We start from the raw sequence: 115,343 nt of genomic DNA on the forward strand, positions 1-115,343 counted from the left end.
GGTCAGGGTGCCTGTCTTGTCCATCACTATGCGGTTGGCCCGGGTCAGCACGTCCAGCACGTGGCCGCGGCGCAGCAGTATGCCGCTGCGGGTCAGGTGGGCGGTGGCCGAGGTGAGCGCCGTCGGGGTCGCCAGCGACAGGGCGCAGGGGCAGGTGGCCACCAGCACCGACAGGGTGACCCAGAAGGCCCGCTCCGGGTCATGGAAGTGCCAGAAGGTCCAGACCCCGGCGGCGATAAGCAGCAGCACCAGGATGAAATGGCGGGAGAGCACATCCGCCAGCTGGGCGATGGCGGGTTTGTCATCCAGCGCATGATCCTGCAGCCGCATGATCTGGGCGAGGCGCGACTCTTCGATGGGGTGGCTGACCCGGATCTCCAGCGGCGCATCCGTGTTGATGGTGCCGGCGAAGACGGGATCCCCCGCCAGCTTGAGAAGGGGCAGTTGCTCGCCGGTCAGCATGGCTTCGTTGAGGCTGGCCTGCCCTAAAGTGATGATGCCGTCTGCCGGCAGGGTGGCGCCGGCCAGCACCCGGACCCTGTCCCCCACCCGCAGCGTCTTGGCGGCCACCTCGTGCTCGCCATCTGCATCGATGCGGGTGGCCATGATGGGCACCAGGCGCGCCAGGTTGGAGCTTGACTCGGATGCCTTTCGCCTCGCCCTCAGCTCGAGCAGGCGCCCCAGCAGCAGGAAGAAGACGAACATGGTGATGGAGTCGTAATAGACCTCACCCGTGTTGAAGACGGTGGCCCAGATGGAGGCGACGAAGGCGCCGATGAGGGCCAGCGACACAGAGACATCCATGGAGAGGTGACCCTGTCTCAGGCTGCGCCAGGCGCCTGCGTAAAACGGCTGGGCCGAGTAGATCATGATGGGGGTGGAGAGCAGCAGGCTTATCCACTTGAAGTAGATCATGAACTCCTCTTCCACGCTGATGAAGAGATCCATGTAGAGCGCCACGGCGCACATCATCACCTGCATGGAGCCGAGGCCGGCCAGCGCCATGCGGAACATGTAGCTGCGCACCTCGCGGGCGTAGAGGGCTTCCTGGCTGTGGGTCTGGAAGGGGTAGGCGCGGTAGCCTATCTTGGCGAACCCCTTGAGGATGTCGCTTAACGAGAGCCTGTCCGGATCCCACTTGATGCGGGCGCGGTGGGTGGTGGTGTTGACGTTGACATAGTGCAGGCCCGGCAACCCCATCAGGTGGCGTTCGATAAGCCAGGCGCAGGCGGCGCAGGTCAACCCCTCCACACTGAGCTGGATCTCTCGCAGGGTGCCCGTCTCGGTGACGAACTCCTGCTGCACCTCGGCCAGATCGTAGTGAGTGAGGGCGGCCAGCTCGCTGGGTACCAGCTCCCCCTTGATGCCGGGGGCGGTGCGGTGCTCGTAGTAACTAGCAAGGCCGCATTCGAGAATGGTCTGTGCCACGGCCTGGCAACCAGGGCAGCACATGGGTTGCACTATACCCTTGATCTCCAGGGTAAAGTCACTGCCAGTGGAAACCGGTTCACCACAGTGAAAACAGCCGGTCATGGTCATTATCCCTCTTGGAAGCTGCCCGTGTGGGCGAGATAAGGGAGGACGCCGTCATGTCTGGATGAACGCAGCCGCTCATCCAGAGCTCAGCGTCCCTTGGGATCGAGTTCCACCGGGGCCTTGGTCGGCAACTGCGCCGTCTCTTGCAGGCGCCACTCGTGGTTGAAGGCATCGACCCGGATGTGCCACTTGCCGGTGAGGGGCTTGTCCAGCATCAGGCGATAGACCCCCTTGCCATCGGCAGTGAGCAGATGATCGCTGTCCAGGCCCGCCAGGGTCGGGTGGAACAGGGAGAGGTGCAGCGCCTGACCGGCGGGGATCTCCCCCGACAGGGGCTTCAGGGTCAGCTCCTTGTCGCTGACCGAGAGCTCGACGCGGATGCCGAGGGCCTCGGCGCGATCGAACTTGCTGAGATCCTGATTAATCTCCTTGCCTTGCTTGTAATAGTCTTCCGCCACCAGGTTGACCCCATCCTGGCTGGCGATGATGGCGGTGGCGATGCTGCCTATCACGGCGGCGCAGGGGAGGGCGATGATGAACCAGGGCCAGAATTGGCGATACCAGGGTTGAGTCATGGTGCTACCGAAACATATGGTTAACGAAATGGAGGGATTTTAGCCAACACAAGATAACAAAAAGCCTCGAAGAGTCGAGGCTTTTTGCTGCGTAATCACGTGCTTATCACATGTTACTGCTTATTTTACTGTGCCTGGTGGGACAAACTATAGACATAGGACGCCAGCAGGTGGACCTTGTCTTCTCCCAGGATATCCTTCCAGGCCGGCATCACGCCGTGACGACCGTGGGTGATGGTCTGCTCGACCACCTGACGGGAGCCACCATACAACCAGGTGTTGTTGGTGAGATCCGGCGCGCCGAAGGCGATGCCGCCCTTGGCATCCGGGCCGTGACAGGCGGCGCACATGGCGAAACGGGCTTCCCCCTTCTTGGCCTCAACCAAGTCGACCTTGCGGCCGGACAGGCTCAGCACATAGGAGGCCACTTCCTTGACTCCGTCCTGACCCAGGATCTCGCCCCAGGCGGCCATGATACCCTGGCGACCGCCCATGATGGTGGTCTTGATCTGGGAAGGCTCTCCGCCCCATTGCCACTCGCTGTCGGTCAGGTTCGGGAAGCCGCGACCACCGCGGGCATCGGAGCCGTGGCACTGGGAGCAGTTCTGCAGGAACAGACGCTGACCCACTTTCAGGGCTTCCGGGTCCTTGGCGATCTCGGTGATCTCCTTGTAGCTCTTGCCGTCGGCCTGGTAGGTCAGCTCGCGGAACTTGGCGCCATAGACCTCGTCGGCCTTGGCCAGTTCCCTATCGTATTCCACCGCGCGCCCTTCATCCTTGGCGGAGGCTGCCGCCGCCTTGGATTCTGCCAGGGAGCGAACGTCCTGGTTGGAGCTCTGCCAGCCCAGCAGACCCTTCCAGTTGCCCAGACCCGGGAAGGCGAGCAGGTAGATGAGACCGGTGACGATGAAGAAGAGGAACATATAGGACCACCACTTCGGCAGCGGGTTGTTGATCTCCTCTATGCCGTCGAAGGTGTGCCCCATGGGCTTGCCCTCTTCGGTCCCCATCTTGTCTTTCATGCACCACATCAGCAGCAGGAAGCAGCCGAGTATGGTGCCCAGACTTATGACGGTCACAAAAATGCTAAACAAAGTGCTCATTATTGCTTCGCTCCTGCGTTCTTGTTATCAGCACTGGGTTGCTCGTCATCGGCAAAAACCAGGTTGGCAGCCTCATCGAAGGAGGCCTTGCGGCGCTTGCTGTATGCCCAGACGATGATGCCGATCATGATGATCATCAGCAGCAGGGTGTACAGGCCGCGAAATGTGCCGTAATCCATATCCCGACTCCTTATTTCAGGGCATGACCCAGTGATTGCAGATAGGCCACCAGGGCATCCAGCTCGGTCTTGCCCTTGACTGCCTCGGCCGCACCTTCGATGTCGGCATCGGTATAGGGCACCCCGAAGTGATCCCGGAACAGCGCCAGTTTCTTGCCGGTCAGCTCACCGGTCAGGACATTGGTCTCGAGCCAGGGGAAGGCGGGCATGTTGGACTCGGGCACCACGTCGCGCGGATTGATGAGGTGGGCGCGATGCCAATCATCGGAGTAGCGGCCGCCGACCCGGGCCAGATCCGGACCCGTACGCTTGGAGCCCCACAGGAAGGGGTGCTCCCACACGCTCTCGCCGGCGACCGAGTAGTGACCGTAACGCTCGGTCTCGGCGCGGAACGGACGGATCATCTGGCTGTGACAGACGGTGCAGCCCTCGCGGATGTAGATGTCGCGTCCTTCCATCTGCAGGGCTGTGTAGGCCTTGAGGCCCTCCACCGGCTCGTTGGTCTGCTTCTGGAAGAACAGCGGCGTGATCTCGACCAGGCCCCCCAGGCTGATGGCAAAGATGATGCCTATCACCAGCATGGGGACGCTCTTTTCAAAAATTTCGTGACGGTTGTTGTTGCTCATGCTTTAAACCCCTTCAGATCAGGCTGGCTGTGCGACGGGTTCCAGGGAACCCTTGGGCGCAGTGACGGTGCGATAGGCGTTGTAGGCCATCAGCAACATGCCGGTGACGAAGAAGCAGCCACCCAGGAAGCGCACGAAATAGAAGGGATAGGAAGCTTGCAGCGCCTCCACGAAGCTGTAGGTCAGGGTGCCGTCATCGTTGACCGCACGCCACATCAGACCCTGCATCACCCCGGAAATCCACATGGAGACGATGTAGAGCACAGTGCCCACGGTCGCCAGCCAGAAGTGAACGTTGATCAGGCGGATGCTGTACATGCGGCCCTGATCGAACAGGTTCGGGATCAGGTGATACACGGCGCCGATAGAGACCATAGCAACCCAGCCCAGGGCACCGGAGTGAACGTGACCTATGGTCCAGTCGGTGTAGTGGGAGAGGGCGTTGACCGTCTTGATCGCCATCATGGGGCCTTCGAAAGTGGACATGCCGTAGAACGACAGGGACACGATCAGGAAGCGCAGTATGGGGTCATAGCGCAGCTTGTGCCAGGCACCGGACAGGGTCATGATGCCGTTGATCATGCCGCCCCAGGAGGGGACGAACAGGATGAGGGACATCACCATGCCAAGGGACTGGGCCCAGTCGGGCAGGGCGGTGTAGTGCAGATGGTGCGGACCGGCCCAGATATAGAGGGAGATCAGCGCCCAGAAGTGCACTATGGAGAGGCGGTAGGAGTAGACCGGGCGACCCGCCTGCTTGGGCACGAAGTAGTACATCATCCCCAGGAAGCCGGCGGTGAGCAGGAAGCCGACCGCGTTGTGGCCATACCACCACTGCACCATGGCATCCATGGCGCCTGAGTACATGGAGTAGGACTTCATGCCGGAGAGCGGCACTTCCATGTTGTTGACGATGTGCAGCACGGCCACAGTGATGATGAAGGCACCGAAGAACCAGTTCGCCACATAGATGTGGGAGGTGGTGCGCTTGACCAGGGTGCCGAAGAAGACGATGGCATAGCTCACCCAGACCACGGCGATGGCGATGTCAATGGGCCACTCCAGCTCGGCATACTCCTTGGAAGTGGTGTATCCCAGCGGCAGTGTGATGGCGGCGGCGAGTATGATCGCCTGCCAGCCCCAGAACACGAAGGAGGCGAGCGGGCCGCCAAACAGCCTGACCTGGCAGGTACGTTGTACCACGTAGAAGGAGGTGGCCATCAGCGCACTGCAGCCAAATGCAAAGATGACCGCATTGGTGTGCAGGGGACGCAGGCGGCTGTAGGTCAGCCAGGGGGTATCAAAGTTGAGGGCAGGCCAGATTAACTGGGCTGCGATCAGTACACCAACCGACATACCGACAATTCCCCAGACAATCGTCATGACGGTGAACTGGCGCACAACGGTGTAGTTGTACTCAGGGTGGTTTGTTGTATGGCTCATCGTTGTATTCCGCTTCCGATGCTGTTGTTTGTTTTTCGCCCGGTAATCGGGGCCATTTTCACCCCTGATTTGCAAAATCCTCTCGTTAACATCTGTTAATAAAAGGAAAAGCAAAAGGTGGTTAAATGAAAATTCATTGAGAATGATACTGAACTGACCGGTAAAATAACAGTACAAACAGTGATATATTTGGCTCCAGCGGGTCTCGTGCCCGCCAGTTTTTACCTTGCGCAAGATCACGAAAATCGCATTTTTAAAGTACCTTACAGGGCTGTTTTTTCATGAAAGAGAGACTCACTTCACGCAAAATCGTGCACTTGACCATAGTGCTGGCTATTTTGCTCTCCCTGATGGCCTATCGGACCTGGTTTTCGGGCCCGCCGAGGGGGGAGGCGACAGGAACAAATGATCAGATTTGTGATCTGTCCCACAGCAGTTGCTCCCTTCTGGTCGGTGACATGCCCCTGACGGCCAGCATAGAGGGCTTGCCGATCCGCCCTGAACATGACTTTGTGTTGCGCCTTCAGGGGGGATCCCCCGCCATCACCCCCACCAAGGCCTGGCTGGAGGGCAAGACCATGTTCATGGGGGTCATCCCGGTGCAACTCGAGGCGAAGGACGGGGGCTGGCAGGGGGCCGCTCAGGTAGGAAGTTGCACCACTGAGGCCATGGAGTGGCTGCTCAATATCGAGTGGAGCAATGGCCAGCGCCAGCAACTGGCGCTGGGGGTTTCCCCCTGACAGGGGGCCGTTGTTTATGGCCCAGGAGGGGGGAGAAGTGAAATTTGATTTGAATTTTTCAGGCAGGTCGGTACCTTGCATTCATTATCAAGGAGTGAAGTTCATTTAATCATGATTGAAAAACAAGCATTTTATCGCACCCTCAACCAACAGGCCCAGGCTCTGCTGGAGGGTGAACCCGACCTGATTGCCAACCTGGCGAACCTGTCTGCCCTGCTCAATCAGGAGCTGGCCGACATCAACTGGGTCGGTTTTTATCTGTTGCAAGGGGAGACCCTGGTGCTCGGCCCCTTCCAGGGCAAGCCGGCCTGCGTGCGCATTCCGGTGGGCCGCGGCGTCTGCGGCACTGCGGTGGCCGAGGGCAAGACCCAGCTGGTGGACGACGTACATCAGTTCACGGGTCACATCGCCTGCGACGGCGCCAGCAATTCTGAAATCGTGATTCCGCTGCGTCGCGGTGGTGAGATCATCGGGGTGCTGGACGTGGATAGTCCGATTTTTAACCGTTTCGACCAGGAGGACCGAATTGGCCTCGAAGAAACGGTGCAAATTTTGGAAAGCATGCTCTAAGTCATTGCTAGATGGTTCGCAAAAGGTCCCAAGCTCTCTATAATAGGGCCTTTGTTGTGTTCGGGCATGCCCGTGCGTCTATATGAAAGCCAAGGTTATACATGGAAAACACTGAAAAGCTGAAGAACAGTAAAGAGATCGTTGCCTACCTGGTCGAGAAATTCCCGGCCTGCTTCATCGCTGAAGGAGAGGCCAAGCCACTCAAGATTGGCATCTTCCAGGATCTGGCCGCGCGTCTTGCTGATGACGAGAGAGTCTCCAAGACCATGCTGCGCTCTGCTCTGCGTCAATACACCTCCAGCTGGCGTTACCTGCATGGCCTCAAGGCTGGCCAGGCCCGTGTCGATCTGGATGGCAACCCCGGTGAGCTGCTGACCGAAGAGCACATCGAACATGCCAAACAGGCCCTCAAGGAGAGCAAAGAGCGTGTCTTTGCCAGCCGCCGCACCAACACCAAGGAGAAGGAAGACAAGCCCAAGCAGCCGCGCCGCAACGCGCCGCGCAAGGCCGATGCTCCCCGCTCCGACAAGCCCAAGTCTGCCCCCAAGGCCGCGCCTGTAGCCGATGCTCCCCTGGTCAAGGTGGATGCCGCCTCCCTGAAAGTGGATCAAGGCGTGCGCGTCATGCTGGGCAAGTCTCCCCTGCCTGCGACCATCAAGGAAGTGACCAAGGATGACGTACAGGTTCAATTGCAGACCGGCATGATGTTGCGGGTCAAGTTCGAGCATCTGGTTCTCTAAGGAGACGAATGTTGAAGCATGGCGTGATTCGTTTTTCCCTCGTTGCCTGTAGCCTGGCGCTTGCCGGGCTCGCGCAGGCCATCGAGCCGGTGCTCAAGGAAAGTGATTTGCCTGTGTTGGCTCAGGAGAGCCAACATGCTACGGCCAGCAAGCGAATTGCCAATCTGTTTACCCGCTCTCACTACAAACAGTTCAAGTTGGACGATGCCTTTTCCTCCGTGATATTTGACAAGTATCTGGAGAATCTGGACTACAGCCGCAACCTGTTTCTGGCCTCTGACATCAGCCGTTTTGAAAAGTACCGTACCGGTTTTGACACCGACCTCGAGAGAGGGCGTCTGGCTCCGGCCTACGAGATGTTCAACCTGAGTCAGCAGCGGCGTTACGAGCGGTTCGAATACGCCCTCAAACTGCTCGACACTCCCCTGGATTTCACCCAGCCTGACAATTACATCTTCGATCGGGAAGGGGCTCCCTGGCCCAAAGACGAGGCCGAGCTCAACGAGCTGTGGCGTCAACGGGTCAAGTTCGATGCCCTGAGCCTCAAGCTCAGCGGCAAGGAGTGGCCCGAGATCAAGGAGCTGCTTGGCAAGCGTTACAACAACGCCATCAAGCGGATGTCCCAGAACGAGAGCGAGGATGTGTTCCAGCTCTTCATGAACTCCTTCGCCCGTGCCATCGAGCCCCACACCAGCTACCTCTCGCCGCGCAGCGCCGATCGCTTCAACACCGAGATGAACCTCTCGCTGGAGGGTATAGGTGCCGTGCTGCAGGCGGAAGATGACTTCACCGTCATCCGCTCCCTGGTGCCCGGCGGCCCGGCGGCCAAGTCCAACCACCTCAAACCCGATGACAAGATCACCGGGGTGGGGCAGGACGACGGCAAGATTGTCGATGTGATCGGCTGGCGTCTCGACGACGTGGTCGAACTCATCAAGGGGCCCAAGGGCAGCAAGGTGAAGCTGGAGATCCAGCGCGGCAAGGGCGCCACCGCCAAGACCGAGCTGGTGGAGCTGACCCGCGACAAGGTGCGCCTGGAAGACAGGGCCGCCAAGTCCAAGGTGATCAACGCCGAAGGCAAGAAGATAGGGGTACTCGAGATCCCGAGCTTCTACGTCAATCTCCATGACGACGTCATCAAGGAGCTCTCCAGCCTCAACAAGCAGAAGATAGATGGTCTCATCGTCGACCTGCGCGGCAACGGCGGCGGCGCCCTGACGGAAGCCTCGGCCCTGAGCGGTCTCTTCTTCGCCAGCGGTCCCGTGGTGCAGATCCGGGATCATATGGGTCGTATCACCGTCAATGGCGACGATGATGGCAACGTCTACTACGGCGGCCCCATGTCGGTGATGATCGACCGCTACAGCGCCTCGGCCTCCGAGATCTTCGCTGCCGCCATGCAGGATTACGGCCGCGCCCTGATCCTCGGTGAAAACTCGTTCGGCAAGGGCACTGTGCAGCAGCATCGCAGCCTGGCCAAGGTCTACGACTTCTACGAGCAGCCGCTGGGTCACGTGCAGTACACCATCGCCAAGTTCTACCGGATCGATGGCGGCAGCACCCAGAACAAGGGGGTGGCGCCGGACATCAACTTCCCGACCGCCGTCTCGCCGGACGAGACCGGGGAGAGCCGGGAGTTCAACGCTCTGCCCTGGGACAAGATAGCCTCGGCCAGTTACGACAAGCTGGGGGACTTCTCCGGTCTGCTGTCCAAGTTGAAGTCGGCTCACGAGGCGCGGATCGCCAAGGATCCTGAATTTGCCTACGTGATGCAGGACATCAAGGAGTATCAGGCGGACAAGGACAAGAAGTCGGTCTCCCTGAACGAAGCCGAGCGACTGGCGGATCAGGCCAAGCAGGACGAGAAGGCGCTGGCGCGAGCCAACGAGCGACTGACCCGCCTTGGCAAGCCGACGGTGAAGAGCCTGGATGAACTGCCTGCCGATTTCGAGGCCCCTGACGAGTATCAGATCGAAGCCGCGAACATCACGGCGGATCTGGCGAAGCTCAGCAAGGGCTGAGTGTCCTGGGTGACATCCGCATGAATACAAGGGCGACTCAGGTCGCCCTCTCTTTTGGCTGAATGCAAACTATTTGACCCTGCGGGACCGTTGTGACAGCCTCTGACACGTTGATAACAACGCGTGGAAGCACACAATAATGACCGATCACTCCCAGGCCATGACGGCCAAGTATCGCCAGGATTACCAGGCGCCCCTCTACTGGATCGACAGCATCGATCTCGATTTTCAGCTGCAGGAGCCCCTGACCCGGGTGACCGCCATCTCCCGGCTGCGCCGCAGCGGCGAGCACAACGAGCCCCTGGTGCTGGATGGGGAAGGATTGGTCTTGCACAGCGTCAGCGTGGACGGTGTCCCCTACACCCGGTTCGAGCAGGGGGAGAGCAGCCTGACACTGTTCAACCTGCCCGCCGAGTGCGTGCTGACCATAGTCACGGATCTGGATCCCGCCGCCAACACGGCGCTGGAGGGGCTATACAAGTCCGGCGATGCCTACTGCACCCAGTGTGAAGCTGAAGGGTTCCGCCGCATCACCTATTACCTGGACAGGCCCGACATCCTGGCCCGTTACAGTACCCGGATCACCGCCGACAAGGCCAAATACCCTTATCTGCTCTCCAACGGCAACAAGGTCGACAGCGGCGAGCTGGACGGCGGTCGCCACTTCGTGCAGTGGCAGGATCCCTTCCCCAAGCCGAGCTACCTGTTTGCCCTGGTGGCCGGTGACTTCGATGTGGAGCGCAGCCACTACGACACCAAAAGCGGCCGCAAGGTGGCCCTCGAGATCTTTGTCGACAAGGGCAACCTGGACCGCGCCGGTTTCGCCATGGAGAGCCTCATCAACGCCATGCGCTGGGACGAGCAGCGCTTCGGTCTCGAGTACGACCTCGACATCTACATGATCGTCGCGGTGGACTTCTTCAACATGGGCGCCATGGAGAACAAGGGGCTCAACATCTTCAACTCCAAGTTCGTGCTGGCCAACCCGGCCACCGCCACCGACGGCGACTACCACGGCATAGAGCGGGTCATCGCCCACGAATACTTCCACAACTGGACCGGCAACCGGGTCACCTGCCGCGACTGGTTCCAGCTCAGCCTCAAAGAGGGGCTGACGGTGTTCCGGGATCAGGAGTTCTCCTCGGATCTGGGCTCGCGCGGGGTCAACCGCATCAACAACGTGCGCACAGTGCGGGGTCCACAGTTTGCCGAAGACGCCGGCCCCATGGCCCACCCCATCCGCCCGGATGTGGTGATCGAGATGAACAACTTCTACACCCTGACCGTCTACGAGAAGGGGTCGGAAGTGATCCGCATGCTGCACACCCTGCTGGGTGAGGATAAGTTCCAGGCCGGCATGCGCCTCTACTTCGAGCGTCACGACGGCTCGGCCGCCACCTGCGATGACTTCGTGCAGGCGATGGAAGATGCTTCCGGGGTGGATCTCGGCCGTTTCCGTCGCTGGTACAGCCAGTCCGGCACCCCCGAGCTGACCGTGACCGACGACTACGATGCCGCCAGCGGCGTCTATCGCCTCCACGTGCGCCAGCACACCCCGCCGACCCAGGATCAGCCGCAAAAACTGCCGCTGCATATCCCCCTCGACATCGAACTCTATGACGAGCAGGGTGCTGCCATTGCGCTGCAATACCAGGGCAAGGCCATCGGCAACGTGCTCGACGTGCTGGAAGCGGAGCAGACCTTCGTCTTCGATCGGGTGCCGGTCAAGCCGGTTCCCTCCCTGCTGCGGGACTTCTCCGCCCCGGTCAAGCTGCACTATGACTACAGCGACGAGGCGCTGGCCTTCCTGATGCGCTTTGCCCGCAACGAGTTTGCCCGCTGGGATGCGGCCCAGATGCTGATCAACAAGGCGGTCATCGATGGGGTGGCACGGGTGCAGCAAGGGCAGGGGGTTGAGCTCTCCCCAACCTTGCTGGCCGCCTTCGTCGCCATTCTGGACGAAGCCGAGCTGGACTCGGCCCTCAAGGCGGAGATCCTGGCACTGCCCGGTGAGGCGACCCTGGCCGAGCTGTTCGAGGTGGCCGATATCGATGCCATCCATCGGGTGCGCAACGAGATCCACACCTCGCTGGCCCACGCCTTTGGTGCCCGGCTGGCCAGCACCTATGAGGGTCTGCGCCTGACGGGCTATAGGGTTATCCATGCTGACACCGCCAAGCGCGCCCTCAAGGCCGTGGTGCTCGGTTATCTGGCGGCCCAGGATGCGGAGCAGGCCGATGTGCTGGTGCGAGAGCAATACGCGGCGGCCGACAACATGACCGACACCCTGGCGGCGCTGCAGGTGGCAAACGGCTATCTGCTGCCATGTCGCGCCGCACTGCTGGCCGATTTTGAGGGCAAGTGGGCCCATGACGGCCTGGTGCTGGACAACTGGCTGCGCCTGGTGGGCTGCAAGCCTGCCGCCGATGTGCTGGATGAGGTGAAGCAGGCGATGGCCCATCCTACCTTCAGCATCCGCAACCCGAACCGGCTGCGGGCCCTGATCGGCAGCTTTGCCATGAACAACCAGGTGCAGTTCCACGCGGTGGATGGCAGCGGCTATCGCTTCCTGACCGATCTCTTGATCGCGCTCAACGAGGTCAATCCCCAGGTGGCGTCCCGCCTCATTACGCCCCTCATCCAGTTCAAGCGACTGGATGAGGGGCGCAAGACGCTGATCCGGGCCGAGCTGACCCGTCTGGCCAACCTCGAGGGGCTGGCACGGGATCTGTTCGAGAAGGTAAGCAAGGCACTGGCGCAGTAAGCGTGCTGGTCACGGGCAGGGGAGCCAGGCTCTCCTGCCCGTTTTTTATCAAGAGGAGGGGGAATGAGGCAGTACACCTTTCGGCTGGCCCTTGGCCGCGACGAGATCATGCTGATGTACCAGGGCCAGGCCAGACGCCTGGTGGTGCGCACCGAACAGGGGTTGACCATAGAGCTGGGCCTGGAAAAGATCCGCTCCTTTGTCAGCGTCAACGGGGTGCACGGCCACTTTCGGCTGGTGACCCAGGAGGATCACCGCTTTGTTCGCCTGGAGAGGATCTCCTGAGGGTTGCTCACCATCCAAGAGCGCGCCGTTCATCCCGGTGGCCTTTGCCTCGAAAGGGTAACTTGCCGTAGTCGAACCGCTCGTGTGAGCGTCCTACTAGAGGGGAATACGCCTGCTTGCGGTGTCAAATGCAGGACGATGAGCGCCCCGATAGCCCAAAACGCATAAATTAACAAAACATGAACATTATTCCGGGTAAATATCTGCTTTAAGTCACTATCTATCCGGTAAATCGACTGACAACCAGTGCGATTTTCTAAATTTTAGCGACTTGGCAAAATTTATCACAACCCAAGCCGTGATCTGCCCCTTGTTTTTAACATCCCGTTATCACCTTTGCTCGCCTTCCTCGATCCAAGTCATTACACTTCGCAGCAACTCTGTACCGGCGCGCATCCTGGGTGGATGTCGCCGTGTCTGTGATGTCGTCCGATAAGGAAACTAGCAATGGCATTGAAAGACGCCCCTACCTCAGTTCTGCTCGAAAACGTTCTCAGCCTGATCCATCAGAAATTGCCCAAGAACAGCGCCTCCCTGGTCGAATGCTTCGTCGCCAAGTTCTACGGCAACATGGCGAGCACCGACCTGCACGATCGCAATGACAGCGATCTCTACGGGGCGGCGCTCAGCCTGTGGAATGCGCTCAACCAGCGTACCAGCACAGAGCCCTATATCCGGGTCTACAACCCCGAGCTGACCCGCCATGGATGGCAGTCTCCCCATACCATCGTCGAGATCATCCTGCAGGACTCTCCCTTCCTGGTGGACTCCATCCGCATGGCCCTCAAGCGCCGGGGTATCACGGCCCACATGATGCTGCACCAGCCGCTGCACCTGATTCGCGGCAGCGAGGGCAAGATAGGCGCCATTCTGGATCTGGACAACACGGCCTCCCAGACCTCGGTCGAGACCGCTTTCCTCATCGAGATCGATCATCTTACGGATGAGGAACAGATGGATGCCCTGACCGCCGAGCTCAACTCGGTGGCAAGGGAAGTGGCCCTGGCGGTGGGGGACTGGCAGCCCATGCTGGGTCGCCTCAACGAGATCATCGAGGAGCTGCCCAAGCGCAAGAACCCGGTCAGCCAGGCAGAGGTCGACTCCTGCGTCGCCTTCTTGAAATGGGTCGCCGCCCACAACTTCACCCTGATGGGTTATCGCCGTTATGACGTGAAAGCGGTGGAGGGGGATCACGAGATCCTGCCGCTGCCGGAGTCCAGCCTCGGCCTGATGAAGAACTCCATCAAGGACGAGGGGCAGCGTCTTGGCAACATGCCTGCCAGCGCCCGTCACGCGGCCCTGAGCTCTGATTTGCTGATCCTCACCAAGTCCAACTCCAAGTCCCGGGTACACCGCCCGGCCTATGTGGACTACATCGGCATCAAGCGCTTCGACGAACACGGCAAGGTGGTGGGGGAAGATCGCTTCATCGGTCTCTACGCTTCCTCCATCTACAACACCAGCGCCACCCAGATCCCCCTCATCAGCCATCGCCTCGAGCGCATCATGGCCGCCTCCGGCCACGAGAAGGGTTCCCACGCCTACAAGGCGCTGCTGAACGTGCTGGAAACCTATCCCCGCGACGAGCTGATCCAGGCCCGGGAAGAGGAGCTGCTGGCCACAGGTCTTGGCGTGCTGGAGATGCAGGAGCGCGACATGCTGCGCCTGTTCGTGCGCCGGGATGTCTACGGCCGCTTCTTCTCCTGCATGGTCTATGTCACCAAGGAGCGCTACAACACGGCGCTGCGAGTCAAGACCCAACAGATTTTGCAGAAGTATTTTGGCAGCAGCGAGGAGGTGGAGTTCAACGTCTACTTCACCGAGGGCGTGCTGGCACGGACCCACTACATAGTGCGGGTCAACAACAACAACGTGGATGTGGATGTGAACGAAGTACAGAACAACCTGATTGAAGCGGCCCGCAGCTGGGACGACCGCCTGGATTCCGTGCTGCTCTCCCATTACGGGGAGGCCCGTGGCAACGAGCTGCGCCGCCGTTTCAGCACCGCCTTCCCCCGCGCCTATAAAGAGGACGTGCTGCCGGGCTCTGCGGTCGCCGACATCATGGCCCTCGATGGCCTGAGTGAAGCCGAGCCGCTGGGCATGCTGTTCTACCGCGCCCAGGAAGAAGAGAACGATCGCCGGGTGCGCCTCAAGCTGTTCCACCGCACCGAGCCCATCCATCTCTCCGACGTGCTGCCCATGCTGGAAAACATGGGGCTGCGCGTCATCGGCGAGACCCCGTACCAGGTACGCACTCCGAGCGGCGAGATCTTCTGGATCCTCGACTTCTCCATGCTGCTGCGCGGCACCCAGCCCTTCGATCTGGCCCAGAGCCAGCAGCGCTTCCAGCAGGCCTTCGCCGCCATCTGGAACAAGACCCTGGAAGATGACGGCTTCAACCGTCTGGTGCTGGGGGCCGGCCTCACCGGTCGTCAGGTCTCTGTGCTGCGCGCCTATGCGAAATACATGCGCCAGACCGGCGTCTCCTTCAGCCAGTCCTATATCGAGGAGACCCTGACCCGTTACCCCGACATCGCAGAGCTGCTGTTCACCCTGTTCGAACAGCGCCTCAATCCCGCCATCAAGCAGGATGCCAAGGTGCAGGTCAAGCTGCACGAGCAGCTCGCCGCCAAGCTGGATCAGGTGGCGAACCTGGACGACGATCGCATCATCCGCCGCTACATGGAGATGATCGACGCCACCCTGCGCACCAACTACTATCAGCCGGATCAGGAGGGTCAAGCCAAGCCCTACATCTCCTTCAAGCTGGCCCCGGCCAGCATCACCGACATGCCGCTGCCGCTGCCGAAATTCGAGATCTTCGTCTACTCGCCGCGGGTGGAAGGGGTGCATCTGCGCTGGGGCAAGGTGGCCCGTGGCGGCCTGCGCTGGTCCGATCGCAAGGAGGACTTCCGTACCGAGGTGCTGGGTCTGGTCAAGGCGCAGCAGGTGAAGAACACCGTCATAGTGCCGGTCGGCGCCAAGGGTGGCTTCTATTGCAAGCAGATGCCGGTGGGGGCGCCCCGCACCGTCATCCAGGAAGAGGGCAAGGCCTGCTATCGCCTCTTCATTCGCGGCCTGCTCGATGTCACCGACAACATCATCAAGGGGGAGGTGATCCCGCCGAAATCCGTGGTACGCCACGACGAGGATGACTACTACCTGGTCGTGGCCGCCGACAAGGGCACCGCCACCTTCTCCGACATCGCCAACGAGATAAGCCAGGAGTATGGCCACTGGCTCGGCGATGCCTTCGCCTCCGGCGGCTCGGTCGGTTATGACCACAAGAAGATGGGCATCACGGCGCGCGGCGCCTGGGAGTCGGTCAAGCGTCACTTCCGCGAGATCGGCGTCAACTGCCAGACCACCGACTTCACCTGCGTGGGAATAGGTGACATGGCCGGCGACGTGTTCGGCAACGGCATGCTGCTCTCCGAGCACACCCAGCTGGTGGGCGCCTTCAACCACATGCACATCTTCATCGACCCGGCTCCCGATGCGGCCAAGAGCTTCGTCGAGCGGCAGCGGCTGTTCGAGCTGCCGGGCTCGAGCTGGGATGACTACAACCGGGAGCTCATCTCCGTAGGGGGCGGCATCTTCCTGCGCTCCGCCAAGTCCATCAAGTTGAGCCCGCAAATTCAGACCCTGCTTGGCACCGACAAGGCCAGCATGGCCCCGAACGAGCTGATCAAGGCGCTGCTCTGCCTCAACGTGGATCTGCTCTGGAACGGCGGCATAGGCACCTACGTGAAGAGCGCCCGCGAGAGCGACGCCGACGTGGGGGATCGCAGCAACGACGTGCTGCGGGTCAATGGCCGTGATCTGCGTGCCCGCATCGTGGGCGAGGGTGGCAACCTTGGCTTCACCCAGCTTGGCCGGGTGGAGTACGCCAGCCAGGGCGGTCATATCAACACCGACTTTACCGACAACGTGGGCGGGGTGGATTGCTCCGACAACGAGGTCAACATCAAGATACTGCTGAACCAGCTGGTGGCCGCAGGTGACATGACTCTCAAGCAGCGCAACCAGATGCTGTACGAGATGACCGATGATGTGGCGCAGATCGTCATCACCAACGCCTATCGCCAGTCCCAGTCCATCTCGGTCACCGCCTTCCGCGGCGCCGAACAGCTGAAAGAGCAGCAGCGTTTCATCCAGGGGTTGGAGCGTGAAGGCAAGCTGGACCGTGCGCTGGAGTTCCTGCCCTCCGACGAGGAGCTCTCCGAGCGGATGGCGGCAGGGCAGGGGCTGACCCGTCCCGAGCTCGCCGTGCTAGTGGCCTACGGCAAGATGGTACTGAAAGAGCAGCTCAACTGCCCGGAAGTGACCGAGGAGCCCTTCCTCGCCAACATGCTGGTCACCAGCTTCCCGGCCCAGTTGCAGCAGCAGTTCGGTGCCGAGCTGGCCCAGCACCCGCTGCGCGGCGAAATCATCGCGACCCGGGTGGCCAACATGCTGGTCAACGACATGGGGCTCAACTTCGCCAGCCGGATGAAGGACGAAACCGGTGCCTCTGTGGCCGAAGTGGCTTGCTGCTTCGCCATGGCCCGTGAGGTGTTCGGTCTGGGGACCCTGTGGCGCGACATCGAGGGTTGTGACAACCTGGTGGATGCCAACACCCAGCTCGAGCTGATGTTCTACAGCCGCCGCATAGTGCGTCGTGCCACCCGCTGGTTCCTGCGTGCCCGCAACCGCAGCTGGAGCATAGGGGAGAACATCGCCTTCTTCCGTCCGGCCTTCGAGACCCTGGGGGAGCACCTTTACGAGGTGATGGACGAGAGCGAAGTGGCTGAGCATCAGCAGAAGGTCGCGGAGCTGGTGGCCAAACAGGTGCCGGAAGCCATCGCCCGTCAGGTCGCCCACATGAGCAGCCTGTTCTCCAGCCTGGATCTGGCGCAGATTGCCGCGGAGCACAAGACCGACATAGTGCGCGCCGCCAACGTCTACTACCGCCTCGGCGCCAAGCTGGATCTGCACTGGTTCCTCGAGCAGATCAACCATCAGCCAGTGGGCAACCATTGGCAGGCGATGGCCAGGGCCTCCTTCCGCGAGGATCTGGACTGGCAGCAACGCAGCCTCACCTCAGTGGTACTGGAAGGGTGCAAAGAGCAGGGGGAATGCGCTACCATACTGGCCGACTGGATTTCGGAGCATGAGCAACTCTTGTCCCGTTGGACCCATATGTTGGCCGACTTCAAGACCACGAGTACTCACGAGTTCGCCAAGTTCTCGGTGGCCTTGCGAGAGTTGAACCTGCTCCAGTTGAATTGCCGAACCTCGGCATAACCCCAAAAGCCCCGGCCAGTTGCCGGGGCTTTTTTAAGGAGCAAACATGCTGTACCCCCTCGCCAGGCATTTTCTGTTCAAACTCAATCCGGAACAGGCACACGATCTCTCCATCAAGTATTTGCCCCGCCTTCTCGGTACACCGCTCGATTGTTTCTTCCGTCATTTACTCCCCCAACGCCCCGTCACTGTCATGGGGCTTAATTTTGCCAATCCGGTGGGACTGGCTGCCGGCCTCGATAAAGACGGGGAGTGTATCGACGCATTTGGTGCCATGGGGTTCGGTTTTATTGAAGTAGGCACTGTGACCCCCAAGCCCCAGAGCGGTAATGACAAGCCGCGGTTGTTCCGGGTAATTCCGGCGGAAGGGATCATCAACCGGATGGGTTTCAACAACAAGGGTGTCGATCATCTGGTGGCCAAGGTGAAAGAGGCCAAATATCAGGGAGTGATCGGCATCAATATCGGCAAGAACAAGGACACTCCCATAGAGCAGGGCAAGGACGATTATCTGATCTGCATGGACAAGGTTTATGATCATGCCGGTTATATCGCCGTCAATATCTCCTCTCCCAACACCCCGGGGTTGCGTTCGCTGCAATATGGCGAGGCGCTCGATGAGTTGCTGGCTGCCCTCAAGGTTCGGCAGCAGGAGCTGGCCTTGCAATATAAGAAGTACGTCCCCCTTGCCGTTAAAATTGCCCCCGACCTCAGCCTGGATGAAATTAATCAGGTTGCCGCCTCCTTGATCAAAAACGGGATCGATGGCGTCATCGCCACCAATACCACCCTGGAGCGTGACATGATTTATGACATGCCCCATGCCGGTGAAGCCGGTGGTCTCAGCGGCCGTCCGCTCCAGCATAAGAGCACAGAGGTGATCCGCCAGCTGGCCAAGGCCCTCAATGGGGCCCTGCCTATCATTGGGGTGGGCGGTATTGACAGCGCCATGGCTGCCCGGGAGAAATTGGCGGCGGGTGCCAGTCTGGTCCAGATTTACAGTGGCTTTATTTATAAGGGCCCGAGTCTGGTCAAAGAGATAGTTACCCATATTTAAAAGATAACCGCTTGCCCTTATTTAAAGTTGCTCAAATTCTCGACATGGAATAAAGTCGAGGGACGGCTTAAGTAAGGGCAACTCCATGTGTATCCAACCCAATGACAATTGGCAGTGGCATTATGATGCTCAGGATGATCGTCTGATGCTGGATTTATCCGATCGCATGATATTCGCCACCGAATATAAGGGACGACAACTCGTCCCCAGCTCCTTCACGACCCAGCCCTTTTGTGTCGACGATGCCGCCCTCTATTATCAGTTGATGGACAAGGCCGCCGAACTCGATTGGAGTGTTCCCCATCAGGTTCAGCTGGTACTCAATGCCATCGCCGTCAGCCGCTTTTATAAACCCCTGATGCCACAAAGCTGGTTCTTTCATGAACAGCAGACTCATTGCTCGCCGGAAATGGGCTCCCTGGTGTCGATGCAGACATCCCATGGCAGGGGAGAGTTCATGGTCATCGAGGCCGGGGAACAGGCGAGCGTCTGCCTGAACCTGACCGAGGAATTGGTGCTGACCGCCAGCAAGATCCTGCCAAGGTTCGCGGTGATCAAGGTGATGAATAACCGGATGCAGACCAGGACCCGTGCCCAGGCACAATATCGACAGGTCAGCTGATGCTGCCTCTGCACGTTATTTTTGATTGATATTCATACGCCCTCGGAATAACCGACGTCGGTTATTTATCGCTCGTTTCTCCCATGCCATTGCGGCACCTTTCTTGAGTCAATTCGTCGCCGTTCGGCGCACGCCCTTCTGCACTGGATATTGAGTTGCCTCATCGAGCCCGCGCCCTCTGTGCCGGTGACAAGAGCAAAAAATGGTAGCCATTGCGTCGGCCAGCCCCTTTATATTCGCGCGAACCCCAAGGTTCGGATGCCGAGTGCGGGCCGATAAGGTATAATGCGGCACTATTTTTATGGCATCCCCGTGAGCGTGATGAAAGAATTTTTTGCAACCTGCCCCAAGGGGCTGGAAAACCTGCTGGCCGTCGAGCTGACCACCCTGGGCGCGGAGCAGGTCCGTGAGACCGTGGCCGGCGTCCACTTCAAAGGCGAACTGGCCATCGGCTACAAGGCCTGCCTGTGGAGCCGTTTTGCCTCCCGCATCGTGCTGGTGCTCTCCGAATTCCAGATGAACGACGATCTGGATCTCTATCTCGGTGCCCACACCATTCCCTGGGAAGAGCATTTCCCCGGTACCGCCACCATAGCCGTGGACTTCACCGGTACCAACCCGGCCATTCGCAACACCCAGTACGGCGCGCTGAAGATCAAGGATGCCATAGTTGACCGCTTCACCAAGCGCGGCCATGTGCGCCCGGACGTCGACAAGAAGTCGCCGGACATTCGCATCATGGCGCACCTGGGCAAGGGCAAGGCCAACATCACCCTGGACCTGTCCGGCCCGGCGCTGCATCAGCGCTTCTACCGTCAGGGCACAGGCGAGGCGCCCCTTAAAGAGAACCTGGCCTGCGCCATGATTGCGCGCAGCGGCTGGGCCGGCGAGCCCATGATGGACCCCATGTGCGGCTCAGGTACCTTGCTGATTGAAGCGGCCTTCATCGCCGCCGACATGGCGCCGGCCCTGCGCCGGGAGCGCTTCGGTTTCGATCGCTGGCTGCAACACGATGGCGATCTGTGGCAGAGCCTGATGATGGAAGCCCAGGTACGCGCCAAGCGTGGCATGCAGCGCTGCGAAGTGAAGCTGTATGGCTGCGATGCCGACCCTCGTGTGCTGATGAAGGCACGCGACAATGCCAAGGCGGCCGGCGTGGCCCACCTCATCACCTTCAAGCAGGCCGACGTGACCGCGCTTGAGAACCCGTTGCCGATGCCGGCTGTGGAAGGGGAGGCCCGCGAGATCGGCATGCTGATCTCCAACCCGCCCTATGGCGAGCGTCTGGGGGAGTTCCCGGCCCTGCTGGAAGTGCACCAGGCCCTGGGCGATGCCCTGCGCCGCAGCTTCCAGGGCTGGAAGGTCACTATTCTGTCTGCCTCGCCTGAGCTGCTGAGCTGCCTGCGCCTGCGGGCCGACAAGCAATATCGCCTGTTCAACGGGGCGCTGGAGTGTCAGCTGCGCAACTACCAGATTGCGCTCGACTCCGTGGCCTCCCAGAAAGAGGTGGCCCAAGACTTCGCGAACCGTCTGCGCAAGAATCTGAAGACCCTCGAGAAGTGGGCCAGCAAGGAGGGGATCGACTGCTATCGCCTCTATGACGCCGACTTGCCGGAATACAACGCCGCCATCGACCGCTATCGGGATTACCTGGTGGTGCAGGAGTACGCCGCGCCCAAGGACATTCCCGCCCAGAAGACCCGTCAGCGTCTGCTCGACATGGTGCAGGCCGCCATCAAGGTGACCGGCATGGACGGCGAGAAGGTGATCCTGAAGGTGCGCGAGCGTCAGGAAGGCAAGCAGCAGTACCAGAAGCTCTCCGAAGAGCAGCACCGGATGGAGGTGCAGGAGTACGGCGCCCGTCTGTGGGTCAACCTCTACGACTACCTGGATACCGGCCTCTTCCTCGACCATCGTCAGACCCGTCGCATGCTGGGTCAGATGGCCAAGGGCAAGCGCTTCCTGAACCTGTTCGCCTACACCGGCAGTGCCACCGTGCACGCGGGCCTTGGCGGGGCGAGCGAAACCACGACTGTGGATATGTCCCACACCTACCTCAACTGGGCGCAGGACAACATGCGGCTCAACTCGCTGGTGGGCCGTCAGCACAAGTTCGTCCAGGCCGATTGCCTGAAGTGGCTCTCCGAGGCCGAAGATCAGTACGATCTCATCTTCATCGATCCGCCCACCTTCTCCAACTCCAAGCGGATGGACGAGAGCTTCGACGTGCAGCGGGATCACCTGCTGCTGATGCAGCACCTCAAACGCCTGCTGGCGGCGGACGGCACCCTGGTGTTCTCCAACAACAAGCGCCACTTCAAGATGGATCTGGCCGGTCTCGAGGCCGCTGGCCTCAAGGCCCAGAACATCACCGGCAAGACCCGGCCCAAGGATTTTGAGCGCAACCAGCATATCCACAACTGCTGGATCATCACCCACGCCGAGACGCAGGCCTGATGCTGACCCTGTTTCACACCGACGGCTGCCACCTGTGCGAACAGGCCTGGGCGCTGGTGGAGGAGGCTGGCCTTGCCGCCAGTACTCGCCAGTGTGACATCATGGAGGACGAGCAGTGGCTTGCGGCCTACCGGGTGCGTATCCCTGTGCTGCGGGATGACGCCGGCCGCGAACTGGGCTGGCCCTTCACCCTGGCACAGCTCAAGGGCTGGCTTGCCCGTCAGGGGTGAGGCTGATTTGACGATGAAACGGGGGCAGAGTCTGCCGCCCGTTTTTTCATAAGTAACAAGGAACAAACATGGCACTTTTGACATTGCACGGCGCTTGTCTGTCGTTCAGTGATTTCCCGCTGCTCGACAATGCCGAGCTGACCATAGAGCGCGGCGAGCGCCTCTGTCTGGTGGGGCGCAACGGGGCGGGCAAGTCCACCCTGATGAAGGTCATCGCCGGTGAGCTCTCCCTGGATGACGGCCGTCTGGTGTTGCAGCAGGACTTGAAGGTGACCCGTCTCGAGCAAGATCCTCCCGCCTCGAGCGAGCTGACCGTGTTCGACTATGCCGCCGAAGGGCTGGCCGGAGTGGGGGAGCTGCTCAAGCAGTATCACCACATCTCCCTGGAGCTGGGCCACGATCCTTCCGACGCCAACATCCGCAAGATGAGCGAGTTGCAGGAGCAGCTCGATTATCAGAACGGCTGGCAGCTCGAGACTCGCATCAGCCAGGTGCTGACCCTGCTGGGGCTGGATCCCGACGTGACCCTCGACAGTTTGTCCGGTGGCTGGCTGCGCAAGGTGGCCCTGGCCCGTGCGCTCGCCTGTGACCCGGATCTGCTGCTGCTGGACGAGCCGACCAACCACCTGGACATAGACGCCATCAACTGGCTGGAAGAGTTCCTCAAGGATTTTCGCGGCGCCATCGTCTTCATCTCCCACGATCGGGAGTTCATTCACAAGCTGGCGACCCGGATCATCGATCTCGATCGGGGCGCCATCACCTCCTGGCCCGGCAATTACGATCAGTACCTGCAAGGGAAGGAGGAGTGGCTGCGGGTCGAGGAGCTGAAAAACGCCGAGTTCGACCGCAAGCTGGCCCAGGAAGAGGTGTGGGTACGTCAGGGCATCAAGGCCCGCCGTACCCGCAACGAAGGCCGGGTGCGCGCCCTCGAGGCGATGCGCATGGAGCGCAGCCAGCGCCGTGAGCTGCAGGGCAAGGCCAAGCTGCAGATGGACGACGTCAACCGCTCCGGCAAGCTGGTGTTCGAGACCGAAGGGCTCGGCCTGGACTTTGGCGATCGTACCCTGTTCCAGGGGCTGGATCTGCAGGTGCTGCGGGGCGACAAGATTGCCCTGGTCGGCCCCAACGGCTGCGGCAAATCGACTCTCATCAAGCTCTTGCTGGGCCAGCTCGAGCCGAGCCGCGGGCTGGTCAAGGGCGGCACCAACCTGGAAGTGGCCTATTTCGATCAGTACCGCGAACAGCTCGATCCCGAGCAGACTGTGGTGGACAACGTGGGGGAGGGCAAGCAGGAAGTGATGGTGCGCGGCCGCTCCCGCCATATCCTCGGCTACCTGCAGGACTTCCTGTTTGAACCCAAACGGGCGCGGACCCCGGTCAAGGCCTTGTCAGGGGGCGAGAAAAACCGTCTACTGTTGGCCAAGCTGTTCCTCAAACCCAGTAACTTGTTGATTTTGGATGAACCAACCAACGACCTGGATGTCGAAACGCTGGAACTTTTGGAAGAGCTGCTGACCGATTATCCCGGCACCCTGCTGCTGGTCAGCCACGATCGTCGCTTCATCGACAATACGGTGACCGGCTGCTGGCTGTTTGAAGGGGATGGGCGGATCAGCGATTATGTGGGCGGTTATGCCGACATGATGGCCACCCGGGCCCAGCAGAGTCAGCAACAGGCGATCAAGGCGGCCGCGGCCAAGGTGGCAGAGCCTGTCGCGTTGGCGGCTGAGCCAGCGAAAAAAACACGCAAACTCTCTTACAAGTTGCAACTGGAGCTGGATAATCTGCCAGCCCGGCTGGAGCAGCTGGAAACGGAACTCGATGCCCTGCAGGCGGAGATCAACCATCCCGGCTTCTTCTCCCTGCCGGCGGAGCAGACCCAGTCCAAACTGGATGCATTGCATGCGGCAGAGGCCGCATTGGAACACGCCTTCTCCCGTTGGGAGGAGTTGGAAGCGTTGAAACATCAAGACTAAGGAAGTAGATGAAAAAGCAATTATCCATGCTGGCCATCCTGGTCGGCGCCAGCCTCAACGCGCAGGCGGCACAAAGCTCCTTCTTCACCATTGTCGATGACGAAGTCAAAGGATATGCCAGCGGGATCAGTACCGATGGCAGCGGACTCATCGGGATCAATACCAAGAACAACATGGCCGAGTACTTCTCGACCGTGCGTTCTGCCGACTTCCAGGTCGATCGTTTCCGCTTCGAGCAGGGTTGCTTCCTTTCAAGCTCCGTCTGTGACTCCTTCTGGGACGAGAATCCGGGCTTTGCCTACCAGTGGCGCCGCGATTTCCTCGATGGTGTCGATCAGCGCAGCGGCATCGGCTATGTTGCCACCACTCAGACCGATGGCCTGGTAACGGCCCTGGGGGATGCCCCGACCGATCGCGCGGGTTACAAGATGGACGGCAAGCTGCGCACCGCCTTTGCCATCGTCAATGACGGCAACCCGGTCGAGCTGAAAGATGCCGCCGGCACCCACAGCCTGAGCGTCCCGACCAGCATCAAGAAGCTGGACAACGGTCAGTACCTGGTGACAGGGACAGCCGCCAGTGGCAAGTACCGCCACAATGTGGGTGGTGACTTCTATAACTGGTGTTTCGCCGGCAATGACGATGAATATGGTGACTTCCGTTACTGCCCCGGGGTCGATACCCAGGCCAGCTTCTGGCTGCTCGATAGCTCGGGCGGTTTCAACAAGCTGATACAGGCCAGCGACTATGGTCGTCAGCGCGACGAAGTGCTGCAGACCGCGTCTGCATTTGGTGCGGCGACATTCAACGGCACCCTGTACGGCGTGGGCTACAGCTCCACCGGTGAGGTAGGGTCGGGGGATCTCGACGGCCGCAACCTGGCCAGCTACTGGACCCTGGATCTCGATGCCGCCACAGTGGGGGCCACCAAGATCATCCCGCTGCCCGATGGTGAGCCGGGCAAGGATGACAGCGTGCTGCAAAATAGCTGGGCTGTGTCTGTCAACGAGAATGGCTATGTGATTGGTAACCAGCGTTACAGCATCAACAAGGGTCAGAACCGACCGACCGAGATGTTCCTGTTCAATCTGAACAATCCGAGCTCTGCGGCCAGCATCCCCCTGCAGGACAAGCCGCTCTCTGGCTCCGGCTCCGAGGGCGCGGCCATCAACGATCACAACATGGTGGTTGGCTGGCGTGACTCCCGTCATCAGACCCAGCCTGTGGCCAACGGCACCAACCGCATGCAGGAAGCCTTCCTGCTCAATGCGGCGTCCCCGAGCAACAACTGGTACCTGAACGACCTGATCTGTGGTCTGGATGATGCCGGTGCCAAGCAGTGTGCCCAGAATGGCAAGTATTACCACATCGCCTACGCCAGCGGCATCAGCAGTGATGGCACCATAGCCGCCACCGCTTATCGCTACAATAGCGAGAGCGATCTGAACCTGCGCACCAACGCGACCGTGGTCGCCGTCAAGCTGACACCGGCCGTGGCGGACTATCAGGGCAACAAGCCCGCTGAATATGTGGTGAGCAATGCCCCGGTCAACAACCAGACCGGTCAGGATGGTGAAGATGGTGGTGGTGGCAGCCTGTTCTGGTTGACTCTGCTGGCCTTGCCCTTCGCCTGGCTGCGCCGTTACCAGCGATAAAAAATGTGTCATCAAAAATTAATGCAGTTCAGTATCTTGTGTCACAACGTCTGAATAGCATGGAATTTTTTGTTTGACCCTGCTTCCCCCCTGGGGTAAAGATGAAAGCGACCCGGTGAAAACTTGGTCGCTTTTTTGTTCCACGAAGAGGGTCGTAGATGATGAAGAGACAGAAACGGGACCGTCTGGAAAGAGCACGCGCTCGTGGTTATCAGGCTGGCGTAGTCGGCAAACAGAAAGAAGCGTGTCCGTACCAATGCCTGGATGCCAGAGGGCACTGGCTTGGTGGTTGGCGCGACGCCATGGAGGGGCGAGGCTCAGGCCTCTTCATGAAGTAACCGAGACTTCATCACTCATTGCAAAAAGGAAAGGGGCCATGGCGGCCCCTTTACGTTGTCACTCTCTGACCGGGTCAGAGCAGATCAGAATGCGGTGGTGTCTTTGAACAGGCCCACTTTCAGGTCGGTCGCGCTGTAGATGGGACGACCATCCACCTCGACCACGCCGTCGGCAATGCCCATCACCAGCTTGCGGTTGATGACGCGCTTGAAGGTGATCTTGTAGGTCACTTTCTTGGCGGTCGGCAGGATCTGGCCGGTGAATTTCACCTCGCCCACGCCCAGAGCGCGTCCCTTGCCCGGACCGCCTTTCCAGCCCAGGAAGAAACCGACCAGCTGCCACATGGCATCCAGACCCAGACAGCCCGGCATGACGGGATCGCCAGGGAAATGGCAGTCGAAGAACCAGAGATCCGGAGTGATATCGAGTTCGGCCAGGATTTCGCCTTTGCCGTGTTCGCCACCGTTGTCAGTGATCTTGACGATGCGATCCATCATCAGCATGTTGGGGGCGGGCAGTTGGCTGTTACCCTCACCAAATAATTCGCCACGGCTGCAGGCAAGCAGCTCTTCGCGGGTAAACGACTCTTTACCTTGTTCACACAGGGAGAGGTGGGTATTAGTGGTGTCGTTATCTAGGGTCACGCTGTTTATCCTTCATATGGGTCAAAGCCGGGCCAATTTAGCTTACAGTTGTTCGCTAAACAACTCCGATCACTTTATTTAGAGGCCGAATAGACGGCCCAGGAGGTTGCGCAGCACGCCACTCTTGGGGGCCGTGCCATTGAGTTCATCCAGTCTGTCCTGGATCCGGCCAAACAGGGTGTCCGGCATGTCAGGCTCGCCGGCCACACAGCCGGTCAGCAATTCGATGGCCTCTTCCACGTGATCCACCGGGTGGATATGGAACTGGCCCGCTTCGACGGCGGCAATCACCTCATCGGAGAGGTTGAGCTGCTGGGCGTTGGTACCGGGCAAAATGATGCCTTGCTTGCCGGTGATGCCATGGATCTTGCACACCCGGAAGAAGCCTTCGATCTTCTCGTTCACGCCACCCACAGCCTGCACGTTGCCGAACTGATCGACCGCACCGGTCACCGCGAAGCGCTGGGAGATGGGTTGGCGGGCGAGGGCAGAGAGCAGGGCGCACAGACCGGTCAGGGAGGCGCTGTCGCCGTCAATCTCGTGATAGGACTGCTCGAACACCAGGTTTGCCGAGAGCGGCGAGGGGTTCTCGGCGCCGAACTTGTTGGAGAGATAGCCGTGGATGATCATCATCGCCTTGGCATGAATGTGGCCGGCGAGCTCTGCCTTGCGCTCGATATCGGCCACGTCGCCATCCCCCAGATGCACTGTGGCGGTCAATCGCACCGGTTCACCAAAGTCATAAGGATGACCGGCCACCTGAATGACGGAGAGGCCGTTGATCTGACCGACCTCTTCACCGTCGGTCTGTAGCAGGATCTGGCCATCGATGACCCCCTGATCGGATTGCTCCACCAGGTAGTTGAGGCGGTAATCCTGCTCCTCCAGGGCGAGCAGTATGTGCTCGTCGGTCACCTTCTCGGCCTCCAGCTCGCGGGCCAGGCTGTCGGCCATGCGCATGATGGCGCTGAGTTGCACCTCCGAGAGGGAGAGCCATTCCTGATGGTCACAGAGACGACTGGCATGGCGACACAGGGCGAGGAGGGCACCCGGAGTGAAGTCCAGCAGGTTCCAGCGCAGCCGCAGCCAGGCCAGGTATTGCAAGAACTCGGGTAAGTCCTCTTCGATGTTCACCTCGGACACCAGATCGGCGCGCAGGAAGATGCGCTCGGACATGTCTCTGTCCAGCATCTGGAACTCGGCCACTTCCAGCCGGTCGCCCACCAGGATCAGTTTGAACCGGATAGGCGTGGCCTCGGGGGTGAAGAAGGGGGTCAGGGTCTTGCCTTCCTGATAGGCATTCCAGTCCAGCTCGCCTTTTTGCATGGCGTTCTTGAGCTTGAACCAGAGATGGGGCTGATCGAGCAGCTCGTCGAGCTGCAGGATGAGATAGCCGCCGTTGGCTTCCCGCAGCAGGCCCGGCTCCAGCAGATGCTGGTTGGCATAGACCGAGCCTTGTTCCGTCTGGTAGTTGATGGAGCCAAACAGGGTGTCCCAGTTCAGGTCCCGACCATAGATGATGGGGGCTTGCTGCTCTTCGTGATGGATCAGCAGGTTGATGAGCACCGGGTGCTGGAATTCGAGCCCCTGAGCCACGTGCGCCGCCAGATCGGAGAGAAAGTCCACGATCTTGGGGTCATTTTCCTGCTTGCGGATGATCCGGGTGACCAGGCGCTCGGCATCCAGGTGATGGCTCATCAGCTTGAGCAGCTCGCCAACCATCTCGCAGAATTCGAACCCGGTACCGGGTTGCAGGCGCAGCCAGATAGGCTTGAACGGGTTGTTGAGGTTTTCGGTGTAACAGAGATCGAAAAGGTCGCCATCCTTGCCATTGGAAGAGGCGATCAAGGTCTGGCAGACACTCTCATAATCCGCACCCGGGAAGCCGTTGAGCAGCATGACCGGGCAGTCACCATCAAAACTGGCCAGTCGCTTGATGCCAGAAATGGCTCTGGGTTGCAGGGCGGCAAAAGGGATGGGTTCGAGCTCGCTGAGCGTGGGGAACTGCTCAATCGTGAAAGCGGGTTTTAATTGTTCTGATGTTAATTCAGCCACTTAAGACATCCGGTCGGGGATAGGATCAATTGTTTCCATTATACACAGTTCAATTGGCGGTAACAGGAAACAAGCACACATCATTTAACATAATATACATTATGCGCGGTTATATATGAAGGCGACTGGCGGGCATATTTTCCCGCCATATAACGTTTGGCATATACGCTGGGTAGCACTTTGCGCAGTCTGCGTACAGGCACTCATTCATGCAGGCGATCCAGCGGCTTATGGTTGGCACTCTCGTGGCGTTCGCTGTTGCCGGTGTGCAGGTATTTGGAGGTGGTGTCTATGCTGTCGTGTCCCGCGTCTGCCTGTACGTGTGACAGTGGCCGGCCATGCAGGTTGATGTCGTGGGTGATGCCGGTATGGCGGATGGAGTGCGGCGTCAGGGTACGCATCTCGGCGGCATCCTGGGCAAAGCCATCTTGCTCGGCCAGGCTGGCCGCTTGCTCGAAGACCGCCATCACCAGATCCCGCAGTTGGCGGATGCCGAGATTGGCATTGAGCTCGCCTTGCTCCCGGCCATGGGCCGCCGCCCTGTGGCGCACGAAGAGCGGCGTCTGTTCGCCCGGGGCTGGCAGCGGCGAGAGCCCAAGAAAGGTACGATAACGTGCCAAGGCATCCAGCAGCGCCTGGGAGACGGCCACGGTACGGCGTTTGCCGCCCTTGCTGCGTGGAATGTCATAGCCCCAGACCCCAGTCTTGCTGTCGCGGCGAAACTGGCTCATGACGGGGCTGAAGCCCGGTCTGGCCGCCACCTCGGAGATACGCAGATAACAGGCGTACATGAGGCAGATGAGAAAACGGCTGCGCTCATGCTGGGCCGGGCATTCGGTTGCCAGCCGCTCGGCAGCCTGCATCACATAGGACCATTGCAATTCGGTAAAGGACTGGGCCTCTTCACCGACATCCTGGCTGTCTGGCCGTTTCACCCGTTGCAGCAGGAGTGCCGGATTGCGGTCCATGTACTCCTCCTGGATCAGGAACTGGAAGAAGGCCGACAGTATGGCGAGCTTGGTCTTCATCGCCTGCTCGCTCAGACGGTATGGCAGCTCGCGGCCCAGTTCCCGCTTGCCGAGAAACGGTCGCCACAAGGGGTTGGGCAACCGCTCTCCCCACTCCTTGTCGAGCACGAACTGGGCCACGTTTCGGTATGCGATAAGCCCTTGTGGCGGAGCCTGGCAGTAGTCGAGGTAGCGCATCATGATGCGCCTGGTGAGATCCTTGGGGCTGATGGCCACCTCGCAGAAACACCAATGCAGGAAGGTGGTCAGCTCGCTGCGGTAGGTCTTGTAGTTGTTCTCGCTGTGGCGTTGCTCCAGCAGCCAGTCGACGGCCAGCTCATAGACGAGGCCGGCATCGGGTACATTGCCCAGGCTGAGAGTGGCCAGATACTGGTTGACCTGGGGATTGCCCGCCTCCAGATGGAGCAGATTATCGAACAACGGCATGGCGGGTGGCAGTGACGGATGAGTCATGATGGTGCTTGTGAGTCTTGTTGAGTGAAGCTGGCTCGGCGCCGCGCAATCCTGATGCCGATAAATGGGGTTATCGGCATCAGGGGATGCCAGATGGCCCGGGGATGAGTCGTCAAGGCTTCCCTGGCGGACCGCGGACACTATGGTATATGGTGTTTATTCAATGACTATGCAGTCTTGTTGGAAATTTCTCGGGGTAAATAGCGACAAAAATGACTGAAAATGGACTCTTATTGAATATTGTGGGGCGGAAGCCAGGGTTGGACGCCCTGCCCCGCCCTTATTCTGTCAGGCCACGCTCTTGAGGGATTTTCCCTTGGGCTTCTCGGTATCCACCTTCTCTTCCTTGGGGCTGATCCCCTGCCCCTTGCCACCGCGCAGCACGTTTTGCAGCAGATCCCGCTGCTCGGCCAGGTAAAAGGCGAGGCTCTCCTGCTGCTCGGGTGCCAGCTGAACCGGTGCCCCGGCCAGCAGCGTCATCAGTTCATCGGCGGTATCCAGCAGCTTGTCATAGGCATCCGCCTCTTTCTTGCTGGTAAAGGTCATCTTCTCCACTCCCCCACGCACGACAACATACTTGATCTCAACGGCCATAGTGGCGTCCTCCTTATGATAGTGACTGCAAGTATATGTATGAATATACAGTGTTGCAAATAACACTCGGGATCCGCCACCGCGCCCATCACTGCATCATCTCCCCCTGGTCCGGCAACCGTGTTCAGTGTTTCTCTCTATGGCCCAGCGGGTTGCCCGGCCAGGCTATCTTTTCTTGGTCAGAGGTTTCGCTCCGGCAAGACAGCGAGGGCGTTTTAGGGTAAATTTTATCAATTCCTTCAACAGGTTGAATCGTATGTCGGATCCCCACTCCGTGATCGTCTGCCCGGCGTGTGACTTGCTGATCGAACGCAAGCTGCTGCCCCTGCGTCGTCACGCCCATTGTCCGCGCTGTCACCAGCATCTCTATGGGCGCTATGCTTTTCGTCCTTCCCAGCTGATGGCCCTCACCATCACCGGCTTCCTGCTGCTCCCTTCCGCCTTCTTCGAACCCCTGCTCTACCTGCGCCTGGCCGGGGTCAACTCCGATGCCAACCTGCTCAAAGGCATCCTGATGCTGTTTGAGGAGGGGGAACTCTGGGTGGCGAGCCTGGTGCTCTGGTGCGCCGTGCTGGCGCCGGCGGGGTTGCTGCTCGGCATCTTTGCGCTTGCCTCCGGCCTTGCCAAGCGCTGGCACATGCTGGCCCCGACGCTCAAGGCCGTGGAGGTGTTCCGGCACTGGGCCATGCTGGAGGTCTACATCGTCAGCCTGATGGTCGCCCTGTTCAAGCTCATCGACATCGCCGACGTGCGTCTGGGGGGCGGTCTGCTTAGCCTGGGGATATTGATGCTGCTCAACATGACGCTGCTCATTCTCTTCGACCCCGCCCCCTACTGGGAGCGGATACCGCTGCACAACGCCTCGCAGGAGCCGGATCATGATACCGACCAGCGCCCGTGAACTCGGGCTCTGCCGCTGCCACACCTGCGGCCTGCTGGTGCGCTACCAAAGTGCCATGAGCTGCCCTCGCTGCCACAGCCCCCTGCAGATGCGGATACCCCGTTCGCTCGCCTGGTCATGGGGCCTGCTGGCGCTCGCCACCTTCATGCTGCTGCCCGCCAATCTGCTGCCCATCACCCACTTCTACAACAAGGGATTACTGCAGTCCGATACCATTTTCAGCGGTATCATGGCGCTCTATCGCAGCAAGATGTCGGGCATCGCCACCATAGTGCTGACCGCGAGCATCATAGTCCCCATCGGCAAGATACTGGGGCTGGGCTGGATCTGCTGGCAGTTGCAGCGCAGCAAGCCGGTGCGGCGCAAGCGTCAGCTCATCATGTATCGCATCATCGATTTCATCGGTCGCTGGTCCATGCTGGACCTGTTCGTGATCTCGCTGATGGTGGCCCTGGTGGATCGCGGTGTCTTGCTCAACGTGCGGGCCGGGCCAGGGGCAACCGCCTTCGCCGGCGTGGTGATCCTCACCATGATGTCGGCCCGGATGCTCGACACCCGTCTGCTGTGGGACAAGGCGGCCCGTTAATGCATTTTTTCTGTATCGGATGTGCTGTGCATCACAGCCAATTTAAGGAGTCGCTATGATCGGGGCTGAACCCGTCATTGAGAAACATCGCTGGTTATCCCCAGTCTGGTTGTTGCCCTTCATCGCCCTCTTGCTGGCGGGTGGTTTCATCTACCAGCAGTGGACGAGCAGCGGTCAACTCATTCGCATCAACTTTGCCCAGGGCAACGGCATCTTGCCGGGCAAGACCCAACTGCGTTATCAGGGGGTGGCCATAGGGGTGGTCCAGGATCTGGAGCTGGCACAGGACGGTCGCAAGATAGCCGTGCTCGCCAAGGTCGACAGCCGCGCCCGCCCGCTCATTCGCAAGGGCTCAGACTTCTGGCTGGTGAGCCCCAAGGCCTCCCTCACCGAGATCTCGGGTCTAGATACCCTGGTCTCCGGCAACTACATCAATCTGCAACCCGGTCGGGACAACAACCCACTGGAGGACGAGTTCGATGCCCTGGACGGTCCTCCCCCCGGCTACCAGGCCCAGGGGCGCACCCTGCACCTGACCGCCGACTCTCTGGGGTCGGTCGGCATAGGTGCCAGGATCTACTTCCGCGGGCTCGAGGTCGGCAGCGTCATCAATACCCGCCTGGGAGAGGATAACCAGAATGTGATCCTGGATCTGGTGATAGAGCCGCGCTTCGAGCACCTGGTCAAGGTGGATACCCGCTTCTGGAATATCAGCGGCATCAAGGGCTCCTTCAGCCTGGCCGGTGTCAGCGTGGAGGCTGGCAGCCTCACCTCAATATTGAGCGGCGGCATAGCGTTCGACTCCCCCAAGGAGTCGCCCGTCGCGCAGAAGGGGCTCAATTTCACCCTCTATAAAGGGCTGGCCGAGGCGGCCCGGGGCGAGCGCATCAGCATCCAGGCGGGAGATCTGCCAGTCAAGGAAGGCATGCCCATCCTCTATGAAGGGATAGAGATTGGCAGGATAGACCCCATTCGCCTGACCGAGCAAGGCCGGGTCGTCACGGCGCTGATCAACCCCGAGCAGGCATTTCGAATGACCGGCAAGAGTCGTCTGGTCTGGGAGACTGTCTCCCTCTCCCCCACCGGGGTCAAGCACGCGGATCGCCTGCTGGCCGGACCGGCCATTCGTCTCGACTATGTGGCAGGTGAAAAGGTCAGCACCATGGCGCTGGCGAGCCAGGAGCAGCGCGATGGCATCAAGCTGACCCTGCAGGCGGACGATCTGGCCGGCTTGAACGAGGGCGCCCCGCTCTGGTTCAAGGGGTTGCAGATAGGCCAGCTGGGGGCGCTGACCCTGGATGGCAGCGGCAATGCCAGCGTCAGTCTGGTGGTGAACGAGGGTTATCAGCACCTGCTGAAGCGGGCCCGTTTCTATCGCGCCTCCCCCTTGCAGGTGCAGGCCGATCTGAGCGGCCTCAAGGTGGAGACCAGCCCGGCGAGTGCCTGGCTGGCAGGTGGGGTCAAGCTGGTCCAGGCCACCGGGGGGGAGCGTATCGACCGCCTCTACCCCAGCCAGGAGCTGGCCCTGCTCGGCAGCCGTGATGCAAGACCCGAGCACTGGACACTGCGCGCCGAGCAAGCGGATGGGATAGGCGTAGGCTCCCCCGTCCTCTATCTGGGGCTGGAAGCGGGCAAGGTCAAGGCGTTGAAAGCCGAGGAGCGCGGGGTGGCCATCACCCTGGAGATAGACGCCGTCTACGCCCCCCTGCTCAAGCAGCAGCCCCAGTTCTGGAAGAAGGCGGCCATCGACGGCAAGATCCGGCTCGACGGGGTGCAGGTCAAGATGGGCAACCTCGCCACCCTGCTTCGCGGCGCCATCGAATTTGACCGGCTCGGCACCGGCCGCAGCAGTCATCAGCTGTTTGACAGCAAGGAGCAGGCCAGCACCCAGGTGCGCACCCTGACCCTGACCGCCGACAGCAACCCCGGGCTCGGGGTGGGCAGCCCCATCCGTTATCGCGGGGTGGACATCGGCAAGGTGGAGCAGATTGAACTGGATCCCACCCTGGGTCAGGTGAGCTTCAGGGCCGAGCTGGATGGGCAGTACGCCGCCCGTTTCCTGCAGAGCGGAGCGCGCTACACCCTGGTGCAGGCCAAGCTCGGGCTGGGGGGCGTCTCCCACCTCGACACCCTGATCAAGGGCGCCTTCGTGGAGGCAAGCCCGGGCCAGGGCGCGGGCAAGGAGCGCTTCCCCCTGAGCCAGAGCACCCCCATCGGATTGGCCCTGACCCTCAAGAGCCCCTCCGTCAGCGGCATCAGCGTCGGCAGCCCCCTGCTGTTTCGCAAGATGGTGGTGGGTAGCGTCAGCGGGGTGGCGCTGGCCCGGGATGGCAGCGAGGTGCTGATCGAGGTGAACGTCGCTCAGGAATACGCCCACCTGGTGCGCGCCAACAGCCGCTTCTGGAACGTGTCCGGGGTCAAGGCCGACATCGGCCTGACCGGCGGCACCATAGAGGTGGAAACCGTGCAGAGTCTGCTGACCGGCGGCATCGCCTTCAACACCCCGGATCGGGAGATGGGGCCGACCGTCAAGGCCGGCCACCACTACCCGCTCTATGGCAAGGCGGAGAAGGAGTGGCTGGAGTGGAGCCCCCGCATCCAGCCCTGATGTTCCCCTGACCCTTTGACCCAAGCCCGGCCCAGCGCCGGGCTTGTTCGTTTTGCCCATCGCCCATTCAGAATATTCCGACCCCTGTGGTACTATGTCGCCCCTCTTTTGGGTCAGCGAGACGGCACTGTGCACGACAATACCTACCTTCCCGAACACTTCCTGCGTCATATCGCGGACATGATGCCGGCCCATCTCTCCATGGATGCGTTCGTGGCGAGCTGTCGGCGGCCGCTGCGGCGCAGCATCCGGGTCAACACCCTCAAGATCTCTGTGCCCGACTTCGTGACACGCATGGCGCCACTGGGCTGGCAGCTGGATCCCGTGCCCTGGTGCGAGACCGGCTTCTGGCTGACCCGTGCCGACGAGAGCGTGCCCCTTGGCAACAGCGCCGAGCACTTGTGCGGCCTCTTCTACATCCAGGAAGCGAGCTCCATGCTGCCGGTGACGGCGCTCTTTGCCAGCGAGCGGATAAAGCACGATGGCATGCTGCTGGATGCGGCGGCGGCGCCCGGCTCAAAGACCACCCAGGTAGCGGCCCTGATGGACAACCAGGGCATGCTGGTCGCCAATGAGTTTTCCAGCAGCCGGCTCAAGGTGCTGAGCGCCAATATCCAGCGCTGTGGCGTGACCAATGTGGGCATGACCCATTTCGATGCCAAGGTATTTGGCCAGTGGTTGCCGGAAACCTTCGATGCCATCCTGCTCGATGCCCCCTGCTCGGGGGAAGGCACAGTACGCAAGGATGAAGATGCCCTGCGCAACTGGAGTCTCGAGAGCATCGAGGAGATTGCCGCTGTGCAACAAGGCCTGCTGGAGAGTGCCTTCCACGCCCTCAAACCCGGCGGCGTGCTGGTCTACTCCACCTGCACCCTGAGCCTGCAGGAGAACCAGACGGTCTGTCAGTCCCTGCGAGACAAGTTCGGCGACGCCCTGAGTGTCGACTCCCTGGCCGACCTCTTCCCCGGTGCCGAGCAGGCCTGTACCCCAGAGGGTTACCTGCATGTCTGGCCCCAGATCTTCGACAGCGAGGGCTTCTTCGTCGCCAGGATCAGCAAGCATCACTCAGTACCGAACACCATGTTCAAGCCGGGCAAGCTCGGCAAATTCCCCTTCTCCCCGCTGCCGGCGAAAGAAGCCGAGCCCATGTTGCACGAGATTGAGGCGAGCTTCGGGATAGTTCCGCGCGGCCAGCTGTGTGGCCGTAATGACGAGATCTGGCTCTTCCCTCACGCCTTTGAGCAGGTGCAGGGCAAGCTGCGCTTCGATCGCATCGGCATCAAGCTGGCGGAAACCTTCAAGAAGGGTTATCGCCTCACCCATGAATGGGCGCTGGCTTACGGAAGTCTGGCCACCCGGGGATGTGTCGAGCTGGATGCCGCCAACGGGCGTGAATTCATGATGGGACGGGATGTCTGGCCCGAGCTGGCTCCGGGAACGGGGGAAGTGATCGTCCGCTATCAGGGACATCCGCTTGGAATGGGGAAATGGGTGGGGAGTCGCATCAAGAATGCCCTGCCCCGTGAGCTGGTGCGGGACAACAACTTGTTCAATGAGTGAGATGTCGGCGGCCATTTCAAGGACTGACACCTGTTCGAGTCTGGAAAACCCACACTCTGGTTGAACTTTTAGTCACTTCTTGAAATGCCTCGCGCCTTGTCTAAGCTTAAGGCAATCCGCATATCAATTAGCGCACGGCTCTGCAAGGAGCCAATTCCCCTATGCCAGGTACAAGGAATTCGTACCTGGCTTTTTTTATGTCCCCTCGCCGGCTATTCGCCGATCTCTACGAGCGCTTTCTCCGGGTGCCCCTGGGGTACCAGCTCGTGCTGATAGAGCAAGTCGATCGCCTGCTCGATGAGGGAGGCCTGGTTGTCTTCCAGATGCTGACCGAGCTCCTGCAACCGCTCGGCGTGGCGATTGCTGATCCAGCATTGCAGCCTGCTGTGGGTTTCCTGCTTGCGTTTCACGTGTTGGCGTTGCCGCTCGGCATTGTCTTGCACCACATTCATCTTCATTTCCTGGCTCATACGACCTTGCTAACTAAGAGAGTGGAACTTGTTATCTCTCACCCTCTGCTAGACCAGGGGCGCCGGAATGACACTCCCCTGTAGGGGTGAGAGCCGCCGTCTGTGCCAGGCTCTTTTCCCTTCATGGTACTGACGCTTCACCGGCACTGCTTCGGAGGGCGATAAATATATCATCAAATCAATCAGATGGTATTTAACATAAAAAACAACGTGGCGCGGTTATCTTACAGCAAGCCTGCGAGGGCATGATCGGAGAACTTGTGCGCATCGTCGAAATACTCCTGCAGGGTACGCATGTCCTTGTGCCGTGTCACCTCGATGATCTTGTTCATGGGCTTGCCTGCGGTCACCGCCGAGGTGATGAAGCCTCGGCGCAGACTGTGGCCACTGACATAGAGATCGTCGATGACCTGGCCGGTTCGCCGCTTGATCATCAGGTTGATGCCTTGGGGCCCGAGTGGCTCAGCGGTGAGCTGCCCCCAGCGGGTCATGCGGCGAAACAGCGGTCCCTGGCTTATGCGGCTTGCATTCAACCAGCGGCTGAGGGCGGTTACCGGGCAATACTGCTTGCCGGGAATGAGTGCTATCTCGGTTTCATGGAGCTGATGTTTGCTCGGCTTGAGCCGAAGCCTTATCCCCTGCCCCACGAAGTCGAGATCGCCCACCTCGATGCGAGCCGCCTCCGAACGGCGCAGGGCGCCGCTGAACATCAAGAGCAGCAAGGTGTGATCCCGCAGCCCCGCCAGGGTGGAGGTGTCTATCTCGTCGAGCACCCGGGTCAGGGGTTGCAGGGTCAGGGCTCCCGTCTTGCGTTTGCGATTATCACCGAGGCGCACTATGCCCCGCATCATCTCCTTTATTTCCGCATGCTCGGTCGGCATGGGATGAATCCCCTTCTGCTTGAAGGCATAGCGGATACCGGCGAGCCGCCTCACCAGGGTAGCCGGTTTTCGTGGCTCCCCGTTACGCAGCTCCCCCTTCCCCTCCTCTTTATCCAGCCATACCCAGTCCGCCAATATGCCGTCGGCCTGATCCGCCAGAAAGTTCATGATGTCGTGATGGCTAGTCTGCAGCGGATCCAGCCCATGCAACTGGCACCAGAATACGAAGATACGGGTATCGGCCTGATAGGCATTGAGGGTGGAATCCGCTTTCGCGCTGCGCAGGAAATGCCGCGCCCGATTATTGAGCGCAGGATCGAATACAGTCTGCAATGACTGATGAGCGGGTGGTGAAATGGTTGGATAGGCCACGTAAGTCTATGATTCTATATGAAGTTTAGCAGGATCTTACAGGATCTTTCAGATCCATCAAGTATCGATAATGAATATTATCGATACTTATAGGGTATTGATTTAATACCTCCAGCCTCCCGGGATAGTGAGTCGGAACACTCAATATCCGTAACCTGCGTTTTCCAGAAGATGAGTCCGAACCTGATATTTCGGTGAGAGATAACGATGTAGGTAATTTATATTGGCGTGGGTAATCAGGTTTATTATTTTAAATAAAGAGCCCCGTCTGGTGGGGCTCTTTATGGTTATTTCTTCGCCAACTTGAATAGCTCAAAGAAATTGTGGCTGGTGGCCTCTGCCAATTCGGCCAAGGGTATCTGCCGCAGATCCGCAATAAATTGCGCGACGTCTCGCACGAAGGCGGGTTCGTTCTCCCTCCCCCGGTGAGGAACAGGGGCAAGATAAGGGGAGTCCGTTTCGATCAGCAATCGCTCCAGTGGCAATGCCTTGACCACAGCCTGCAGGGCCGAGGCATTCTTGAAGGTGGCTATCCCCGAGATGGAGATATAAAACCCCATCTCCATGGCGGCCTGAGCCATCTCGAGAGACTCGGTGAAACAGTGCAGCACGCCCCCCACCTGATCGGCCCCCTCTTCACGCATGATCTGCAAGGTGTCTTGCTGGGCATCCCGGGTGTGAATGATCAGGGGCTTGTTCAGGGCCCGGGCCACCCGGATGTGTTCCCGGAAGGAGGCTTGCTGTACCTCCTTGTTTTCCGGCGAATAGAAGTAGTCGAGCCCGGTTTCGCCTATGGCCACCACTCTTTCATCCGCCGCCTGGGTCAGCAGCAAGGGGGCGTCCACACCGGGATCCTGATTGAGGGGATGAACGCCACAGGAGGCAAACACCTGGGGATAAGGGGCGATCGCCGCCAGCATGGTCGGGAACTGTGCCTGGGTCACGCTGACGCAGAGAAAATATCCCACATCCAGTTTCGCGGCCTTGGCCAGGACATCGGCCATGTCGGTCTGCTTGCTGCCATAGCTTAGACGGTCGAGATGGCAATGGGAATCAACGAGTAACATAGACGACCTTGTAACTTGTCATAACCAGCGATTGAGCCAGTTCATCAGATGGATGGTGGGATTGGAAAGTTGACCCGGCTGGCAGGCGGCCTTGAGCGTCACCAGCTGCTGCTCTGCCTCCAGCAATCTTTCGCTGGAGTGGCGCTCGGCCAGTTGTTCGCTGAGGGCAGCCAAGTCCGGCATCGCCAGCTGGTGATGGCCACAGCCCGCCTGGGTCTTGAGGGCATCGCACAGAAAGAGTTGCAACCAGTGCAACCTGATCTGACTCTCCTCCGCCAGCTGGGAACAGACACTCGCCGCCCGGGTCGGCGTCTGCGACAGGGAGACGAAACTCTCGAGCAGCATGCGTCTGGCCCCATCCTGCTGCTCTTCGATGTAACTGAGCACCCGAAGCGGCGCCCCCTGACAGATCCGTACCTGGGCCTGAGTTGCCTGATGACCCTGTTCACTCAGCCAGCGCAGTGTCTCCCCCTCTGTCGGCAGCTGACAGACATGCTTGTGACAACGGCTGAGGATGGTGGGCAGCAGGCGGGAAACCCTGGAGGCGATCAGCAGCAGCAGACTGTCGCCGGCCGGCTCTTCCAGGGTTTTCAGCAGGGCATTGGCGGCGGACTCCGTCATCCGCTCGGCGTCCGGAATGATCACCACCTTGCCGCGCCCCAGCTGGGAGGTGCTCTGCAGGCGGCCGCAGATCTCTCGGATGACCTCGACCCCTATGCTCTTGCTGTCGGCACCTATGGTGCCGAGATCCGGGTGATGACCCTTGTCCAGCAGCTGACAGGCGTGGCAGTGACCGCAGGGTTCACCGCATTCCGGTTGCTGGCAGAGGTGCAGGCGCGCCAATCGTTCTGCCAGCTGCTCCTTGCCAAGGCCGGGATCCCCGAGCAGCAGCCAGGCATGACCCAGGCGACCGGCCTGGGCGGTCTGGCTTAGGGCCTGCCAATCCGGGATCAGCCAGGGATACATAGGCGCTCGTTCGACAGGTAATGGTCCAGTGCAGCTTCGATGGCGGCCTTGACCCTATCCGGCGTCTGGCTCGCATCGATCACCAGTATGCTGTCATCCTTGGCCGCGAGTTCCAGGTAGCGGGCGCGGGTGCGCTCGAAGAAGCTGAGCTGTTCCAGCTCGATGCGATCCAGCTCGCCGCGATGGCGGGCCCGCTGCAGACCGAGGGCGGGATCGATATCGAGGTAGAGGGTCAGATCCGGCTTGAAGTCGCCGAGCACCGCCTGCTTGATGGCGCCGATGAGCTGGGCATCGATGCCACGACCGCCCCCCTGATAGGCCTGGGAGGAGAGATCATGGCGATCTCCGACCACCCAGATGCCCTCGGCCAGTGCCGGCTTGATCCGGGTTTCCACGAGTTGCACCCGGGAGGCATACATCAGCAGCAACTCGGCTTCGATGGTGAGGCGCTCGTCGTGCACCTCCTTGACGATGGCGCGCATCCGCTCCGCCAGGGGGGTGCCGCCCGGCTCACGGGTACACTCAATCCTGTCGATGCCATGGGCATGCAGATAGTCGGTCACATAGCGCACCGCGGAGCTCTTCCCTGCCCCTTCCAGTCCTTCAATCACGATAAATTTAGACATTAGGGTTTCTTCAATATGAATTCGCGAACCGCTCTATTGTGTTCATCGAGGGTCCTGGAGAAATAGTGGGCCCCGCCCCCCTTGGCGACGAAATAGAGATAGTCGGTCGACTTGGGGTTGAGCGCCGCCTCGATGGAGGCCTTGCCCGGCATGGCGATGGGGGTGGGCGGCAAACCATCGATCACATAGGTGTTGTAGGGATTCACATCGGTGAGATCGCTGCGGCGAATGTTGCCATCGTACCTGTCCTTCACCCCGTAGATGACGGTGGGATCTGTCTGCAGCTTCATGCCAAGGCGTAGCCGATTGACGAACACGGAGGCGATCTGCGCCCGTTCGTCCGGCTGGCCCGTCTCTTTCTCGATGATAGAGGCCATGATGAGCGCCTCATAAGGCGTCTTGTAGGGCAGATTGGCCTGCCGCTTCTCCCAGCGCTCCTGCAGGAAGGCCTTCATGTCCTGATAGGCGCGGCGCAGAATGGAGATGTCGCTGGCATGGGTGGTGTAGGCGTAGGTTTCCGGCAGGAACCAACCTTCCAGCTTGCCGTTGTCGATGCCAAGCTCCTGCGCCAACTCAGTCTCGCTCTGCTCCACGGTCAGCCGCTCAAGGTAAGGGGCGCTCGAGAGCTGCTTCAACCAGTCCTCGAAACGGGAACCCTCGACAAAGGTAAGGCTGAAGTGAAACTCCTTGCCGGAGGCAAACAGGGAGAGGGTCTCCTTGAGCGGGGCCCCTTCCTTGATCTCATAGGTACCCGACTTGATGGCAACCAGTTCGGGGTGGCCACGCAGCCAGAGGCGCACCGCCCAGGGGCTGGTTTCCCCCTCCCCCAGTTCGGCAATCAGGCGCGCCGCATGGGCGCCTTTTTCGACGGTAAAGAGGCGCGTCGGCCCCTTGTTGGTGAGCGTCTCCACCTGCTGCCATTTGTAATACACATAACCCCCGGCGACGGCAACGGTCAGGGCTGCCCCCGCGAGCAGGGTGTAGAGCCGATTAAACTTCAATGACCAAACGCTCCTGTAAACGGCGGATCAATACCGGGCTGGGATAATGCACATCCCCAATGCTGGTGACCGGCACTATGCCCATCAGGGTATTGGTCAACCAGACTTCTTCGGCCTGCCACAGTGACTCCAGCGGAGCCTCCACGACACGCAGTTCAATGCCCATCTGTTTAAGCATCATGATCACCCGCTTGCGCATGATCCCATCTATCCCTGCGCGGGAGAGATCCGGTGTGAACACCGTCTTGCCACGACGCCAAAACAGATTCGCGCTGACTCCTTCTACCAGAAATCCACGGCTGTTCAATACTATACCTTCGACTCCGCCCCGCGCGGCAAGTTCGCTTTTGAGCAGAACTTGTTCCAGACGACCCAGGGTCTTGAGCCCTGCCAGCATGGGAGCATCGCCGAGCTGCTGCTGGCAGACCAAGGCGGCGATGCCGTTTTGCTGCCAGCCAAGGTAGTGGGCCGGGTATGGTGCCAGGGAGACGATGCGGGTGGGAGTATTGCATCCCGCGCCATCATAGCCATGTCCCCCACTGCCACGGGTCAGCACTATCTTGGCGACAGCCTGCGTCTGCCCTGCTGCCAATTGCGCCACCTCGGCGGCCAGGCTATCCCAGGGAAATTCCGCAAATCCGAGTCTGGCGCAGGCATGTTGCAACCTGGCCAGGTGCGCCGGCCACCAGATCACCTGCCCCTGCTTCACCAGCATGGTGGTGAAATGGCCGTCCCCGTATGCCAGCCCTCTATCCCTGGCGGACACTGCTTCTGTCGGTATTCCATTAATCAGCAAGGGAATCCCTCCGATAAAAAAGGCCCGATACGGTCGTATCGGGCCTTATCATTTCGCCCAAAGCGAATTATACGCGTTTGAAGATCAGGGAGCCATTGGTGCCGCCGAAACCAAACGAATTGGAGAGGGCATATTCAAACTGGCCGGGTTTGGCCACATGAGGCACCAGATCCAGATCGCACTCCTCATCCGGGTTGTCCAGGTTGATGGTGGGCGGTGCCACCTGATCGCGCAGGGCCAACACAGTGATGATCGCCTCGATGGCCCCCGCCGCACCCAGCAGGTGACCGGTCATGGACTTGGTGGAGCTGATCATCAGGGCGCTGGCATGTTCGCCAAACACCTCTTTCATGCCACGCAGTTCGGCCACATCACCCAGCGGGGTGGAGGTGCCGTGGGCATTGATGTAACCGATCGCCTGCGGCGCTATGCCGGCATCCTTGATGGCATTCTTCATGGCGCGAGCGCCACCGTTGCCATCAGAGGGAGGCGCCGTCATGTGGTAGGCGTCGCCGCTCATGCCAAAGCCAACCAGCTCGGCATAGATCTTGGCGCCACGGGCCTTGGCGTGTTCGTACTCTTCCAGCACCAGTACCCCGGCGCCATCACCCAGCACGAAACCGTCGCGATCCTTGTCCCAGGGACGGCTCGCCTTCTGCGGTTCGTCGTTGCGGGTAGAGAGCGCCTTGGCCGCCGCAAAACCACCCATACCCATGGGGGTGGAGGCTTTCTCGGTGCCGCCGGCGACCATCACATCCGCATCACCGTAGGCGATCATCCGGCCAGCCATGCCGATGGCGTGGGTGCCCGTGGTGCAGGCCGTGGTCACGGCGATGTTCGGGCCTTGCAGCCCCTTCATGATAGAGAGATGACCGGACACCATATTGATGATGGTGGACGGCACGAAGAAGGGGCTCAGCTTGCGCGGGCCGCCGTTGATCAGGCTGCTGTGGTTCTGCTCGATGAGACCCAGACCGCCGATGCCGGAACCGATGGCCACGCCGACCCGCTCCGCATTCTCTTCGTTGATGACGAGGCCGGAATCATCCAGTGCCTGCACCCCCGCCGCCACGCCGTACTGGATGAAAAGATCCATCTTGCGGGCTTCTTTGCGGTTGATGCCGTATTGTTCTGGATCGAACTCTTTGACCAGGCCTGCGAAACGGGTCGCAAACTCGCTGGCATCAAAGTGATCGATGAGAGAAATGCCGCTCTGCCCGTTGAGCAGGGCTTGCCAGCTGGATTCGGCAGTGTTGCCCACAGGGGAAAGCATCCCCAGGCCGGTTACCACGACTCTGCGTTTTGACACTGAGCTAGTCTCCGAGAGGTATTTTGAAAGGGAGTAAACATAAAAGAAGCGGCCCTTGGGCCGCTTCTTTCAGAACAGGAACTTATTCCTGATTAGCGGTGATGTAGTCGATAGCCGCTTGAACAGTGGTGATCTTCTCGGCTTCTTCATCAGGAATTTCGGTATCGAATTCTTCTTCCAGCGCCATTACCAGTTCAACGGTATCCAAAGAGTCAGCGCCCAGGTCGTCGACGAAGGAGGCAGCGTTCTTGACGTCTTCCTCTTTAACACCCAGTTGTTCGATGATGATTTTCTTTACGCGTTCTTCGATGTTGCTCATGACCTGAATTTTCCTTTAAAAATACGCTATTGCGTCTGGTTGGGGTAGTGTATTCAATTGACGTGAGTTTGCAAGTGACTTGCCGCTGGTCAAACCACGAAATTCGCCAAACTTCGGCGTACTATCGCAAATTTGAACAGATCTCACGACAAATTGATTACACCATGTACATCCCGCCATTAACATGCAGGGTTTCGCCGGTGATATAGGCAGCGTCGTCAGACGCCAAGAATACCACAGCGGCAGCAATTTCTTTCGGATCACCCAAACGGGCGGCAGGCACCTGATTCATGATGCCGGCACGCTGTTCTTCATTGAGCGCCTTGGTCATGTCGGTTTCGATGAAACCGGGGGCCACCGCATTCACCGTGATGCCACGGGAAGCCACTTCACGGGCCAATGACTTGGTAAAGCCCACCAGACCCGCCTTGGCGGCGGCATAGTTGACCTGACCGGCATTGCCCATGGTGCCGACCACGGAACCTATGCTGATGATGCGACCATGGCGCTTCTTCATCATGGCACGCAACACCGGCTTGCTCAGACGGTACAGGGAGGTGAGATTGGTGTCGATGATCTCGTTCCACTCGTCATCCTTCATCCGCATCAACAGGTTATCGCGGGTGATACCGGCGTTGTTGATCAGGATGTCGATGTCGCCAAAGCGTTCCTTGATGGCGGCAAAGACGGTTTCGATGGATTCCTGGCTGGTCACGTTCAGTGCCATGCCGCAGCCCTGCTCGCCCAGATAGGCGCTGATGGCCTCGGCACCGCTCTCGCTGGTCGCGGTTCCCACCACTTTCGCGCCACGGGCCGCAAAAGTTTCGGCAATCGCACGGCCTATGCCACGGCTGGCGCCGGTGACGAGCACAACTTTATCGGTAAAACTCATGACTTGCTCCTGTTTATTTGACTTGGGCCAGCGCCTGCTCGAAAGAGGCGGCATCGTTGGCGTGAATGCCTTCCACGCGCGGGTCGATGCGCTTGGCCAGCCCGGTCAACACCTTGCCCGGTCCCATCTCGATCTCGAGGGTGACGCCGTCGTTTGCCATCCGCTCTACCGTCTCGGTCCAACGGACCGGGCTGAACAGCTGGCGCACCAGGGCTTGCTTGATGGCGGCCGGATCCTGTTCACAGGACACGTCGACATTATTGATGACTGCGATGGTTGGAACCTTGATCTCGATCCCATCCAGCGCGGCGGCCAGCTTTTCGGCGGAGGGTTTCATCAGGGCGCAGTGGGACGGCACTGAGACCGGCAGCGGCAGTGCACGCTTGGCGCCGGACTCTTTCATCAGCACGTTGGCGCGCTCGACCGCTTCCTTGTGACCGGCGATGACCACCTGGCCCGGGGAGTTGAAGTTGACCGGAGAGACCACCTGGCCTTGCGCCGCTTTCTCGCAGTTGGCGGCGATGGAGTCGTTGTCCAGACCGATGATGGCGGCCATGGCACCTGTGCCTTCCGGCACGGCTTCCTGCATGGCCAGACCACGCAGTTCAACCAGCTTGACCGCATCGGCAAACGCCAGGGCGCCGCTGCATACCAGGGCGGAATACTCGCCCAGGCTGTGACCGGCCATGACGGCGGGGGTTGCCCCGCCCTGCTGTTGCCACAGGCGCCACAGGGCAACAGATGCGGTCAGCAGTGCCGGCTGGGTGCGCCAGGTCTTGTTCAGATCCTCGGCGGGACCGTTCAGCACCAGGGCACAGAGGTCATAACCCAGCACCTGGCTCGCCTCGGCGAAGGTCTCTTTAATCACGGCGTGTTGCTCGGCGAGTTCCGCCAGCATGCCGACGCTCTGGGAGCCTTGTCCCGGGAAGGCAATGGCAAATCGGGTCATCATTGATTCCTTTAAGGTAAGACGAAATCGGTAAGCGGGCGCCCGAGACTCGCGGCGCCGCTTGGTATCAGAGGCGAACCAGCGCCGAGCCCCAGGCAAAACCGCCGCCAAAGGCTTCCAGCAATACTAGCTGGCCCGGTTTGATACGGCCGTCACGTACCCCTTCATCGAAGGCGATGGGCACGGAGGCGGCGGAGGTGTTGCCGTGACGATCCAGGGTCAGGATCACCTTGTCGAGCCCCATGCCAAGTTTCTTGGCGGTGGCGTTGATGATACGGAAGTTGGCTTGATGCGGGACCAGCCAGTCCAGCTCGCTCGGATCTATGTTGGCGGCAGCCAGGGTCTCGGTCACTATCTCGCTCAGGCGCGTCACCGCAACCTTGAAGACATCGTTGCCCTTCATATACATGTAGGCTTCGAGCTCGGCACCCGGCATGCCACGACGAGGCTGCGGCAACTTGAGCAGTTCGCCATAACGGCCGTCGGCATGGAGGTGGGTGGAGAGGATACCCGGCGTCTCGCTTGCTCCGATCACCACGGCACCGGCCCCATCCCCGAACAGTATGATGGTGCCCCTGTCTTCCGGATCACACATGCGGGAGAGCACGTCGGCACCGACTACCAGGACATGGCGAGCGGCGCCGGACTTGACGAACTGATCGGCAATTGAGAGCGCATAGGTGAAACCGGCGCAGGCAGCCGCCACGTCAAAGGCCGGGATCCCCGGTACCTCGAGCAGCCCCTGCAGTTCGCAGGCAGCGGCAGGGAAGGCGTTCTCGGCGCTGGTGGTCGCCAGCACTATCATGTCCAGATCGGCAGCGGTCAGGCCCGCGGCATCCAGCGCCCGCAAGGCCGCCTGATGAGACAGGGTCGCGACGCTCTCGTCGCTCCCGGCAATGCGGCGTTCACGGATCCCGGTACGTTCCACGATCCACTCGTCACTGGTTTCAACCATCTGCTCAAGATCGGCGTTGGTACGAACCGAACTCGGCAGATAACTGCCAGTACCCAGAATTTTGCTATGCATAGAGTTTTATAAATCCCTGTCGGAAAAGACAGATTCAAGGCGATCTGCAATTTGCAATGGAAGTTGGTGTTTGGCTTCTTGTGCGGCCAGCAGAATCGCATGACACAGAGCGCGGCGCTCGGCCCGCCCATGGCTTTTTACCACAATGCCGCGCAATCCTAACAGACTCGCGCCATTATACTGGTCGGGGTTCAAGTAAGAAAAACGCCGTTTGAACATAAATCCGGCGAGTCGACCAAGAAAACTGCGTTTTTTGCGAGGATATCCGGCCAGTTCGGCCATCATCCGCACCACGCCCTCGGCGGTCTTGAGCGCCACATTGCCGACGAAACCGTCACAGACGATGACGTCGCTGTCACCGCTGAAGATCCTGTCCCCCTCGATGAAACCGACAAAATTGAGCGCGGCGCACTGGCGCAACAACTCGGCGCTGTGGCGTACCAGGTCGTTGCCCTTGATCTCCTCCTCCCCCACGTTGAGCAGCGCCACCCGGGGGGACGCTATCCCCTCGACCTGCTCGGCCACCACTGAGCCCATCACCGCAAATTGCAGCAAGGTGTCCGCATCGCAGCTCACGTTCGCCCCCAGATCCAGCATCACGGTACGCTTGCCGCTCAGTGTCGGCAGCGCCTTGATGAGGGCGGGTCTGTCGACCCCCGGCAGGGATTTGAGCACGCATTTGGCCATGGCCATCAGGGCACCGGTATTGCCGGCACTGACGCAGGCATCGGCCTCACCGGCTTTCACCAGATTGAGCACAACCCGCATGGAGGAATCTTTCAGGGTACGCAGCGCCACGATCGGCTTTTCGCCCATGCCCACGACCTGGGATGCATGTACGAGACGAACGCGGGGATGAGTCAGCAAGCCATGTTGCTGCAACAGAGGGGCGATCAGGTGTTGGTCACCGACCAGAACAAGATTTAGTTGAGGCAGAAGAGACAGTGCCTGCACGGCGGCAGGCACTGTTTCAGAGGGGCCAAAATCTCCCCCCATTATGTCTAGCGCGACAGTTTGCGTAGACAAAGGCAATCCTTAAGCGATTACCTTTTTACCGCGGTAGAAACCATCGGCAGTCACGTGGTGACGACGATGAATTTCGCCACTGGTCTGATCAACAGTCAGGGCTGCAGTGGTCAGCGCATCGTGGGAACGACGCATGCCACGCTTGGCGCGGGTTTTACGGTTCTGTTGTACGGCCATGGTAGGCTAACTCCTAAAATTCACTTACGTTTGAGCTCTTCAAGAACTGCAAAGGGATTCGGCCGCTCATCAGCAGGCTCGATGTCACCCCAAGTCATTTCCATGTTTCCTCTGGGGCAGACATCCATGGGATGCATGGCCACCTGAGGCAACGAGAGGATGAGTTCATCCTCCAGGATTTGATGAAGATCTATCTCGCCGTTTTCGTCCAACTCAATGGGCTCATAAGCTTCCGGCAGCTCTTCCTCGTTTGTTCTCTCGAACAGCGGAGTGTAAATAAAACTAGCTTCACAAAGGTGCTCGAAAGCCTCTCCACAACGCTGGCAAACCAGGTCAACCTTGGCATGGGCAGTGCCTTTCATAACGGTCAACTTCTGGACATCTTTGCCAAACTGCAGAGTGACGTCCACATCACTTCGCAAGCCTTCGGTTGATGCTTCCAGTCTGGGCATCTGCGACTTTTCCACTATCCCGACATAATCGAGTAGCTTCAAGGCATTACGGACTGGATCAACCTTAACGGGCAACTTCACCTTTTGCATAGGGCGCGAATATTATAGGTCCAACAAGGGATAGTCAAAGGAAAAAGTCCTTACCGCCGATGATTTTACCTGCACAAGCCCCTGCATGCAGTAACTTGTGTTCATCGGTGGCCGATTATGCCATAAACCGCGGGATCCCGCACAGGATCCTGTGCGGACATCCCCCTTGGCCAGGATCTCGGGGTCAGTGAGCCCTTTATGCCGTTGCACGCCCCTTCCCCATCAAGCGTCCCGCTCACCAGGCACCCGGCTTGGCTGTCCGTTCCCGAGAGCCACCATTATCGGATTCAGGGCGCGGCAGGACAGCCCCCACCACCGAGCAACAGCTGTCGAGGCGCGGCTCCGGGTTGGGCCTCCATCAGCCGGCGTATGGCCTGAAAGCTGCCCAGCGCCGCCTTGATGGTCATCGGATTGACCAGCCAGCCCGGCAAATGGCTGCCCGGGTTGGTATAGCTTTCGAGCCTGATCAGGGTGCTGCCATCGGGTTGTGGCAACGCCTCCCAGCGACCGGCACTCTCCCGGATCCGGTACAGACCCGGGCGGGGTGCCAGGGCGTCCGGCTCGGCCCATACCTCCAGCACCAGCGCGCAGTCGGCCCGCCTGATCAGATGCGAACGTGTGATGAGCTCCCTGTCCTGCACCGGCCAAGGGGACGCCAATCGGGTGTAAACCAGATCGTCATCCGGGCCGGATTTTGCCAGCAGCCGCACCTCGTGACTGGATGGCAACCACTCCCGATGGCGCGCCGTGTCTCGCAGCACGGTAAGCAACGCCATGGGATCCGCCTTGACCCGCATCTCCAGGCGCAAGGCCAGGAAGGGGGATGGTGGGCGTGCCTGGGTCCAGAGCTGCACGCCACCCTCCCCCTTCTCTGGCTGCCACTCCTGCCCCCAGCTCGAAAGGGAGAGCAGCATCAGGACCAGCACTCCGTATCTTGTCATGTCGCACTCCTGCCTCATCACGCGGTATCTATCGCCGTCCTCGGGCCGCCAGCCTGCATGTTGCTGTAAACCAAAGCCGGCGTGCTGGTGTTCAGGTAGTTTGCGTGGGCCTTCTGCCACAGTTAGAATCAACCAATTGATTTATAAATGGATATCATCAACATATGCACACGCCCCTGATCCTCGCCTCCACTTCCCGTTATCGCAAGGCGCTGCTGGAAAAACTCGGCCTGCCGTTCCAATGTGCCTCTCCCGAGGTTGATGAAGCCCCGCTGTCCGGGGAGTCGGCCGAGGCACTGGTCAGCCGCCTGGCCCATGCCAAGGCGAGCGCCATCGCCCGCCAACATGATCAGGGGTTGATCATAGGCTCGGATCAGGTGTGTGTCTGTGACGGCCGCATCCTCGGCAAGCCGGGCACTGTGGATAACGCGGTGGCGCAGCTGATGATGGCCCAGGGCAAGAGCGTCACCTTTTATACCGGTCTGTGCGTACTCAATGCCGCAAACGGCCGGGCCGAGCAGCTCGTGGAGCCCTTCACCGTGCATTTTCGCTCCCTGGATGAGGCAGCCCTGCGCCGTTATGTGACGGCTGAACTGCCCCTCGATTGCGCTGGCAGCTTCAAATGTGAGGGCATGGGGATCATGTTGTTCAAGGGGCTGGAAGGGCGGGATCCCAACGCCCTGATCGGCCTGCCCCTCATCGGCCTGATCGAGCTGCTGGCGCACCACGGCCTCAATCTGCCTTGAGCCTGAACAGGAAACAGAGACAACAATGGGAGCCTTGGCTCCCATTGTTGTCTTGGTGTTCATCAACTCAGGCGACGATCCGCCCCACCGAATCCATCAGGGTACAGTCCCAATCGAAAATGGCGAGTCGGATGCGCTGCATCAGCGTGCCAGCTTGTTCAGGAAGGCATCGAGCTCGGGGGCGAGCGGCGCTTCCACCTGCATCTCGCGATCATCCGCCGGATGGGTGAAGCTCAGCTTCCAGGCGTGCAAGAAGAGGCGCTTGAGCCCCAGGGTCCGCATCTTCTCATCAAAGGCCGCCTCACCGTATTTGTCATCACAGGCGATGGGGTGACCGGCGTGCTGGGTATGAACCCGGATCTGGTGGGTGCGACCTGTGATCGGGCTGCACTCTACCAGGGTGGCTTCGGCAAATTGACGGGCAATCCGGAAACGGGTCTCGGAAGGCTTGCCATCACTGCTGACCCGCACCACACGCTCGCCGGATTGCAGATCGTTCTTGCGCAGCGGCGCATTGACCACCTTGACGTGGGACTGCCACTGACCGCGCACCAACGCCAGGTATTGCTTGCGCATTGTCTTGACCCGCAGCTGCTCGTGCAGGCTGCGCAGGGCACTGCGCTTCTTGGCGACCAGCAGCACGCCGGAAGTGTCGCGGTCGAGTCGGTGCACCAGCTCCAGGAAACGGGCTTCCGGGCGCAGGGCGCGCAGCCCCTCGATGACGCCAAAGCTCAAGCCGCTGCCGCCGTGCACCGCCATGCCGGACGGCTTGTTCAGCACTATCATGGCCTCGTCTTCAAACAGGATCTGGCTCTCCAGACGCTGGATGCTGCCGAGGTTGGCAGAGGGCAATTCGTTCTTCTCGGCCACGCGTACGGGGGGCACCCGCACCTCGTCGCCTGCGCAGAGTTTGTATTCCGGTTTGATGCGTTTCTTGTTGACGCGCACCTCTCCTTTGCGAAGGATGCGATAGATCAGGCTCTTGGGGACGCCCTTTAACTGAGTCTTGAGAAAATTGTCGATGCGCTGCCCTTCATGCTCAGCTTCGATGGTGAGCAGCTGCACTTGTTGATGTATCTGTGTCATGGCGCGGATTTTAACACCGCCGGCAGCCCTTGGCTGCATGCTTTGTTAAAAAATGGCGTCTTGCTATAAAAGTGGTTTAAATGGGATAATAAACAAGGTTTTGTCATTGTGTTCAAGCCTTGTACTAAGTGGCCAAAAAGTATGCCACCCAATCCCGAAACACCGTGTATACAAGAACATGACGGTTCCCGGGTGCGAGGTACAACGCATGGAGAACGCAAACAGAACCGATTTAATTGTCTCCACACCGGTATCCTTAATTCATGCCTTCTCGAGAAGGCTGAACCAGAGTGCCCTTAGTTTGCGCCTCATGCATGTCCCAACCGGGAGGTTGCCCAAGCATGCTGAAGACCCGAGGCCGGCACCGGCAGGATCCTGTGGAGGAATCAAAATGACAAAATAATGAGAACTCAATGAAAAGAATGCTAATCAACGCGACTCAGGAAGAGGAGTTGCGCGTAGCGCTGGTTGACGGACAACAGCTCTACGATTTGGATATTGAAAGTCCGGGACACGAGCAGAAGAAAGCGAACATTTACAAGGGTAAAATCACCCGCGTAGAACCCAGTCTTGAAGCTGCTTTTGTTGACTATGGCGCCGAGCGCCACGGTTTCCTGCCGTTAAAGGAAATCGCCCGCAATTACTTCCCCTCCGGTTACTCCTATCAGGGTCGTCCCAACATCAAAGAAGTGGTCCGCGAAGGCCAGGAAGTGATCGTCCAGATTGACAAGGAAGAGCGTGGCACCAAGGGTGCGGCCCTCACCACCTTCATCAGTCTGGCCGGCAGCTACCTGGTGCTGATGCCGAACAACCCCCGTGCTGGCGGTATTTCCCGTCGTATCGAGGGTGACGAGCGGACCGAGTTGAAAGAAGCCCTGAGCGGACTGACAGTGCCAGACGGCATGGGCCTCATCGTGCGTACCGCCGGTGTGGGCAAATCCCCGGAAGAGCTGGAATGGGATCTGAACGTCCTGCTCAACCACTGGGACTCCATCCACAAGGCATCACAGAATCGCTCCGCGCCAGTGCTCATCCACCAGGAGAGTAACGTCATAGTGCGCGCGATTCGTGACTATCTGCGTCGCGATGTAGGCGAGATCCTGATCGACAATCCGGTCATCTTCGAGCGTGCCAAGTCGCACATCGAGCTGGTTCGTCCCGATTTCCTCAATCGTGTGAAGCTGTACAAGGGTGATGTCGCCCTGTTCAACCACTTCCAGATCGAGAGCCAAATCGAGTCGGCCTTCCAGCGTGAAGTGCGTCTGCCCTCCGGCGGCAGCATCGTCATCGATCCGACCGAAGCGCTGACCTCCATCGATATCAACTCCTCCCGCGCCACCAAGGGCGGCGATATCGAAGAGACGGCGCTGCAGACCAACCTGGAAGCGGCCGACGAAATTGCCCGTCAATTGCGTCTGCGCGATCTGGGTGGCCTGATTGTCATCGACTTCATCGACATGACGCCGGTTCGCCATCAGCGCGAAGTGGAAAACCGTCTGCGTGAAGCCGTCCACCAGGACAGAGCCCGCATCCAGCTGGGCCGGATCTCCCGTTTCGGTCTGCTGGAGATGTCTCGCCAGCGTCTGCGTCCCTCCCTCAACGAGTCCAGCAGCCACATCTGCCCCCGTTGCCAGGGCCAGGGTGTCATCCGTGACAATGAATCTCTCGCCCTGTCCATCCTGCGTCTCATCGAAGAAGAGGCCATGAAGGACAACACAGAGCAGGTTCACGGCCAGGTGCCGGTCGATGTTGCCGCCTATCTGCTTAACGAGAAGCGTGCCTCCATCGCCAGTCTGGAACAGCGCAATGATGTCCGTGTTTACATCATTCCGAACCAGCATCTGGAAACCCCGCACTACGAAGTGACCCGCATCCGTCAGAACGAGATCCCGGAAGCGGCAAGCTACGAGCTGAAAACCGAGATTGCCAAGCCGGTCTACCAGCCCAAGCAAGCTCAGGTCATCGAGCGCGAGCAGCCGCTGCTGCAAGGCTTCGTCCAGGCGCCTCAACCGGCTGCCCCTGTTGCCGCCCCGGCCCCCGTCGCAGCACCGACACCGGTCGCCGCCGAAACGGGTCTGTTTGGCAAGCTGTTCAAGGCCATCTCCGGTCTGTTCGGCGCAGACGCAGCTCCGGCTGAAGCGAAAGCTGCTGCCGAGAAACCGGCCGCACAACGGGAAGCGCGCAAGGATGAGGGTCACCGTCATCAACGTGACGAAACCCGCAGCCGTGGCCAGCGTGGTCGTCGCGACGACAACCGCAGCAACCGCAACCCTGCCGACGCCGGCGAGAAGCGTGAAGGCGCCGCCAACCGCGAGGGTGGCGAGAGCCGCAACCGTCGTCCGCGTAAAGAGCGCGAGCCCCGTCAGGAGCGTGAACCCCGTGGTGAAGTGCGCAGCGAACAGCGCATGGAACGTGAGCCCCGCGAAGCACGCAACGAGCCTCGTGTGGATCGCGAACCCCGCGAACCCCGTGAGCCCCGTCAGGAACGTGAACCCCGCGCCCCGCGCCCGGCTCGCGAACCCCGTGCTCCGCGCGAGCCCCGTGCCGAGGTCGTGGTTGAAGCGGTAGAAACCGTCGAGACTGCCGCCGTCAGCGCCGAGCCGCGTCAGGAAAAAGAGCAGAAAGTGGCCGAGCGCCGCGAACGTCGCCAGCTGCGCAAGAAGGTTCGGGTCGATGTCGCCGCCACCGACACCCCTGCCCTGCCGGTAGACGAGCAGGCCCATGATCTGGTCGAGACTGCGGCCGTGGTCGGTGAGCAAGAGGAGCAGACCGACGGTCAGCGCCGCTCTCGTCGTACTCCGCGCAGTCAGCGGATCGAAGGCCAGCGTCGCAAGCGCATCAACGAAGATGCCCGTGGCCAGCGTGATGATGAACCTCAGGCCGAAGTGCAACTGACCACAGCCGCCCAGGCGGATGCTGATCAGGTGAAGGTGGAAGAGCCCGCCGTGCCTGTCATCACCATCCCGAGTGCCGAGGCCGTTGCCGCCGCGCTGCAAGCCTCTGCCGCCCTGACCGAGCACGTGGTCGCCGAAGCCGTGGCCGAAGAGGCCCATGAGCAGGCTCAAGCGGCTGTGACCGAGGTCGCCGCCCCAGTGGTCGCCGAGTTGGTTGAAGCACCCGTTACCGTCGAAGCGGCTCCTGCCGCCGTCGAGCCGGCCCCGGTAGCAATCGAAGCAGCTCCTGTCGCTGCCGAGCCGGTGGCCGAGGTGGTTATCGAGGAAGCTCCTGTCGTGGTCGAGGCCAGCATCGCTGACCAGGCTGTGGTAGAAGCCGCCCCCGTTGTGGTGGAGCCGGCCCCTGCCCCGCAAGCCGAGGAAGTGATTCCTGCCGCCGAGCCTGTCACCCCTGTGGTTGCACAGCCCGAGCCTGTCGTCACCCCGGCCACCAAGCCGGTTGCCAAAGGTGCTGGCGTACTGGCCCGTGCTCGCAAGGCTTCTGCGCCCATGGCAACGCCGGCAGCAGTGCCCGCCCCGGCCCCCCGTGAGCCGGTTGAGCAGGCCCCGCTGGAGCGTAGCGAAGTCGCGAGCTCAGGCCGCCACGGTGGCAGCACAGCTGCCGTCAATGTAGCAACCAGCCCGGCGGGTCGTCCCTGATCCCCTAGCTTGTCTGGTCTGATAAAAGAGCCACACCTTGTGTGGCTCTTTTTTTGCCTGACAGTTGGGTCTGCCCCTCAATCCCCTGTCCGATCCCCTTCCTCTTCTTCCTCATCTGCAGGGACATAAACTGCATGCCCAAGGCAGACTAGAGAACTGGCACTCTCTGTCAGCCTCTCCTCTATCTTGCCTTGCCACAATTAGCCCCCAGGAACCATGCCTGGGAGCGTCGCCCTTGCTCACCCCCATGCAGGCCCTCTTGCTTATCGTGAAAAGCACAGCCCGTCACGGGACAAACAAGGCGTCCGTAACACGGCCAGGAATCATGGCCAGTCACACCGGTGCCGAGCGGTCACTAGCGGGGCTGGATTCAAGGAATGAAGGGCGGATAAGAGGATGAGACGATGGCTTAGTAGCCTCTGCCCCTGACAGGCGGGATGGGCTGCGGTCAGGCTTCTCTGCTGACAAGGGGGTTGAATGAGGAAGATGCAGGCTGGCGGGATCTATCAGTGAATAAACACCCTTGTTTGATGGCATATAAGGCATGTTTCTACCGGTTGCCGAGCATGACGGCTAGCAGCGGCCTGATCCCAGCCATGAAAAAAGGGCCCGCAGGCCCTTTGTCATTGATGTTGTGTGTTAGCTGTCAGCCACCAAACAGATTGTTGCTGATCAGGAACAGTCCACCGGAGAGCAGCATGGTAAGCGGCAGGGTCAGAACCCAGGCCAGCAAGATGGTCTTGATGGTCTGACTCTGCAGGCCCGATTTGTTCGCCACCATGGTCCCCGCCACCGCGGAAGAGAGGATATGGGTGGTGGATACCGGCATGCCGGTCATGCTGGCTACCCCGATGGAGGCAGCAGCCGTGATCTGGGCGGCAATGCCCTGGCTGTAGGTCATGCCGGAAGAGCCTATCTTCTCGCCCACTGTGTAGACGATACGACGCCAGCCCACCATGGTGCCGCAACCCAGCGCCAGCGCGATGGAGACGATGACCCAGGTCGGCGCGTATTCGGCCGTGGCGGTCAGGTCCTTGCGCCATTTGGCGAGATCGGTCAGCTCCTTGGCCGGCAACGGCAGCTTGGAGACCTTGCGGGCAGTGTCGTCGATACAGAGCAGCAGACGGCGCACCTCGCGGCGATCGGTCAGGCTCATCTGCTCGTAGGTACGCACCTGGCCCAGACGGTTGTCCAGGGTGGCCATGGCCTCGAGGGCCTCACCAGCCTCGCAATGAGTCATCAACTCTTCCTGGGCATGAGCAGGAACGCTGAAGTTCACGACAGTGGACACCTGCTCCTGATTGCGCTGGTAGATCTCCATGATGCGCTGGTTGGCATCCTGGGTTCTGTCCAGATCGTAGGAGCGGCTGTTCATGTCCAGTGCGAAGTAGGCGGGCGCCATGCAGATCAGCACCAGCATCACCAGACCTATGCCCTTCTGACCATCGTTGGAGCCGTGCACGAAGCTCACCCCCATGGCAGAACAAATCAAGGTCACACGGGCCCAGAACGGCGGATGCTTCTTGCCGTCCACCAGCAGTCGCTCTTCCGGGGTTTTGTGGATCTTGCTACCAAGCCAGACTCGCTTCATCGCGAACAGCAGCAAGGCGGCAATGATGAAGCCCACTGTGGGAGAGATGATGAGGGAGAGCATGATGTCGATGGCTTTGCCGACGTTGATGCCCTCATTCAGAGGTTGATCGCTGATCAGGGCATAGGCACCGCCTACCCCCAGAATGGAGCCGATCAGCGTGTGAGAGCTGGACGCCGGGATGCCGAAGTACCAGGTTCCCAGGTTCCAGACAATGGCTGAAAACAGCAGGGAGAACACCATGATCAGACCCTGGGTCGAATCCATGCCGAGCAGCAGATCGATGGGCAACAGATGGACAATGGCATAGGCCACCCCCAATCCCCCCATCATGACCCCGGCAAAGTTGAACAGGCCGGAAGCCACTACCGCAGTGTGCGCGGGCATGGCCTTGGTATAGATAACCGTTGCTACCGCGTTGGCGGTATCGTGAAAGCCATTGATGAACTCATAGGCCAGCACAAAAAAAACGGCCAATACCAAACCTATTGACCACCACAAACCCAAACCACTAAACATTTCAAACATAAAAACGAACCTGTTTATGAGTTGCGGCGGATTATGCCAGAAGGCTCGGTGCGCCATACCCGTTGTTGAAATATTTCAGTAAGAAAAAAAAAGGGCTTTCCGTCAGAAAATGTCTTAGGCCCTGCTGGAATGGGACTTGTCATGGATTAATTAAAGCCCGTTTACACCTCATGGGTAGCTGTCAATCAACACCAAACATACCTCAACTCACCGCCAAGTTGGCGATTTTACACGCGTTTTACCATCAGGTTCCCACCTCACTGGCCGCCTTACCGCACATCCCCTCCCCTTCGCAGAAAAGCAAAAGGGTGCCGAAGCACCCTCTATATAAGCAGCATGAAGGCGGACATCAGTCCTGGTTGATGCGGCTGGCCACCGCACCTTGCTGGCTCTTGTACTTGGCGTTTTCCCGCTTGTTGTAGGGGCGGGCCGCGGCGCCGGAGAGCATCTCGAAGTTCAGCGCCCCTATCTTCATCTTGGGACGCAACGCCAACGGCAGTTTGCCGCCGTTGTAGAACTCCAGCACGATGCGACCGGACCAGCCCGGATCGATGCGGTGCGCGGTCACGTGCACCATGAGGCCGAGCCGTGCCAGGGAGGAGCGCCCGTCCAGCCAGCCGACGATGTCCGCAGGCAGGGTCACGGACTCGTAGGTCACCGCCAGCGCCAGTTGACCCGGGTGCAGATAGAAGGCTTCGCCGTCCGGGATGTGGATCTCGTCGCTCATCACCCGATCGATGGCATCGGCCATCTCGCTGCTCGGACCGCTCAGATCGATATAGGGGGCGGTATGATCGCGAAACACGCGAAACTCGTTGCCGAGCAGCACATCGACGCTGACGCCACTGATCCGCTCAACACCGGGCCTCGGCTCAATGACGATCTTGCCTTCATCCAGATGGCGTTCGATATCGGTATCACAAAGACGCATTCGGCGACTCTCCTGACAAAAGTTTCATTTAAAAAAGCCGGGCATCACCCGGCTTGTTTCATATCAACCAATCAACATGTGGCGGATGCGCGCCTTGAGCATGTCGATGGCGATGCGGTTCTTGCCGCCACGGGGCACTATCACGTCCGCATACTGCTTGGACGGGTCGATGAACTGCATGAACATGGGGCGGACCGTCTTCTGATACTGCTTGAGGACGGAGTCCATGGTGCGGCCACGCTCTTGCACATCACGCACCAGACGGCGCAGCAGACAGATGTCCAGCGGGGTATCCATGAAGATGGAGGCATCCATCAGCTCCCGCAGACGACTGTCGGTCAGCAGCAGTATGCCTTCCAGAATGATGACCCGGCGCGGCGCGAAGGCGGTGACCTCGCTCAAGCGCGTGTGTTCGGTATAGGAGTACTGGGGGATATTGACGGCATCCCCTTGCACCAGCTGGGTCAGATGCTGCACCAGCAGATCGTGATCCAGGGCATTGGGATGGTCATAGTTGGTCTTGACCCGCTCTTCCATGGTCAGGTGGGTCTGATCACGGTAGTAGCAATCCTCGGTGATCACACCAATCTGACCTGCGCCCAGCTCGGCCACCAGCTCTTCGTAGATGGTTTGAGCGATAAGACTCTTGCCGGATGCGGACGCACCAGCAATACCGATGATCACACACGAATGTTGAGTATCAGACATTGAAAATACCTAAAGAGAAGAGCACTGGGGATTGTTTAAACCGATCCATTATATAAAAAAGGGTGGTTCATGCCCACCCCAAATCCATTGCAACCGGCCGACAGCCGATTATTCGTCCAGCGCCACCGTGTAGAGCGGGGTCGCAATCGGTTTACCACTGAAATAGAGCTCGGCCCCCACCCGACGGGCCAGTTTCAGATAGGCCTCAGCCAGTCCTCCCTCCGGTGATCCGAACACGGTAGGACAGCCATCGTCCATGTGCTGGCGGATGTCGATGTGCAGCGGCAGCTGACCAAGCAGTGCCACTTGATACTGCTCTGCCATCTTCTTGCCGCCACCGGTACCGAACAGCGCCTCGTGATGACCGCAGGCACTGCAGACGTGATAACTCATGTTCTCGACGATGCCGAGCACGGGTACATTGACCTTGTTGAACATGGCGATCCCCTTGCGGGCATCCGCCAGCGCCACATCCTGCGGTGTGGTGACGATCAGGGCGGCCGTGGTCGGCACCTGCTGGGCCAGGGTGAGCTGGATGTCCCCTGTGCCTGGCGGCATATCCACCACCAGGTAATCCACCTCTCCCCAGCGAGTCTCGTGGAGGATCTGCGCCAGCGCCTTGCTAGCCATGGGGCCGCGCCAGATGGTGGCATCCTGCTCCGCCACCAGGTAGCCGATGCTGTTGGTCTTGAGACCACAGGCCATGACAGGCTCCATCAACTTGCCGTCCAGGCTGTGGGGGCGCTCCTTGAGAGTCCCCATCATGGTCGGAATGGAGGGGCCATAGATGTCCGCATCCAGAATGGCGACCCGTGCCCCCTCCTTTTGCAGGGCCAGCGCCAGGTTGACGGCGGTGGTGGACTTGCCCACCCCGCCCTTGCCGGAGGCCACCACCAGGATGTTGCGAATGCCCTGTACCGCTGCCAGTTGCTGGGCGCGAGGCATGCTCGCCACCTCGATATCGCACTGCCAGTCGACGATGGCGGCGCCCGTGGCGGCCCTGATATGGGCATCGAAGGCTTCTTTCATCTGTTCAAACAGGGTCTGGCCGGCAAAGGGCAACACCAGCTTGATGGTCAGGGTCTGCCCATGCTGCTCGATGGCACGCACAAAACCGGCCGCCACCAGATCCTGGCCCCATCCAGCCGGCTTAAATTCGGCAAGGATCTGTTTTACTGAATCAATCACCATTAACTCCCCATTATGTTGTCGTTATCCTGAGGTGAAGGGTTACCGCACACAAATCAGTGGCTTGCCGACGTTCTCATGATGCCGTCCGCTGCGGGCCTGCGGGCCACAACCCTAGGCAGGCCGCCCCCAATTCGGGTAACATGCTCGGCACTGTATCATCCCAACAGGCACATCAAGAACGTATTATGGCAACTGATCCTCGTAGAATGCTGGTAACCTGCGCCCTCCCCTATGCCAACGGCTCCATCCATCTTGGCCACATGCTGGAACACATCCAGGCCGATATCTGGGTTCGTTATCAGCGAATGCGTGGCCATCAGGTGCATTTCGTCTGTGCCGATGACGCGCACGGTACCCCCATCATGCTCAAGGCGCAGCAGATGGGGATCACTCCCGAGGAAATGATCGCTGCCGTATCCCAGGAGCATCAGGGGGATTTTGCCGGCTTCAACATCAGCTTCGACAACTATCACTCGACCCACAGCGACGAGAACCGCGAGCTGGCCGGGCTTATCTATGGCCGCCTCAAAGAGTCCGGCAAGATAAAAATCCGCACCATCTCCCAGCTGTTCGATCCGGAAAAGTCCATGTTCCTGCCGGACCGCTTCGTCAAGGGCACCTGCCCCAAGTGCAAGTCCCCGGAGCAATACGGTGACAACTGCGACGCTTGCGGCGCCACCTACAGCCCGACCGAGCTGATCGACCCGAAATCCGCCGTCTCCGGTGCTACCCCGGTGATGAAGGACTCCGAGCACTTCTTCTTCGATCTGCCCCAGTTCGAAACCTGGCTCGCCGACTGGGTGCGCGGCTCAGGTGCCATCCAGGAAGAGATGGCCAACAAGATGCAAGAGTGGTTCGAATCCGGCCTGCAGCAGTGGGACATCACCCGCGACGCCCCCTACTTCGGGTTCGAGATCCCGGGCGCCCCGGGCAAGTACTTCTACGTCTGGCTGGATGCCCCCATCGGCTATATGGCGTCGTTCAAGAACCTGTGCGACAAGCGCGGTGACATCGACTTCGACAGCTACTGGAAGGCGGACTCCGAGGCCGAGCTCTATCACTTCATCGGCAAGGACATCGCCTACTTCCACTGCCTGTTCTGGCCGGCCATGCTGGAAGGGGCGGGTTTCCGCAAGCCGACCAAGGTCAACGTGCACGGTTATGTGACCGTCAACGGCGCCAAGATGTCCAAGTCCAAGGGCACCTTCATCAAGGCGTCCACCTACTTGAAGCACCTGGATCCCGAGTGCCTGCGTTACTACTACGCCGCCAAGCTCAACAGCCGCATCGACGATCTGGACTTGAACCTCGAAGACTTCGTCTCCCGGGTCAATGCCGACGTGGTCAACAAGCTGGTCAATCTGGCCTCCCGCAATGCCGGCTTTATCGCCAAGCGTTTCGACGGCAAGCTGGCCGACAGCTGCAGCGAACCCGAGCTCTACGCCGAGTTCGCAAGCGCCCGCGCCTCCATCGCCGATGCCTACGAGGCCCGTGAGTTCAGCCGCGCCATCCGCGAGATAATGGCGCTCGCCGACAAGGCCAACCGCTATGTGGATGACAAGGCTCCCTGGGTCATCGCCAAGCAGGAAGGAGCGGATGCCCAGCTGCAGGACGTCTGCTCCGTGGGCATCAACCTGTTCCGGGTGCTGATGGCTTACTTGAAGCCCGTCATGCCGCACCTGGCCGAGCGCGCCGAAGCCTTCCTGGGTGAGACCCTCAGCTGGGATGGCGTGGCCCAGCCGCTGACCCACCACCAGCTGGCCCCCTTCAAGGCGCTCTTCTCCCGCATCGAGCCCGCCAAGGTGGAAGCCATGGTGGAAGCCTCCAAGGAAGATCTGGCCAAGGAGCAGGCGCCAAAAGCGACTGGCCCGCTGGCAGACGACCCTATCAGCGAAACCATCAGCTACGAGGATTTTGCCAAGATTGATCTGCGGGTGGCCCTCATCAAGAAGGCAGAAGCGGTACCGGAAGCCGAGAAGCTGCTGAAACTTCAGCTCGACATCGGCGGTGAGACCCGTCAGGTGTTTGCCGGCATCAAGTCCGCCTACAACCCGGAAGATCTGGAAGGCAAGCTGACCGTGATGGTGGCCAACCTGGCCCCACGCAAGATGCGCTTTGGCATGTCCGAAGGCATGGTGCTGGCCGCAGGCCCGGGCGGCAAGGATCTCTGGATCCTGGAGCCCCAGGAAGGCGCACAGCCAGGCATGCGCGTCAAATAAGCGCAGCCGACACCCAAATGAAAAGAGAGGCCCAGCGCCTCTCTTTTTTTATCCCCTTTTCTTAGCGCTAATCTTGGCGCAGCAACGCCATCCGCAGACCAATCAGCTCCGCCTGCCGGCAGTCCAGCTGGTGCAACTGGCAGCATATCGCCTCCCGCAGGGCGCGCACTTGCTTGTTCCGCCCCGTCTGACGACGCAGCCGCCTGTGCCATTGCCGGGCGTCCTGCAACTGACCCAACCTGTCCTGCCACTCGATCAGCATGGAGAGCCAGGCCGGATCGCCCTCCCCCTGCCCCACCAGCAGCTCCACCCCATAACGGGTCTGCTTCAGGACCAGCCGCAACCTGTGCCAGTGACGCAGCCGCAGTCTGTTGCCGGCAGAGTGCTCCAGCCCGGGCTCGGCCAGACAATCCGCCAGACCAAGCGCCAGATGCATCTGAAAAAGCGGCAGGGGATTGAAGTCGGCAGGGACCAGCAACAATCGATCCAGCCAGCGCGCCAGTCGCACCGTCAGCATGGGCACCCGGGGGGCGGCCTCAGGGAGGGGCTTTCCGCCAAAGTGCGCCGCATAGACCTGGGCATCCCGCAGGGCGGAGAGTCGGCCCACCGCGCGCATCAGTCGCCGCTCCAGCCCGGGTTCATGGATCAGGGGACGCCAGAGGGCGAGCAGGGCCAGCAGGCGACGGGTCGCAATCCGGTAGCCATGGACCTCCTCCGATCCCGCCCGCTGGCGCAGGGCCAGGGTGGCGGCCCAGTATTGATCCATGAGACGGCGAGCCTGCTCTAGCCCCTTGCCCTGATCCATCATCTACCAGCCTCCTGCCTGCTCAGTTGGTATGAAAACCGGAGCCCGTGGGGGGCAATGCCCGGGTGCACTCCATTTTGGTCACCGTGGCCGTTCGGGGCCCGTGCTCCAGCCAGCCCAGCATCATCTGCACCTTCTGCTCAGGGCCAGCTATCAGGATCTCCACAGAGCCATCTTCCAGGTTGTAGGCATGCCCCCTCAGCCCCAGCTGCAGTGCCCGCTCCCGGGTGAAGTAACGAAACCCCACCCCCTGTACCTGACCCCATACCCGCACGACAAACGATTGCTCTCCCATTTATCACACCTTCCCCTTAAGAAATTTTCCCCCAGGGCGATAATGAGCACGACACTCTCTCCCCCTTGCAGGACGCAATACCATTATGAAAGAAGTTAAATTCCGGTGGGTTGACCGTTATCTCATTCACCTCACGATCAGCGAAAAATTTCTCATCACCTTCTGGTGCCCCTTGTTGTTCATCGCCTTTCTCACCTGGTACCTGCTGGCCGACGGTCATGATCAGCAGATGCAGATCCGGCTGGATCAACTCAAGCAACGGGTAGAGACCACGGCCCAACTGATCACCCAGCAGCCCACCCTCACCCTGCCGGCCGAGCTCACCCTGGCGCCTACCGGCAGCACCGGTCTGACCCAGCAGGGAGATCGCTTTCAATATAGTGCCCAGGCCGGCCAGGCCGGTTTTGTCAGCGGCACCCTGAACGCCGGCAACTTTTCCATGTGGGATGGACAGGGGACCACCCTCACCATCATAGCCGTGCTGGCCGCCCTGCTTGCCCTCATCACCCACTATCTGATGACCTTCGTCTCCGGGGCCCTCTACTCCACCAACAAGGCGCTGCAGACGGTGGCGAACGGGGATCTCACCTTCCGCCTCAACTTCTTCCCGGTGCGGGACGAGTTCTCCATCCTGGCGGGCAGCATCGACCGCTTCACCGATCGTCAGCACAAGATAGTGCAACTGGTGGAGGAGTCCGCCGAGGCGCTCACCATGGCCGCCGACGAGTTCCGCGAGCACGCCAGTGACGGAGAGACCCTGGCCCGCGCCCAGCGCCAGCACATGGACTCCCTGGCCGCCGCCATGGAGCAGATGTCTGCAGCGATCCGCGAAGTGGCCCGCAACGCCAACGACACCCTGCTGCAGACCCGCCAATCCAGTGAAGAGGCGGCCAACGGCGCCCAGCGGGTGGCGCGCACCATTGCCGCCATCCGTACCTTGGCAGACGAGATAGGCAACGCCTCCGGCGCCGTCGAGCGGCTGACCCACAATGCCAACCGCATCAACGAGGTGGTCAACGTCATCAACGCCATCTCCCAGCAGACCAACCTGCTGGCGCTCAATGCCGCTATCGAGGCCGCTCGTGCCGGCGAGCAGGGCCGTGGCTTCGCCGTGGTGGCAGACGAGGTACGCACCCTCGCCAGCCGCACCCAACAGGCTACTGTGGAGATCCAGCAGATGATTGAAGAGCTGCAGGCCGGCACAGGGGCGCTTAACGACATCATGGAGAAGACGGTCGGGCGCGCCGCCAGCAGCCAGCAACTCATCACCGAGGTGGGCCAGGACATCGACAAGCTGAGCAGCCACAGCGACGCCGTGCTGGAGATGAGCACCCAGATCGCCACCTCCAGCGAAGAGCAGAGCTCGGTAGCAGAAGAGATCACCCGCAACCTGGACCAGGTGCGCCACGAGGCCAGCCGGGTGGAAGAGTCCGCCAGCGCCTCGGTCGCCGGCACCACTGGCCTCAAGGCCACCGCCACCGAGCTCGGCCAGGCCATGACGGGCCTGAGGATCTGAACGCTCTGAGTTAGGATAGGCCTGCATTATTTCAGCTTGCCCTGAGTCACTCAAATTCCCCGATGTTCCGCATCGGGGAATTTTTTAGCTCCTGCAGCAACCCCAATCCCCAGTATTTTGTTCAACCGCTCAGCCGAGTGTCTTCAGATACCTTAGTCGTGAGTCTTTGGAGATCTTGATCGTGGGTGATCACTCTAACTAAGTCCGAGTTTTGGATATAACCTCTCACCAACCATTTCACTAAGGCCACTGTGCGGCGATCAGGCTCGATGAGGGGGGATATGCAACCAGAGAGGTTAGGGGTATTACAGCTCCATATTCGGCAAACTCAGGACTGCAACAAACTCAGCGCCAATTTGGGGCGGCTATTGGCCTGACTCAATATGCTGGTACTGGCCTGTTGCATGATTCGAGTCCGAACCATGCGCGCAGACTCACTCGCCATGTCGGCATCCCGGATCCGTGAGCGAGCAGCACTCAGGCTTTCATTGCTCGTGCTCAAATAACGCCCCCTCGCCTCCAGTGAGTTGGCCTGAGCCCCAATCTGGGAGCGCTGTGCACCGAGCTGCTTCATCCCTGCATCCAGTGTCCTGATGGCACGACTAGCGTTGCTCCCGTTCAGTACGTCTATGTTGTCGACCGTATATTTCTGCTTATCTTGAAGGAAAAAGCCGAGGGAGCCCAAGGTGTTACCTTCCATATCAATATTGGAATACTGAGTACCCGATGAGCTGAGCTCAAGTTGTCCAATATAAGTCGTGCTGCTCACATCCGTGAGCAAGGCTGAGAGTGACGGGTTAGCGGAGATAGGTGGAACTGGGGGGGCTGGAGGCGCTGGCTGGGGTGGCTGGGGTGGATGAGTGGTGCCATTTGCCAGGGTAAGACTCCTCCCCTGAGAACTATTGATGGTGAGCTGATTGTTGGCTGGGTTGTTGTTATATGAACCACTGACGGAGAAACCAAGACCGGCAGATTGTGCAGCCAGGTTGATCCGATGAACGACCTCCGCCATCAGCCAACTATTCTCCGACGTCGGGTTCACAGGATCCCAGCCCGTCATGTCGATGCCGGTTGTCAAATCCACTGTCTGTCCTTCGATATCGATATAGGAAGGAAGGGTGGACAGATCGATGAACGACCTTACCGAAAATGGATGCTGTAGAGCCTCCACCGGGCCCTGATTATTGGGGAAGCTGGTGCTATTGATGTCGGAGACAAAGGCTTCCAACGTTGGATAGTTCTTGTCAAACGTCACGCCATTGAGCGTGATAGGTTGTGTACCAAGCTGTAAACCATCAATGCTGTGAGCGCCGGGTTTGCTGCTGGCTGGGCTGCGGGACTGCCAGACCACTTCGCCCAGATTTTTGGTCTGTGCATTCAAATCCGTGATGACCATACTTTGGTCAGCGTAAGCCCCGATAGAAAATATCCCTTTATATGTCCCGGCCAATAGATTCTGCCCGGCAAAGGTCGTCTTGGTCGCGATGCGATCCATTTCCAGACGCATCTGCTGGAATTCAGCATTGAGTGCGGCACGGTCATCCGCCGAATTGATGCCACTGCCAGCTTGCAGAGCAAGCGTCCGCATACGCTGCATGAGATTCATCGATTCATCCATTGCTCCATCGGCCACATTGATCACGGAGATGGCATCGTTGACATTGCGAATAGCCCCATTAGTACCATTGATTTCGCTTGTCAGACGATTGCTAATCTGAAGCCCCGCCGCATCATCTGCTGCACTGTTGATACGCAGACCCGAGGATAAACGCTTAAATACAGAGTCAAAAGTACCCGATGCACCACCGAGATTGCGCTGTGCCGTCATCGCAGAAACATTGGTACGAACAGAGAGTGACATTATGTGCCCACCGGAGAAGATAAGATTCAATTTGGTCTTTAAACACTATCGACATCACCATATGAATCTTTATGAAAAACTGACTGACAAGATGAAAAATATTAATAATTTCAGCGTTCCCAAGCACATGACACTGTGAGGCGATATGAAAGGGGCTTATGGCCGGCATTGCCACCCTTGCTGGCACCTTGAACGATTCCTTACGCATCTCCCTTGCTATTGACCCCCGATTGTTAACCCTGCAAGCAAACTCTGGCTTAGCGAGGCCGTTGCACATAGAATGTGGCCCCTTTTCTTTTGACCATCTGGCAACTCCCATGAGCGCTTCCATCTATCTCGTCAAAGGCCGCGAAAAATCCCTGCTGCGCCGTCACCCCTGGATCTTCTCCAAGGGGATCGACAAGGTGCAGGGCAACCCCATCGATGGCGATACCGTCGAGATCTACTCAAACGATGGCAAGTGGCTCGCCCGGGGCGCCTGGTCAGGCAGCTCCCAGATCCGTGCCCGGGTCTGGACCTTCGACAAGGACGAAACCATCGATCTCGACTTCTTCATCCGTCGCCTCAAATATGCCCAGGAGTCCCGGGATCCGCTGATCAAGCGTCAGGGTCTCACCGGCTATCGCCTCTGCGCCGCCGAATCCGACGGCCTGCCGGGTCTGACCATAGACCGTTACGCCAACTTCCTGGTGTGCCAGATCCTCTCCGCCGGGGCCGAGTTCCAGCGCGAGCTGATAACCCAAGCCCTGCGTACCCTCTACCCCGAGTGCAGCATCTATGAGCGCTCCGACGTGGCCGTACGCAAGAAGGAGGGGCTCAAAGAGCGCACCGGCGTCATCCATGGCGAGACCCCGACCGAGCCTGTGGTGATCGAGGAGAACGGCGGCGTCAAGATCCTGGTGGACATTCGCAACGGCCACAAGACCGGCTTCTATCTGGATCAGCGTGACAACCGCCAGGCCGCCGCCAAGTACACCGAAGGCAAGCGGGTGCTCAACTGCTTCTGCTACACCGGCGGCTTTGGCGTCTACGCCCTCAAGGGCGGCGCCCGTGAGGTGGTCAACGTCGATCTCTCCCAGAATGCCCTGGACATAGCCCGCCAGAACGCCGAGCTCAATGGTCTGGATACCAGCACCACCCAGTTCGTGCGCCACGATGTGTTCAAGCTGCTGCGGGAATACCGCGAGAAGGGCGAGAAGTTCGATGTGATAGTGCTGGATCCGCCCAAGTTTGCCGAGAGCAAGGCCCAGCTGCTGGGTGCCTGCCGCGGCTACAAGGACATCAACATGCTGGCGTTCCAGCTGTTGGCGCCGGGTGGCGTGCTCTTGACCTACTCCTGCTCCGGCCTGATGGAGCAGAGCCTGTTCCAGAAGATAGTGGCCGATGCGGCCCTCGATGCCGGTCGCGATGCCCAGATCCTGGAGCTGCTCTCCCAGGCTTCCGATCACCCCATCGGCACCGCCTATCCGGAAGGCTTCTACCTCAAGGGGCTGGTGGTTCGCGCCCGCTAGAAGGCGCCAACCAGCGCTGCCCCGGTGCCAGGCCGGGGCTGATGCCAAGCCACAGAGAAGGCCCGCTAGCGATAGCGGGCCTTCTCTGTTTTGCGTTCCCAAGAGATAACGCTCACTCCGCCTGCCTCCTCCTCAACTTGCTGTCATTCCTCTGCGTTGCCTAGCCATTAGCCAATGGTCCATGCTCACCGGCAGATGACCCTCACCAGGGGTGAGGATGGCCGATGCTTTTATGCATAAACATGAAAATAAAATCACACACCTTGGAAAATACTCGGGGAAATATCGGACAAAACCGCAACGACACTCATTTTTCTGCATAAAACGTCCTTACCCCTCTTCCATCTCCCTTGCGGTGTGCGGTAGCAGTTCTGGGTTGGCTGCCTTCTGCCGGGATCACTCCGCCCGGCTCAGTCACGGGCCGGCGCCCCCAGGGGGAAGTAGTGGCGATAGGGCCGTGCCTCATCCACCACCCGGACTATGGAGGGGTGGCCCAGCAGGCGGGCGCGGTAGGCACACAGTCTGGTGAGTGAGTGCGGGATCTCATGGGCCCAGTCGGCATAGAAGAGCGAGGGGGCGGCGGCACAATCGGCCAGGGTGAACGCCTCCCCTGCCGCCCAGGTGCGTCCGGCGAGACGCTGGTCCAGCCAGGGGTAGATCTTGTCCAGCAGCTCCCGGGCCTGGGCGACGCCGTAGCCATCGTGATCCCCCGCCGGGCGCATCCTGTCCAGCACCACCTTCTGCATGGGCGTCATCACATAGTTGTCGAACAGGCGATCGAGCATGTGAACCTCGATCCCCGCCTCCCCCTCAGGCACCAGACAATGGGGGCCGGGATGGGCGCATTGAAGATATTCGATGATGGTACTGCTCTCTATCAGGGTGCGCCCCTGATCCACCAGCACAGGAAAGCGCTTGAGGGGCCAGAGGCTGGCGAGTTCGGCCTTCACCGTCGCCGCCTCCAGGTTGAGGTAATCGAAGGGAACGTCATTCTCGTAGAGGGCGATCAGCACCTTCTGGCTGTAGGACGAAAAAGGATGGGCATAGAGTTTCATCGGGATCACTCCTTGTGTGGGTGGCACCCTGCCAGTCTATTCCCATCTGGCCTCCTTCGCCGCCGGGGCCACCCACAGCCCCGCCAATGATGGAGTCTCCTGGCCCTCTTGCAGTCAATGGGGATCGGAATCCTCACGCTCTTTGTGGCATAATGCGCCGTCCCGTGACTCCGTTGGCGCGACCCTGGGGGCCAGACTCTCAATGCCACCCGGCACGCCCTGCCGGCCCGCCGCCCATCCGGATCACCCGTCTCTGGTGGACCCTTCACACAGGTCACACCGTTATCGCGCCGCGTCACGCGCGCCGACATGAGTTTGAACCAAGAGGGGTAAGCATGTCTTCCATTCGTCTGACCCAGTACAGCCACGGCGCTGGCTGTGGGTGCAAAATTTCCCCCAAGGTGCTCGACACCATTTTGAAGAGCCAGATCCCGGGCTTTGACGATCCGACCCTGATCGTCGGCAACAGCAGCAAGGATGACGCCGCCGTGGTGGACATCGGCAACGGTCAGGGCATAGTCTCCACCACCGACTTCTTCATGCCCATCGTCGACGATCCCTTCACCTTCGGCCGCATCGCCGCCACCAACGCCATCAGCGACATCTACGCCATGGGCGGCAAGCCCATAGTCGCCATCGCCATCCTCGGCTGGCCCATCAACACGCTGGCGCCTGAAGTGGCCCAGCAGGTGATCGACGGCGGTCGTCAGGTGTGTCATGAGGCGGGCATCTCGCTCGCCGGTGGCCACAGTATCGATGCCCCCGAGCCCATCTTCGGCCTGGCGGTGACCGGCATAGTACCGCTCGATGCCATCAAGCAGAACGACACCGCCATGGTGGGTGATGTGCTCTATCTCACCAAGCCCCTTGGCATCGGCATACTCACCACGGCCCAGAAGAAGGGCAAGCTCAAACCCGAGCACGAGCAACTGGCTCCCGAGGCCATGTGCACCCTCAACAAGATTGGCCAGCAGTTTGCGGCCCTGCCCGGCGTGCACGCCATGACGGACGTCACCGGCTTCGGGCTGGCGGGCCACCTGCTGGAGATGTGCGAAGGCTCAGGGGTATGCGCCCGCCTCGACTTCAAGGCGCTGCCCCTGCTGGACGAGGTGGATCACTACCTGTCCGAGGGCTGCGTGCCGGGCGGTACCCTGCGCAACCACGACTCCTACGGCCACAAGCTCGATGCCATGAGTGATCGCACCCGCAACATACTGTGTGATCCCCAGACCAGCGGCGGCCTGCTGGTGGCCGTCGGCCAGGAAACCGAGACCGAATTCCTCGCCATTGCCGAGCAGGCCGGGTTGAGCCTCTCCCCCATTGGCCGCTTGCAGGCACTGGATGGCGCGCGCTTTATCGAGGTCATCCAATGAGTGCACTGCGGTTTGTTGCCAAGACGGCACCGGCCTGCCGGGGGAATGCGCGATGAGTGAGCTGCCACTGGCCAGGGATCTCGCCGCCATCTTCCTGGAGGATATTCCCCTCATCGATCTGCGCGCCCCCGTCGAATTCCAGGAAGGGGCCTTTCCCCATGCCGTCAGTCTGCCGCTGATGACGGATGACGAACGCGCCCAGGTGGGCACCTGTTACAAGCGGCAGGGTCAGGCGGCGGCCATTGAACTCGGCCACAAGCTGGTGGGGGGCGCCGTGCGCGCCGCCCGTATCGAAGGATGGCTGGCGCAGTTGCGCCAGCAGCCAGATGCCCTGCTCTACTGTTTTCGCGGCGGCCTGCGCTCGCAGACGGTGCAGCAGTGGCTGTCCGAGGCGGGGGTCACCCGCCCCCGGGTGGCTGGCGGCTACAAGGAGTTGCGCCGCTTTCTCATCGATACCCAGGAGAGCGCCAGCGCCCAGTGCCACTGGCACGTGCTGACCGGTATGACAGGCTCCGGCAAGACCCACATGCTGGCCAACATTGCCCAGTCGGTGGATCTGGAAGGGCACGCCCATCACAGGGGATCCTCCTTTGGCCAGTTGCCGGGAGGCCAGCCCAGCAACATCAACTTCGAAAACCGGCTGGCCATAGAGCTGCTCAAGCGCCGCCACAAGGGCGAACATGCCTTCGTGGTGGAAGACGAGAGCCGCCTCATCGGTCGCTGCGCCCTGCCTCTTAACCTCTATGAGGCCATGTGCCAGGCCCCCCTGGTGGTGGTAGAGGTGCCCCAGGAGGAGCGAGCCGAGCAGATCCGGGTGGATTACGTGCAGGATCTCTGGCAACGCTACCTGGAGATGTATGGCGCTGAGGACGGCTGGCCGCTGTTTGCCGGCTACCTGACCGATGCCCTGGCCCGGCTCAAGCGCCGCCTCGGGGACAAGGATCACCGGGAGCTGGATGGCTTGATGCAGGCCGCCCTCAAGGAGCAGGCCAGCACGGGGGATACGACGCTGCACCTCGCCTGGATCCGCCTGCTGCTGACCCGCTACTATGACCCCATGTACCTCTATCAGCTGAACAACAAACGCGAGCGGATCCAGTTTCGCGGTGACAAGCAGGCCTGCCTCGCCTACTTCGCCGAGCAGCACGCCCGTCAGACCCCTCAGGAGAGTCCCACATGTTGAAGTTCGAGGTGATCCCGGTCACCCCTTTCGCCCAGAATTGTTCCCTCATCTGGTGTGACGAGACCCATCAGGCGGCGCTGATCGACCCCGGTGGCGAGGCGGACAAACTGCTGGCGGCCATCGCCAAACATGGGCTGACCCTGACCCATATACTGCTGACCCACGGTCATCTGGATCACGTGGGGGCCGCCAACCAGCTACGCGAGCAGACCGGCGTATCCATCACCGGGCCCCACAAGGAAGATGCCTTCTGGCTCGACATGCTGCCCCAGCAGAGCCAGATGTTCGGCTTCGCCCATGCTCCGGCCTTTACACCGGATGGCTGGCTTGAGCAAGGCGACAAGGTGCAGCTGGGCCACTGCGAGCTGGAGGTCTATTTCTGTCCGGGCCATACCCCGGGGCACATAGTGCTGCTCTGCCAGGCCGAGCGACTCGCCTGGGTGGGAGACGTGCTCTTTACCGGCAGCATAGGCCGTACCGATTTTCCCCGTGGCGATCACGCCACCCTGCTCAAGTCGATCACCGAGACCCTGCTGCCCCTTGGGGATGACATCGTCTTCGTGCCCGGCCACGGCCCCAGCTCCACCTTTGGTCGCGAGAAGGCGAGCAATCCCTACCTCAGCCAGCCGGTCTGGTAGAGAGGAAAAAGACGAGAGGGCGACCCCGGGGTCGCCCTCTTTCATGGCTGCGGCAAGAACGCCAGAATGCAAAAAGCCACTCCGAGGAGTGGCTTTTCATTCAACCGGACTGACGCAATTAGATGCGTACGAAGTCCAGGTGAACCAGCTTGTAACGTACCGGGTGACGTTGGATCGCCTTGACGTTTACTTTTACTTCTTCGCCGTTGATGACCAGGGTCAGCTCGGAGGAGTAGAACTCCGGCTTCTCTTGGGCCAGGATCAGCTTTTTGTGGTCCAGGGTAACGGACACGGCTTCTTTGCCTGCACCGTAAACGATGGCAGGAACTTGGTCAGCATGACGCAGGCGGCGGCTCGCACCTTTCCCCAGGTCAGAACGGACTTCAGCTTGGAATACGAAAGACATAGTGGTTATCTCTTTTAAGATGAATATATGGTGTTGACTGCGACCGGTCAGCACCTCGCAAAACGAGCGCGAATACTAGCATGGGCCCGGGGTGGATACAAGGGACGCGCGACTCGCCATCCGCGCCGCCCCACAGCGGCATCAGATCTTATCCGAACGCGGCTCAGCGCCCCTGCTCCAGACGGGCAAACTGCTGCTGGCGCTGGGCCGGGCTCATGGCGTCGAACTGGGCCAGGGTCTCGGCCTTGGGACAGTAAAGGCGCTGGCCTGTCTGTACCCTTATCCCCTTGCCCATTCCGGGGCGATTCTCCTGCACCAGCGCCAACAGATAGCTGTAGGTATCAGACCCGCTGCCCACCTGTGCCTGGAGCTGGCTGGCGATGCGCCAGAGCGTCTCCCCCGCCGCCACCTGGTGACAGACTCGCGACGCCCCTCCCGCCGCGGACGCGGACAGGGTGAGAGTGGTCCCCTCGGCTCCCTGGCCCAGGGCCGCGATCTGCACGGCCCCGACCTGAACGGGGGTCCCCTGAGGGATGGACACCGCCCGCCCCATCAAATTGGCCAGCAACGGCTCGCGCTGCGGCATCCGCCCCCTCCCCGCACGCGATCCCGGCAAGGAGAACTCGGCGATAAAGGCCGCCCCTCCCTGATCCTCGGGGGAGAGAGAGCCGCTGGCGACGTGCTGCACGGCCGATTGGGGGGCCATGCCATAGGCCATCTCATCGATGCGCTTGAGCCTGGCCAGATAGGCCTTGGAGAGCTGGGCCTCCCCTTCGAACAGATCGAAAGGGGGCACCAGACGGGCGGGAAACAGGATCTGCCAGTGGCCGTTCTTCTTCTTCTGTTCGAGCGGCGGAAACTGGTTGCCCCGCCAGGCCACGAAGATGGGAGGCACGGCCCTGTGCACCGGATAGTACTCCGGGTTGAGCTGCACCCAGGTTTGCTCCGCAATGGGCTGATAGCCGCTGATGTTGACCAGCGCAACCCCCAACCAGATCCCCAGCATGTGATGGCCTCCCTTCCTGCGCTTCCCTGGCTCTTATCGCCACACTCTTCGTCGCACTCTTCGCCACGCTCTTCGTCACACTATGGCTCAGAAAACAGATAGATAGCAGCTTAGCACTGGGCGATGGCGCTCTGCACCCGTTTATCGGAGATGGGGTACGGCGTCCCCAGCTGCTGGGCGAAGAAGGAGACCCGCAGCTCCTCTATCATCCAGCGGATATTGGCCACCTCGGGGGGGATCGGCTGGGATTTCGGGATCTTGGCAAGCAGCGCCTTGTAGTCGCTCTCCACGCTCTGCACCTTGAGCATATGGACCCTGTCCCGGTTGGGATCGATGGCCAGCTTCTCGAGGCGCCGCTCGATGGCGCGCAGGTAGCGCAGCAAGTCAGGCAGCCGCTGCCAGCCAGTTTCGGTCACGAACCCCTTGTGAATGAGGTTGCCCAGTTGCAACTGGATGTCCGACATGGCAAAGGCGGTGTCGAGCTGCATCTTGCCCTTGAGCCGCTTCTTGATCTCATGGGAGAGGGTCAGCACGGCTTCTACCTGTTTGGCCACCTCCACCACGGCGTCATTGAGCTCGGCACGGACAAACTCCTTGAGCGACTCGAAACCGGCCTCGTCCCAGGCCAGGCCGCCGTGCTGCTCCATGAGCTTGTCACAGCCACAGGCGATGCAGTCGTCAATCAGCTCGGCCACCTTGCCGAAGGGATTGAAGTAGAGCCCGAGCTTGGCCTTGTTCGGCAGCTTCTCCTGCAGATACTTGATGGGAGATGGCACGTTGAGCAGCACCAGTCGGCGCTGGCCCGCCCACATCAGCTGCTGCTGGGCCACCGGGCTCTCCACCAGCTGGATGGCGACCGAGTCTTTCTGATCCACCAGGGTCGGATAGGCCTTCACCTCGAAGCCGCTGCGCTTCTGGCTGTACTCCTGGGGCAGCTCGCCAAAACTCCACAGGGTGAGGCCCGACTGCTCTATGTCGTCGTCCGCCACCTGGGAGAGGGTCTCCTGCACCTTGCCGCGCAGGGATTCCTTCAGCGCCTCCAGATCCTTGCCTTCCGCGATGGGCTTGTGCTTGTCATCCACCACCCGGAAGGTGAGTTTCAGGTGATCGGGCACCGATGCCCAGTCCCAGGCTTCCCGGGGCACTGTGACCCCCGTCATGCGGCGCAGCTGACGCTCCATCTCGTCCAGCAGCGGCCCCTGCTCGGGATTGAGGGTGGCGAGCAGCGCATCGGCGTAGTTCGGGGCCGGCACGAAGTTCTTGCGCATCGGCTTGGGCATCGACTTGATGAGGGCCACCAGCAGTTCATGGCGCAGCCCGGGGATCAGCCATTCGAACCCCTTCACCTCCACCTGGTTGAGTAGCGGCAACGGAATATGCAGGGTGACGCCATCGGCGGCCTCCCCCGGCTCGAACTGGTAGGTCAGCTTGAGCTTGAGGCGCCCCTGCTGCCAGAAGTTGGGGTAGTCGAGATCGCTGATGTGGGCCGCATCCCCCTTCATCAGCATCTCTTTCTCGAAGTTGAGCAGCTCGGGATCCTGCTTTTGCGCCTCTTTCCACCACTTGTCGAAGTGACGGGCGGAGATCACCTCCTCCGGCAGGCGGGCGTCGTAGAAGCGGAACAGATCCTCGTCATCCACCAGGATGTCGCGACGGCGCGACTTGTGTTCCAGCGCCTCCACCTCGGCCAGGAGCTTGCGGTTCTCGCCAAAGAAGCGGTGGCGGGTCTCGAAGTCCCCTTCCACCAGGGCGCGGCGAATGAAGAGCTCGCGGCACTGGGCCGGATCGATGCGGCTGAAGTTGATGGTGCGCTCATTGACCAGGGTCAGGCCGTAGAGGGTTACCTTCTCCTTGGCCATGACGGCGCCGTTTTTCTTCGACCAGTGGGGGTCGCTGTGGTGCAGCTTGATGAGGTGCGCCGCCAGGGGCTCTACCCATTCCGGCTCGATCTTGGCGTTGATGCGGGCGTAGAGGCGGGAAGTCTCCACCAATTCTGCGGCCATCACCCACTTGGGCGGCTTCTTGAACAGGCCCGAGGCCGGGAAGAGGTGGAAGCGGCCGTTGCGGGCGCCAAGAAACTCTGGCTTTTCCAGATCCTTGTTGCCGATATGGCTCAAGAGGCCGGTCAGCAGGGCGCAGTGCACCGTCTTGAAATCCGCAGGCTCATGGTTGGCTTTGAAGCCCAGCTCTTTCACCGTCTGGCGCAGCTGGAAGTGGATATCCTGCCACTCACGCACCCGCAGGTAGGAGAGAAACTCCTTCTGGCACATGCGGCGGAAGGGGTTGCTGCCGAGGAGATCCTGCTGCTCTTTGAGGTAATTCCACAGATTGACGAAGGCGAAGAAATCGGAATCCTTGTCCTCGAAGCGTCTGTGCTGCTCGTCGGCGGCCTGCTTCTTCTCCATGGGCCGCTCGCGGGGATCCTGAATGCTGAGGCCGGCGGTGATCACCATCACCTCGCTCAGACAGCCGGTTTGCGCCGCCGTGATCACCATCTTGGCGAGCCGTGGATCGAGGGGAATGCGGGACAGCTGGCGACCGGTTTCGGTCAGCTGCAGCTTGGGCTCCTGCTCCCGGGTGCCGGGCAGCTCTTTGACCGCCTCGAGCTCTTTCAAGAGAGTCAAACCATCCTTGATATGGCGCGACTCTGGCGGCTCGACGAAGGGGAAGGCCTCCATGTTGCCAAGGCCGAGCGCCAGCATCTGCAAGATGACGGAGGCCAGGTTGGTGCGCAGGATCTCGGGATCGGTAAAGGCCGGACGGCCGTTGAAATCCTCTTCCGAGTAGAGGCGGATACAGATACCGTCCGCCACCCGGCCGCAGCGACCTTTACGCTGGTTGGCACTGGCCTGGGAGACAGGCTCTATGGGCAGACGCTGCACCTTGGTGCGCCAGGAGTAACGGCTGATGCGGGCTGTGCCCGGATCGATCACATAGCGGATGCCCGGCACCGTCAGCGAGGTTTCCGCCACGTTGGTGGCGAGCACTATGCGCCGCCCGGCATGTTGCTGGAACACCTTGTTCTGCTCGGCATTGGAGAGGCGGGCGTAGAGCGGCAGCACCTCGGTGTCACGCAGGTTGAGCTTGCGCAGGGCGTCGGCGGTGTCGCGAATTTCCCGCTCGCCGTTCATGAAGATGAGGATGTCCCCCAGCCCCTCTCGGGCCAGCTCTTCGACTGCATCGAAGATGCCCTGCAGCTCGTCGCGCTCCTCCAGCCCCTCGCTCTTGTCGCTGCTTTTTTTATCAACAAACAGGGGGCGGTAGCGCACCTCCACCGGATAGGTACGGCCTGAGACTTCTATGATGGGCGCCTGGTTGAAATGGCGGGAGAAGCGCTGGGGATCTATGGTGGCCGAGGTGATGATCACCTTGAGATCCGGGCGCCTTGGCAGCAGCTGCTTGAGATAGCCCAGGATGAAGTCGATGTTGAGGCTGCGCTCGTGGGCCTCATCGATGATGATGGTGTCGTACTGGGTGAGCATGCGGTCGTGCTGGATCTCCGCCAGCAGGATACCGTCTGTCATCAGCTTGATGTGGGTCTGCTCGCTCACCTGATCGGTGAAGCGCACCTTGTAGCCCACGTACTGGCCGAGCTCTGACTCCATCTCTTCCGCAATACGGGCCGCTACCGTGCGGGCCGCGAGGCGCCGCGGCTGGGTGTGGCCTATATAGCCCTTGATCCCGCGCCCGAGCGAGAGACAAATCTTGGGGATCTGGGTGGTCTTGCCCGAGCCGGTTTCGCCGGCGATGATCACCACCTGATGCTCACTGATCGCCTTTGCGATCTCCGCCTGCTTCTGGCTGACCGGCAGGTTGGCCGGGTAGGTGACCCTGGGCACGCCCGCCAGGCGGGATTGATAGCGCGATTCGGCCACCGCCAGATCGGCTGCTATGGTCTCCAGCATGGCGGTCTGTTTGCCTTCCGGCAGCTTCTTGACCCCGTGCAGACGGCTGGAAAGGCGACGGGCATCAAGATTCATGCAGGCAGAGAGACGGCGGCGCAGCGCCTCGATAGAAAGAGACAAGGTAGGAATTCCTTAAATAAGTGCCCAGAGGGGCCATATCGATAAGCTAGGAGCGATCCTAAAGAGCGAGCGGAGGCGGTGCAAGCCTTAAAGCGGCAACTGCCAGGTTCAATGGCGCGGCGGGCAATAAAAAGAGCAGGCACCCGGCCTGCTCCCGATGATCCGGCGAAACCGGATCAGACCCTGGCCTGATGCACGAAGCAGGTACCAAGCTGGGCGTGAATGGCCTGCATCACGTTGTGGCGGCTGATCACCCCGAGCAGGCGACCCTCTTCCACTACTGGATAGATCTTCGGCTTTTGGCCCATCATCATCTCCGCCAGATCCAGGATGCTGGTGTCTGGCCCCACGGCCAGCACCTCCTTGCGCATCACATCCTTGACCTGGGCCACCTGCTCGCAGTGATAGGCCTCTTTCAACATGACGGCAATGCAATCCTGCTCGGACACCCAGCCAATCAGGTGCCCCAGGCTGTCCACCACGGGGCCGCCGAGCTGATGACTGTTGAGAAACTTGGTGACCGCATTTTGCACCATCATGTCCGCGCTGAACGTGATGGGCTTGGTCTGCATATAATCCCTTGCCTTGAGTGATTCCATGACGCTTCCCCCGACAGGCCTCCCGACGGGAGGCGCGAGCCAGGCACTATGCCCAGCTCACTCCAAGCATAGCTGGTGCCTATCAGGAGATGGATTGCAGCAGCAGCAGCAGCTCGTTCTGGCTGTGGCAGTCGGTCTTCTTGAACACCCCCTTGAGGGTGGAGCGCACTGTTTCCACTTTGACACCGCGCAGTTCGGCGATGTCGTTGCTGCTGTAGCCCTTGCTCATCAGCACCAGCAGCTCCTTCTCGCCTATGGTGAGGGGATAGAGGCTGGCCAGCGCCTCTATGTCCGGGTTGAAGGAGTGCTCGGGATCGCGCAATACCACTTCCACATAGCGCTCGAAGCGGCTGAGGCCGCTCATCAGGGTGCACTGGATCAGCAGGGGCCTGAGATTGGACTGACGGGGAATGGACATATAGGCGCTGGCGCCTGGCAGCAAATAGGCAAAGCCATTCAAGGTCTCCTTGAGCTGGCGTTGCTGCTCCTTATTTTGCAAAGAGAAAATACCATTGACCGCCCGCAGCTCGACGTTTTCATCGGCGATGCGGTTGAACGCCACATTGGAATAATGAATATGTCCCTTGTCATCTATGATGGCGCTGGGCTTATTATGGTTTTTCACCAGTTGCTGCAGCTGATAGTTCTGGGTTTCCAGGGCCAGCAGGTTCCAATAATGCTGGCTCCAGGCGGCCAGGCCAGAATAGATCTCTGTCAAGGAGCTGAGATCCCGGCTGCTGAAGTCATCCTGAGCGGCGCCGCGGTAACTGCACAGGGTGCTGAGACCCCGCCCCTTCACCCGACAGACGCCGCCCGCCGCAAACTGGGCACCGAAGCTGGCCAGCAGCCCCACCGAGCTGGAGATGGTATTGGCACTGACGATCCCCTGGCAGCCCTTGTCCAGATAATGATTGAACCACACATCCTGGCGATGGTGCTGCACATAAAATTGCTGCTGGGCCTCGGTCAAGCCGCTGGAAAAGAGCTTTATTCCGTCGCTCTTGTCATCATCCCGCAATAAAAACAGGGATGAACTGCCGGACAGGTCGGCGCGAAATTGGTCCACCACCAACTTAATGTCAGAATCATTAATACCGCACTCGTATAACTGGCTGATATAGGGCGATATCCTTTCTTTCTCTAATGCCTTCACACCCGAACTCCTAATTCTTATTTTTATTGAAGTGGCATCTTACTCCGCAATGAGATACTCGAAAAGTAGTCAAATGAACAAAGGCTTTATGAGCATTTCATAAATAGTTATAAGAAAGCCGCCCTCGATGAGGGCAGTGAAAATGTTTAAATCCGGGCTCAGGTTTTCCGCTTTTTTGGTCGTTATGGAAAAGCTTTATTGGCCTGGTTCCTGCCTGCCCTTCCTGCCTCCTTGCCTCTCTTGCCATGACGTCCCTTGCGCGGCCGCTCTGTCACGACCAGACAGTGGCCCACACTGCCGCGATCGCACTCCTCCATAGAAAAGAGTCATACGGATTCCATTTTCACCAAATGTTGCTTTTTGGTGTATTTGTTGTTTCCATTTTGGGCTTGCGTCGATATTGTATATACAAATTAGGTCGTCAAGGGAGTTGAACCATGTGGATCACAAGGAGAGGAAATGGAACCTGAACATGCACTTACCGCCCCTGCCCGCTCAGGGGCTGGCATCAAACTGCTGCTGACCAGTGTGCTCGGCATCGCCATCTTTTTCGTGCCCTTCGAGCTCGCGGGCCGCAGCACCATACTGGTGGATCACCTGGCGGGCTTCCTGATAGCGCAGCGCCCGCTCGCCCTGGGGCTGATCCTGCTGCTGATCGCCTATGGCGCCATCAGCCCGCTGCTGGATGGTCGCTGGCGCGCCCGCCCCATCGACAGACTGCTGAGTCTGTTCAAGCTGCTCGGGCTGGGGCTGGCCATCATGTATGTGGCCGATTGGGGCCCCGCCTGGCTGATGACGCCAGATCGCCTGCCCTTCCTCTTTGACAAGCTGGCCATGTCGGTGGGCCTCATAGTGCCCATAGGCGCCATGGCCCTCACCTTCCTGCTCGGCTTCGGCCTGCTGGAGCTCATCGGCGTGCTGATGCAGCCGGTGATGCGCCCACTCTGGCGCACCCCGGGCCACTCCGCCATCGATGCGGTCGCCTCCTTCGTCGGCAGCTACTCGGTGGGCCTGCTCATCACCAACCGGGTCTTCCTCGCGGGCAAGTACACGGTACGGGAAGCCGTCATCATCGCCACCGGCTTCTCCACCGTCTCCGCCGCCTTCATGATCATAGTGGCCAAGACCCTCAACCTGATGGGGCACTGGAACTTCTACTTCTGGTCCACCCTGGTCATCACCTTCGTCATCACCGCCATCCTGGCGCGGGTTCCCCCCATCAGCACCATGGCGCACCAGGGCGAGACCGACGAGCCGCTGCCGGAGGGCATGAGCCGCTGGCAAGCTGCGCTGGCCTCCGGGCTCACCCAGTCCAGCCAGGCGGATCCCGTGCTGCGGCAGTTGCAGGACAACCTCAAGGATGGCCTCTACATGGCCGCCGCCGTGGTGCCCACCATCTTGTCCGTCGGCCTGCTGGGGCTGCTGCTGGCCCAGCACACGCCGCTGTTTGATCTGCTGGGCTGGCTGCTGTGGCCCCTCACCTGGCTGCTGGATTTGGGAGAGCCGCTGGAGACCGCAAGAGCGCTCTCGGCGGGGCTCGCTGAGATGTTCCTGCCCGCCATCCTGCTCAAGGATGCGGATCTGTTGGTGCGCTATGTGACCGCCGTGGTCTCGGTGAGTTCTGTGCTCTTCTTCTCCGCCTCCATCCCCTGCATCCTGGCCACCAAGATCCCGGTGAGCCTGGGGCAACTGGTGGTGATCTGGCTGCTGCGCACCCTGCTTGGCATCCTGCTGGCGGCCCTGTGCGGCCGGCTGGCCATGGCGATGGGCTGGCTCAGCTAGGTTGACGTGATACCAAATAAACAAAGCGCCATCAGGCGCTTTGTTTATTTATGGGGTTGGGCACCGTTACCGCCTCGGCGACCCGTCATTCGAGCCATTGACGCAGGGTCAGCGTGGCAAGATCCACGAAGGCGCGCAGCCTGGGGGCCATGAAGCGCTGCCTGGGATAGACGATATGGATGGGATCCGCCTTGCCATGCCATTCGGGCAGGACAGGCACCAGTCTCCCCTCTTCGCAGGCCTGGCGACACAGGTAGGAGGGCAACAGTGCCACCCCACCACCAGCCTGCACCATGGTCATGATCAGGCCGACATCGTTGATCAGTGTCTGCCGGGCCACAGAGACTGTCACACTGTTGGCGGCCCCGTCGTGAAGTACCCAGGCCTCCTTGCCCAGGGGCGTGAACTGCAGGCAGGCATGCTGCCGCAGCGCCTGAGGTGCATCTGGCACCCCGGCGCTGGCGAGGTAATCCGGGCTGGCAAACAGGGCCCAGCGCGCAATCCCCACCTGCTTGGCGATCAGCGTCGAATCCTTGAGAGGGCCGGTACGAATGGCGACATCGACCCCCTCGGCGACCAGATCCACGTAGCGGTTCATCAGCACCAGCTCCACATCGACCTTGGGCCACTGGCTGCGCATCTGCCCCAGGATGGACGACAGGATCTGGTTGCCGATATCCACGGGAGCCGTGATGCGCAGCAGCCCGCAGGGCTCTTCCCGCGCCTCGGTCACCGCCGCCTCGGCGTCAAGCACATGCACCAGGCCGGCCGAGGCGTGGTCGAAATAGATCTGTCCGGCATCGGTCAGGTGCAACCTGCGGGTGGTTCGCTGCAAGAGGGTGACGCCCAGACGCTTCTCCAGCATGGCCACCCGATGGCTGACGGTGGAGGTCGGCAAGCCCAGCAGACGCGCCGCCGCGCTGAAACTGCCCACTTGCACGACCTTGACGAATACGACGACCTGATTGAAGTCCATCTTCCAACTCATTAGAAAGTGTTTTCTTATTTAACCATCTAGTCCGGTAATTGACTACTTTCTACACTGTCTCCATTGATTCAACGGAGACACTGAGATGAAAGAACTGGCATTTATCAAGCGCAGCAACGAGAGGCACTGGGTCGGGGATGGCTTCCCGGTCAGGAGCATCTTCTCCTACAACGATATCGCCGAGGAGATGTCCCCCTTCCTGCTGATGGACCATGCAGGCCCGGCCAATTTCCCGGCCACCTCCCATCAACTCGGCGTCGGCCAGCACCCTCACCGCGGGTTCGAAACCGTGACCATCGTCTATGAGGGCGGCGTCTCCCACAGAGACTCCTCGGGGGGCGGCGGCACCATAGGTCCGGGTGACGTGCAGTGGATGACGGCCGCATCCGGCCTTATCCACGAGGAGTACCACAGCCCGGCATTCGCCAGGACGGGCGGCGCCTTCGAGATGGTACAGCTGTGGGTGAACTTGCCCGCCAAAGAGAAGATGACGGCCCCTGGCTACCAGGGCATCACCGCCGAAGAGATCCCTCGGGTGGCACTGCCAGAGGGCGCAGGGGAGGCTCGCATCATCGCCGGGCAGCTCGGCGATACCCGCGGCCCTGCCCGCACCTTCACCCCGATGAACGTCTGGGACATGCGTCTGAAGGCCCATCACCGGGTGACGCTCGAACTGCCAGAAGGACACACCACGGCGCTGTTTGTGCTCAAAGGCGCCATTCGCCTCGGCAACCGCCACCCTGTCCGCACCGCCGAGCTGGCAGTCATGGAACGCCGCGGCAGCCAGCTGGTGATCGATGTCGAGGAAGATACGACGCTGCTGCTGCTCAATGGCGCCCCCCTCAATGAACCCATAGTCGGTCACGGCCCCTTCGTGATGAACACCCAGGAAGAGATAGTGCAGGCCATCAATGACTACAACAGTGGCCGTTTTGGCCAGATAGGGCGCTGAACCTCGGGCCGGCAACAGGAACACCTGCTGCACAGGCAGACAATGCGCCCAGGTGCTGACGCGCTGAAAACCATAGACCGACGGCCGTTGCTCGAGCGCGCACAAGGTGCTGCAACATAACGAAGTGCTGGATCCCCAGCGTTAACTCCTTTGCCCACAGATCAGGAGAAAAATCATGAACAAACCCTACGTCAAACTCGACAAGAACAAGGCTGCCGTACTGCTGGTGGATCACCAGGCAGGGCTGTCTTCGCTGGTGCGTGACATAGAGCCGGACAAGTTTCGCAACAACGTGTTGGCGCTGGCCGCGCTGGCCAAGTACTTCGAGCTGCCGACCATACTGACCACCAGTTTCGAAAACGGGCCCAACGGCCCGCTGATGACAGAGCTCAAGGAGACCTTCCCGGATGCCCCTTACATTGCCCGCCCCGGGCAGATCAACGCCTGGGATAACGAGGAGTTCGTCAAGGCGGTCAAGGCCACCGGCAAGAAGCAGCTGATCATCGCCGGCATAGTCACCGAGGTGTGCGTGGCATTCCCGACCCTGTCCGCCCTCGAGGAAGGGTACGAGGTGTTTGTCATCACAGATGCCTCCGGGACCTTCAACGAGATCACCCGTCACTCGGCCTGGGATCGGATGTCATCCGCCGGGGCGCAGCTGATGACCTGGTTTGGGGCCGCCTGTGAACTGCACCGCGACTGGCGCAATGATGTGGAAGGCCTGGGTACCCTGTTCGCCAACCACATCCCCGACTATCGCAATCTGATCAACAGCTACACCACAGTCCAGAGCAGCAAGTAATTCACGCCTGCCCCGGGAAACCGGGGGAACGGAAAAAACAAAACGCAGCTGACAGGGTGGGAACCCGGTCAGCTGCGTCATCGCCATGGATCATGGCATCTAGATTTGAAAGGCGTTCAGCCCTTAGAAGGGCATCTTGAAGCCAGGGGGCAGTTGCATGCCACCGGTCAGCTCGCCCATCTTGCTCTTGTTCTGCTCTTCTACCCGGCGCACGGCGTCGTTGACGGCGGCGGCGACCAGATCTTCCAGCATCTCCTTGTCATCTTCCATCAGACTCGGATCGATCTCGATACGGCGCACGCTGTGGCTGCCGGCCATGGTGACCTTGACCATGCCGGCGCCGGCTTCGCCGACGACTTCCATCTGAGCCAGCTGCTCTTGCATCTTCTGCATGCGCTCTTGCATCTGTTGGGCCTGTTTCATCAGGTTACCCATTCCACCTTTACCAAACATAGGTCGTCTCTCGTCTTGAAATCCGGCATCCAGCGCCGGGCTGTGGGCTTGTTCTACCCCGGATATGGGGGCAGCCAAAAGATTTTTCAACCGGGACTCGAGTCCCGGCATGGGATTTAACTCATAGCGCTCAGCGGCTCAGGGGCTCGATGCTCTCGGGATGGAGCACGGCGCCGAATCGCTGCTGCAGGAACTGCACATTGGGATCATCCGCCAGATCCCGGCTCACCTGCTCACGCACCCCCAGATAGAGGCGATGCTCGATCTCGAGCGGCGTCTCCCGCGCCGGATCCGTGCCCAGGGTCACCTCGATGCGCACCGGTTGACCCACCGTCTGCCCCAATTCTGGGCCTATGATCTCGGCCAGATCGGCCAAAGCTCTATCGCTGACCAGGTGGCGCTGCTCTGGCTTGAGCACCAGGGACACCAGCTCCCCCTGCCGGGTCATCACAGAGTTGATGGCGAGCTGGCGCAACCGGCCACCGACCCCGGTACGGGCGATGAGCTCGGCCCAGGGATCGCCGCAATTGACCAGCAGGGAAGAGGGGATCAGGCGGGTGACCTCCTCCCCCTCATCCGGCTGGGCGTCGCTCTCCAGCTCATCCCAGTCGATGGTCTCCATCACCTGAGCCGCCGTTGGCTGCACGCTTTCGGGCACGGCAAGGGGCGTCGTAACTGGCGCTGCGGCGACGGGGGCAGCGGCGGCCCTGGCGGGTGCGCCGTCCAGATCCCAGGGGGGCAGGTCATCCGAGGCGGGACTGGCCTTTTGCGGAGCACTCGGCCTTGACGCTGGCGCCGCCGCTTGCGCTGCGGGAGCGCTGACCGGCCCGTCGCCGAAGCCCTGATTCAGATATTCCTCGTAATCGCTGCCGCTGTCGTCATAGGCCTCGAGGGGCGGCAGATCCTCATAGCCTGTCATGGGCCCGGAATAGGCGGGCGCCGCAGCGGCCTGCCTGGCAGGTACAGAGGGCGCTGGCGCCACAGGTTGCACGGCGGCAGTGGCCAGGGGCGCAACCGGTTTGCTCGGCGTCGCCCTGGGGGGTGCAGAGCTGGTCGCCGCCCCGCCGTCGCCCCGCAGCCGGCTGCGCAGCAGATTGCGCTTGCCCAGCAGGCTCTGCATGCTGGAGGCCGCCGAGGGGGCTGCCTCGGGTTCAGGGGCTATGGCAGGAGTCGCCGTCGGCAGGGCCTCCTCATGGAAGGAGGCCGGCGGCTCGGATTCAAGGGGCTGTGCTTCCACTGCCTGGGGCGCGCCACCAGTCTGAGGCTCAGGCTGCATCGGCTGCGCCTCGTACCCCATCCGCTGCGCCTCTTCTAGCAGCTCATGCTGCTCGGCAAAGAGAGTCGCATTCGATTCATCGTCGCCGGAAGCCGGCTCATCGGCCTGCACCGTCAAGAGTGGCGCTGTCGGCGTCAGGGCTGCGGGCGCGGCCGTGCTGGCCGCCGTCGCGGCCTGATGCGGGGCTGGCTCAGCCCCTGACGGCTTTCCCGGCAGGGTCGATACGGCCTCCCTCCCCGCCCCGGGCAGCGCGCCCATGGAGACGGGCAAGGCGCTCAGATTGGCGGGGTGCACCGCCTCGCGGCGCGGCGAGAAGGCCAGCATTCGCAGGCAGGTCATCTCCAGCGCGGTGCGGCCATCGGGCGCCCAGGGCAAGTCCTTGCGCCCCCCCAGCACTATCTGGTAGCAGAGCTGCACCTCTTCCGGGCTCATGGCCCCCGCCAGTTGCAGCAGAGCATCCGCATCCGCCCCCTGCTCCTGCACGCTGGCAGGGAGCAGCTGGGCCATGGCGACGCGATGGAGCAAGGCTTCCAGCTCGGCGTGGAGCTGATCGAAGTCCGGCCCCAGGGTGGCGATTTCGGTGATCTTGGCCATGGTGGCCGGGGCATCCTGGCGCAGTATGGCCTCCAGCAACTGGTGCAGGTGGTGGTGGTCGAGGGTGCCCAGCATGGTCAGCACGCTCTCCAGACGCACGCTGCCGTTGCCGTGGGCCAGCGCCTGATCCGTCAGGCTCAGGGCATCGCGCATGCTGCCGTCGGCCGCCTTGGCCAGGGCCAGCAGGGCACGGGGCTCGAACGGCTGACCTTCCTGATCCAGCACCCATTCGAGCTGCTTGGCGATCTGGCTCTGATCCAGGCTTTTGAGGTGGAACTGCAGGCAGCGGGACAAGATGGTGATCGGGAGCTTCTGCGGATCCGTGGTGGCCAGCAGGAACTTCACATAGGGGGGCGGCTCTTCCAGGGTTTTGAGCAGCGCATTGAAGCTGTGGCGCGACAGCATGTGCACCTCATCGATGAGGTAGACCTTGAAGCGGCCGCGGGCCGGGCGGTACTGCACGTTGTCGAGCAGCTCGCGGGTGTCTTCCACCTTGGTGCGCGAGGCCGCATCGATCTCCAGCAGATCGACGAAGTTGCCCTGATCGATCTCGCGGCAGGTATCGCATACGCCGCACGGGTGGCTGCTGATCCCCTGCTCGCAGTTGAGGCTCTTGGCCAGGATGCGGGCTATGGTGGTCTTGCCGACCCCGCGGGTGCCGCTAAGCAGGTAGGCGTGATGCAGCCGTCCCTGATCCAGGGCATTGGTCAAGGCGGTCAGCACATGTTGCTGGCCAACCACTTGTTCAAACGTATGGGGGCGCCATTTACGCGCCAGAACCTGATAGCTCATAGATCTCGATGCTGGAAAACGAGGCATTGAGGCAGGATGCTAACACAAATGGAGGGCAGGCTGTATGGGCTATCGGCCGCCGTGGGAGGGATCGCTTGAATTTCAAACCGGTGCCCATTCAGGCACCGGTTCGGGGCATTGGCGGGTTGACGAGGCCCGCCTGCCAGGGGCCTTACTCGCCCGCGAGTTCCACCAGCGAGACCACCTTGACGCCAGCGGCGGTCAGGCGGGCATCACCACCGAGGGACGGCAGGGAGATGATGAAGGCCGCATCGGCGACTTCACCGCCAGCGCGGCGAATGAGCTTGACGGTGGCATCAACGGTGCCGCCGGTGGCCAGCAGATCGTCCACCACCAGCACCTTGTCACCGGGCACTATGGCGTCGGTGTGCAGTTGCAGGGTGTCGGTGCCGTACTCGAGGGCATAGGACTCTTCGATGATGGCGCGGGGCAGCTTGCCCGGCTTGCGAACTGGCACGAAGCCCAGTCCCATGGCGAAGGCCACAGGGGCGCCGAAGATGAAACCGCGGGCCTCGGTACCGACGATCTTGGTGATCCCTTGATCACGATAATGCTCGGCCAGCAGATCTATGGTGGCCTTGAAGGCCTCGGCGTTCTCGATCAGGCTGGTGATGTCGCGAAACAGTATGCCCGGCTTCGGATAGTCGGGAATGGTCTTGATGCTCGCTTCGATAAACTTCAGGGTATCCGGATTCATTATTTGACCGCTTATTTTTGAGCCCAGGCGTGGCGTCTCTTGCGCTGCCCGCCAGCGGGCAATAAAAAGGCCCGTCATGCAAAAAATGACAGGCCGACTCCATAGCATTATTGCCGCAATAGCTTAGGGATTTCACTTCTCCATTGCAACTGGCTCCAGCACCGGCAGACGCATTAACCAGGTGAGCAGGATCACCATTATGACAACCAGCAGCAGCCTCACCCAGGGCAGCGGCACCACCAGCAGCGACACCGAGAAGGAGAGCAGAATGAAGATAATGGCACGGCGCCGGGCATGGCGCCGAATGCCGCGATATTGCTGCCAGTCATGGATGGGGGGCCCAAACCAGGGGTGTGCCAGCAGCCAACGGTGAAAACGGGGTGACGAGCGGGCAAAGAGGGCCGCCGCCAGCAACATGAAGGGGGTGGTCGGCAGCAGGGGCAGGACTATCCCGACTATCCCGGTGGCGAAGGCGAGCCAGCCCAGGGCCATCAGACACCAGCGTTTCATGGGTACTCCTCTGAATGCATCTCTACCTTTAGCCTAACAGAGTTGGCCCGGAAGCTGACAGCCTGGCCCATGCGGCGGCAGTCGATTAGGCCCATCGAGTGGGCAGACGGCTGACAACGCCGCCCATTGCCACTACAATCTGCGCTCTTTTTTCTCCCCTTGTCTTCGGAAGCAGCTATGCGCGTTATTTTGGCCCCCATGCAGGGGGTGCTGGATCACCTGATGCGGGAGGTTCTCACCTCCGTCAACGATTACGACCTCTGTGTCAGCGAGTTCATCCGGGTCGTCGATCAGCTGCTGCCCGCCAAGGTGTTCTATCGCCTCTGCCCCGAACTCAAGCAGGATGGCAAGACCCGTGCCGGCACCCCGGTGCGGGTGCAACTGCTGGGCCAGCACCCCGAATGGCTGGCAGAGAATGCGGTACGCGCCATCGAGCTCGGCTCCCCCGGGGTCGATCTCAACTTCGGCTGCCCCGCCCCCACGGTCAACAAGAGCAAGGGGGGCGCCGTGCTGCTCAAGGAGCCAGAGACCGTCTATCGCATCGTCAAGGCGGTGCGCGAAGCCGTCCCTGCCCACCTGCCGGTGAGCGCCAAGATCCGCCTGGGGTACGATGACAAGGAGCTCTATATGGACAACGCCCAGGCGGTCTTCCAGGGGGGCGCCAACGAGCTCGCTGTCCATGCCCGCACCAAGCGCGAAGGCTACAAGGCGCCGGCGCACTGGGAATACGTGGATCTCATCCGCCGCGCCCTGCCCATTCCGGTGACCGCCAATGGCGAGATCTGGGATCACAAGGATGCCCTCGCCTGTGCCAGCGTCTCCGGCTGCGACGCCCTCATGGTGGGCCGCGGCGCCATCTCCCTGCCCAATCTGGCCAACGTGATGAAAACCGGCTGTGCCCACATGAGCTGGGCCGAGGTGTTGCAACTGATGGTGAGCTACACCGAGCAGGATCTGGCGAGCGACAAGGCCGACTACTACCCCAGCCGCATCAAGCAGTGGTTCTCCTACATAGTGCGGGAATACCCCCAGGCCGATGAGCTGTTTCGCCGCATCCGCACCATCAAGACCGCAGACGAGATCCGTACAGCCCTCGAGCGCGAGTGCGCCGCACGGGCCTAGTCTTGGCCGCCGCAGCGCGGCACCCTATGATGAAGGCTCAATGACAGGAGGTCAGGATGCAGGGAGTACCGGTCACATTTACCCATCAGCACGACAGGGCCGATTTTCGCGCCCTGCCGGGGCAGCCTGCGACCGAGCTCTATCGCGCCCACATCCAGCACCACATCTTCGATCCCCATAGCCACGAGGGGTTTGGCCTCGGTGTCATCGAGTGCGGTGCCGAGCGTTTCCGCTATCGCGGCAGCCAGCTCCTGGCAGGCCCCGGCAGCCTGGTGCTGATGAACCCTGATGAGCTGCACACGGGCGAGGCGGCCTGCGAGCAGGGGTGGCGCTATCGCATGCTCTACCTGCCCGCCGATCGGCTCGAGGCCATCAGCGGCGAGCGCGGCTGGTATTTCGCCGAAGCCGTGCGAAGCGACCCCCGCACCGCCCCCGTCCTGCAGGCGGCCCTGGACGCCCTCTGGCACTGTGACAGCGAGCTCGCCGCCGACGGACTGCTGCTGGGCGTGTGCGAGACCCTGCGCCCCCATGCCCGGGCCCTGGCGGCCCCGCGCGAAGCAGCCCACCCTCTGGGCCGCGCCATCGACTATATGCAGGCCTACTTCGCCCGCCCCATTACCCTGACCGAGCTGGCGGGGGCGGTGAACCTCAGTCCCTACCACTTTCAGCGCAGCTTCAAGGCCCGCTTTCATGTCACCCCCCAGCAGATGTTGATGGCCATCCGCCTGCAGCGGGCCAAGGGGTGGCTGGCCGCCGGCCTGCCCGCCGCCGAGGTGGCCGCCGCCTGTGGTCTGGCCGATCAGTCGCACCTCAACCGCGCCTTCCTGCGCCGCTATGGCACCACCCCGGTGCGCTACCAGAAACAGGTACAGGCTGGCCGCTAAAGCGCAATCTGGTTCAATACGCCGCCCTTACCCCCCTGCTAGGCTGGCCTCCTTCTTCTTTACCGGATATGGAAAATGTTGATCGGAGTCTTGTTTGCCCTGCTGGCCGGCCTGATGTGGGGGCTCATCTTCGTCGCCCCCCTGCTGGTGGACGGCTATCCCCCTGCCCTGCTCGCCAGCGGCCGCTACCTCGCCTTCGGCCTCATCGTGCTGCCGCTCGCCTGGCAGGCCCGCAAACGCCTGGCGGCCCTCTCGGCCAGTGACTGGCGCGAGGCACTCACCCTCACCCTGGTGGGGAATCTCATCTACTACTTCTGCCTGTCGGGAGCTATCTTGCGCATCGGCTCACCGCTGGCGGCCATGATCATCGGCACCCTGCCGGTGGTGACGGCCCTGACCGCCAACCGCCTCTATGGCGCACGGGACGGCCGCCTCTCCCGCACCCGTCTCTACCCGGCCCTGCTGCTGATGGGGGTCGGCCTCTATCTGGTCAACCGTGCCGAGCTGACCTGGCAGACAGAGCCACGCACCGAGCAGCTGTTCGGGTTCGTCCTGGCGGTGGTCGCCGTGCTGTGCTGGACCTGGTATCCCCTGCGCAATGCCCGCTGGCTGCGCGAGCACCCGGACCGCAGCCCGGCCGTCTGGGCCACCGCTCAGGGGCTGGTGACCCTGCCGGTGGCACTCATTGCCTACCTCGGCAGTCTCGGTCATCTCGCCCTGAGCGCACCGGACTTTCCCCTGCCCTTCGGGCCGACGCCCCTGCGCTTCGTGCTGCTGATGGGGGTGGTGGGGCTCTTTTGCTCCTGGCTCGGCACCCTGTGCTGGAACGAGGCGAGCCAGCGCCTGCCGACCGTACTGGTGGGACCGCTCATCGTATTCGAGACGCTGGCGGGGTTGCTCTACGCCTTCATGCTGCGCGGCACCATGCCTCCCATGAGTACCCTGGTCGGCGTCGTCTGCCTGGTGGTCGGGGTGCTCCATGTGATCACCGGCAAGCCGCGACACCAGCCGGAAAAACGCGTCAAAGCACGGTTAACTTGACTCATGTCATCTTGATAAGCCGCGGGTTTCCCTATACTGGCCGAGTTTTATCACTCGTCTTTGGGGGCTGTTGTGTGTGAAGTGACGCAAGCCCGGTTGGCCGAATGGCGTGAGCGCCTGCTGACCGATTGGGCGCAAACAAGAGAAGAGCTGATTGCTCAGCTCAAGGCCTGTCGTCGTGACGACTGGGCCCAAAAAGTGGGAAGCTGCGAGCGGGATCAACTGGTGGATCTGACCAGTCGCCTCGACTTGCCCAAGGTGGAGCTGAGCGTGGCACGGCTGAAACGCCTCGACGCGGCGCTCTGCCAGATGGAACTGGGACTCTATGGCCTCTGCTCCGATTGCGAGGAGCCGCTTGCCATCGATCAGCTGGATCAGGATCCCAGCCTGCAACGCTGCCCGCGCTGCGAAACCCGTTATCGCAAGGTGTTACAATCAAAGGCACACACACCTGACGAGATTTACGCATTATGGATAGAACGGAACAAACCGCCGATAAATCAATAGCTTATTCTTATATCCGCCTATCTTCCCGCCAACAGATATCAGGGGACGGCCAGAGACGACAGATTGAGGCCGCAGAGCTGTATTGCAAACAGAACAATCTAACCCTCTCCCCTAAATCATTCCGTGACCTTGGTATCTCTGCATATAAAGAGATAGATCGCCCTTCCCTATCTGACCTTCATGAATGTATTGCTAATGGCTCCATCCGAGCAGGTGATGTTGTCATCATTGAAAAGCTTGACCGTCTGAGTCGTCAGGGAATCGATACAACGACGGAGATGCTCAAGTCCATACTTCGCCAAGGCGTCATCGTTGTGTCTCTCATGGATGGGTTGAGGCTGGATAGGAACTCACTGAACGATCTAACTCTGGTGATCCGGATTGCCATCGCTGCCGACTTAGCCAACAAGGAATCGAGTGCTAAAAGTATACGAATCCAAGCCAATAAGGATTCGGTTAGGGACAAGATAAAAGCCGGTGAACCTGTCCCGATGAAGCTCCCCTTCTGGTTGAAGTTGGAAGGAAACAAGTTCACTTTTGATGATCGGAGATATATTTTAGACATCATCTTGGAGAGAAAGAGACAAGGTGAATCGCTGGCTAAGATCGCTGGTCATCTGAACAGCTCTAACATCCCCTCCCCCACGGTTAAGGGTGTATGGAACCCAAGCACACTAAGAGACGTCATCGCTAACCCAATCTTGTTTGGTGCCTATCAACTGACAGTAAAGATCAACGGCAAGTATCAACCTACAGAGCTTGTGCAAGGTTACTTTCCAGCGGTAATTACATACTCTGAGTTTCTTGAGTTGAACAGTAAAGCCATGCAGCGTCCGGCAGGTGCCAGTGAGACGAACCACATTAGCGGACTCGTGTTCTGTGGGTGTTGTGGAAAGAGGATGGCGGCTAAGAGCAGGAAGAACAAGACAGCCAAGGTCACTTACTACTATTGCCGATATTCGTTGATTGAAAAATGTGAACATACGGCGCACGTTCGCGACTTACACAACGTCGTTATCTCTAACATTCATCACCTTGAAGTGAAGCAACTTAATAAACAAGATTCTGGTGAGGATGCACTTAGGATAAAACTTGCTCAAGTTGAAAAACGAATCTCTGATTTATCATCAGAACTTTCAAACGTTGAAAGCACTCTCCCAATTTCCGCTGTTATGGCCTCTCTAACGTCCTTAGAGAAACAGAAGAAAGAGTTAATGGCGGATATTAAAGCTGTAGTTAGAATCGCTCCTGATGCAATAGAGACACTATTAGAGCATATTGATGACCCGAAGAAATTCAATATTGAGATTAAAAAAATAGTTGAGAGTATTGTTGTTAAACCGTTCGGTAATGGTCATATCGTGAAGATATCGAGATTCGACAAGCATTCAATATCATTCCATACAAAGAGTATTTTCAAGGCAAGTGATTCAGAGAAGTTCAGTAAGATGGTAAATGAAATTGCTGACTCTCTGGAAGAAGAATAAAAGAAAAGGGATCCCTAAATTAGGATCCCTTTTTCATTCCTTTAATGACCCCCAGATAGTTCTACTATCGAAAGGTTCAAATTGTCATTTAGCTTTTCTAATTGTGCATCTGTCATTTAGCTTTTCTAGTTGTGCGTCGGTTTTTTCTGCTTTTCGTTCCAAAACCAAAATCCGGTTATCATTACGACTTTCATTTACTTGGAGAGATTGAATATTCTGTTCGTGAGCACCAGAATAAGTTTCTAACTCCCCTATTTTGTAATTTGCGATGACAGCCGCTGAAACGAATGTGAAAATCACACCACCAATTTTAACTGTATTACTTATAGCACTTATCTTCTTCTCCCAAAGATTCATTATATAACATCCTAATAATTAGAGGGGTAGACTGTCTACCCCATTCTATTTATTTAGTATTATTTAGATTCAAGGGCGACTATGCGGGCCAGTAATTTAGCTACCTCTGCATCAACATAATCCTTGCGAGTGAGTGCGTTAACAGATGTATTTTGAGCAGATGATACCAATACAGAAGGAACTGTAAGATTACCAGTCATTGTATCGCCAGTTTTAGCAACCGCACCTACATCACCCGCCGTTGGATTGAAACCTTCGTGATATACCCGTTTATCCGCATTTGTTCCAAGATATATTTCACCAGATCCGGTGCCACTAACAAGTAATCTAATTTTGTTTGTGCCAGCTCCATTTACACCAGAAGAATAATATAAGGAACCGTTATACAACTTTTCCCACACCCAAGCAGAAGAGTTGTGTTCACGCATATTACGAATATACAGAGCTTTCGTTGCATCTTTACCAATATGTGCAAGTTGGGCATTTACACTGGTATCAACAAAGCCTGGTGTGAGAGTGAGCTGACCCGACATACTATCACCAGCTTTATCGACCGCACCAAGATCTGCTGGTGTTGGTTTATCGTCACTTGTATATATCTTCTTCCAGTTACCTTGAGCGGCACCGTTTATTCCGGTTCTATGCCACAATTTACCGGTTCCTACATGTGTAACTGCAAACTGCGAAGACCAAATACCTTGCGCACCATTACTACCAGGATTAACAGCAAATCCATGACCATATTGAGTGACGTCCGGTGAGCTAAGAGCGTCTGGTGCAAAAGCAAAGTAGCCCGGCAACACGGCACTAGAAACCCCAAGGTCAGGAAGAAACGATCTGTTTCTCCAAAACGCTTCATCCGCATATGTTACTACTCTAGCAGTATTAACATAAAAACTCTTATTTGATTCTATACGGTCCGATCTAAGAGCAAGTGTTGTGTTGTGGATGTAACTACTAAGTTGAATGTCGTTATTTGTTCCAGAACCTTTCCCAACATACCAATTATTAACACTATTTTGTCTTCCAAGAATATACGACGGCGTATTAGCCGCAGGATCCAAATTAATACCAGCATTCGAATTTGTTATAGTCAACGCACCAGTCATTGTATCGCCAGTTTTATTAACCGCACCTACATAAGCAGGAGTTGGTTTATAAATTGATGTATATACTTGACCCCAATCACTCCAAGAAACGTTGTTGTTATAGCGATTATATATCTTACCATCGGAGCTAAAAGCCAATTGATGGGCATATGTTCCAGTTTCCCAAGTTGATATATGAACAACTGAGTTAGCACTATTACTTGTGTTTGGTTTGTTGGTTGCAGCAGACCCAAAATGAGCCAACGACATAGTTTTTACAGGAACAGATATCGTGTTTAGATCTAACGAGTTTTCAATAGATGTTAGTCTTGGAGAATAGGCATCATGGAGTATTCTGTTTGACCCAATAGCCCAATAGTTATTACTATCATAATATCTAATACCGTTAGACCAGAGATAATCAGCTTCATTTGCTCGTCTTGGAACAATCTCAGAATAACCACTAGCATTACTACTCAATCTAAGTCCACTGAATGTGGATATTGTGTTTGCTGTGATGGACCCAGTAGAAAATATGTTTGATGCGTTTATATTGGCATTTACTGTCAGATTACCGGTCATAGTATCGCCAGTTTTAGCAACCGCACCTACGGCATCCGGTGTAGGATTATATCCAGTATCATATACTCTGTTGCTACGGTTATAGTAACCACTTCCTTTATCGAAGTTTGCTATTACCGCAGTTTTTGTGTTTCCACCGTCTTGACCGTTCACCTTGAAAACCGATGTTCCAAAGGTTACATCTGTTGCCGATGCGGTGACAGATACACCAACATCAACTCGGACATTTATTGGGAAAGCTCTGGTTTCAACATATGCAACAATGAAGTTCGTTGCGTTTTCGGTGCAGGACTGGAACGAATGTAATGATCTTTCTGCGAGGTCATGTATAGTGAAAAATCCGGTTGAATATGTGCTGGCATCACTCCATCCCGATGCACGAACAATACCATTGAATGAACAGTTGTTCATCGGTGCGGCGCCTACATCAGTCCGAGTGTTTATGTAAATCTCAGAGTTGCTTGCGCTTCCAAAATTAAACGATACCGGAATATATCCAGTCGCAGGTGCACCAGATGGTAAAGCAATAGTCAGGTCTTTCTTGCCAGACCCAGCAGCAGTTACAGTTGCTTCAACAAAGTCACGACGAGTAACGGAGTTTGCTTCAGCACCTTGTGCAGCAGTCAACAGAACCTTTGGAGTAGACAAGTTCCCTGTCATTGTATCGCCAGCTTTATTCAATTTTAACGCATCTTGAGCATCAACATAATCCTTGCGGGTGGCGCTGGCTGCATTAGTTCCCTGCCCTTTATTCAATTTTATATCATAGGATGAATCTATCGTTTTACTTGATTTGATAATATCAAGTATTTTTTCCTTAGCCATTTGTTAACCTCTTTATTTAATTAGTTGCATCTCCTTTATTTAGGGTTGGAAATAAAAAAGGAGCCATAGGCCCCCTTTAGTCTTTGAAGAAATACTTACGTTTAAATAACGTCACGCCATTTACGTTAATTTCAAAATCCGTCTCAAACCTATGATCAAAAGTATTTGTTTGGAACCAAGCAATTGGTTTTTCGCCTTCAACTCTCACACCAAACTGGACAAGCGGATGAGGGAACTCAACCGGAAGGCTCGGCTTATACCAAGTCGGCGGTTTCATCTCATCATAAGGAGGGATTATTTCAGATGGTATTTCAACCTCTTTATATAACGTCACTCCCCTCTTTCGATAAATTATCTCTTGTATCACAATATACCCCTTATTAAGCCCACAACTGGAATCCGGTAGGCACCGCTTTGATACTCATTTCATATGCCTTACCAGATGCGAGAATCCATTCATCACCAAGGAAACGCCCCTGAACTACTTCATCCCTGTATTGCTTGGTCTCGTTTCTCCAATTCTGGATCAATGCATCACCGATACTAACGTTCTGTAGAATATGAACTTTTTGAGTGTGTGGTATTTGGGTAAGGGTTGCACCATTAAACCCCATTCTTGATTGTGTAATAGTTACTCTCAACATTATGATTTCCTTATGATTTTCTGCTTGCATCGAGGTCAATCGACCAGGAACCAGCTACGGGCGTAAATGCAGCCTCTGGATCTTTTTTGGACCAGAATTGCACGTCATAAAATCCAGTGGCTCGTTTATCCATACCATACGGGGCTGCTAAAGTTTCAGAAAGAGACCTGGTTAGATTGAAATAACCTATCCCATTCTTAGCAGGACCAATCAAGATCCATGGAAGAGAGAAAACAATTGTAGGGTCGTCATGTTGATAACGGAACTGTATTACTACTTCAAGGTCAGTGAAGTCAACTGGCACGACTAAACCAGTTTCTTCATCTTCATTCTCGAAAAACATCTGAATACGCTCACTATCCCCCCGTTTAAATGTAAGGTTTTCATTTACTGTTTGAACTTGTGCCATATTATTTAACCTCTAATGTTGTTGGGGCTCGATATGAACCCCATTTATTATATTTAGTTACCAGTTTCCTATTAGTTACCTGTTTCCAAATTCGATTGGCGAACAGCACCGCTGATTATATCTCTGTGTTGGAGACACAGTTGAATGAAACGGGATTCGTCAGCAGAATCAAGATTACCTTGGACGATAAAGTCAGAATTGATGACGGTTTCGCCATTACCACTTGATTTGTTGTTCTCAAGATATGACGTTAGATCCTTGTTCGCAGTAGGCTGGATCACCCTCTCCCCTTGCTTCAAGATATACGATCCAGTCTCTGATACTTCATCTGTTCCATCATGGAACTGCCCAAGAGTAACGGCGGCGGTAGAAGCAATTGCGCCACCATATTGACCTAATATCATTGCCTTCTCGCCCCAGTTTTCAGCCTTACCCCACTTCTCCCACATCTGAACACCGAGAGACGCAATTGCAGAAGATTTCTCAAGAGCAAACAAAATCTTTTGTTGTTTTGAACCTTCCTTAGCAAGCTGGGAACTACCTCTGAACAATTCAGACATTAATCCGAGTTGTTCCATCACCATATCCCGTTTTGCTACCGTGACTTTTTGGTCGGATTCAACTAAAAGGCGATTTGCTTCATCCTTATCGATTAATCCTTGATCATATTGTTGAAGTATAAGTTCACGTTCAAGTTCTGCATTCTCAAGTTTGCGTGTCGCTTCTGATGTAATATATTCATCGTCACGTTCTTGTTGATCTAACTTATGATTTCTATCGAGTTCAGCAAGTTTATTATTCTTATCCTGTTCAGATAATACTTTGTTTCCTGTAGCCGATTGGTCAATCCGATAAGCTTCTTCAACCTTAGCCTTTTGGATTTCAAGCTCTATATCAGCTTGGGTCTTCGAATCGGTAGCAAATTGAAGTTCAAGATCGCGAATGCTTTGTTTCTTGTTATACGCTTCTGTTAATATCTTCTCTTCGGCGGCGGCTTTCTTCTTCTGGATTTCAAGTAATTTATCTTGAAGTTTCTGTTCTGCGATAATCTCTGCTTGGTCATACTCTGCTTTCGTCAAAGAACCATCTTTCAAGTAATCCTTGAGTTGGGCAATCATGACCTCATGAGCAGCCTTAGCGGATTCTTCCTCACTCTTAGCAAGGAATGCCTGAGCCTGTAACCGTTTCTTAGCGCCAGCCTCTGCTTTGTCTGTTGCCTCTTTCTGGTATGACGCAATTTGACCATTAACAACCTTTATAGATTCTGCGTTCTTAGATAGCAGATCCTTTTGGTTGGTAATTTGTCCTTCCAATGCCTTCTTAGTCTCCACCCCGATAGCATTTTGAAGTTGAGTTTCAAGCCGTCCTTGCTCTTTCAAAATATTGATGCGCTGTTCATTAAGTGTTTGGAGTTGTTGATTAGCTTCTTGTGCATTCTTAACACTTGGAGCAACAGCATTACCACCAGTTCCCTTACCTTCCGAGTTTATACGCTCCGCATTTTGGATATCAGAAGCTTTGATAACGTCATTTGCAAGTTTGGCGTTAGACTCTTCCATATATTGGTTATACAGCTTATCAACCTTCTTCCAATACTCGTCGCCGAACGGTAAACCACTAACTTCACTGGTAGCCCTCGCCCTCGCATCAATTCTATTTTGAGCTTGTATATCTTGGGCACTATCTAAGAAATCCTTAGAGTTACCAGAATTAATTTCCATTTTACCGTTAGTATAATCACCAATGATAGTTTGACGTTTAGAGCCCTCTGAAATGCCATATAACGCATCAGACGCCGCTTTGGTCATTCGGTTAGCCAATGTGATAAGGCCCCTGAAACTATTCGCCATAGCGGCGTTAAAGTTGTTTTGGAGCATTTCCATATTAGACTGTGTTGCTTGAATATCATTGGCGACTTGAGAGGAAAGAGTTGCACGGTTAACAGCATACGACTTAAGCATGTTATCCATTTCACTTTCAGACATTCTAAGAATACCTGTCAGCTTTGAAGCATCAGAAGAAATACTCTCCATAACGAATGTGATCTGAGCTTGAGACGCGCCAACATCGATAAGGTCTTGGTTAATCATCTTCAATGTATCAATTGCAGATAGCCCCCTGAAATCGTCAGCAGTTCGCTTAAGCTTACCTTGGATAGTATCAAAGTAATCCATCATTGCACCGCCACCCGTGCTCAAATAATCACCAGTTCTATCGTTAACATCCTTGAGGATATCGGCGAATTTTTCAAAATCCATGCCAGTCGTTGATACAGCCAATCCATATTTGTTTATAGCTTCTACGCTCATGTTATTCTGTTTTGCGAGCGATTCCATTTTCTTCTGAGTTTCTAGAACTTGTTGACCCATATTAGAAAGCTGTATACCGAGCCCAACGCTTGCACCACCAACAGCACCAATAGCTAACCCCACGGGACCAAGACGACCAAGGAAGCCGTTAATCGCGGCGCTGGGACTGTTAAACGCTGATGTTACTTTATCACCCATATCTTTTGCTTTCTGGCCCATGGAGTTCATGGATTTGTCGCCAGAATTCTTAGCTTTATTAATTTCATCAATATACTTCTGCGTTTGGGCAGAAAGCACTACGTTGACACCTGCCATTTTTAATCTCCTATTTAGTTATTCTCCTTTTATTTAGACAACAAAAAAGGAGCCCGAAGGCCCCTTGTATATCTAACAGTTAAACTATCAGTTCAACTTATCTTTAATCTCACGTAATTCAGTCAATACAGCTTCAAGGTTACTATCCCGATCCTGATTACCCACAGCCCACACAAACCCAAGCCCGATTAGAGGACTAAGAATCATTGATATAATGAAGAAAAGTGTTGGGCTATGACCTCTATAAGAAGCAGCCGTTGATATAATCACGCTTAGGGTGAACCATAGAAATGCGATAATGATCATTGAGAATGGGTCGATAAACATAATTAATAGTCCTTGTTGTTTTATGGTATTTAGGTTGTATATGAACCACAGAATACACGGATCCGAACGAGGATCAACAAGAACAATCAAAAATTACTGTTCATTATCAATCTGGGTATCCCTTATCAAGCCGGAAAGCCGCTTGATTACATACATATCCCGCTCACTGGATGGCTTAGACAATTCAATATCAATTTCTTCCTTCATGAGTCGTAAGGTATCTTCAATCATGAAGCGATGACCGATAGTGGTCGCGAAACCAAGCTGTTTTATAGCCGTTTTAACGTGTTCGTTTTCCATGAACTCAGGTAATCCATTACCAAGATACGGAAGAAGTTCATCCATCGTCTTGTAATCCTTCTTCTTGGTGACATTCTGGTTCCGCAGCAACTCAATCATGAATCCATCTCGAATGCTCTTGGCGCGTTCGGTGAAGGGACGAATGATGTTCATTGCTCGATACTGGTCGATGATTTCAATAGGCCATTCCTTGATCTCAAAGACTGGTATTTTTAATGCAATAGACAGTTCGAAGATGAACATTTCATCACTATCAATAATCAGCTCTTGTGCTTTTTTTTTAACTGTTCATCCCGAGCTTTGGGGCCAGACAGTTTAGCAATCTCGGTGGCAATGGTAGATATCGTTTCAAATGGAAGTTTATCGCCGATTTCAGCAAGGTCTGTATCTTCATGGAATACCATGGTTCCTTCTTCAGATTCACAAAGGCAATGGCGAATGATTATAAGTTGTCGAATGATATCGTTATTCTCATTTGCTATTGTGATTGCGAGATTGTAACTAATCTGCTTGTAATATACTGTTTCACCTTCCAGTTCGAAACTTAGTGGTTTCAATCCAAATTTATCTAAAAACTTCATTAATAATTCTCCTTTATGATTCTCTCCTTTATTTAGACAACAAAAAACCCTGCCAAAATGACAGGGTTAAACATTATGCTTTCACACCTTCAGTAACACCACCATCAATCGCCAGAGTCCAGGCAACAGTTCTTTGAGTATCAAATTCAGTGGAAATACTCTTACTACCAACGACAGCAGTCATTGTAAGGGTGTTTCCATTGAGCTTGGTCGGGTTCTCAAACATGGTAATTACAACTTCAGCACGAACACCATCAGCACGAAGCTTTTCCAGAGCCTTATAGCTGGCGCTTTCAGGGACATAGGTGCATGTCAGCTCAAGAGGGTCAACCGAGGAACTGCCAACCAGCTTTCGGCTAAATTTATTACCATAGTTGAAAAATTCGATGATGTTTGCGTTCTGGGCGAAGCCGGTTACGGTTTCAATATCGGTGATTATTGTAGTGCCCACCTTTACTTCAAGATAGTTAGCGACACTTGCATCGGACATACCTGCCATTTTAAAGTTTCCTTATTTTATATAGTTTCTTTATGTCGGACAATCAGGCGGTATTGCCTTTCATACTGTCCTGTATTTGTTTTGAAGTCCTCATACCCATCAAATCGAACGGATATCAGGTTCTCACTATTATATTTAGTGACACCCGATATAAAGGCATTATCATCACAGAGCGCCAAATATCCGGGCTCTTGCCTAACGACGTAGAAAAGTGCCTCTGTGATTTGGTAATTCATACTGTGATATTTTGTAACTACCCTATTTCCTATCCGTCTATATGCAATAGCCGAACCAGTAACTTTATCTGGGATTTCGAATGGATATAATTCACCAAAAGGACTTAACATTTTATCAATTAAAGATTCAATCATTTACCCCCCTTTTTGATCCATCTATCATGCTTCTTGATCTGTTTCTCTACTTCTTCAAGGAAATACTTTTCGAAGTCGGAACGTATTTTTGGTTCAGCTTCAAATCTGACCTTATCGACGAAACCAGTTTTTTGAGTTGTTCCAATATATCGAAGATGTTCATTCGTCGGATTACCGAAAACATGGAATTTTGAATCACCAGATACTTTAGCGAGTGGATTACGGCGACCATAGTTATGAATCATTGCCATTCCATAAGCCGATTCATCTCCATGAGTTCCTTTCTTATAAGAAAAAGTCACTTCTGAGTAGAGTTCATTAAATTTATCTTCTTTGATAAACCCTTTAATGTTTCCAAGCTTCTTATTCGTATTGACCTTGGTCTTTATCACCACATCGTTTTTGATCTCGGATGGTGCATTCTCTATCATCGTAGATTTCACGGGGGTCATTACTCGTTTCGCTGTTGCTCGTAATGCGGCCTTGCGAAACTTTGGATCTGTCAGGCTATCAAGAAGATCATTCAGCTCTTTTAAACCTTGGACATTCGTGTTTTTAGCCATTTTTATATATCCTTCTCAAGATACATCGTGATGTATTTTTGCAAGTTGTTCCAAGATTCATAGGAAACTATCGAGTAATAATTACCCTGAAATTCAATCTTGAAATCGGTCTTGTTGTTGAGTGTGTCCATTAGTGTCCGAGAGTATCGCGTTTGCATTACCAGCCTATTCGCCCATGCCTTGCTGAACTTCGAATCCGAATCTTGAACCTTCTCGAAGTTCATTGCCGCCCGTAAACCATACATGGGTTCCAGAGTCGCTACACGCTCCCCCACGGCGTTCTTCTGCATGGTCTGGTGATGCACCATCACCTTGTGTCTCATTGCCCCTATGCTCATTCTCAGAGCCTCCCAGAACCACCACCAACACGATACAAATCGAGTATGCGTTTTGATGTATTTGGAATCGGGGATACCGAAGCAGCGATTACGGCGTCTTCTCTCATCTCATAGTGTGAGGCTATCATTTTCAACAGCGCGATTTTTAGAGACACCGGTTGTTCTGCATTATCAGAAAGCCAAACCAAATTAATAGTAACCGGTAGTTTTACGGTTTTATCAATTGCTATACGATAATCGAAATCACTAACAGTGTATTCAGTCACAACACCATTTGAATTCTTCATATCTTGGATCGCCACAGAGCCCATAACCGGAAGATATGGCATTTTGAACTCATGTTTATTTGCAAAGATAACACCGGCTTGTTTAGTGATTGGGCGGTTCATATAACGTTCTGCCTCCCTAATGGCTGATTCCCGCAAGATTTCAAGTTCGGGGTCAACATCGGGAAGTCTGAGGAAATTTTGAATTTCATCAAGTGATACGATATTCTCAAGATCGAAATCTTGATATTCTTTAATCCTGTATTCAACATCCACCATATATTTATCTCCTTTGTTTCTTATTTTTATTTAGTGCATACAAAAAAGCCCACTCTCGTATGAAAATGGGCTTTAGTGGTTCACTCTTAGGAATGAACTATTCAGTTTTTCGCTTCTTATAAGTTCGTTTGGTAGTGACTGGAATTATTGTCTCGTCACTACTAATCAAACTCATGACTGCGGGACTCTCTCACTCACCAGCAGCAGGATAGAAACCAATCAGGGCTGCATTATCACCGACAACAAAACCATGACGAATTGCAGAAGGAACAGTTACGTGACCGTCAACTTGGAACTCGTTCAACTTGGATTCGAAGCTATTAGCAAGATTCAATTGAACCGCAGCCCGTTTCATATCACCGTAAATGATGGGCGCATCAGATTTGATGAAGCTATCAACCACAATCGGCTTCCCGTGTAGGGTATAAACGGTAGCATCAGAAGCGGAAGGTTTGATATAGGAATGACCCATCTTATCTTTCAGAGCATTCAGCTTAACGAACTGGGCTGAACTCATATACCACTTTGCCCCAGTGCGATATCCAGTCACCAGACCTTCGGTCAGAGCGAACAGTTCATCAATCAGGGTTTCGTCAGTTGCAACACCTTTAACGATTGCGAAGAAGTCGGTCTTACGAACGTCTTGAGCTTTTACGCCTTCGGTCTTGGAGAACTTGCCCATCAGACCATCACAGGAATCGGCACCAAGAGCGACACGATCACCATTCAGCAGGTTATCAGCCAACAGTTCAGAGAAGTCTTCCGCCAGAGCTTCACGCACAAATTGAACAACGTCAAAGAAGGCGTCATTAATCAGATCGTTACTCAGGATTGGCTTTGCGCTACCTCGGAGGAAAGAACCACGGTTCCATTTAACGTCAGGAGCACCAGCACCATAACCACGACCAAGAGCGGCACCAGACTTACCAGCGCGAACCGGGAGTTGGAAGTCTTCGTTGCTTACAGGCAGTTGCTTGAAGTCAGCCACAGTCGGAGATACTTCACGCAGGCGCTTGATAATGTCTTGCAGGAACTGGGGCAAGACCGCACCGTCAATACCATCAGCGGACTTAGTAGCCAGACGACCGGCAACTTGCTTACCATCGAGCACCAGATCCAGAGACTTTTGACCGGATTTGATAGCGGCACGGATAGCACGGTTCATTGACTTCTGAGCGGTTGCTTCCAGCTTGGCTTTCTCTTCATCGGTCATGCCTTCGTCTTGAACTTTGGAATCCAGATCAGCGATTTGCTCTTTCAGCTTTTTCAGTTCTTCGGTCAGGCGAACAACTTCTTCATTTTCACCACCAGACATTTCCTTTACTGCTTCCAGTTCGGCGGCAACGGCTTCAAGAATCGATTCCAGTTCTACACCATCAGTGATTTCAACTTCTTTCTTACCAAAACGAATTTTCATTTTTAATTTTCCTTTAATTGAGGGTAATAGGTAGGAGGGGGAAGAAATGGCTCTTCCCTCATGGCTCCCATAAACTTATTTAGTGGTCTTTTATTTCGACCGAATTTGTTCCAGAATGGATTTCATTCGAGATTTACGTTTGATATCTTCCCAAGAATTGATAGATACCTTCTGAATTTCAGGTTCTACAACTTCTTGTTTCTCTTGCTCAAGGCGATTCTTGATAGAGATGATTTTACTTGCGGCATTCGCGGGGAAAGTAACAATACTTGTTTCATTAATTATGATTGACTTGAGATGGATCACCCCGTCATTGCCTTTATATTCATCAAGAACCAAATATCCAATTGATAGCGAATCCAGGGCACCCATTTTCAAATTAGAGTGCACTTCTTTCCCAAGAGGAATATCCAAGTTGATTCGACCTTTAACCCAAAATCCCTCTTTACCGTCGATTTCAGATACCCCGTATTCATCCCAAACGCCTATAACACGATCTGGATCATGTTGATAAAGCATCTTAATAGAGGTTCCTTCATCTTCATGGAAGTCCAAGGTCGCTTGATAGGCACCAGTTTCAACGAGTTCATTGTTATAATCTACAACGTTACTAATATTGCCCCATGCGTAAATCTCACCGTCATCGCTTACACCATCCACCTCTTTAAATCGAAGCTTTAGCGCTTTTGTTTTTGTTCCCATTTTCTATACAGGTATAAACTACCCCTCCATTTATTCTCGTTGTCCGAGTGTTAAGTTATTTGTTTCAGTTGCGTATACCCCGACCAGTTCAGCTCGTGGAGCCTTACCAACTGCAATTCGAGATTCGTTTAAATCGAAGGATCCAAGTTTCACCATCTTGTCAGCAAGATCGACACGTTGAGCGAGCGGAACGGCTGCATATTCGTCAGCATCAAATCTAATGGTTAGTCGATAGTTCCAAGCTTCCTCTAAGGCGTCACTAATCTGTTTCATGAACGGATATAAACAACTGGTATGGAAAGCCAAACGAACTTCTTCATACGATTTATATGCGCTATCAGGGATCCCAAGCATCGGTAATGGAATTCCGAATAACGTCGCGATTTCTCTAATTTGAGATGCACGGTTCTTATCAAACTCATAGTCTTTAAGCGGGTTCGGGTTTTCCTTCCACTTCATGCCACCATCAAGAATCAGAACTTCACTTTTCTTGAACGTGTTTGTAACTCTCGTATGGTAGGAGTCGAACTGTTCATCACTCATAGAATCGTCAGTTTCGATTACGCCGGGACTTTGCGGGCCACGGGATACCATCAAATTCGCATTGCTTAGAGTTTCATAGGACAGACTAACAAGAGTGTCGGCATAGCCTAATACGTCCAATGACAGGCCCTGAGACTGCAACGGAGACTTAATCCATATAAGGTCAGCGGGGTTGATTGCCTTGCCGTTAGAGAGGTTGCCAGATAGCTTAAATGAACCATCGACCATTTTCTGAATACTGATAGTTCCATTATCGAGAATCTGCATACTGCTCACTACCGGGTTACTCACTCCTAACTTATTTAGCAAGATGAAAGTATCTCTATTTACGATCATGCTTAAGGTGAGTTGTCTAATAAAGTCGGCGGTTGTCTGCCATGCATTCGGCTTTCTTTTAAGAATCTTAAATGCCTCGCGATGAGTAGCTGAACCGATTTCTTTTTCTGTAATATTGTCAATTGCTTTAAGTGGAAGTGATCCGAGTTCGGAAACAATCAATTTTACGGCAGTCAAGATCGCAGGCTCTTTTAGGTATTTATCTTGAGACCCTTGAAACTGACTCCATGATTCATCGTTCATTGCCACCCCCGCGCTATAAGATTTCGTCTTAAAGCTCGAACGTTTTTTAAACATTGTTTTTCTCCATATTGAAGCGGGGATTATTGTCAATCCCCATCCTCATATATTTAGTGAGTTATATTTATATTATGTGGGACCGACTCGATATTCTCTTGGAGCCTTGTAGACTGGAATGCTTGCAACAGCAGTCATAAGAGAAACGGCAGGGTCGATCTTATGATGTTCGTTTTTCTTCTTGAGCATACTTTCACCCTTAAGGCTTCCGATGAATTCCACCGAGTTTCTGAAAGCATATTCAAGAAGAGAATCGTTATATTCTAACTTACCGGTTAGGATAAGTTCCTTAACTCTGGTAATTGGGAAAGACAGACCGAATCCCTGATATACTTCAATAGGTTTCACTTTCTTATTCAGAGCGTTTATCTCTTCTGCGAACCGGACACCCAAGGCAGCACTATCGAGAGAGAATGCTTTCACGTTAAACGCGCTGTGAGCCTCTATAACATCATCCTTGATGATTCCATGGTCGATGATGGCCCCATCGTTTATAACCAACTCTCCGGCGTTCTGGGCACTCATCATAATGTCTTGGTCGGCAACTGGTAGAATTTCCATTGCACCTGTTGAGAAGTAAGACTTTTGGAAAACAGTAATCTTGTCTTTTTCTGGGAATACATAGGAAAGACTTGCCAGATCTCGGAACGATGCCAGATCTAATCCCAAGTAACACGGCTTGCCTATGAAGTCCTTGATATCGAGTTCTGGATTCCTGCACTTTCGAAGGTCATGAATATTGATATATGAATCGGTCGCTTCGTCTGAATAGATATTCATATACTTGGTTAACAAGTTATTACGGTCTTCCAAGTATCCTTGCTTTGCCTTGGTGCAAATAGCCCTGATTTCAGCATAAGTTACAGACTTACCAAGATTAGGATTAGCCCATTCCCAAAGTTTCTCGTTTGCGTAATCTTCTTTGTGTTCAGGAGGAACTGCATATACCAGAGCAAAGTATCTATCATTCTCTATTTCTCCCATGGATACCTTACGACCATAATCCATTTCTTTGGAAGCGAATCCAAGTGAGTTAAACCCCGCAGTCGAGATCATGAGAAGCAATGTATCTTTCTGGCTACCACCCAAGCCGGATTCCAAATCCCCTTTAAGTGTTGAGTCTGGGTGAGCGTGTAATTCATCACAGACGCCAAGAGTAATACGGAAACCATCAAGCTTACCCGCACCAGCTACGGCAGCAGCTATGTTAATATTTGTTGATGTGCATATGGTCTGATTTGAGTTCCGCATATTGAACATCTTCTTCAAATCAGGAGATTGCTTGATATACGACTTCATATCAGTAATACATATTTTGGATTGCTTCTCGCGAGGTCCAGCGGAGATTATCCAAGAGCCATCGTTTTGACTGCTTATGGATTCAATAACCATGATGGAACTGGCGAGAGTTGATTTAGCATTACCACGACCAACCCAAAGCGCAGCAGTAGAGAATCGGCGTTTTCCTCTTAGTTCTTCGTTTTCATGTTCTTTGGAGTAATACCATCCATACACGTTGATCATGAAGAAGACTTGCCAATCAGAGAGAGTCATAACAGAACCCTTCATCGAGCCTTTCGGAAACTTCATCAGTAACGTCATACCAAGAGCGAATTTAATCCGCTTCACGTTCTGGTATATATCCGTTCTGTTAAGGTCTCTCAGGTAACGTTCACAAGCACCCTTGATATATGGGCTGGTATTGATAACCCCTGTGATAACGTCGTATGCGTATTGTTCCGCGCCTTCGAGAGAAATACAGTATGGGCTGAATAACGTGTTTCCTATTGGGTCTTTATGGTCAGGGTTAATTACCCGATGGTTTAGTGATTCAAGATCTCTCATGATTATTGGTTCTCCTGTGTATATTTACTCCATATGAAAAAGGGGCAACAAAGCCCCTATATCGTCGTATGCGCGATTGCGTGTTAGATGGTTATCAGTCTTTAAGGGAATCCAGCAAAGCTGTTACAGCGTTCTCCTGCTTCGTATCAGATTCGATTTTCATTGCTGTTCTTGATTTAGGGGTCATGCCCAATTCAATTAGAGATAATCGGATCTGAGTCTGCATCTCTTTTACAAGGTTCAATGAAGGATTCGCTTTGGTAGTAGTTCCTTCACGGGAATCACTTGTGATCGTCATTCCAGTTACAGCGAGATCCTGAGTAGCGGAGTTCATCAGATCAATCTGGTAGGCGAGTGATGCGATTGCAGTTTCCACCGTTGGGGTAACGTATTCCTTGCCGCGCTCTTTCCGTAGCTGTGATTTAATGCGGTTGTATTCTTTCTTCCCAGCAGGAGACAATGCAATACCACCACAAATAGTAATTAGTGACATTACATGACCCCCTTCATATAAGATAAAAGGGTTGTTCTTAGACTGTGATCTAAAACAGTTGCCCCGTGTTTATCTTCAATATCGATAGTTTCGGCCTCGATCCAAATGCGATATGGTTCGGATTTATGAACAATTACAACGTTGATATCCTTAGTGTATTGCAGAACGAAACAGTTACTATTCTTTGCGATAAGATCCGCTTTTTCTTTTCTCTTCGTATTCCAAGAGGTAATCGATTCCTTTATCCCTCGGATAATGTTCGAGAAGATATTCAATTGTGCCATATGAATTAAGTCCTAATTTCTTGACAATAGATGACTTGGTGGAGTGACAAGGTATGCACTCCGAAATCAAATTGTCTGGGTTTGTTTGATAAGAAAGCCCAAGTAACATGCGGCGTTCAAGCCAATGGTCAACTTGTTCGGCTGGTCTACGCTCACAGATTTCACATACTGGATTTCTTGAGAGTTGTAATTTTGAAAGCTTTCTCCAACGAGCAGTATTATAAAAAGCGTCGGTCTCATAGCTTGTCGTCTTCTTCCTGGGAACGTAGTGATCTTCGCAACGGGTTTCCCCTTTCAAAGCGACTTTCCAGCAAGTTTGATGCATACATTTTTTGTCCATGGGGACTCCTTGTTATATTAGAAATGCCTAATGTGAAAAAAGTCCCGACTGGAATTTGTGTTTAATCGTGAGACAGTGGGGTCTCGTAAATAGCTTTATTTCGAGATATAAGGCCCCCCTATCAATTTTAAATGGAAATACGTATCACCCTACGGGGTATCGTTAGGATTGCTTAGAGAGCGTTACAGGAGCTTATAGAGCTGGTGATTATTATCTTGGAATACAGCCACAAGCTATGAGACCAATCGAAAAATAAATTCCCTATGGTTCTTTAAGATATCTTCAAAAGATTCTTCTTTCTTCTCTGCTTTTACTTGCTTGATATACGAGCATGTAAGGAACTGGATGAGTTCACCTTCTACTAATACTCGCTGTTCGTCTGTAAGGAACTGGTGATTGGAAACATAACCCTTTGCTTCATTTACTGCTGTTATAAAATTGTCTTGTGTGTTCATTTTCTTTATTCCTATATGGTGAAGATGGGAACCTGATTAGATAGTTAGATTCCCATTTGTTCTTATTTGTTGGTGACGATCATCGCGGCGAGTTGTTCTTTAATATATGTTGCACCATCATAGAAGCTATCACAGAGAATGTCATAATGTGGAAGCGGTATGATAAGCCCAAAATCCTCTTTAATGTGTGGATAGACCAACACAACACGAGTCCCAAATTCAGTTTCCTGAGTCCTGATTACATGGCTATGTCTTACTGGAAAGTTTTCATATATGAAAGAGTTGAGTTTAGTTGCAATCTTCTCAGCGGCTTTCTTACTAATTTTCTTGATAATGCGTGGCTTTTGCTTATTTCTTTCGATGTTCATTTTCTTTATTCCTTATTCATGGTGAGTTGTTTTCTTACATAGTTATTTAGGGGACTATGAAATCCCCTTTCGTTAGTCTTTCTTTCTATTACCGATTGCTCGAATGATTTCAATAATCAGAGAGAACCAGTTGCCACTGTTCCATGAGATCATCAAGCGACCCCATAAACGACACACGCACCAATACCAGCAGCAACTAATACTAAAGCCGGATACTTGATTGCAGGATGTAGCGGAGAGGCTTGGATTTTTGAGAACAGTATTTTCAAACCACTTACCATTTCATTTTCCTCGTTCTGGGAAAGAACTATTCATTCCCTTCGTTATTATTTACCTGCTTGGATAATGAGCAGTCGAACCAGTCCTAAGCGTTTGTAGAACTCGTTCAGCGCGGTTTCTTGTTTGCCGATACCACTTACTATCCTTTCCATTCACATACGCTAATGACCATTCCTGGTGACGTATAGCAGCCCACATATTTTTAAAGCCGGAAACACCATTAGCTCCGAGCTGGAATACCATGTTTTCAATTGCGCTTTGTCTTACAGGGTCAAGCTTCACATAAGCATCATAGAACGAGCTGGAACGAATGCCGCGACGAACGACGGCTAGGTCATACCCGAATAACATGGAACACTCAGAATCGGTTATACGTCCATTGGTAGAGCGTCCCAGTTCGCTATCTAATAGCTTGGTAGCAGCGTCCTTAGATATCTTTTGGCGCTTGATTAGATGACCTATACCAATGGTGGGATAACCTTCCGTGTCGAAATAGATAGATAGTTCTTTACCCTCGTCGATGGAGAGCTGTTTTTCGATTGATAGCATTTCATTTTCCTAAATACGTTAGAGCGAGCGATGTTGCTCGATGTATTTAAGGAATTTGGAAATGAGCGAATGGAAGGGATTACCTGATGGGTTTGAACCTATTCAGGGGACACACTATGGATTTATCTACCACATACGAAACAACGTCACAGGGAAGCGGTATATCGGTTATAAGCAGTTCTTTTCTCATGTTAAGGAAACCCGCAAGAGTGATCCGAAGTTCGGGAAGAAGGTATACAAGCCTTCTAAATGGGAATCCTATAAAAGCAGCAACGAAAAGGTTGCCGGGTGGGCTGATGAAGATATTACGAAGACAATTCTGATGATATGTGGCGGGAAGTTTGAGTTGCAGTATGCGGAGTGCAAGGCGCTTATAGATAGCAAGGCGCTACTTGATGACAATTTCGAAAACTACATGCTGTCTTCGTTCATGTTGGGGCGTCCGCCTGCAAGTATGAGGTTTGATAGTTTAGAAGAGAAATATACCAACGCTAAATAATATTAGAATGGCTGATTAGACACGGGCATTCCTTATGAAAATTGAAAAGTATAAAAAAGCCCCTTCCGTAATGGTTGGGGCTTTGTTGTTATCTAAACAACCTCATATGAATCTTGACTGTTATGTTCGCACCGGATAAAGTGTATGAGCACAAAGCGGTAGATAGTTTTGTGATGTAATAAAAACCTTCATCCATTAGAATAAACGGGTTGTATATGAAAAACAAACTATATGATGCGAGTAAAATTTATGAAATGATTCGCGACTACTACATAAATCTATTCCCACACCATGCAAATTATGAAATCTCCCTCCAAAATAAAAATATTTTCTCAGAGATACTAACTGAATATAATTATAAGAAAGCGTTTCCTGTAGCTGTAAAAATTAATAATGAGAACTTTATTCTTGCACGCAGCTACTCTGTAGAGAGAGTAATTGAAGATATGGTTAAATTGTCACGAGACCAACAAGAAAAAATAATTAACTATGTCGATAATATATTCGCTGATGATTTTGAAAATTTGATGAGTGATATCATTGCCATGCATCAATGGCTTGTTCAGGATGGATATATTTCCAAAAGTTCGGCAGGCAAAGAAAAACTCTATATGACAACTAAATTTCTTAATCAGAAATCTTTAACGATATAAAAACTTATGCCCTCTTCCGTAATGGTTGAGGGCTTTTTGTATCCATAGAAACCATGGCTAACCGGCACGAATATACCGTATTGCTTTTCTTATCATCCATACCAACAAAGAGCCTAATAGAAACATGAGCAGGAACATAGGTATCCCAACTACATAAGCAATAATGATTTTATTCCTTACTATTGAAATTTGATTGTCAATTTCATTTTTGAGTTCGGATAACATTTGAGAGCCTTCAGGCCCGACAGTGAACTCAACTTGAGCAACACCACCAGGAATACCACAATGACCAGCAATATAGTTATTATCCTCTCCATCAAGCCATAACTCATTGCATCCAAGGGGATTTAGAAGTCTGGCATCCTCATCATTACTCCCAAATATAATGGATATTTCCTTTCCAGTTTTTGCCCTCAACTGATCGAGAGGTGAGCCGGAGCTTGCATCAGTTCCAGCGTAAGGTTTGACAGATACAATACGTGCACCTTGAAGGAATCTTCGATTGCTAGATACATATGTGCGAGGAAACGAATTATTTTTGTATGACCTGGTATTAACATTAAACCATGCAACTTCTTTATTTCTAAGAGACTTATCCCAAGGCCCACCCAACCCATCTGTCTGGCTACAACGCTCTCCAACCATTGTGTTGTAACACAAGAATGTAACGTATTTTTCAGGATCAATAGTGACTCTCGTAAAAATAGCACCGGCTATCAGTAAGGGTATGGTTAATATAATAAGTAAGCGTCGATATTGTTCCCATGTCATTTGTATTCCCTCACTTGATAATCTTTTCATCTGCTTTGACAGATAGATCAAAGTCCTCAATAGACATCCAATCTTCCTTCTCAATGTCTTCTATAGTCCAAGTCCATTTGGCCGATACGAATAGCAGGTAAACAAACTTATGGTATTTTTTATTAAACTCCACCAGAGATAGGTCACTCCCAGGGTTAACCCTTTTGATAATGGTGTGGGAACTTCTGTTCCTTATACGGCGGAACTGTTTGCCAAAATCATCAGGAACATTAACTTGATAGGTGGATATGTGATTCTCTCCTTTGGGGGCATGTCCGTTTTCGATAGCATTAACTCTCTGATCTAGTATTCGTCTAACTTCCTTGTTTAAAAAATCGCTTACAACTTCACCATTCATCTGACTTGTATCAAGTCGATTCATCTGAATACATCCAACATAGAATTCATACAGATGACTCAGAAATCTTGCATAGGCATCATGTGAGCGGATAATTGTGAGCTTGTCGCGCCTTCCTAATATGTTCATAGTAGAGTAGCGAACAAAGCTATCAAAGCTCTCCTTACATAGCAGGTATTCATGAGCAAGCGTAATTGCTAATGCTCTATCGGTATCGTCACCCATCTGGAACTTACTCATGCAGTGTCTCCGGTCATATGTCTGATGACTCTATCACTGTGTAATCAAAGTTGGAACTGAGCAGCCCTGATGATGCGTCAGCAGTCTTTACCTGTCATGGAACATCAGTGACCACGGCTTCACCCCTATCGGTGGGTAGCCGTTGCGAGGTGAGCTATAAGGTGGAAGAGATAACGAAGCTGGTTTGTGGGTGATACATGGGGTCGAGTTCGTCGAGAGCGGATCTGATGGCTTGTTCGATGTTCATCGTGGTGTCCTGTAGTGGTAAGTGATACAGGTATTTACCGGATGATGCGGTAGAGTCATATTCTAATTGGTCATGGCTCATAAATTTGTGGGTTTATGCTATCAAATTTGTGGGTTTATGCTATTTTTTATCCTATAAGCTACTGTAATATATGGAGTTTTTTTCGAAAACCGGTTAATGGATAATGTATTGGTTATCTATATAAAAGAAGAGAATAAAAGAATAAGACTATTGACGCCCAACGGGCGGCATCGCCGATAGGCGTGGATGAAACACCCTGAACAAAGATAATTGGTAGAGATTGATATTGATTACATGCTTCGCATGGTTCGCTACGCTCACGATTCTAATATTTCTTCTTTAATATTAGTTTCAATTGCAATCAAAGTATAGATTCTCTTATATTATACTTATAGAAGATCTAAACTTAGAAAAACTAAATCGTGAGCGTAGCGAACCATGCGAAGCATGATCAACCTCTACCTATTGATCTTGTTCAGGGTGTTATCATTGACTCGGTTCGCTACGCTCCCTCGATGCCTACGGCAATAGACTACTTTTCTAAGATAGTTTTTAAACGATTTCAAAATCATGTTAGTATGATCATATCTACGAAGAAAACGAAGTTTCAGATAGAATCAATCTGAGTCAAAATTA

104 protein-coding genes and 1 pseudogene are annotated in these 115,343 nt (G+C 56.8%); 36 read left to right on the top strand and 69 right to left on the bottom strand.

Going from position 1 to position 115,343, the window contains the following annotated elements:
• The 6 genes from G4923_RS08830 to ccoN form a co-directional block, all read right to left on the bottom strand.
• A partial coding sequence (locus G4923_RS08830; protein ID WP_163136648.1) for a heavy metal translocating P-type ATPase occupies positions 1-1,533 on the bottom strand: 1,533 nt, incomplete at its 3' end.
• Between the two features lie 89 nt (positions 1,534-1,622).
• The gene (locus G4923_RS08835) at positions 1,623-2,111 is read right to left on the bottom strand and encodes a FixH family protein (protein WP_106886748.1); all 489 of its coding nucleotides are present in this window, start codon (positions 2,109-2,111) and stop codon (positions 1,623-1,625) included.
• 125 nt (positions 2,112-2,236) lie between these two features.
• Entirely contained in the window at positions 2,237-3,214 is a 978-nt protein-coding gene (gene ccoP / locus G4923_RS08840) for a cytochrome-c oxidase, cbb3-type subunit III (protein ID WP_106886749.1), read from the bottom strand.
• On the bottom strand, positions 3,214-3,393 hold the full coding sequence (locus G4923_RS08845) for a cbb3-type cytochrome oxidase subunit 3 (protein WP_005329633.1): 180 nt from the start codon (positions 3,391-3,393) through the stop codon (positions 3,214-3,216). Before G4923_RS08845 ends, ccoP begins: the two co-directional genes overlap by 1 nt.
• 11 nt (positions 3,394-3,404) lie before the next feature.
• A complete protein-coding gene (gene ccoO / locus G4923_RS08850; protein ID WP_106886750.1) occupies positions 3,405-4,019 on the bottom strand; it encodes a cytochrome-c oxidase, cbb3-type subunit II in 615 nt (204 codons plus the stop codon).
• An 18-nt stretch (positions 4,020-4,037) separates the two neighbouring features.
• Complete coding sequence (gene ccoN / locus G4923_RS08855; protein WP_106886751.1) at positions 4,038-5,462, bottom strand: cytochrome-c oxidase, cbb3-type subunit I; 1,425 nt, start codon at positions 5,460-5,462, stop codon at positions 4,038-4,040.
• Between the two features lie 281 nt (positions 5,463-5,743).
• Between ccoN and G4923_RS08860 the strand changes: the two genes are divergently transcribed.
• The 14 genes from G4923_RS08860 (at position 5,744) to rmf (ending at position 26,209) form a co-directional block, all read left to right on the top strand.
• Positions 5,744-6,202, top strand: a complete 459-nt coding sequence (locus G4923_RS08860; protein WP_111910627.1) for a hypothetical protein — start codon at positions 5,744-5,746, stop codon at positions 6,200-6,202.
• Between the two features lie 111 nt (positions 6,203-6,313).
• Positions 6,314-6,772, top strand: coding sequence for a GAF domain-containing protein (locus G4923_RS08865; RefSeq protein WP_005329612.1), 459 nt, complete (start codon positions 6,314-6,316; stop codon positions 6,770-6,772).
• Between the two features lie 101 nt (positions 6,773-6,873).
• Positions 6,874-7,512 carry an RNA chaperone ProQ gene (gene proQ / locus G4923_RS08870; protein WP_163136650.1) on the top strand — a complete coding sequence of 213 codons (639 nt, stop codon included), beginning with the start codon at positions 6,874-6,876 and terminating at the stop codon, positions 7,510-7,512.
• A gap of 8 nt (positions 7,513-7,520) precedes the next feature.
• Positions 7,521-9,533: a carboxy terminal-processing peptidase gene (gene prc, locus G4923_RS08875; protein WP_163136652.1), complete on the top strand. Its 2,013-nt coding sequence runs from the start codon at positions 7,521-7,523 to the stop codon at positions 9,531-9,533.
• A gap of 139 nt (positions 9,534-9,672) precedes the next feature.
• Positions 9,673-12,297 carry an aminopeptidase N gene (pepN, locus tag G4923_RS08880; RefSeq protein ID WP_163136654.1) on the top strand — a complete coding sequence of 875 codons (2,625 nt, stop codon included), beginning with the start codon at positions 9,673-9,675 and terminating at the stop codon, positions 12,295-12,297.
• 63 nt (positions 12,298-12,360) lie between these two features.
• The gene (locus tag G4923_RS08885; protein ID WP_106886756.1) at positions 12,361-12,582 is read left to right on the top strand and encodes a DUF2835 family protein; all 222 of its coding nucleotides are present in this window, start codon (positions 12,361-12,363) and stop codon (positions 12,580-12,582) included.
• A gap of 447 nt (positions 12,583-13,029) precedes the next feature.
• Positions 13,030-17,871 carry an NAD-glutamate dehydrogenase gene (locus tag G4923_RS08890; protein ID WP_163136655.1) on the top strand — a complete coding sequence of 1,614 codons (4,842 nt, stop codon included), beginning with the start codon at positions 13,030-13,032 and terminating at the stop codon, positions 17,869-17,871.
• A 46-nt stretch (positions 17,872-17,917) separates the two neighbouring features.
• A complete protein-coding gene (pyrD, locus tag G4923_RS08895) occupies positions 17,918-18,928 on the top strand; it encodes a quinone-dependent dihydroorotate dehydrogenase (RefSeq protein WP_163136657.1) in 1,011 nt (336 codons plus the stop codon).
• 85 nt (positions 18,929-19,013) lie between these two features.
• The gene (locus G4923_RS08900; RefSeq protein WP_106886759.1) at positions 19,014-19,550 is read left to right on the top strand and encodes a cell division protein ZapC; all 537 of its coding nucleotides are present in this window, start codon (positions 19,014-19,016) and stop codon (positions 19,548-19,550) included.
• A gap of 285 nt (positions 19,551-19,835) precedes the next feature.
• Positions 19,836-22,007: a bifunctional 23S rRNA (guanine(2069)-N(7))-methyltransferase RlmK/23S rRNA (guanine(2445)-N(2))-methyltransferase RlmL gene (gene rlmKL / locus G4923_RS08905; RefSeq protein WP_163136659.1), complete on the top strand. Its 2,172-nt coding sequence runs from the start codon at positions 19,836-19,838 to the stop codon at positions 22,005-22,007.
• Positions 22,007-22,237, top strand: coding sequence for a glutaredoxin family protein (locus G4923_RS08910; protein ID WP_106886761.1), 231 nt, complete (start codon positions 22,007-22,009; stop codon positions 22,235-22,237). The genes rlmKL and G4923_RS08910 overlap by 1 nt, the downstream gene beginning before the upstream one ends.
• A 68-nt stretch (positions 22,238-22,305) precedes the next feature.
• Positions 22,306-24,216 (top strand): ATP-binding cassette ATPase Uup, encoded by a 1,911-nt coding sequence (gene uup / locus G4923_RS08915; protein ID WP_111910620.1) that lies wholly within the window; start codon positions 22,306-22,308, stop codon positions 24,214-24,216.
• Positions 24,217-24,224: 8 nt separating this feature from the next.
• Positions 24,225-25,871: a DUF3466 family protein gene (locus G4923_RS08920; protein WP_163136661.1), complete on the top strand. Its 1,647-nt coding sequence runs from the start codon at positions 24,225-24,227 to the stop codon at positions 25,869-25,871.
• 158 nt (positions 25,872-26,029) lie between these two features.
• Positions 26,030-26,209, top strand: coding sequence for a ribosome modulation factor (gene rmf, locus G4923_RS08925; protein ID WP_005315693.1), 180 nt, complete (start codon positions 26,030-26,032; stop codon positions 26,207-26,209).
• Between the two features lie 84 nt (positions 26,210-26,293).
• Here the strand turns inward: rmf and fabA are convergent, their stop codons facing one another.
• From fabA to G4923_RS08945, 4 genes are all read right to left on the bottom strand, one after another.
• Positions 26,294-26,854, bottom strand: a complete 561-nt coding sequence (gene fabA / locus G4923_RS08930) for a 3-hydroxyacyl-[acyl-carrier-protein] dehydratase FabA (RefSeq protein WP_106886764.1) — start codon at positions 26,852-26,854, stop codon at positions 26,294-26,296.
• 78 nt (positions 26,855-26,932) lie between these two features.
• Positions 26,933-28,909 carry a Lon protease family protein gene (locus G4923_RS08935; protein ID WP_163136663.1) on the bottom strand — a complete coding sequence of 659 codons (1,977 nt, stop codon included), beginning with the start codon at positions 28,907-28,909 and terminating at the stop codon, positions 26,933-26,935.
• A 203-nt stretch (positions 28,910-29,112) separates the two neighbouring features.
• The gene (locus G4923_RS08940; RefSeq protein ID WP_163136665.1) at positions 29,113-30,390 is read right to left on the bottom strand and encodes a tyrosine-type recombinase/integrase; all 1,278 of its coding nucleotides are present in this window, start codon (positions 30,388-30,390) and stop codon (positions 29,113-29,115) included.
• A 288-nt stretch (positions 30,391-30,678) separates the two neighbouring features.
• Complete coding sequence (locus G4923_RS08945) at positions 30,679-30,984, bottom strand: YebG family protein (RefSeq protein WP_111910617.1); 306 nt, start codon at positions 30,982-30,984, stop codon at positions 30,679-30,681.
• A 256-nt stretch (positions 30,985-31,240) separates the two neighbouring features.
• On the opposite strand from G4923_RS08945, the gene G4923_RS08950 reads away from it, so the two are divergent.
• From G4923_RS08950 to rsmF, 4 genes are all read left to right on the top strand, one after another.
• The gene (locus tag G4923_RS08950) at positions 31,241-31,885 is read left to right on the top strand and encodes a paraquat-inducible protein A (RefSeq protein WP_106886778.1); all 645 of its coding nucleotides are present in this window, start codon (positions 31,241-31,243) and stop codon (positions 31,883-31,885) included.
• Complete coding sequence (locus G4923_RS08955; RefSeq protein WP_025326992.1) at positions 31,863-32,471, top strand: paraquat-inducible protein A; 609 nt, start codon at positions 31,863-31,865, stop codon at positions 32,469-32,471. The genes G4923_RS08950 and G4923_RS08955 overlap by 23 nt, the downstream gene beginning before the upstream one ends.
• 55 nt (positions 32,472-32,526) lie before the next feature.
• Positions 32,527-35,079: an MlaD family protein gene (locus tag G4923_RS08960; protein ID WP_163136667.1), complete on the top strand. Its 2,553-nt coding sequence runs from the start codon at positions 32,527-32,529 to the stop codon at positions 35,077-35,079.
• A 129-nt stretch (positions 35,080-35,208) separates the two neighbouring features.
• Positions 35,209-36,639, top strand: coding sequence for a 16S rRNA (cytosine(1407)-C(5))-methyltransferase RsmF (gene rsmF / locus G4923_RS08965; RefSeq protein WP_163136670.1), 1,431 nt, complete (start codon positions 35,209-35,211; stop codon positions 36,637-36,639).
• 212 nt (positions 36,640-36,851) lie between these two features.
• Here the strand turns inward: rsmF and G4923_RS08970 are convergent, their stop codons facing one another.
• The 16 genes from G4923_RS08970 to G4923_RS09045 form a co-directional block, all read right to left on the bottom strand.
• A complete protein-coding gene (locus tag G4923_RS08970) occupies positions 36,852-37,109 on the bottom strand; it encodes a RepB family protein (RefSeq protein WP_163136672.1) in 258 nt (85 codons plus the stop codon).
• A 224-nt stretch (positions 37,110-37,333) separates the two neighbouring features.
• The gene (locus G4923_RS08975) at positions 37,334-38,362 is read right to left on the bottom strand and encodes a site-specific integrase (RefSeq protein WP_420884898.1); all 1,029 of its coding nucleotides are present in this window, start codon (positions 38,360-38,362) and stop codon (positions 37,334-37,336) included.
• A 287-nt stretch (positions 38,363-38,649) separates the two neighbouring features.
• Positions 38,650-39,429, bottom strand: coding sequence for a TatD family hydrolase (locus G4923_RS08980; RefSeq protein ID WP_163136676.1), 780 nt, complete (start codon positions 39,427-39,429; stop codon positions 38,650-38,652).
• Positions 39,430-39,447: 18 nt separating this feature from the next.
• Complete coding sequence (gene holB / locus G4923_RS08985) at positions 39,448-40,395, bottom strand: DNA polymerase III subunit delta' (RefSeq protein WP_163136678.1); 948 nt, start codon at positions 40,393-40,395, stop codon at positions 39,448-39,450.
• Positions 40,380-41,021, bottom strand: coding sequence for a dTMP kinase (gene tmk / locus G4923_RS08990; protein WP_163136680.1), 642 nt, complete (start codon positions 41,019-41,021; stop codon positions 40,380-40,382). The genes holB and tmk overlap by 16 nt, the downstream gene beginning before the upstream one ends.
• Entirely contained in the window at positions 41,021-42,022 is a 1,002-nt protein-coding gene (gene mltG / locus G4923_RS08995) for an endolytic transglycosylase MltG (protein ID WP_162520022.1), read from the bottom strand. Before mltG ends, tmk begins: the two co-directional genes overlap by 1 nt.
• Positions 42,012-42,818 carry an aminodeoxychorismate lyase gene (gene pabC, locus G4923_RS09000; RefSeq protein ID WP_162627223.1) on the bottom strand — a complete coding sequence of 269 codons (807 nt, stop codon included), beginning with the start codon at positions 42,816-42,818 and terminating at the stop codon, positions 42,012-42,014. Before pabC ends, mltG begins: the two co-directional genes overlap by 11 nt.
• 67 nt (positions 42,819-42,885) lie before the next feature.
• Positions 42,886-44,127, bottom strand: a complete 1,242-nt coding sequence (gene fabF / locus G4923_RS09005) for a beta-ketoacyl-ACP synthase II (RefSeq protein ID WP_163136682.1) — start codon at positions 44,125-44,127, stop codon at positions 42,886-42,888.
• A gap of 82 nt (positions 44,128-44,209) precedes the next feature.
• On the bottom strand, positions 44,210-44,446 hold the full coding sequence (gene acpP, locus G4923_RS09010) for an acyl carrier protein (protein WP_005300909.1): 237 nt from the start codon (positions 44,444-44,446) through the stop codon (positions 44,210-44,212).
• Between the two features lie 157 nt (positions 44,447-44,603).
• Positions 44,604-45,338, bottom strand: coding sequence for a 3-oxoacyl-ACP reductase FabG (gene fabG / locus G4923_RS09015; RefSeq protein ID WP_025326981.1), 735 nt, complete (start codon positions 45,336-45,338; stop codon positions 44,604-44,606).
• 13 nt (positions 45,339-45,351) lie between these two features.
• Positions 45,352-46,287 (bottom strand): ACP S-malonyltransferase, encoded by a 936-nt coding sequence (gene fabD / locus G4923_RS09020; RefSeq protein ID WP_163136683.1) that lies wholly within the window; start codon positions 46,285-46,287, stop codon positions 45,352-45,354.
• 67 nt (positions 46,288-46,354) lie between these two features.
• Positions 46,355-47,314, bottom strand: a complete 960-nt coding sequence (locus G4923_RS09025; RefSeq protein WP_005329561.1) for a beta-ketoacyl-ACP synthase III — start codon at positions 47,312-47,314, stop codon at positions 46,355-46,357.
• A gap of 6 nt (positions 47,315-47,320) precedes the next feature.
• Complete coding sequence (gene plsX, locus G4923_RS09030) at positions 47,321-48,340, bottom strand: phosphate acyltransferase PlsX (RefSeq protein WP_111910605.1); 1,020 nt, start codon at positions 48,338-48,340, stop codon at positions 47,321-47,323.
• A gap of 9 nt (positions 48,341-48,349) precedes the next feature.
• Entirely contained in the window at positions 48,350-48,517 is a 168-nt protein-coding gene (gene rpmF, locus G4923_RS09035) for a 50S ribosomal protein L32 (protein WP_005300935.1), read from the bottom strand.
• Positions 48,518-48,537: 20 nt separating this feature from the next.
• On the bottom strand, positions 48,538-49,059 hold the full coding sequence (gene yceD / locus G4923_RS09040; protein WP_025326977.1) for a 23S rRNA accumulation protein YceD: 522 nt from the start codon (positions 49,057-49,059) through the stop codon (positions 48,538-48,540).
• A 287-nt stretch (positions 49,060-49,346) separates the two neighbouring features.
• Entirely contained in the window at positions 49,347-50,000 is a 654-nt protein-coding gene (locus G4923_RS09045; protein WP_205597126.1) for an START domain-containing protein, read from the bottom strand.
• Between the two features lie 164 nt (positions 50,001-50,164).
• On the opposite strand from G4923_RS09045, the gene G4923_RS09050 reads away from it, so the two are divergent.
• Positions 50,165-50,746 (top strand): Maf family protein, encoded by a 582-nt coding sequence (locus tag G4923_RS09050; RefSeq protein WP_139743895.1) that lies wholly within the window; start codon positions 50,165-50,167, stop codon positions 50,744-50,746.
• 70 nt (positions 50,747-50,816) lie between these two features.
• On the opposite strand, the pseudogene G4923_RS21240 reads toward G4923_RS09050, so the two are convergent.
• Both G4923_RS21240 and rluC read right to left on the bottom strand, forming a co-directional pair.
• A pseudogene (locus G4923_RS21240) lies at positions 50,817-50,888 on the bottom strand (HAD family hydrolase); the annotation flags it as partial.
• A complete protein-coding gene (gene rluC, locus G4923_RS09060; RefSeq protein ID WP_202619452.1) occupies positions 50,888-51,832 on the bottom strand; it encodes a 23S rRNA pseudouridine(955/2504/2580) synthase RluC in 945 nt (314 codons plus the stop codon). The gene rluC and the pseudogene G4923_RS21240, both read right to left, overlap by 1 nt.
• A 413-nt stretch (positions 51,833-52,245) precedes the next feature.
• Between rluC and rne the strand changes: the two genes are divergently transcribed.
• Positions 52,246-55,425, top strand: coding sequence for a ribonuclease E (gene rne, locus G4923_RS09065; protein WP_163136685.1), 3,180 nt, complete (start codon positions 52,246-52,248; stop codon positions 55,423-55,425).
• A 646-nt stretch (positions 55,426-56,071) separates the two neighbouring features.
• Here rne and G4923_RS09070 read toward each other — a convergent pair.
• From G4923_RS09070 to apbC, 4 genes are all read right to left on the bottom strand, one after another.
• Entirely contained in the window at positions 56,072-57,544 is a 1,473-nt protein-coding gene (locus tag G4923_RS09070) for an inorganic phosphate transporter (RefSeq protein WP_106886792.1), read from the bottom strand.
• A 349-nt stretch (positions 57,545-57,893) separates the two neighbouring features.
• The gene (gene dcd / locus G4923_RS09075; RefSeq protein ID WP_025326971.1) at positions 57,894-58,475 is read right to left on the bottom strand and encodes a dCTP deaminase; all 582 of its coding nucleotides are present in this window, start codon (positions 58,473-58,475) and stop codon (positions 57,894-57,896) included.
• Positions 58,476-58,538: 63 nt separating this feature from the next.
• On the bottom strand, positions 58,539-59,183 hold the full coding sequence (gene udk, locus G4923_RS09080; protein WP_025326970.1) for a uridine kinase: 645 nt from the start codon (positions 59,181-59,183) through the stop codon (positions 58,539-58,541).
• Positions 59,184-59,291: 108 nt separating this feature from the next.
• Positions 59,292-60,374, bottom strand: a complete 1,083-nt coding sequence (gene apbC / locus G4923_RS09085) for an iron-sulfur cluster carrier protein ApbC (RefSeq protein ID WP_106886793.1) — start codon at positions 60,372-60,374, stop codon at positions 59,292-59,294.
• Between the two features lie 185 nt (positions 60,375-60,559).
• Between apbC and metG the strand changes: the two genes are divergently transcribed.
• The gene (gene metG / locus G4923_RS09090; RefSeq protein ID WP_163136694.1) at positions 60,560-62,593 is read left to right on the top strand and encodes a methionine--tRNA ligase; all 2,034 of its coding nucleotides are present in this window, start codon (positions 60,560-60,562) and stop codon (positions 62,591-62,593) included.
• A 67-nt stretch (positions 62,594-62,660) separates the two neighbouring features.
• Here metG and G4923_RS09095 read toward each other — a convergent pair whose 3' ends face one another.
• Positions 62,661-63,401 (bottom strand): CHAD domain-containing protein, encoded by a 741-nt coding sequence (locus G4923_RS09095; protein ID WP_163136696.1) that lies wholly within the window; start codon positions 63,399-63,401, stop codon positions 62,661-62,663.
• Positions 63,402-63,420: 19 nt separating this feature from the next.
• Positions 63,421-63,693, bottom strand: a complete 273-nt coding sequence (locus G4923_RS09100; protein ID WP_025326966.1) for an acylphosphatase — start codon at positions 63,691-63,693, stop codon at positions 63,421-63,423.
• An 85-nt stretch (positions 63,694-63,778) separates the two neighbouring features.
• On the opposite strand from G4923_RS09100, the gene G4923_RS09105 reads away from it, so the two are divergent.
• Positions 63,779-65,209 (top strand): methyl-accepting chemotaxis protein, encoded by a 1,431-nt coding sequence (locus G4923_RS09105; protein ID WP_163136698.1) that lies wholly within the window; start codon positions 63,779-63,781, stop codon positions 65,207-65,209.
• A gap of 328 nt (positions 65,210-65,537) precedes the next feature.
• Here the strand turns inward: G4923_RS09105 and G4923_RS09110 are convergent, their stop codons facing one another.
• A complete protein-coding gene (locus G4923_RS09110) occupies positions 65,538-67,070 on the bottom strand; it encodes a flagellin N-terminal helical domain-containing protein (protein WP_106886798.1) in 1,533 nt (510 codons plus the stop codon).
• A 317-nt stretch (positions 67,071-67,387) separates the two neighbouring features.
• Here G4923_RS09110 and G4923_RS09115 point away from each other — a divergent pair, with 317 nt between their 5' ends.
• On the top strand, positions 67,388-68,581 hold the full coding sequence (locus G4923_RS09115) for a class I SAM-dependent methyltransferase (RefSeq protein WP_162627222.1): 1,194 nt from the start codon (positions 67,388-67,390) through the stop codon (positions 68,579-68,581).
• Positions 68,582-68,991: 410 nt separating this feature from the next.
• Here G4923_RS09115 and G4923_RS09120 read toward each other — a convergent pair whose 3' ends face one another.
• Positions 68,992-69,636 (bottom strand): glutathione S-transferase family protein, encoded by a 645-nt coding sequence (locus tag G4923_RS09120; protein ID WP_163136700.1) that lies wholly within the window; start codon positions 69,634-69,636, stop codon positions 68,992-68,994.
• A gap of 335 nt (positions 69,637-69,971) precedes the next feature.
• On the opposite strand from G4923_RS09120, the gene selD reads away from it, so the two are divergent.
• From selD to G4923_RS09135, 3 genes are read left to right on the top strand one after another with little or no spacing between them, the layout of a single operon-like run.
• Entirely contained in the window at positions 69,972-71,009 is a 1,038-nt protein-coding gene (selD, locus tag G4923_RS09125) for a selenide, water dikinase SelD (protein WP_163136702.1), read from the top strand.
• 52 nt (positions 71,010-71,061) lie between these two features.
• Positions 71,062-72,192: a tRNA 2-selenouridine(34) synthase MnmH gene (mnmH, locus tag G4923_RS09130; protein WP_163136703.1), complete on the top strand. Its 1,131-nt coding sequence runs from the start codon at positions 71,062-71,064 to the stop codon at positions 72,190-72,192.
• The gene (locus G4923_RS09135) at positions 72,186-72,830 is read left to right on the top strand and encodes an MBL fold metallo-hydrolase (RefSeq protein WP_163136705.1); all 645 of its coding nucleotides are present in this window, start codon (positions 72,186-72,188) and stop codon (positions 72,828-72,830) included. Before mnmH ends, G4923_RS09135 begins: the two co-directional genes overlap by 7 nt.
• A 118-nt stretch (positions 72,831-72,948) precedes the next feature.
• Here the strand turns inward: G4923_RS09135 and rplY are convergent, their stop codons facing one another.
• The 5 genes from rplY to G4923_RS09160 form a co-directional block, all read right to left on the bottom strand.
• Complete coding sequence (gene rplY / locus G4923_RS09140; protein ID WP_025326956.1) at positions 72,949-73,236, bottom strand: 50S ribosomal protein L25; 288 nt, start codon at positions 73,234-73,236, stop codon at positions 72,949-72,951.
• Between the two features lie 163 nt (positions 73,237-73,399).
• Positions 73,400-74,242: a hypothetical protein gene (locus G4923_RS09145; protein ID WP_163136707.1), complete on the bottom strand. Its 843-nt coding sequence runs from the start codon at positions 74,240-74,242 to the stop codon at positions 73,400-73,402.
• 110 nt (positions 74,243-74,352) lie between these two features.
• On the bottom strand, positions 74,353-78,267 hold the full coding sequence (gene hrpA, locus G4923_RS09150) for an ATP-dependent RNA helicase HrpA (protein ID WP_163136709.1): 3,915 nt from the start codon (positions 78,265-78,267) through the stop codon (positions 74,353-74,355).
• A gap of 176 nt (positions 78,268-78,443) precedes the next feature.
• Entirely contained in the window at positions 78,444-78,866 is a 423-nt protein-coding gene (locus G4923_RS09155) for a CBS domain-containing protein (RefSeq protein WP_106886806.1), read from the bottom strand.
• Positions 78,867-78,948: 82 nt separating this feature from the next.
• The gene (locus G4923_RS09160; RefSeq protein WP_111910592.1) at positions 78,949-80,019 is read right to left on the bottom strand and encodes a helix-turn-helix transcriptional regulator; all 1,071 of its coding nucleotides are present in this window, start codon (positions 80,017-80,019) and stop codon (positions 78,949-78,951) included.
• 459 nt (positions 80,020-80,478) lie between these two features.
• Here G4923_RS09160 and G4923_RS09165 point away from each other — a divergent pair, with 459 nt between their 5' ends.
• Positions 80,479-81,801, top strand: coding sequence for a YjiH family protein (locus G4923_RS09165; RefSeq protein ID WP_163136711.1), 1,323 nt, complete (start codon positions 80,479-80,481; stop codon positions 81,799-81,801).
• A gap of 85 nt (positions 81,802-81,886) precedes the next feature.
• Here G4923_RS09165 and G4923_RS09170 read toward each other — a convergent pair whose 3' ends face one another.
• Positions 81,887-82,777, bottom strand: coding sequence for a LysR family transcriptional regulator (locus G4923_RS09170; protein WP_163136712.1), 891 nt, complete (start codon positions 82,775-82,777; stop codon positions 81,887-81,889).
• Between the two features lie 97 nt (positions 82,778-82,874).
• Between G4923_RS09170 and G4923_RS09175 the strand changes: the two genes are divergently transcribed.
• The gene (locus G4923_RS09175; protein WP_163136714.1) at positions 82,875-83,741 is read left to right on the top strand and encodes a pirin family protein; all 867 of its coding nucleotides are present in this window, start codon (positions 82,875-82,877) and stop codon (positions 83,739-83,741) included.
• Between the two features lie 175 nt (positions 83,742-83,916).
• Positions 83,917-84,543, top strand: a complete 627-nt coding sequence (gene ycaC, locus G4923_RS09180) for an isochorismate family cysteine hydrolase YcaC (protein WP_163136716.1) — start codon at positions 83,917-83,919, stop codon at positions 84,541-84,543.
• A gap of 123 nt (positions 84,544-84,666) precedes the next feature.
• On the opposite strand, the gene G4923_RS09185 is transcribed toward ycaC, so the two are convergent.
• The 4 genes from G4923_RS09185 to G4923_RS09200 form a co-directional block, all read right to left on the bottom strand.
• Positions 84,667-84,996 (bottom strand): YbaB/EbfC family nucleoid-associated protein, encoded by a 330-nt coding sequence (locus G4923_RS09185; protein WP_011706069.1) that lies wholly within the window; start codon positions 84,994-84,996, stop codon positions 84,667-84,669.
• A 130-nt stretch (positions 84,997-85,126) separates the two neighbouring features.
• Positions 85,127-87,658 (bottom strand): DNA polymerase III subunit gamma/tau, encoded by a 2,532-nt coding sequence (gene dnaX / locus G4923_RS09190; protein WP_163136718.1) that lies wholly within the window; start codon positions 87,656-87,658, stop codon positions 85,127-85,129.
• Positions 87,659-87,830: 172 nt separating this feature from the next.
• Positions 87,831-88,376, bottom strand: coding sequence for an adenine phosphoribosyltransferase (gene apt / locus G4923_RS09195; RefSeq protein ID WP_042650168.1), 546 nt, complete (start codon positions 88,374-88,376; stop codon positions 87,831-87,833).
• A gap of 132 nt (positions 88,377-88,508) precedes the next feature.
• The gene (locus tag G4923_RS09200; protein WP_163136720.1) at positions 88,509-88,886 is read right to left on the bottom strand and encodes a YbaN family protein; all 378 of its coding nucleotides are present in this window, start codon (positions 88,884-88,886) and stop codon (positions 88,509-88,511) included.
• Positions 88,887-89,063: 177 nt separating this feature from the next.
• On the opposite strand from G4923_RS09200, the gene dusC reads away from it, so the two are divergent.
• The 5 genes from dusC (at position 89,064) to G4923_RS09225 (ending at position 93,927) form a co-directional block, all read left to right on the top strand.
• Positions 89,064-90,008, top strand: coding sequence for a tRNA dihydrouridine(16) synthase DusC (gene dusC / locus G4923_RS09205; protein WP_106886814.1), 945 nt, complete (start codon positions 89,064-89,066; stop codon positions 90,006-90,008).
• Between the two features lie 56 nt (positions 90,009-90,064).
• Positions 90,065-90,892 (top strand): AraC family transcriptional regulator, encoded by an 828-nt coding sequence (locus tag G4923_RS09210; protein WP_163136722.1) that lies wholly within the window; start codon positions 90,065-90,067, stop codon positions 90,890-90,892.
• A 75-nt stretch (positions 90,893-90,967) separates the two neighbouring features.
• A complete protein-coding gene (locus G4923_RS09215; protein ID WP_163136724.1) occupies positions 90,968-91,933 on the top strand; it encodes a DMT family transporter in 966 nt (321 codons plus the stop codon).
• 81 nt (positions 91,934-92,014) lie between these two features.
• A complete protein-coding gene (locus G4923_RS09220; RefSeq protein WP_338120447.1) occupies positions 92,015-92,440 on the top strand; it encodes a TraR/DksA family transcriptional regulator in 426 nt (141 codons plus the stop codon).
• Positions 92,404-93,927, top strand: a complete 1,524-nt coding sequence (locus G4923_RS09225) for a recombinase family protein (protein WP_163136728.1) — start codon at positions 92,404-92,406, stop codon at positions 93,925-93,927. The genes G4923_RS09220 and G4923_RS09225 overlap by 37 nt, the downstream gene beginning before the upstream one ends.
• 84 nt (positions 93,928-94,011) lie before the next feature.
• On the opposite strand, the gene G4923_RS09230 is transcribed toward G4923_RS09225, so the two are convergent.
• From G4923_RS09230 to G4923_RS09325, 21 genes are all read right to left on the bottom strand, one after another.
• Positions 94,012-94,284, bottom strand: a complete 273-nt coding sequence (locus G4923_RS09230) for a hypothetical protein (protein ID WP_163136730.1) — start codon at positions 94,282-94,284, stop codon at positions 94,012-94,014.
• Between the two features lie 59 nt (positions 94,285-94,343).
• The gene (locus tag G4923_RS09235; protein ID WP_163136732.1) at positions 94,344-96,779 is read right to left on the bottom strand and encodes a hypothetical protein; all 2,436 of its coding nucleotides are present in this window, start codon (positions 96,777-96,779) and stop codon (positions 94,344-94,346) included.
• Between the two features lie 76 nt (positions 96,780-96,855).
• Entirely contained in the window at positions 96,856-97,113 is a 258-nt protein-coding gene (locus G4923_RS09240) for a hypothetical protein (RefSeq protein WP_163136734.1), read from the bottom strand.
• 46 nt (positions 97,114-97,159) lie between these two features.
• Positions 97,160-97,423: a hypothetical protein gene (locus tag G4923_RS09245; RefSeq protein ID WP_163136736.1), complete on the bottom strand. Its 264-nt coding sequence runs from the start codon at positions 97,421-97,423 to the stop codon at positions 97,160-97,162.
• A 10-nt stretch (positions 97,424-97,433) separates the two neighbouring features.
• Entirely contained in the window at positions 97,434-97,832 is a 399-nt protein-coding gene (locus G4923_RS09250; RefSeq protein ID WP_163136738.1) for a hypothetical protein, read from the bottom strand.
• Positions 97,833-97,903: 71 nt separating this feature from the next.
• A complete protein-coding gene (locus tag G4923_RS09255; protein ID WP_163136740.1) occupies positions 97,904-100,456 on the bottom strand; it encodes a hypothetical protein in 2,553 nt (850 codons plus the stop codon).
• A 420-nt stretch (positions 100,457-100,876) separates the two neighbouring features.
• Positions 100,877-101,326, bottom strand: a complete 450-nt coding sequence (locus G4923_RS09260) for a hypothetical protein (RefSeq protein ID WP_163136742.1) — start codon at positions 101,324-101,326, stop codon at positions 100,877-100,879.
• Positions 101,327-101,343: 17 nt separating this feature from the next.
• A complete protein-coding gene (locus G4923_RS09265) occupies positions 101,344-101,664 on the bottom strand; it encodes a hypothetical protein (RefSeq protein ID WP_163136744.1) in 321 nt (106 codons plus the stop codon).
• A 73-nt stretch (positions 101,665-101,737) separates the two neighbouring features.
• Complete coding sequence (locus G4923_RS09270; protein WP_163136746.1) at positions 101,738-102,163, bottom strand: hypothetical protein; 426 nt, start codon at positions 102,161-102,163, stop codon at positions 101,738-101,740.
• 17 nt (positions 102,164-102,180) lie between these two features.
• A complete protein-coding gene (locus G4923_RS09275) occupies positions 102,181-102,534 on the bottom strand; it encodes a hypothetical protein (protein ID WP_163136748.1) in 354 nt (117 codons plus the stop codon).
• Positions 102,531-103,097, bottom strand: coding sequence for a hypothetical protein (locus G4923_RS09280; RefSeq protein ID WP_163136750.1), 567 nt, complete (start codon positions 103,095-103,097; stop codon positions 102,531-102,533). The genes G4923_RS09275 and G4923_RS09280 overlap by 4 nt, the downstream gene beginning before the upstream one ends.
• 2 nt (positions 103,098-103,099) lie before the next feature.
• On the bottom strand, positions 103,100-103,435 hold the full coding sequence (locus G4923_RS21440; RefSeq protein ID WP_420884899.1) for a phage head completion protein: 336 nt from the start codon (positions 103,433-103,435) through the stop codon (positions 103,100-103,102).
• Positions 103,436-103,437: 2 nt separating this feature from the next.
• On the bottom strand, positions 103,438-103,980 hold the full coding sequence (locus G4923_RS09285) for a head-tail connector protein (RefSeq protein WP_163136752.1): 543 nt from the start codon (positions 103,978-103,980) through the stop codon (positions 103,438-103,440).
• A 190-nt stretch (positions 103,981-104,170) separates the two neighbouring features.
• Positions 104,171-105,397 carry a phage major capsid protein gene (locus G4923_RS09290; protein ID WP_163136754.1) on the bottom strand — a complete coding sequence of 409 codons (1,227 nt, stop codon included), beginning with the start codon at positions 105,395-105,397 and terminating at the stop codon, positions 104,171-104,173.
• A 90-nt stretch (positions 105,398-105,487) separates the two neighbouring features.
• Positions 105,488-106,099, bottom strand: a complete 612-nt coding sequence (locus tag G4923_RS09295) for an HK97 family phage prohead protease (protein WP_163136756.1) — start codon at positions 106,097-106,099, stop codon at positions 105,488-105,490.
• Positions 106,100-106,129: 30 nt separating this feature from the next.
• Complete coding sequence (locus G4923_RS09300; protein ID WP_163136757.1) at positions 106,130-107,275, bottom strand: phage portal protein; 1,146 nt, start codon at positions 107,273-107,275, stop codon at positions 106,130-106,132.
• Positions 107,276-107,347: 72 nt separating this feature from the next.
• Positions 107,348-109,120, bottom strand: a complete 1,773-nt coding sequence (locus G4923_RS09305; RefSeq protein ID WP_163136758.1) for a terminase large subunit — start codon at positions 109,118-109,120, stop codon at positions 107,348-107,350.
• Between the two features lie 94 nt (positions 109,121-109,214).
• Positions 109,215-109,613 (bottom strand): P27 family phage terminase small subunit, encoded by a 399-nt coding sequence (locus tag G4923_RS09310; protein WP_163136759.1) that lies wholly within the window; start codon positions 109,611-109,613, stop codon positions 109,215-109,217.
• A 177-nt stretch (positions 109,614-109,790) separates the two neighbouring features.
• Positions 109,791-110,237, bottom strand: a complete 447-nt coding sequence (locus tag G4923_RS09315; RefSeq protein WP_163136760.1) for a hypothetical protein — start codon at positions 110,235-110,237, stop codon at positions 109,791-109,793.
• Positions 110,238-110,754: 517 nt separating this feature from the next.
• Entirely contained in the window at positions 110,755-111,060 is a 306-nt protein-coding gene (locus G4923_RS09320; RefSeq protein ID WP_163136761.1) for a hypothetical protein, read from the bottom strand.
• Between the two features lie 330 nt (positions 111,061-111,390).
• The gene (locus G4923_RS09325) at positions 111,391-111,888 is read right to left on the bottom strand and encodes a glycoside hydrolase family protein (RefSeq protein ID WP_163136762.1); all 498 of its coding nucleotides are present in this window, start codon (positions 111,886-111,888) and stop codon (positions 111,391-111,393) included.
• A 61-nt stretch (positions 111,889-111,949) separates the two neighbouring features.
• On the opposite strand from G4923_RS09325, the gene G4923_RS09330 reads away from it, so the two are divergent.
• Positions 111,950-112,387, top strand: coding sequence for a hypothetical protein (locus G4923_RS09330; protein WP_163136763.1), 438 nt, complete (start codon positions 111,950-111,952; stop codon positions 112,385-112,387).
• A 215-nt stretch (positions 112,388-112,602) separates the two neighbouring features.
• Positions 112,603-113,040, top strand: coding sequence for a hypothetical protein (locus G4923_RS09335; RefSeq protein WP_163136764.1), 438 nt, complete (start codon positions 112,603-112,605; stop codon positions 113,038-113,040).
• Positions 113,041-113,097: 57 nt separating this feature from the next.
• On the opposite strand, the gene G4923_RS09340 is transcribed toward G4923_RS09335, so the two are convergent.
• Both G4923_RS09340 and G4923_RS09345 read right to left on the bottom strand, forming a co-directional pair.
• Positions 113,098-113,811, bottom strand: coding sequence for a hypothetical protein (locus tag G4923_RS09340; RefSeq protein WP_163136765.1), 714 nt, complete (start codon positions 113,809-113,811; stop codon positions 113,098-113,100).
• A gap of 10 nt (positions 113,812-113,821) precedes the next feature.
• A complete protein-coding gene (locus tag G4923_RS09345; RefSeq protein ID WP_163136766.1) occupies positions 113,822-114,439 on the bottom strand; it encodes a hypothetical protein in 618 nt (205 codons plus the stop codon).
• Positions 114,440-115,343 lie beyond the last annotated feature (904 nt).

The organism is Aeromonas rivipollensis (assembly GCF_010974825.1).
GTDB lineage: Bacteria > Pseudomonadota > Gammaproteobacteria > Enterobacterales > Aeromonadaceae > Aeromonas > Aeromonas rivipollensis.

Bases quoted from the DNA above. Each gene is read 5' to 3' on its own strand.
- G4923_RS08835 (WP_106886748.1), bottom strand. From the start codon at position 2,111: ATGACTCAACCCTGGTATCGCCAATTCTGGCCCTGGTTCATCATCGCC.
- ccoP (WP_106886749.1), bottom strand. From the start codon at position 3,214: ATGAGCACTTTGTTTAGCATTTTTGTGACCGTCATAAGTCTGGGCACC.
- G4923_RS08845 (WP_005329633.1), bottom strand. From the start codon at position 3,393: ATGGATTACGGCACATTTCGCGGCCTGTACACCCTGCTGCTGATGATC.
- ccoO (WP_106886750.1), bottom strand. From the start codon at position 4,019: ATGAGCAACAACAACCGTCACGAAATTTTTGAAAAGAGCGTCCCCATG.
- ccoN (WP_106886751.1), bottom strand. From the start codon at position 5,462: ATGAGCCATACAACAAACCACCCTGAGTACAACTACACCGTTGTGCGC.
- G4923_RS08860 (WP_111910627.1), top strand. From the start codon at position 5,744: ATGAAAGAGAGACTCACTTCACGCAAAATCGTGCACTTGACCATAGTG.
- G4923_RS08865 (WP_005329612.1), top strand. From the start codon at position 6,314: ATGATTGAAAAACAAGCATTTTATCGCACCCTCAACCAACAGGCCCAG.
- proQ (WP_163136650.1), top strand. From the start codon at position 6,874: ATGGAAAACACTGAAAAGCTGAAGAACAGTAAAGAGATCGTTGCCTAC.
- prc (WP_163136652.1), top strand. From the start codon at position 7,521: ATGTTGAAGCATGGCGTGATTCGTTTTTCCCTCGTTGCCTGTAGCCTG.
- pepN (WP_163136654.1), top strand. From the start codon at position 9,673: ATGACCGATCACTCCCAGGCCATGACGGCCAAGTATCGCCAGGATTAC.
- G4923_RS08885 (WP_106886756.1), top strand. From the start codon at position 12,361: ATGAGGCAGTACACCTTTCGGCTGGCCCTTGGCCGCGACGAGATCATG.
- G4923_RS08890 (WP_163136655.1), top strand. From the start codon at position 13,030: ATGGCATTGAAAGACGCCCCTACCTCAGTTCTGCTCGAAAACGTTCTC.
- pyrD (WP_163136657.1), top strand. From the start codon at position 17,918: ATGCTGTACCCCCTCGCCAGGCATTTTCTGTTCAAACTCAATCCGGAA.
- G4923_RS08900 (WP_106886759.1), top strand. From the start codon at position 19,014: ATGTGTATCCAACCCAATGACAATTGGCAGTGGCATTATGATGCTCAG.
- rlmKL (WP_163136659.1), top strand. From the start codon at position 19,836: ATGCGGCACTATTTTTATGGCATCCCCGTGAGCGTGATGAAAGAATTT.
- G4923_RS08910 (WP_106886761.1), top strand. From the start codon at position 22,007: ATGCTGACCCTGTTTCACACCGACGGCTGCCACCTGTGCGAACAGGCC.
- uup (WP_111910620.1), top strand. From the start codon at position 22,306: ATGGCACTTTTGACATTGCACGGCGCTTGTCTGTCGTTCAGTGATTTC.
- G4923_RS08920 (WP_163136661.1), top strand. From the start codon at position 24,225: ATGAAAAAGCAATTATCCATGCTGGCCATCCTGGTCGGCGCCAGCCTC.
- rmf (WP_005315693.1), top strand. From the start codon at position 26,030: ATGATGAAGAGACAGAAACGGGACCGTCTGGAAAGAGCACGCGCTCGT.
- G4923_RS08940 (WP_163136665.1), bottom strand. From the start codon at position 30,390: ATGACTCATCCGTCACTGCCACCCGCCATGCCGTTGTTCGATAATCTG.
- G4923_RS08945 (WP_111910617.1), bottom strand. From the start codon at position 30,984: ATGGCCGTTGAGATCAAGTATGTTGTCGTGCGTGGGGGAGTGGAGAAG.
- G4923_RS08950 (WP_106886778.1), top strand. From the start codon at position 31,241: ATGTCGGATCCCCACTCCGTGATCGTCTGCCCGGCGTGTGACTTGCTG.
- G4923_RS08955 (WP_025326992.1), top strand. From the start codon at position 31,863: ATGATACCGACCAGCGCCCGTGAACTCGGGCTCTGCCGCTGCCACACC.
- G4923_RS08960 (WP_163136667.1), top strand. From the start codon at position 32,527: ATGATCGGGGCTGAACCCGTCATTGAGAAACATCGCTGGTTATCCCCA.
- G4923_RS08970 (WP_163136672.1), bottom strand. From the start codon at position 37,109: ATGAGCCAGGAAATGAAGATGAATGTGGTGCAAGACAATGCCGAGCGG.
- G4923_RS08980 (WP_163136676.1), bottom strand. From the start codon at position 39,429: ATGTTACTCGTTGATTCCCATTGCCATCTCGACCGTCTAAGCTATGGC.
- holB (WP_163136678.1), bottom strand. From the start codon at position 40,395: ATGTATCCCTGGCTGATCCCGGATTGGCAGGCCCTAAGCCAGACCGCC.
- tmk (WP_163136680.1), bottom strand. From the start codon at position 41,021: ATGTCTAAATTTATCGTGATTGAAGGACTGGAAGGGGCAGGGAAGAGC.
- acpP (WP_005300909.1), bottom strand. From the start codon at position 44,446: ATGAGCAACATCGAAGAACGCGTAAAGAAAATCATCATCGAACAACTG.
- fabG (WP_025326981.1), bottom strand. From the start codon at position 45,338: ATGAGTTTTACCGATAAAGTTGTGCTCGTCACCGGCGCCAGCCGTGGC.
- fabD (WP_163136683.1), bottom strand. From the start codon at position 46,287: ATGACCCGATTTGCCATTGCCTTCCCGGGACAAGGCTCCCAGAGCGTC.
- G4923_RS09025 (WP_005329561.1), bottom strand. From the start codon at position 47,314: ATGCATAGCAAAATTCTGGGTACTGGCAGTTATCTGCCGAGTTCGGTT.
- rpmF (WP_005300935.1), bottom strand. From the start codon at position 48,517: ATGGCCGTACAACAGAACCGTAAAACCCGCGCCAAGCGTGGCATGCGT.
- yceD (WP_025326977.1), bottom strand. From the start codon at position 49,059: ATGCAAAAGGTGAAGTTGCCCGTTAAGGTTGATCCAGTCCGTAATGCC.
- G4923_RS09045 (WP_205597126.1), bottom strand. From the start codon at position 50,000: ATGACAAGATACGGAGTGCTGGTCCTGATGCTGCTCTCCCTTTCGAGC.
- G4923_RS09050 (WP_139743895.1), top strand. From the start codon at position 50,165: ATGCACACGCCCCTGATCCTCGCCTCCACTTCCCGTTATCGCAAGGCG.
- rluC (WP_202619452.1), bottom strand. From the start codon at position 51,832: ATGACACAGATACATCAACAAGTGCAGCTGCTCACCATCGAAGCTGAG.
- rne (WP_163136685.1), top strand. From the start codon at position 52,246: ATGAAAAGAATGCTAATCAACGCGACTCAGGAAGAGGAGTTGCGCGTA.
- G4923_RS09070 (WP_106886792.1), bottom strand. From the start codon at position 57,544: ATGTTTGAAATGTTTAGTGGTTTGGGTTTGTGGTGGTCAATAGGTTTG.
- dcd (WP_025326971.1), bottom strand. From the start codon at position 58,475: ATGCGTCTTTGTGATACCGATATCGAACGCCATCTGGATGAAGGCAAG.
- udk (WP_025326970.1), bottom strand. From the start codon at position 59,183: ATGTCTGATACTCAACATTCGTGTGTGATCATCGGTATTGCTGGTGCG.
- apbC (WP_106886793.1), bottom strand. From the start codon at position 60,374: ATGGTGATTGATTCAGTAAAACAGATCCTTGCCGAATTTAAGCCGGCT.
- metG (WP_163136694.1), top strand. From the start codon at position 60,560: ATGGCAACTGATCCTCGTAGAATGCTGGTAACCTGCGCCCTCCCCTAT.
- G4923_RS09095 (WP_163136696.1), bottom strand. From the start codon at position 63,401: ATGATGGATCAGGGCAAGGGGCTAGAGCAGGCTCGCCGTCTCATGGAT.
- G4923_RS09100 (WP_025326966.1), bottom strand. From the start codon at position 63,693: ATGGGAGAGCAATCGTTTGTCGTGCGGGTATGGGGTCAGGTACAGGGG.
- G4923_RS09105 (WP_163136698.1), top strand. From the start codon at position 63,779: ATGAAAGAAGTTAAATTCCGGTGGGTTGACCGTTATCTCATTCACCTC.
- G4923_RS09110 (WP_106886798.1), bottom strand. From the start codon at position 67,070: ATGTCACTCTCTGTTCGTACCAATGTTTCTGCGATGACGGCACAGCGC.
- G4923_RS09115 (WP_162627222.1), top strand. From the start codon at position 67,388: ATGAGCGCTTCCATCTATCTCGTCAAAGGCCGCGAAAAATCCCTGCTG.
- G4923_RS09120 (WP_163136700.1), bottom strand. From the start codon at position 69,636: ATGAAACTCTATGCCCATCCTTTTTCGTCCTACAGCCAGAAGGTGCTG.
- selD (WP_163136702.1), top strand. From the start codon at position 69,972: ATGTCTTCCATTCGTCTGACCCAGTACAGCCACGGCGCTGGCTGTGGG.
- mnmH (WP_163136703.1), top strand. From the start codon at position 71,062: ATGAGTGAGCTGCCACTGGCCAGGGATCTCGCCGCCATCTTCCTGGAG.
- G4923_RS09135 (WP_163136705.1), top strand. From the start codon at position 72,186: ATGTTGAAGTTCGAGGTGATCCCGGTCACCCCTTTCGCCCAGAATTGT.
- rplY (WP_025326956.1), bottom strand. From the start codon at position 73,236: ATGTCTTTCGTATTCCAAGCTGAAGTCCGTTCTGACCTGGGGAAAGGT.
- G4923_RS09145 (WP_163136707.1), bottom strand. From the start codon at position 74,242: ATGCTGGGGATCTGGTTGGGGGTTGCGCTGGTCAACATCAGCGGCTAT.
- G4923_RS09155 (WP_106886806.1), bottom strand. From the start codon at position 78,866: ATGGAATCACTCAAGGCAAGGGATTATATGCAGACCAAGCCCATCACG.
- G4923_RS09165 (WP_163136711.1), top strand. From the start codon at position 80,479: ATGGAACCTGAACATGCACTTACCGCCCCTGCCCGCTCAGGGGCTGGC.
- G4923_RS09170 (WP_163136712.1), bottom strand. From the start codon at position 82,777: ATGGACTTCAATCAGGTCGTCGTATTCGTCAAGGTCGTGCAAGTGGGC.
- G4923_RS09175 (WP_163136714.1), top strand. From the start codon at position 82,875: ATGAAAGAACTGGCATTTATCAAGCGCAGCAACGAGAGGCACTGGGTC.
- ycaC (WP_163136716.1), top strand. From the start codon at position 83,917: ATGAACAAACCCTACGTCAAACTCGACAAGAACAAGGCTGCCGTACTG.
- G4923_RS09185 (WP_011706069.1), bottom strand. From the start codon at position 84,996: ATGTTTGGTAAAGGTGGAATGGGTAACCTGATGAAACAGGCCCAACAG.
- dnaX (WP_163136718.1), bottom strand. From the start codon at position 87,658: ATGAGCTATCAGGTTCTGGCGCGTAAATGGCGCCCCCATACGTTTGAA.
- apt (WP_042650168.1), bottom strand. From the start codon at position 88,376: ATGAATCCGGATACCCTGAAGTTTATCGAAGCGAGCATCAAGACCATT.
- G4923_RS09200 (WP_163136720.1), bottom strand. From the start codon at position 88,886: ATGAAACGCTGGTGTCTGATGGCCCTGGGCTGGCTCGCCTTCGCCACC.
- dusC (WP_106886814.1), top strand. From the start codon at position 89,064: ATGCGCGTTATTTTGGCCCCCATGCAGGGGGTGCTGGATCACCTGATG.
- G4923_RS09210 (WP_163136722.1), top strand. From the start codon at position 90,065: ATGCAGGGAGTACCGGTCACATTTACCCATCAGCACGACAGGGCCGAT.
- G4923_RS09215 (WP_163136724.1), top strand. From the start codon at position 90,968: ATGTTGATCGGAGTCTTGTTTGCCCTGCTGGCCGGCCTGATGTGGGGG.
- G4923_RS09225 (WP_163136728.1), top strand. From the start codon at position 92,404: ATGGATAGAACGGAACAAACCGCCGATAAATCAATAGCTTATTCTTAT.
- G4923_RS09230 (WP_163136730.1), bottom strand. From the start codon at position 94,284: ATGAATCTTTGGGAGAAGAAGATAAGTGCTATAAGTAATACAGTTAAA.
- G4923_RS09235 (WP_163136732.1), bottom strand. From the start codon at position 96,779: ATGGCTAAGGAAAAAATACTTGATATTATCAAATCAAGTAAAACGATA.
- G4923_RS09245 (WP_163136736.1), bottom strand. From the start codon at position 97,423: ATGTTGAGAGTAACTATTACACAATCAAGAATGGGGTTTAATGGTGCA.
- G4923_RS09250 (WP_163136738.1), bottom strand. From the start codon at position 97,832: ATGGCACAAGTTCAAACAGTAAATGAAAACCTTACATTTAAACGGGGG.
- G4923_RS09255 (WP_163136740.1), bottom strand. From the start codon at position 100,456: ATGGCAGGTGTCAACGTAGTGCTTTCTGCCCAAACGCAGAAGTATATT.
- G4923_RS09260 (WP_163136742.1), bottom strand. From the start codon at position 101,326: ATGTTCATCTTCGAACTGTCTATTGCATTAAAAATACCAGTCTTTGAG.
- G4923_RS09265 (WP_163136744.1), bottom strand. From the start codon at position 101,664: ATGAAGTTTTTAGATAAATTTGGATTGAAACCACTAAGTTTCGAACTG.
- G4923_RS09270 (WP_163136746.1), bottom strand. From the start codon at position 102,163: ATGGCAGGTATGTCCGATGCAAGTGTCGCTAACTATCTTGAAGTAAAG.
- G4923_RS09275 (WP_163136748.1), bottom strand. From the start codon at position 102,534: ATGATTGAATCTTTAATTGATAAAATGTTAAGTCCTTTTGGTGAATTA.
- G4923_RS09280 (WP_163136750.1), bottom strand. From the start codon at position 103,097: ATGGCTAAAAACACGAATGTCCAAGGTTTAAAAGAGCTGAATGATCTT.
- G4923_RS21440 (WP_420884899.1), bottom strand. From the start codon at position 103,435: ATGAGCATAGGGGCAATGAGACACAAGGTGATGGTGCATCACCAGACC.
- G4923_RS09285 (WP_163136752.1), bottom strand. From the start codon at position 103,980: ATGGTGGATGTTGAATACAGGATTAAAGAATATCAAGATTTCGATCTT.
- G4923_RS09290 (WP_163136754.1), bottom strand. From the start codon at position 105,397: ATGAAAATTCGTTTTGGTAAGAAAGAAGTTGAAATCACTGATGGTGTA.
- G4923_RS09295 (WP_163136756.1), bottom strand. From the start codon at position 106,099: ATGGGAACAAAAACAAAAGCGCTAAAGCTTCGATTTAAAGAGGTGGAT.
- G4923_RS09300 (WP_163136757.1), bottom strand. From the start codon at position 107,275: ATGTTTAAAAAACGTTCGAGCTTTAAGACGAAATCTTATAGCGCGGGG.
- G4923_RS09305 (WP_163136758.1), bottom strand. From the start codon at position 109,120: ATGAGAGATCTTGAATCACTAAACCATCGGGTAATTAACCCTGACCAT.
- G4923_RS09310 (WP_163136759.1), bottom strand. From the start codon at position 109,613: ATGTCACTAATTACTATTTGTGGTGGTATTGCATTGTCTCCTGCTGGG.
- G4923_RS09315 (WP_163136760.1), bottom strand. From the start codon at position 110,237: ATGGACAAAAAATGTATGCATCAAACTTGCTGGAAAGTCGCTTTGAAA.
- G4923_RS09320 (WP_163136761.1), bottom strand. From the start codon at position 111,060: ATGAACATCGAAAGAAATAAGCAAAAGCCACGCATTATCAAGAAAATT.
- G4923_RS09325 (WP_163136762.1), bottom strand. From the start codon at position 111,888: ATGCTATCAATCGAAAAACAGCTCTCCATCGACGAGGGTAAAGAACTA.
- G4923_RS09330 (WP_163136763.1), top strand. From the start codon at position 111,950: ATGAGCGAATGGAAGGGATTACCTGATGGGTTTGAACCTATTCAGGGG.
- G4923_RS09335 (WP_163136764.1), top strand. From the start codon at position 112,603: ATGAAAAACAAACTATATGATGCGAGTAAAATTTATGAAATGATTCGC.
- G4923_RS09340 (WP_163136765.1), bottom strand. From the start codon at position 113,811: ATGACATGGGAACAATATCGACGCTTACTTATTATATTAACCATACCC.
- G4923_RS09345 (WP_163136766.1), bottom strand. From the start codon at position 114,439: ATGAGTAAGTTCCAGATGGGTGACGATACCGATAGAGCATTAGCAATT.